The organism is Epilithonimonas sp., from assembly GCF_032054305.1.
Taxonomy (GTDB): Bacteria; Bacteroidota; Bacteroidia; order Flavobacteriales; family Weeksellaceae; genus Epilithonimonas.
Window position 1 is genome coordinate 230,687 of record NZ_DAMBSX010000001.1, and the last position, 115,343, is coordinate 346,029.

The window sequence follows — 115,343 nt, forward strand, 5'->3', positions numbered from 1 at the left end:
GCCGCCGCTGCATTCCTCTGCATGTAGACAGCTTCGGAAAGATTCACTGTTTTATTTTCAGGATTATAATGGTCGGACAAATGTCCTGGAACAGAAACTACCTGAACGTCGGTAATTCCATTATCTCTCAACATTTTTTCCGCAACTTCTTTTCCAGACATTCCATTTCGCAGATGGACTTTGGAGTAATATTCGAATTTCGATTTTAGTCTAGAGGAAACAATCCAGCTAAACAACATAGAAATCCCAATAATTAAATAATAACCAGTCATTTTCTATAAAATTTACATTAAAATAAATCTATGATTTTTGAGTAAAAATTATGCCAAAGCATTGCACATTTTGCCTTAAAAACTATCTTTGTCTTATTGATAAGCAAGAATATGGAAAACATCATTATAAAGCAAGTGGTTACGGAAAGTGATTTGATAAAATTCATAAAATTCCCTATGGAATTGTACAAGAACAACCCGAATTTTGTTCCGCCTTTAATCAACGATGAAAAAGACATTTGGAATAAGGATGAAAATCCCGCGTTGCTATATTCTCAGGCGAAACAATTTTTAGCTTATAAAAATGACAAAATCGTTGGCAGAATTGCTGTAATGATTAATAATAAGGAAGCTCAGGAATTAGGCATTAAAAAAGTGAGATTCGGATGGATTGATTTTATTGATGACGAGGAAGTTTCTAAAGCTTTGATTGACGAAGCGATTAAATACGCCAAAGAAAATCAAATTGATAAAATCGAAGGTCCAATGGGATTCACGAATTTGGATAAAGCCGGAATGCTGATTTTCGGGTTTGATAAATTAGCAACGATGATTGGAATTTACAACTTCGAATATTATCCGAAACATCTGGAAAAACTAGGCTTGGTCAAAGAAAAAGAATGGGTAGAATTTGAATTGCAATTCCCTGATGTTTTGCCCGAAAAAATAGAAAAATTCAGTTCTTTGATTGCTCAGAAATATAAATTGAGAACTTTAAAGTTTAATAACAAAAAAGAGATTCTTCCTTATGTTGAGCCGATGTTCAAATTATTGGACGAGACTTACAAATCGCTTTCGACTTACACGCCAATTTCGGACGAGCAAATCAAATCTTACAAAGAGAAATACTTCAGTTTCATAGACAAAGATTACATCACTTGTGTGGCTGATGAGAACGACCAATTGGTGGCTTTTGCGATTACAATGCCTTCTTATTCCAAAGCTTTGCAGAAAGCCAACGGCAAACTTTTCCCTTTTGCTTGGTGGCATTTTTTACAAGCCGGAAAGAAAAACGACAGAGCGAATTTTTATTTAATAGGAATCCATCCCGAATATCAGAGACGTGGCGTTACTTCTATGATTTTCAAATCCATCCAGATGAATCTTAAAAGTAAAGGCATTAAATTTCTTGAAACCAATCCAGAGTTAGAGGAAAACAAAAACGTACAAGTTCTTTGGCAGGATTATCACCCAGTGCATCATAAAAGCAGAAGAACCTACTCTTTGAACATCAATGATTAATTCAGTTAAACAATTGTTTAACTAAATTATATTTCAATTAAGATTTCTGACCTTTAAAATTCAATTCAATTGAAAAAGCAACTTTATATCTACGCAGGTCTCATCATTTTGTTTGTAGCTTACAATTTCTACAAGCCAGTCAAAGACGACAGATTGGATGCTGTCATCAACATCTTGTTTGCCAGTGTATTGTTTCTGTACATCGCTTATATTGCTTATCTTGTTCTCAAGAAGATAAGTAAGAAAGACTAATCAGTCCTTATTTATAACTGTTCTAAATTTACAAAAACAGACTTTTGTCTGCTTTACATAAGGCGGATAATTTAATATATTAAATCTTTATTTAGTATTTTTGCATAGTTAAATTTAGACTTTATGAATTTACCTGAAAATTATATTCCAATACTCATTCAAGCAGGAGTTGGATTAGGCTTTGTTATCATTTCCTTGTTGGGTGCTCATTTCTTAGGGCCACAGCAGAAGAAAGGTAATTCTACCAAAAATTCAAGTTGGGAATGCGGTATCCCTGTTGAGGGAAACGCTAGAACGCCTTTCTCCATCAAGTATTTCTTAACTGCTGTATTGTTTGTATTATTCGATATAGAAATCGTATTTTTTTATCCTTATGCTGTCAACTTCAGAGAATTTGGAATGGAAGGCTTTTTAGCAGTCCTTACATTCGTAGCCATTTTCTTTGTTGCGTTTTTCTATGTTTGGAAACGTGGCGCATTAGATTGGGATAAGTAAAATAATTTTAAATTATGAATTATAAATTTTAGATGAGAGTTTTGAATTAATTTAAAATCTAAAATTTAGAATCTAAAATCAAGAAAGAATGTCAGATAAAAAACCAGTAATAAAAACAGATGCGCCAGCTCCTCCAGGATATGAAGGAGAAGGATTTTTCGCAACGCAATTGAGCAGTGTTATCGGGATGGCAAGAAAGTTCTCACTTTGGCCGTTACCGTTCGCTACTTCTTGTTGTGGAATCGAATTTATGGCTACATTGAATCCAACATACGATGCATCAAGATTTGGGATGGAAAGAAACTCTTTCTCCCCAAGACAGGCAGATATGTTGATGGTTTGCGGAACTATTTCCAAGAAATTAGGTCCTGTTTTGAAAGAAGTTTACACCCAGATGGCTGAGCCAAAATGGGTTGTTGCTGTTGGAGCGTGTGCTTCCAGCGGTGGTATTTTCGATACTTATTCGGTTCTTCAAGGGATTGACAAAATCATTCCTGTTGACGTTTACGTTCCAGGCTGTCCGCCAAGACCAGAGCAAATTATCGAAGGCGTAATGCAGGTTCAGGCTTTGGCAGAAAGCGAAAGCATCAGAAGAAGAGATATGCCGGAATATCAACATTTATTAGATTCTTACAACATCGACAACTAGGGAATAATGACGAACGAATTTGTATTAGAAGCCATCACGAGAGAATTTCCTGAGTCTGTCATTTCAAGTTCAGAACCTTATGGAATGTTGACGATTGAAATCAAGAAAGATGATATCAAGAAAGTCATTCATTATCTGAAAGATTCAACTTTGGAATTCACATTTCTGACTGACATCTGCGGAATACATTATCCTGAGACTCCTGAAAAAGAAATCGGAGTTGTTTATCACTTACATAATTTGATGACGAATTTCAGATTGCGTCTTAAGATTTTTATGACGAGAGAAAACACCGAAGTAGATTCTTTAACCGAATTATTCGCAGGTGCCAACTGGATGGAAAGAGAAACTTTTGATTTTTATGGAATTAAATTCAAAGGTCATCCGGATTTGAGACCAATCCTTAATATGGAAGACCTTGGATATCATCCAATGCTGAAGGAATATCGTTTGGAGGACGGGACAAGAACTGACAAGAACGATGCAATGTTCGGAAGATAAGATAAATATAAATGATAAATGATGAGAGATAAATGATTATCGATTATCAAATATCAATTATCAATTATAATGAATATGAAAGACAACTCATTATCTAATATACTTAACCAATACGACAGCAAGGAACAAATCGACGGACAATTGTACACGTTGAATTTGGGACCTACCCACCCTGCAACACATGGGATTTTCCAGAACGTTCTTACAATGGACGGAGAAAGGATTCTTCACGCTGAGCAGACTGTTGGTTATATCCACAGAGCTTTTGAGAAAATTTCTGAAAGAAGAAATTTCGCTCAGATTACGACGCTTACCGACCGTATGAATTACTGTTCTGCGCCTATCAATAATATCGGCTGGCATATGACAGTGGAAAAATTAATTGGTGTCCAAGTTCCAAAACGCGTCGATTATATGCGTGTTATTTTGATGGAATTGGCAAGAATCGGAGACCATTTGATTTGTAACGGTGTAACAGGAATGGATGCCGGAGCGATTACAGGATTGACTTATATGTTCATAGAAAGGGAGCGTATTTACGATATGTATGAGCAAATCTGTGGCGCTAGGATGACAACCAATATGGGAAGAATCGGAGGTTTCGAAAGAGATTTCACACCGAAGTTCCACGAGTTGTTGAAAGATTTCTTGAAAACGTTCCCTGCAAGATTCCAAGAGTTTTGTAATCTATTGGAGAGAAACAGAATATTTATGGACAGAACGATTGGCGCAGGAGCAATCTCAGCAGAAAGAGCTTTGAGCTATGGTTTCACTGGCCCAAACCTACGTGCTGCTGGAGTTGATTATGATGTAAGAGTAGCGCAGCCTTATTCTTCTTATGAAGATTTTGATTTCATTATTCCTGTTGGAACTGCCGGAGATACTTACGACCGTTTTATGGTTCGTCAGCAGGAGATTTGGGAATCTTTGAAAATCATCAACCAAGCTTATGACAATTTGCCGGAAGGTCCTTTCCACGCAGATGTTCCAGAATTTTATCTTCCAGAAAAAGCAGACGTTTATCAAAAAATGGAAGCTTTGATTTACCATTTCAAAATAGTGATGGGAGAAACAGATGTTCCTAAAGGCGAAGTTTATCACGCTGTAGAAGGAGGAAACGGAGAATTAGGTTTCTATCTTGTGAGTGATGGCGGAAGAAGTCCATATAGATTACATTTCAGAAGACCTTGTTTCATCTATTATCAGGCTTATCCTGAGATGATAACAGGTTCAGTCATTTCTGATGCGATTGTAACAATGTGTAGTATGAACATCATTGCGGGAGAGTTAGATGCATAAAAATGTAAAAAGTATCATTGTAAAAAGTATTAACGAATTTGCAATGACCAAAATAAATCATTAGTACATTGTACTTTGTACAATAATACAGTTAATAAAATGAGCGAAACAATTGCTTTTAAACCTGAAAGCTTAGCACAGGTTCATAAAATTATCGCAAGATATCCGGAAGGCAGACAAAAATCTGCGTTAATTCCTGTTTTGCATATAGCACAAAAAGAATTCGATGGTTGGTTGGCAGTTCCTGTAATGGATTATGTAGCTGAACTATTAAGTATCACTCCGATTGAAGTATATGAGGTAGCAACTTTCTATACGATGTTCAATATGAAGCCGGTTGGAAAATATGTTTTGGAAGTTTGCCGAACGGGTCCTTGTATGCTGAACGGAAGTGATAACATTCTTGACCATATTCGTAAAAAACTGAATATCAAAGACGGAGGAACTTCTGAAGACGGATTATTTACTCTGAAACCGGCGGAATGCCTAGGAGCTTGTGGATATGCACCAATGATGCAGTTGGGAAAATTCTTTCACGAAAATTTAACAATAGAAAAAGTTGACGAGATTCTTGACCTTTGCAGACAAGGAGCCATCGCTTTAGATTAATATTAAAGAAATGGGTAAAAAACTTTTACTTAAAAATGCACATATAGAGGGAATTCGTTACTTCGAAACTTACCGTAAACACGGAGGTTACGAAGCAGCTGAGAAAGCACTTAAAATGACGACCGACGAAGTTCTGGAAGAAGTTAAAATTTCCGGACTTAGAGGAAGAGGTGGCGCTGGTTTCCCAACGGGAATGAAGTGGAGTTTCTTGGCAAAGCCAGAAGGTGTTCCAAGACACTTGGTTGTAAATGCTGACGAATCTGAACCCGGAACTTTCAAAGACAGATATCTGATGGAGTTTCTTCCTCATCTTTTGATTGAAGGGATGTTGATTTCGTCTTACACTTTAGGCTCCAATGTTTCATACATTTATATAAGAGGAGAATATTCTTGGATTCCTGATATTTTGGAAGAAGCAATCGAGGAAGCTAAAGCGGCTGGATTTCTTGGAAAAAATATTTTAGGAACTGGTTACGATTTGGAGATTTATGTCCAAAGAGGCGCTGGAGCTTACATTTGTGGAGAAGAAACTGCCCTACTTGAATCTCTTGAGGGAAGAAGAGGAAATCCAAGACTGAAACCACCTTTCCCTGCTGTAAAAGGACTTTGGGAAAGACCAACGGTTGTAAATAATGTTGAATCTATCGCAGCTGTTGTTCCAATAATTGAAATTGGTGGTGCTGAATATGCTAAAATCGGTGTAGGAAGGTCAACAGGAACTAAATTGATTTCTGCCTGCGGTAACATCAACAAACCTGGCGTTTACGAAATCGATATGACCATTACGGTTGAGGAATTTATTTATTCTGATGAATATTGTGGTGGAATCCCGAATGGTAAAAAGCTGAAAGCTTGTATTCCTGGTGGAAGTTCGGTTCCAATTGTTCCTGCAAATTTATTACTGAAAACCATCAACGGTGAACCAAGATATATGAACTACGAATCCCTTGCTGACGGTGGTTTCGCTACAGGAACAATGATGGGTTCAGGAGGTTTTATTGTTTTGGATGAAGACCAATGTGTGGTTAATCATACGATGACTTTAGCAAGATTCTACAACCACGAGAGTTGTGGACAATGTACACCTTGCCGTGAAGGAACGGGTTGGATGTACAAAATCTTGAAAAAAATAGAAAAAGGAGAAGGAAAAATGGAAGACATAGATTTGCTTTGGGATATCCAGAGAAAAATCGAAGGTAACACCATTTGTCCTTTGGGAGATGCTGCTGCCTGGCCTGTTGCTGCTGCTATCAGACACTTCAGAGATGAGTTTGAATGGCACGTGAACAACCCAGAACTGAGTCAGACACAAAATTACGGAATCGCCAACTATGCTGACCCAATACCAGCAGTGGCTAACAATTAAGAATAGAATTTGAGCTTTCAAATTCACTAAGATAATGAAGAAGTTCTTTGAATTAGTTTTTGTATTTTTTGTTGGAATAACAACTGTATTCGGACAAAATCAAGACACAGTTAATCATTCTGATTATAACCAATCCAAATTTTCCAAAGGAACAATGTTCGTTTTTTGGGGTTGGAACAGAGCAGGATTCAGTAAGTCTGATATCCGTTTCAAAGGAAATGGTTATGATTTCACATTAAATAATGTTGTAGCACATGACAGACCATCTAAATTAAGTTTGGATTATATTAATCCATCGGAGGTATCAGCCCCACAGTTTAACTTTAGATTAGCTTATTTTATTAAGGATAATCTAGCTGTCGTGATTGCGCAGGACCATATGAAATATGTGATGGATCAGAATCAGACTGTAGACATCAATGGACATATCTCAGATCCAACTTATGCTGCAATGGTTCACAACGGTGAGGTTAATTTATCGGATGAACAATTTTTGACGTTTGAGCATACTGATGGTCTTAATTATATCAATTTAGGTCTGGAAAAATACAATAACATCTTATCAAAAAAAGATTTTAACATCTTTTGGGCTTACGGAGGCGGTATTGGCGCTCTGATGCCTAAAAGTAATGTTAAACTTTTTGGAAACGAAAGAAGTGACAGATACCATTTAGCGGGATTCGGATTGGACGCAAGAACGAGTATCAATGCGGTTTTCTGGAATCATTGGATGGCAAGGGTAGAAGGAAAATTTGGTTATATCAATATGCCGGATATCAAAACTACTCTTAATAATAAACCTGATAAAGCGAGTCAGGACTTTGTATTCTACCAAGTTAATTTTGGAATCGGATACGTATTTAATAGAAAAATAAAGAATTAAAAATAGACTATTGCTGAATGCATATAGCCAAAAGCATAAGATATGAGCGAAGAAGTCAAAAAATTTAAAGTAACCATAGACGGACAGACTACCGAAGTTTTGCCTGGTACTTCTATCCTGGAAGCGGCTAGACAAATCGGTGGAAAATCTGTACCTCCTGCAATGTGCTACTACAGCAAATTAGAAACCAGCGGTGGTAGATGTAGAACGTGTCTTGTGGAAGTTTCCAAAGGTTCTGAGGCAGACCCAAGACCAATGCCAAAATTGGTTGCAAGTTGTAGAACCGGCGTAATGGATGGAATGGAAGTAAAAAACCTGACTTCTGAAAAAGCGCAGGAAGGTAGAAAAGCTGTTACAGAATTCCTTTTGGTAAATCACCCATTGGATTGTCCTATCTGTGACCAGGCCGGAGAATGTCATCTTCAGGACCTGGGTTATGAACACGGTGTTGCCAATACCAGAACAGAATTCGAGAGAAATACTTATGATGCAGACGACATCGGTCCATATATCAAACTGAATATGAACCGTTGCATCCTGTGCGCAAGATGTGTATTGGCAGCGAATCAACTGACAGAAAAAAGAGAGCACGGAATCCTTTACAGAGGAGACCACGCAGAAATCTCAACAATGTTGAACAAAGCTTTGGATAATGATTTCATCGGAAACGTAATTGATGTTTGTCCGGTTGGAGCTTTGACCGACAGAACTGCGAGATTCGAAAGCAGAGTCTGGTTCACAAAACCTTACAATGCGACTTGTTCTTGCACAAAATGCAGTGGAAAAGCTGTACTTTGGATGAAAGGCGATACGGTTGTTAGAGTAACTGCAAGAAAAGACCAATACGGCGAAGTGGAAGAATGGATTTGCGACGAATGCCGTTTCCATAAAAAAGATACTGCGCTTTGGAACATCGAAGGTCCAAGACATATCGATAGACATTCTGTAATTTCTCTTAACCACTATGAGAAAAAAACAGACAGCTACAATGTTTTGGATAATCCGGAAGCCAAAGAAATTGGTGTAGCAGACGAAAAAGAAATTGAAAAATTAGATAGTTAATAAAAATTTAAACTCAATTTGAACTTTAAATTTTGAACTTATAAAATATGGAATTACTGACTTTTAAAATCATATTGGTATTGGCGCTGTTCCTTTTGGCACTGACTATCGCTGCCTACTCTACTTGGGCAGAAAGAAAAGTAGCATCTATAATGCAAGACCGTATCGGACCAAACAGAGCGGGACCTTTCGGGTTATTACAGCCGTTGGCAGATGGTGGTAAATTTTTCTTCAAAGAGGATTTTACACCTCAAAATGCTGAAAAGTTCCTTTTCATTTTAGGACCATCTTTGGTAATGTTTATCTCCTTAATTACTGGCGCAGTAATTCCTTGGGGAAAAACATTGAATTTCGGAGGTATTTCTTACGATTTACAGGTTGCTAATATTGATGTTGGTGTTTTGTTCATCATCGGAATGGCTTCTATCGGAGTTTACGGAATTATGATTGGAGGTTGGGCTTCCAACAACAAATATTCATTACTAGGTGCCATCAGAGCTTCTTCTCAGATGATTTCTTATGAATTGGCAATGGGACTATCATTGTTGTCAATCATTATGATGTCTGGAAGTTTAGATTTAAAATTAATTACAGAAGCACAATCCGCTGGTAAAATCTGGGGATTCATTCCTGCGATTTCTGGGATTAACTGGAATATCCTTTATCAGCCTTTAGCTTTCCTTATATTTTTCATTGCGGCAATGGCAGAAACCAACCGTCATCCATTCGATTTACCTGAATGTGAATCTGAATTGGTAACTGGTTATTCTACCGAATATTCATCAATGAAATTAGGACTATATATGTTTGGAGAATACGTGAATATGTTCATCTCCAATGCATTTATGGTAGTTCTTTTCTTCGGAGGTTACAATTATCCTGGAATCGATTGGGTAACTCACAACTGGGGAGAAAATGTTGCAGGTATTTTAAGTATTGTGGCTTTCTTAACAAAAACAATCATCGGAATTTTAATCTTTATGTGGATTAGATGGACACTTCCGAGATTCAGATATGACCAATTGATGCACCTTGGATGGAAAACTTTGATTCCATTAGCTTTGGTGAATCTAATTGCTACAGGTGCTGTGATTTTAGCATTTGGAAATTAAAAAATTGAAAATTTGATAATGAGGTGATGTGATACTATGATTCAAAATCTAATATCTAACATCTGACTTCTAACATCTAACTTATATTAAATGAAACTTACTAATAGGTCAAAAGTTGTTTCTAATAAAGAAATGACTCTGGGTGAAAAAATCTATTTGCCGGCGATTTTCAAAGGTATGGGAATCACTTTCAAGCACGCTGTAAGAACAGTGTTGAAAGGTGCTCCTGCAGTATATTCTTATCCGGAGGTTCAGAAACCGAGAGCAGAAATCTGGAGAGGACAGCACGTTTTGAAGCGTGATGAAGAAGGTAGAGAGAGATGTACAGCTTGCGGACTTTGTGCAGTGGCTTGTCCTGCAGAAGCGATTACAATGACAGCTGCTGAAAGAACTAAAGACGAGAAACACCTTTACAGAGAAGAGAAATATGCATCGGTCTATGAAATCAATATGTTGAGATGCATCTTCTGCGGAATGTGTGAAGAAGCTTGTCCAAAATCTGCAATCTATCTTACAGACAGATTGGTAGATGTAGAACAAAACAGAAATTCTTTCATCTATGGAAAAGAAAAATTGGTCGAAAAAATTAATGCAAGGATTGACATTACAGAAAGACAATCTGAGAAACAAAAAAAGGCAGTAAAATAATGGACCAGATTTTATTTTTTATCGTAGCGTTTATCGCCATTGCAAGTGCTGTTTACTTCGTATTTGCAAGAAATCCTTTATATGCCATTCTTTCTTTGATTGTAACGATGTTCTCCATTGCGGGAATGTATATTCTTCTTAATGCTCAGTTTTTAGGTATTGTTCAAATCATTGTTTATACAGGTGCCATTATGGTTTTGTTCCTTTATATTTTAATGATGTTGAATCTGAACAAAGAAGACGAAAGCAAGAAAGACAGCCTTCCAAAATTCATTGGGATTATTTCTGTTTGTATTTTGTTTGTAGGAATGTTAGGAGCTTACAGAGGTCTTTCCGGAAAAACAACGGTTGCAGACAACATCGACCATTCGGTTGGTTTGACCAAAAATCTGGGAAGATTATTGTTTAACGAATATGTATTGCCATTCGAATTGGCTTCGATTCTGATTTTAGCAGGTATCGTGGGCGCTGTTCTTATCGGTAAAAAAGATTTATAAGATTATGGAAGTGAATACATTTATACAACAAGTACCTTTAGAATATTTCATTATTCTGAGTACAGTTTTATTTTGCCTTGGTGTTTTGGGAGTTTTGCTTCGTAAAAATGCTATCGTGATTTTGGGATGTGTAGAATTGATGCTTAATTCCGTAAATCTTTTATTGGCAGCATTTTCTGCTTACAAAGGTGATGGTAACGGACAGCTTTTGGTATTCTTCATTATGGTGGTTGCCGCAGCGGAAGTAGCTGTAGGATTGGCAATTATCGCAATGATGTACAGAAATACAAAATCTGTAGACGTGAGTATTTTTAATAAATTAAGAGGATAATAAAGGAATGGAAAATTTAGTTTACGCAATTGTACTTTTGCCTTTAGCCGGATTCCTGATCAACGGACTTTTTGGGAAGAAACTTCCTAAAGTTTTTGTTGGAGGATTGGCAACATTAGTAGTTTTCGCTTCATTTGTTATCGCAACCAGTATATTTTTAGGATTCAAAAGTGATAGCGCACCAGTTATAGTAAAAGCTTTTGAATGGTTTAGAATAAATGGAATTCAGGTTAATTTTGGTTTCCAGGTTGACCAATTATCATTGATGATGGTAATGATTATCACTGGAATTGGGTCATTAATCCACCTCTACTCTATTGGCTATATGAGCCACGACAAAGGTTTCTACAAATTCTTCACATACCTTAACCTGTTCATTTTCTCAATGTTGCTTTTGGTTTTAGGAAGCAATTATCTGATTTTGTTCATCGGTTGGGAAGGTGTAGGACTTTGTTCTTATTTATTAATTGGATTCTGGTACACCAACGAGGATTATGGGAAAGCAGCTAGAAAAGCTTTCATTATGAACCGTATTGGTGACTTGGCATTGTTGATTGGTATTTTCACAATCGCTTCTCAAGTAAACGCTATTGATTATTTGAGCGTACAGGAGAATGCTTCAAAATTCGCTTTAGACAGCAATATTATTATATTCATCACGGCAAGTTTATTCATTGGAGCTACCGGAAAATCAGCTCAGGTTCCACTATATACTTGGTTACCGGATGCGATGGCTGGACCAACTCCGGTTTCCGCCTTGATTCACGCAGCAACGATGGTAACGGCTGGTATTTATTTAGTAGTAAGAAGTAATTTCTTATTCACTTTAGCACCGACTGTTCAGGATGGGATTTTATTCATCGGATTCTTAACTGCTGCTTTAGCTGGATTTTATGCACTTCGTCAAAACGATATTAAAAAAGTATTGGCTTACTCTACGGTTTCGCAACTTGGATTTATGTTCATCGCTTTAGGTTTGGGCGCTTATACAACAGCAATGTTCCACGTAATGACGCACGCTTTCTTCAAGGCTTTGATGTTCTTGGGAGCTGGTTCTGTAATCCACGCAATGAGCAACGAACAGGATATGCGTTTTATGGGTGGACTGAAAAAATATGTTCCAATCACGCACATCACTTTCTTTATCGGAACATTAGCAATTTCAGGTTTCCCATTACTTTCGGGGATGATTTCTAAAGACGAAATTTTGGTTGCAGCTTATGCTAAAAGTCCAATCTATTGGGTAATGCTATTCGTTTTGGCAGCAACAACCGCAGCATATATGTTCAGATTGTACTATTTGACTTTCCACGGCGAGTTCAGAGGTACAGAAGAACAAAAACACCATTTGCACGAGAGTCCACTGAATATGACTTTGCCATTGATTGTTTTGGCTGTCCTTTCCGTAGTTGGAGGTTTTATCAACCTTCCTCACTTCATCGGTCACGGTCATTATGCTAAATTAATGGAATGGCTGAAGCCAGTATTGACTGAGCAAAGTTTCCACGAAATGGAAGCAACACTTTCCGGTGTGGATTTTAATACAGAAATGATTCTTCTTGGAGCAACGATTGTAATGTTCTTCAGTGTTTGGTTTATTGTTAAAAACATCTACGTTAATAAGAAAAAAATGGCTCTTCCTGAAGATAAATATACAGGTTGGGAGAAACTGTCTGCTAAAAAATTATTCGTCGATGAGATTTACAATGCAATGATTGTAAGACCTTTCGAAGAAGCTGGAAAAGCGGCGGCTATGTTTGATAAAGCAGTTCTTGACCCAATTGTGAATTTCATTGGATTAGGAGCAGCAGATTCTGGACGTGCGGCGAAACGTCTCCAAAACGGAAATGTAGAAAACTATGTGCTGATTATGTCATTAGCGATAGGAATTGTATTGATTGTTAACTTTATATTGAAATAATAATGTCGTATTTACTATTAACATTATTACTATTACCTCTCGTAGGTTCGGTTTTACTATTTTTCTGGAAAAATCCTTCCAGTAAATATATCGCATTGGCTTTTGGCTTTGCACAGATGTTCATCGCATTTTATATGTTAGGGAATTTCGATTTCAATCCAACTGTAGATGCACCATTACAATACGAAATCACTTATCCTTGGTCCAGCTATATCAAAAGTAGCTTCAACTTCGGGATTGATGGGATGAGTATGCTGATGGTTCTATTGACCAACATCTTGGTTCCAATCATTACTTTATCTTCTTTCAATGAGTCAAAAGGTTACCCTAATTCTTTCTACGCATTGATATTATTGATGCAATTCGGATTATTAGGCGTTTTCACTTCTTTGGATGGATTGTTATTCTACATTTTCTGGGAAGTAACTTTGATTCCAATCTGGTTGATTGCAGGACTTTGGGGTCAGGAAGATAAAAGAATCAAATTCACAACTAAGTTCTTCGTTTACACATTCGTAGGGTCGTTGTTTATGTTGATTGGATTGATTTATGTTTACAATCACGCAGCATCATTTGCTTTGACAGATTTGTACAACGCTAACTTAAATGTAAACGAACAAACGGTAATATTCTGGTTTATTTTCTTTGCATTCGCAGTGAAATTACCGGTATTTCCCTTCCATACTTGGCAGCCAGACACATATACTTATTCTCCAACGCAAGGTTCGATGTTATTATCGGGAATTATGTTGAAGATGGCCGTTTACGGTGTTATGAGATATCTTCTTCCAATTACACCATTAGCAATTGGCGGAATTTCCGGAGAAATCATAATTATCCTTTCTGTAATCGGAGTGATATACGGCGCTTTGATTGCTATGATTTCTACAGATACTAAACGATTGATTGCTTATTCTTCCCTTTCTCACGTTGGATTGATTGTAGCGGGAATCTTCGCTTCAGCTGTTGTCACAATGAGAGTTGGTTTAGACTTCGAGGGTGCTCAAGGTGCAATGATTCAAAGTTTTGCTCACGGTATTAACGTAGTTGGATTGTTCTATTGCGCAGATATTCTTTACAAAAGATTCAAAACAAGAGACATCAGAAAAATGGGAGGTTTGGCAAAAGTAGCTCCTAAATTCGCCATCTTATTTATGATTATCTTGCTTGGTGCAACGGGAGTTCCATTGACGAACGGATTCATCGGAGAATTTATCTTATTGAAATCAATTTTCTCATATAATCTAATAATGACAGTTCTGGCTGGATTAACATTGATTCTTGCTGCAGCTTATATGTTAAGATTCTACGGAAAAACAATGTTTGGAAAAGGAGACGAAGCTGTTTTGGCTACAACCAAAGACATCAGTTCCGTTGAGTTCACAGTATTGGCAAGTTTATCGGTTTTTGTAATTGTTTTAGGAGTTTTTCCTCAACCAATTATAGAGATGGTAACAAGTTCTGTAAGATTCATCTACTCTTCTATGCTTAACTAAGATTGGATTTGAAATCAATTCAGATAAAAAGAAATATTAAATAAAATTCAAAACGGAAATCGGGCTTCCGGTTTCCTACGAAATAAATAAAGAAATGAGTGTTTTAATAGTTTTATTCCTTACGGCAATTCTGGTATTATTCTCAGGTGTTTTCGAGAAAGGCAAATACGCAAGATATATCGGAATCTTGGGATTAATCATTGGTTTTGGAATCAGTTTCCTGCCAGAATGTGATTTTTTTGCTCAGTACAATTCAATGTACATCTATGATATGAATAATACAGCATTATTCACAAAAATATCCGTAGCTATTACATTGTTGCTTTTCTTTTTAGGAGGATTTGCATTCAGCAATCACAGAAGTCATCAGTCAGAATTGTATGCATTGATGTTATTTGCACTTTGTGGCGGGATTGTATTGTTCGGATTCCAAAACTTAGTAACATTATTCATCGGAATCGAGATTTTATCAATTCCTTTATACGTAATGGCTGGAGCTAATAAAACGGACCTTCGTTCTACAGAAGCTTCTATGAAATATTTCCTGATGGGAGCTTTCGCAACAGGATTTCTTTTGTTCGGAGTAGCTTTGGTTTATGGAAGTACAGGAAGTTTTGACCTTTACCAGATTCACGATTTTGCTTATAACAATCCAAAGAATCTAATGTTGATAATGGGAGCTATTTTGATGTTGTCTGCCTTGGCATTCAAAGTATCATTAGCACCATTCCATATGTGGAGTCCTGATGTTTATCAAGGTGCGCCATCATTGATTACAGCTTTTATGGCATCTGTCGTAAAGATTTCCGGATTCTTCGCTTTGTTCAAATTAATGACAATTGCTTTCGGCGGGATTGCTGGAGACTGGATTAACATCTTAGGCGTTTTCATCATACTTACTTTGCTTTTGGCGAATGTTATGGGATTGGTTCAGACCAATGCAAAAAGAATGCTGGCCTACTCTTCCGTTTCTCACGCCGGATATATTGCTTTGATATTTTTCGGAATCAATAACTTCTCAACATACATTTTAGGATATTATCTGTTCGCTTATTCATTAGCAACAGTTGGTGTTTTCATTAGTTTGATTTGGGTTGAGAAAATCAAGAAAGAAACTTCATTTGCTGCTTTCAATGGATTAGGAAAAAGAGAACCTTTATTAGCAGTTGTTTCTACCATCTCAATGTTATCAATGGCAGGGATTCCTTTGACAGCTGGTTTTATCGGAAAATTGGGAATTTTCAACCAAGCGATTGGTGGACATTATGAGTTCTTGGTTCTGATTGCCGTTTTAGGTTCAGCATTGAGTATCGCTTATTATTTAAGATTGATCATCGCAATGTTCTTCTACAAAGAAGACAACTTCCACAACACGGAAAGAGCGAGTATCACTTACAATATCGTTTCTGTAGTGATTATTTTAGCTTTGGTTTCTATGGGAATTATCCCAGACTTATTCGCTAAAATTTTCGGATTATAGAAAATTAAAAATATAAAAAAACCTGATTCTAGCGAGTCAGGTTTTTTTATGTTTATATTTAAAATAATTCGGGCGCCTTTATCCGTCTTCCGCTCCCAATCTTTTCACTTCACTTCGTTGCGTAAAAAGGATTTCCGCTCAAGCCGGGGCGCAGATTTCAGTACAAAACAAACTTTAAAATCAACACTAAACTTTTGTTTAATTTCTCCTGTCAATTCCTTCAAAAAACTTAATTTTATTCAAATATATATTTTCAATGAAAAAGTTCTTAGTGTTATTCTGTTTTATAACAGTTGGTTTCGGTTTTGCACAAACCAATTCAGTCGAAGACAATTTCACAAAAAAAGAAGTTTACATTCCAATGCGAGATGGAACAAAGCTGTTTACTATTATTTACACACCAAAAGACATTTCCAAAAGCAACAAATACCCGTTCATTATGAACAGAACCTGCTACGGAATCTCGCCTTATGGAGAAACTAATTTCAGAAAGAAACTGAGTCCGAATAAATTCATCGAAAAAGAAAAATATATCTTCGTCTTCCAAGACGTTCGCGGACGATATATGAGCGAAGGCACTTTCACGAATATGACGCCACAAGTGGACCACAAAACCAAAAAAGACGTCGACGAAAGCACCGATACTTATGACACCATAGATTGGCTGGTAAAAAATGTACAGAATAACAATGGAAAAGTAGGTCAATACGGGACTTCTTATCCGGGGTTTTACACTGCAGTCGGAACTTTATCGAATCATCCGGCCTTGGTAGCATCTTCTCCACAAGCACCTATTTCAGATTTTTGGTTTGACGATTTTCATCACAATGGTGCATTTCTGATGAGTTATTTCAAAACTTTCCCTGTTTTCGGTATCAACAAAACCAAACCTGAAAATAGTCCTGGTTTGCCGATAAAATGATAAAACCAACTTCTGATGACGGCTACCTTTTCTACAAAGATATGGGAACGCTGAAAGATGGTGTGGATAAATATTACAAAGACAATTTCTTCATGCAGGAAGTTGTAGACCATCCAAACTATGATGAGTTCTGGCAAAAAAGAGATCTGTTGCCTCACCTTAAAAATATTAACCACGCGGTAATGACCGTCGGCGGTTGGTTTGATGCAGAAGATTTGGCTGGTCCGCTTAATATTTACAAAACAATTGAGAAATCCAGTCCAAAAGCGAAAAACACTATTGTAATGGGACCTTTCTCGCACGGCGGATGGAACTATGATAGCGGAAAACATTTTCATAATGATATCTATTTCGGAGACAGCATCGCTACTTTTTATCAAAAAAATATAGAACAGCCTTTCTTCCATCATTATTTGAAAGAAGATTCTAAAACTGCAGCAAAACTTCCGGAAGCTTATATGTTTGACACCGGGAAAAAAGAATGGAAACAATTTGAAAGCTGGCCGCCAAAACAAACGCAGAAAGTGTCATTTTATCTTGATAACTCGGGAACTCTGGCCAAAAACATTCTGAATCAGGTTGCTTTTTCCGAATATACTTCTGACCCTAACAAACCGGTTTTAAGCAGCGAGAATTACAAGGATATGAATGGTTTCACTCCAAAAAATTATATGAGCGAAGACCAACGATTCGCCAGTTACAGACCAGACGTCCTCACTTTCACAACGGATGTTCTGGATAGTGATGTAACTTTTGCAGGAGAGATTTTAACCAAACTGAAAATAGCTTCCACCTCCACAGATACAGATTTTGTGGTGAAACTAATTGATGTTTATCCTGCTGATGAAAAAGCGAACGCAGACAAGCCTAATGTTGTTTATGGAAATTATCATCAAATGGTAAGAAGCGAAATAATGCCGGCAAGATTCCGTAATAGTTTTGAAAAGCCAGAGCCATTGACTCCAAATAAAGAAGAAGTCGTGAATGTAAAATTGCAAGATGTTCTACATACATTCAAAAAAGGACATAAGATTCAGGTTCAGAGTACTTGGTTTCCTCTGATGCCCATCAATCCTCAGAAGTTCCTTGAAAATCCTTATAAAGCGACAAAAGAAGATTATACCAAAGCTAATATAAAAGTCTTCAACAGCAGTTCAATTGAAGTCGATGTTCTGAAATAAAACAAAAAAGCACAAACGTAGGTTTGTGCTTTTTAATTAAAGTGATTTAATAACTTCTGAAGCTATCTCGTAAGACCTTTGTTTTTTGTCAAAGTCATAGATATTTCCCGAAACAATAATCTCATCCGGTTTGTAATCTTTTACAAACTTGCTAAGTTTTTCTTTCAATGTTTCTTTGTCTCCAACGAACGTTTTAGAAGCCATTCTATTGAGATGAAGCGCCACTTCGTCTGACATATTAGCTAAATCAGTTTCATCTGGTGGTAAAAGCGGTTGTCTCTGATCAGTCAGAATATTAACAAAAACCTGAAAATGAGATGTTGACAAGTAATGCGCTTCATCTACAGAATCTGCCGCAATCACATTAATACAAACCATTACATAAGGCTCATCCAAAACATCCGACGGCTGGAAATGTTCTCTGTAAATCTCCAAAGCTACTTCCAACTGCGAAGGCGCAAAATGGGCTGCAAATGCATAAGGCAAACCTAATTTGGCCGCCAAAAAAGCAGAATCTGTAGAACTTCCCAGAATATAAAGTGGAACATCTGCTCCTTCTCCAGGAATAGCTCTTACCTTTGCTTCAGCATTTTCTTTTGACATATATTTCTGAAGTTCCTTGATGTGGAATTCAAAATTATAATTGGGGGTGAAGTTATTTCCTCTTAACGCAGTTGCTGTCAGCATATCCGTTCCAGGTGCTCTTCCCAAACCAAGATCAATTCTGTCAGGAAATAATCCGTCCAAAGTCCCAAATTGCTCTGCCACAGATAAGGTAGAATGATTTGGTAACATAATACCTCCCGAACCAACTCGCAAAGTTTTGGTCTGTGATGCAATGTGTCCAATCAAGATAGAAGTTGAGGCACTTGCCACATTGGGAAAATTGTGATGTTCTGAAAACCAATATCTGTTGAATCCAAGCTTTTCTGCGTGTTGTGCAGACTTCACAGATTTCTGAAACGTTTTATTGATATTATCTCCTTTGACAATAGTTGCCAAATCGAGAATCGAATATTTTAAAGCCATAATTCTAAAATTTATAAGAATGTTTAGCACAAAAAATAAACCATTATAAAAATGTAAAAAAATTGGAAATTTTGTCAGTCGATAAATATCTACAACTTTTTTTCTCAATCAATCAAGAAAAATATTAGATTTGTTTTAATAAACTATAAAAAACTTAACAAATGGTATCAACAACTTCAAAATTTGTTGCCGAAATGATTGGCACAATGGTTCTTGTATTAATGGGCTGCGGAAGTGCAGTGATTGCTGGCGCTGATGGAACAACAGGCGTTGGACTTTTAGGAATTTCTTTTGCTTTTGGTTTGAGTGTGGTCGCAATGGCTTATGCAATTGGTCATATTTCCGGCTGTCATATTAATCCTGCAATTTCTATTGCAATGGTTGCAGCAGGTAGAATGAAATTAGGAGAAGCTTTGTATTACATCGTTGCTCAGGTAATCGGAGCGATTGTCGGTGCAGGAATTCTTTATGTCATTTTCACTAATCATCCTGGTGCTGAGTTAGGTCCTTGGGCTTTAGGATCCAATGGTTGGGGAACAGGCTATCTTGATGAGTATAACACTTTGGCGGCTTTTGTTGCGGAGTTTGTGTTCACTTTTATTTTCTTACTTGTTATTCTTGGGTCAACCTCAACCAAAAATATTCACGGTGGTTTTGCTGGTTTGGCAATCGGACTTTCTTTGGTTTTGATTCACATTGTTGGTATTAAAATCACAGGCGTATCAGTGAATCCTGCAAGAAGTATTGGGCCGGCGATTTTTGCTAAAGGAGCTGCACTGGAACAAATTTGGTTATTTATTTTAGCTCCTGTTTTAGGTGGCGTCTTTGCCTCTTTTGTTTATAATCTATTGATTGAGAAAAAAGAAGCGGCTTAATTAAATTTCATTAATAATAGATCAAATAATCCTGTCAATATTTTTGGCAGGATTTATTTTTTGTTTTTAATTTCGAAGTAATTTTTGAAAATCAGTTCTTCTTTTTTGCCTTTCAATTCAAACTTTTTGAATAGAAGACTTCGAGCCATATTCCTCATAAATTGATCTTTGTCACATAATTTCCAATAAGAATCTTCGTGGATGACTTTTGATTCACGGATTTTATAAAATTTTGTTTCCCATTGATCTTCATCGTGATAAAATTCGATAATACCACAGTGTTCTGGAATTTCATTATGGTCAATCATTCCCATTGGCAACAAAAAACTAAATGAATTACAGATATAATCACCACAACCAATTTTATCGTGTTTTAGAAACTTTTCTCCCGTTGTTTGATTAGTATAGAATTTTTTGAAATCATTTTTGAAATCTGATTTTGATAATTTGATTTCAATTTCATGACTAAAACCAGAATCATTGATCAATAGAATATCAGCTTCCCAATCAGAATGGAAAAAATTGGTCAAGACAATTTCTTTATCGAAATCACAATTGGTAGTGACAAAAGCGTGAACCAATTCTTCTATTTTTAACATCAATTTTATCTTTAGTAATTCCGAACTGTAATGTGATAGCAGCTTTGCTGCTTTTCTTTGATGTAAAATATTTTACCTAAATTTTTGTATTGCTGCAAAACCTTTTCGAGTTCTTTTTCCAATTTTGTATTCACCTTCAGTTTATGATCAAAACGAACATAAGAAATATCGAATGCTGCTCCATAATTGTGAGAACTGATTCCCAAAGAAGCATTGGAATTAACTTTTCGTAATCTGCACTGATCCTCCAAAGTTCTGGTAACCGATGAAACGACAAAGAAGCTTTTGGTATTAGCAGCGAAATCATTGGCCACTCTTTCCAAAGTCGTTCTCGCTTTTTTAACCAAATAAGGTCGGCTGTATTCCAAAGCCTGTAGCCTATAACCTCTGGATTTTTTCTTTACTTTAACGAATTTTCCTTTGGTAATATACTTATCGACTAATTTTGTATTTTCTAAAATATTGACACCAAAATTTTGCGAGGCCAATAAATGAGGTTTATAGAGTTCAGTCGGTTCTACTTTCAGCACTGTTTTCAAATCGTAACATTTCTGGGATTTGGAAAAAGAAAAAAACAACAGAAAAACCAAAAATAAAAATCTCATTAAGGATAATATTAGATAAATTAAATTTGTGTTTTTTCAAATATAATTAATTATAAATGAAATACAAATTTAAGAAACCAAAAGACTGCAACCACGAATATCAGAATGATCGATTCTTCCCAAAACCTGAAACGTATCATCCCGAACATTGCCCAGATCTTGAGTGGCAATGAATGAGCAGGAATGTCTGTTTGCAAGATCTATGACATTAATTGCGCCAGTTTTCCCATCTTCAATATAAGAAAAAGGGTCTTCTGTATTTCTGATATGGATTCTCATCCAGTTGGGGCTTTTATAGATATTTTCACCCAAGGAATAAGCTTGAGAAAGCAATTCGGTCATAGAATATTCTGAATAAATTTTATCGGTTTTAAAACCATTTTGAAAGATTTTCAGCAATTCATCTTTTGTCATTTCTTCTTTTCTACCTTTCATTCCGCCGGTTTCTATCACAGTGAGGGAGTTGGAGAATTTAAGCGTTTGGGAGTTTGAGTTGCAAAAATCAAGAAAATCCAGCAATGCAAAAGACACTCCGAAAAGTATGACTTTTTTATCTGTCAAAGTTTGAAGCAAATCAAATAATTCCTGATGGTTATAAAGAAAATAGCCGTTTTCTGGTTTGTTTGATTTCTTTATCAGAAAATCAATCATATAAATCAATGACGAATGTGGATTTTCTGAATAATTGGGTAATAATCCCAAAAAAATATAGTCTTCAGGTTTCCCAATAAACTGTTCGAAACTTCTGTAAATACTCTCTTCATAAAGAGAAAAATCTGCGATATAATGTTTGGAACGGTTCATCTGCGTAGTTCCGGAACTTTGAAAATAATTTTCAGCAGTAGAGTTTTTATCTAAAACCAAATGATTTTTGAACATTTCTATCGGCAAAAAAGGGATATCAGAAACTTGATTAATGGATGAAGGATTGATGTTCAAATAATCAACAAATTTTCTGTAAACTTCTACATTCTCATATTGGTAAGTAAAAGTCTCCAGACAAGCTGCCTGGAAATCCTCTTCTGTTTTTATGTCAAAAATATTCTGCTTCATTATTCATCTTAATTTTGAAATTTAACCCTCAAATTTATTCACTTCAAAAGATTTACCATCGTAAACACCATAAGTGAAATAGACAATCCAGTCACCAAGGTTGATATATTTTGCGCCTTTTTCCAAATCAAAAATCAAAGGAAGATGACGATGTCCAAAAACGAAATAATCGATATGCTCAGTTTTCAGTTTTTCTTTGGAATATTGTATAAGAAACTCTTTGTCTTCTCCCAAAAATTCTTTGTCCTCGTCCCCGGAAATCAATTTATTTTTCTGAGACATATAATTGGCGATTCTCATAGCAATATCAGGATGTAGCCAGCGGAAAGCCCATTGAGCCAAAGGATTGGTAAAGACTTTCTTCATTCTCTTGTAGCCTTTGTCACCAGGTCCAAGACCATCGCCATGAGCTAAAAGGAATTTTTTATCGTTGATCTCGTAATATCTTTTTTCAAAGAAAACAGGAATTCCCAGTTCTACTTCGAAGTAATTTTTCATCCATAAATCATGATTTCCAACAAAGAAATAAATATCGATTCCCGAATCTTTAAGTTCAGCAATTTTTCCTAAAACTCTGATATATCCTTTTGGAACAACATATTTCCATTCATGCCAAAAATCAAAAAGATCGCCCATCAAAAAAAGAACTTGCGCATCTTTTTTGATCATGTCAAGCCAACGGATAAATTTTTCTTCCCGAATCCTGCTTTGTTGTAGATCAGGAACTCCGAAATGTTGGTCAGAAGCGAAATATATTTTTTTTCCTTGTATTAAATCGATTTGCATAAAGCCTTTAAATTTAATATTTAATCAAAATGATTGCGATCATCATTTTGGTCTCTTTTGCTGTAGATCCACAGGCCAATTCCTAAGCCAATGACAGAACAAGTAGCCGTTAATAAAGCCCTTGATAACTTGTCGGGCGAATCATTACCAATATAGTTCATCAGAAAAATGATGATGAAAGTAATAATACCTATCAGCAAATATTTGATCCTTGCGTTCATAATTATAGTTTATACGATATCATTATCCCGCCTTTGTACGGAAGCCATTCTCCACTTCTGTTGGTCTCCCTTCCCATAGAATCGCCATCTGTATCATAACGGTCACCACTCAGCTTATCATAACCTTTGTAGAAACTTTGCATTGTCCCAAGTCCAAGGTAAATGTCCATATTTAATTTGTCATTCAGTTTGAATTGATAACCAGCAATTCCCCCTAGCATAAAACAATAACCCCTTTGATAAAGATTCGAATTGATATAAGGCGTTACCTCTCCGTTTTTATGAACGTAGAAGTTATCATTCCAATAGCCCCATTTCTGTATATTGAATCTTGCTAATGAAAAGTCAACACCGACATAAAATTTCTTGAAAGCTTCATTAAAATAATATCTCCCATTGAAGCCCAACATATAAACCTGAGCATGCTTTCCTGCAAAAGATTTCCAAGGAGAAACAAATAGATCTGCCTGTCCGGTAATATGTTCTGTAAATCCGTGTTCAACTCCGACATTCAGCATGCCTACAGGAATAAACAAAGCGTTGGCTTTGATGTAAGTTTCATTTTTTTGTGCAAAAGTAAAAATGACAATGCTAATAAAACTCAGTAAAAAAAGTTTCTTCATCATTATTTTTTGTTCAGAATTTCATTCATTCTTGTGGCATCTTTGTTCTCTTCTTTCGCAAAGTTGGCAGCCATTCCAGCAAACATTTTAGCCTCTTCTTTCTTACCTAATTTATCGTACAAAGTGGCCAAAATACTTGTAGAATCAAAGCTTTCTTGTGACATTACAACTTTCTCAGCCCAACGTGCTGCGGCTTGTAATGATTTGATATCTGTAGATTTTTCACCAATTGTGCTTGCTGCTGCCAACAATTCATTGTTATTGAACTCATCTGAGTTTTTATAATATTCTAGGGCGGTTTTCTCATAAGCAGGAAAATTATCGTGAGCCGAATAATAATTCAGTTTGTAAAGATTAAGGCTTTTAGCCAATTCATCTTTTGGAAACAGAGCTTCTCCTTCTTTCAGAATTTTTGCATCGTCAATCGTTTTTGTTTTTTCATCAGTTGCAGAAGTAACCAGTTTCATCAGCTTAAGATAATTATCAAACTGTGTGTAATTTTTATCAGTTAATAGTTCTGAAATTCCTGCCTTGTTGGCTACGAAAACTTTGTAATTTTTATCATCAACAGATTGTGTGAAATTCAAAAGGGCATTAACTTCTTCACCTGAAAATGTCTTATCTTTTTTGTTTGCAAAATATTTTTCTGATGCTTGTTTTGCTAAAACAGGGTCTTTACTTGCATAAAGATTGATGAAATTTAGTAAGCCAGCTTGGTCTAATTTTCCTTTTAGAAACTCATCTTTCAGGTTTGTATTGATCAAACTCGGATTGTTATTCTTTTTCCCTAATTCCAGAAATTCTTCTGTTTTAATATAACCTAATTCTTTACCAACTATTTCGCCTTCCCCGTTTAGGAACAATAACGTTGGATAACTTCTGATTCCATATTTTGCGGCAAGACTTGGTCCTTCACCTTTTTCCATATCAAAATGGGCATTGATAAAGTTTTTGTTATAATAGTCTGCAACGTTTTTGTCTGTGAAAACGTTTTTCTCCATTAATTTACATGGTCCACACCAAGCTGCATAAGCATCCAGAAAAACCAATTTCTTTTCCGCTTTTGCTTTTGACAAAATTGTTGCAAAATCTGAATCTTCAAACTTAATGGACTGCTGAGAAAAACTCAACTGAAAAACGAATAATATAAGTAAAATTGATATTTTGTTCATCCTTAGAATAAATCGAATTAACTGCGAAGATAACCATAATATAAGAATTGACCGAGAGTGAAATAGTAAAGTTTTAATTTTTTAACTTTGCAAATCTCAGTTTTTAGCTTTTACTGAAAACAAATAAACATCAGAACAAAAAAATATGAGGAAATTATCCTTACTTTTTACGAAAGACGGTTTGCAATGGCAGATTTCTAAGTCCAGAAAAGTTCTGGAGGAAAAAATCTTTCTGAAAGATGAAGAAACACCGGAAAATCTGGTTGAGGAAAAACTGAATGAAGTTTTGGCTTCGGAAAAGTTTTCTGGAATCTCTGTGATTTCTGCAATCAATCATTTTTCAATCGTTGAAGAAGGTTTTGACCAGCACGATTTGGGATATGATCTGATTTCTTATAACGCTGATGTCAAGAGAGATTCTGAGGAATTGATGTTGTCTGTAAACAAGAAATTTGGAATTCAGTTTTATTACAGTTTTCCGAAAGATTTTTATCAGAAAATAAAGCAATTGGAAGTTCCAACACATTTTAATTTTTCTGGCGAAAAGTTCCTAAATTCTTTGAATGTGAAAAACCGAAAAGAAATCCACGTGAATCTTTATCATCAGCAAGCAGAATTTTTTGCGATTGAAAATAAAAAAGTGGTTCTTTATAACAATCTGGATGCTGCTTCGGAAGTGGATTTTCTTTATTTCATTATGTTTACCCTGAGTAAAATCGATTTCGGAATTTCTGAAACTCATTTTTATATTTATGGCGAAACGACTGAAAATGAAACTTTTATTTCGGAAATGCAGAAGTTTGTTCCCAATTTGAAAATCGTTTTTGATAATCTTCACAAGAAAAATTTTGTTCTGAATTAAAATGAGCTTCAATATTGTTCAATACAAAGATTCTCACAAAACTGAAATCCTCTCTGTCTGGGAAAAATCCGTAAAAGCAACACATCATTTTTTGCTGGAATCCGATTTTGAAGAATACAAAAAGATTCTACAGAACTTTGATTTCAAAGACCTTGATGTTTTCTGTTTGGAAGAAAATGAAAAAATTGTAGGTTTTATCGGCATCCATTCGGAAAAAATAGAAATGCTTTTTCTTAATCCGGATTACATCGGAAAAGGATTAGGCAAACAATTAATCGATTTTGCATTTTCAAATTTTGACATTAATTATGTTGATGTCAATGAGCAAAATCCAAAGGCGACAGAATTCTATGAGAAAATGGGATTCGAAACTTTTGACAGAATCGAGAAAGACGATATGGGAAAACCTTATCCGATTCTCAAAATGAAACTTAAAAAATAAAAAAATGTTCAGAATCATATCCGGAAAATGGAAAGCCAAGAAAATCGCGGCGCCAAAAAATTTCGATGTAAGACCAACAACCGACTTTGCAAAAGAAGCTTTATTCAGCATTATTGATAACAAATATGACCTTGAGTTTTGCTCGGTTTTGGACTTGTTTGCAGGCATTGGCTCGATTACTTTGGAGTTTGCATCGCGCGATTGCAAAGACATCACGGCTGTGGAACTCAACCCAAAACATGCCGGATTTATAAATTCTACAGCGAATGAATTGGATATGGGATTACAGGTCAATATCCAGAGAGCGGATGTTTTTGACTGGTTGAAAAGAAAGAGAAATCACGAAAAAAAATACGAAATCATTTTCGCTGATGCACCTTTCGAAACTGAAGAAAAGAAATACCACGAAATGATTGATTTGATTCTGAATAACGAATTGCTAAAACCAAACGGTGTTTTCATTTTGGAACATCAGAGCAGATTAAAATTCTCTCATCCGAATCTGAAAGACACCAGAAAATATGGGAATGTGAGTTTTTCTTTCTTCCAAAGCGAACCAATTTCTGAATAAAATTGACTACAATATGAAGAATTTCCACATCAGATTATTAATGATTTTCATTCTGTTTTTCAGTTTAAAAATCTCTGCACAGAATTCTTACATCAATCAATACAAACCTTTTGCTACAGAACTTTCTCAGGAATTTGGGATTCCTACAACTGTTATTCTTTCGATTGCTTATATGGAAACCGGCGGCGGTACAAGTTCAGCTTGTAAAGTGCTGAACAACCATTTTGGAATGACCGGAAAAAACAACATCAACAGTTCCAGATTTAAAAGCTTCCATGATTCCAAAGCTTCTTATCGTGCCTTTTGCGAATGGGTTTCAAAAAGGAAATTCTATGAAAAACTAAAAGGCTCACAAAATCATAACGAATGGTTTGTCGCTATTGCTTCCTCCGGATATTCTACAAAACCTGCGGAATGGAAGCAAAAACTGAATCTCGTTATGAAAAAAATTGGTTTGTAAATTAATCCTGAACCAAAATCTTATCCGAATCTTTTATCGCTTCATTTCCCCAATCACAAATCGAACGCAAAACAGGAATCAAAGTTTTTCCAAATTCCGTCAAAGAATATTCTACCATTAGCGGTGGTTTTTGCGTATAAACTTTCCGCTCGATAATTCCGTCATCTTCCAGTTGTTTCAACTGCAGACTCAAGGTTCTTTCCGTGATTGTCGGGATTTCTTTCCGGATTTCATTATATCGTTTCGTTCCCATAGCAAGATGAATGAGAATGACTGCTTTCCATTTTCCTCCTATGAAACGCATTGTAACGCTTGTTCCGCAAGGAAATTTCTTATTATCGATTAAAAACATATACTATCATTATTGACCGTTATTGCAAAGTTAAGAAACACTACTTATTTTTGCAACTATAAAATTGATAGTACAAAATTATGGAAACATTTCTTACCAAAATGCAGAAAAGATATACTGTAAAAAAGTATAATTCTGAAGGAAAACTTGATAACGAAATTAAAGAACAATTGAAATCGATTCTACACCTGAGTCCTTCATCAATCAACAGTCAGCCGTGGAAATTTACTTTTGTGGAAGATTCAAGTGCTAAATCGGAATTTGCTGAAGCTTCTTATTTCAACAAAGAAAAAATCAATGATAGTAAGCTTTTAGTCGTTTTTCAGGTTTTGAAAAATGTTGAAGATTTTGAAAAGCAAATTGAGGGAAATTTACCCGAAGGTTCTATAGAATATTACAACAAAATGATAAAACCGCACGGCGAAGATTATACAAAAAGCTGGATGTCGCATCAGGTTTATCTTGCATTGGGCGTTTTGCTGAGCGCTTGTGCACAAATGGAAATCGATTCTACACCAATGGAAGGCATTGAAATCGCAAAATACGACGCCATTCTAAATAATGAAAAATACACAACGTTGTTCGCAGTCGCCATTGGTGTGCGAGACGAAAATGATTTCAATCAACCAAGACTCAAAGCCAAATCTAGATTGAATTTTGAAGAGATTCTGAATGTGATTTGATGATAAAAAGTCTTGAAAATTCAAGGCTTTTTTTGATTTTAAAAATAATTTCTAACTTTGCAGAAATAAAATTCTAAAGATTATAATGTAAAATACAGTTTCTTTTCAGGCAATCTTCTGCGGACAATCTCGTCTGCTATTGTTCATCTTAAAAAAGAAATTATGTTAATTTTACAAGTTATATCTTATCAACATCCCAATAAAGATGTTCTCTTTTCGGACATCAACTTTACACTCAATTCTCAGGAAAAAATAGCTTTAATCGGAAATAATGGTTCCGGAAAATCGACTTTGTTCAAAATAATTGCAGGCGAATTACAAGCAAAATTAGGAACTGTAAAATCAGATTCTAACATCTATTACATTCCACAGATTTTTGGTCAGTACAATCATTTGAGTATTGCTGAAGCTTTAAACTTTGATAAAAAACTGAATGCTCTAAAAGAAATTCTAAAAGGTTCTGTTACCGAAGAAAATATGGAAATTCTGAATGACGATTGGACAATTGAGGACAGAATCAAAGAAGCTTTCACATATTGGAATCTTACGGATTTTGATTTGAATCTGAAATTAGAAAATCTGAGTGGCGGACAAAAAACCAAATTATTTCTAGCTGGAATGATGATTCATCAGCCGGATTTGATTCTAATGGATGAACCTACGAATCATCTGGATTTAGCAAGTAGGAATTTGCTTTATGAGTATATCAAATCAACATCGAAAAGTCTTTTAATTGTAAGTCACGACAGAGTTTTGTTGAATCTTTTGACTAAAACCTGTGAACTCAGCAAAAATGGAATTTCGGTTTATGGCGGTAATTACGATTTCTATTCTGAGCAGAAAAAAATCGAACAAAATGCACTTGAACAGAATATTCAAAATCGAGAAAAAGAACTGAAAAAAGCTAAAGAAAAAGAACGCGAAACGATTGAAAGGCAAAATAAATTAGATTCTCGAGGAAAAGGAAAGCAGGAAAAATCAGGGGTTTCCAGAATTATGATGAACACGCTTCGCAACAAAGCCGAAAACAGCACCTCAAAACTGAAATCTGTTCATTCGGAAAAAATTGATAATATCAGAGAAAATCTCCACAACTTGAAAGACAACCTTTCCGGAATCGATAAAATGAAAATTAATTTCGATAATTCTCATCTTCATAAAGGGAAAATTTTGGTCAAAGCCGAACAAATCAATTTCTCTTATCATCAAGAAAATCTTTGGAAAGACAATCTCGATTTTCAAATTTTAAATGGAGAAAGAATTGCAATAAAAGGCGATAATGGCTCTGGAAAAACAACGTTGATAAAACTGATTTTAGGAGAAACTCAACCATCGTCGGGAAATATTTATTTATCAGAAACCAAAACCATTTATATCGACCAAGAATATTCTTTGATTAAAAATGAACTTTCGGTGTATGAACAAGCTCAGCAATTTAACATCAAAAATCTTGAAGAACACGAGGTCAAAACTATTTTAGCAAGGTTTCTTTTCTGGAAAAATGATTGGGACAAAAAATGTGAATTCCTGAGTGGTGGCGAAAAGATGAAACTCCTGCTCTGCTGTCTTTCCATTCAGAATATTTCGCCAGATATGATAATTTTGGATGAGCCTACCAATAATCTGGACATCCAGAATATTGAGATTCTGACATCAGCAATCAATGATTACGAGGGAACTTTGATTGTAGTTTCACACGATAATCGATTTTTGGAAGATATTAATATCAATAAAACTATTTCGTTATAAAAAAACGCCTCGACTAATCGAGGCGTTTCTATTTTAAACTAATTTCGCCAGATAAATCTCTGCTGGTTTTTCCAATAAATCAGGCACTTTTTCAACAAACTCTTTGATATAAGACTGTTGATTATGAGCATCCAAACCTTCTTTGCTTTTCCAAATCTCGTGAAAAATGAAAACAGTTTCGTCTTCCAAACCTTGCTGCAAATCATATTTTTCGCAAGCTTCTTCTTTTTTTGTATTAAGGACCATATGATTGAGAAGTGCTTTCAAATCCTGAATGGATTCTGTTTTTGCTTTTAAAATTGCTGTTAAATAGATAGACATTTTTATTTTTTTAGTTTAAAACTTCTGATTTGACATTCTGAAATGCATTTTTCAGATAATCTTTATATTCCTTTTCGTAGTTATCAATTCTTTCCGGCGTTGCTGCTTTTTCCATATCGTGAAAATGGAAACTTCCCAAACTTTTCATTCCTGTAAAAGCATTCATCCTGTGAAAACCAAATAAAACGCCTTCATCAACAGAATGCTGATTGAAAAATTCACCTTCCAAAGTGAAAGCAGTTTCCGGTGCATTCCAGCTCGTGGTTACGAAATAATGCTTGCCGTGCATCAAACCGCCGGTTCCGTAATTGATGGCTGGGTTAACTCTGGAACGTCCGTCACTTTTATAGATTCCGTTATTGTGACCAGCTGTAAAAACTTCATCAATATAAAATTTCAAACGATTCGGAACCTGGAACCACCAAACGGGAAAATGATAAACCACAACATCCGCCCATTTAAAATTTTCTGCTTCATCAACTGGGTTAAAATCATCATTAATATTAGTTATTTTGATTTCAAAGCCTTGCTTATCAAGCGTTTCTTTTGTCCATTTTGTAATTGTATTATTAAAACTTCCGCCGGAATGTGCGAATTTTTGTCCACCGTTGATTATAAATATTTTCATTGATTTTTTTATTTAATAATTTAATGATGCAAAGTTCCGACAGAAAAATCAATTATAAAAATAATATAAATTATATATTTGCATTATAATTATGATAATAAATGATAAATCTAGAATGGCTTCGAACCTTTAAAAGTGTTTATGAAACTCAGTCTTTTACAAAAGCTGCACGGGAATTGTACATTTCCCAGCCAGGCGTAAGCCTTCATATTAGCTCGCTGGAAGCTTATGTTGGCTATTCTTTGTTCGAAAGGATTTCAAAGAAACTAATTCCAACAGAGAAAGCAAAGATTCTTTATAATTTCACTTTGGAACCGCTTATAAAATTGGAAACAGCCGAGCAAACTTTTCATAAAACTACAAAAACCGAACGCCCGACTGTGAGCATCGGAATGTGTTTTGAAACGTTTCAGTTCACATTGGAAAAGCATATTCCGAATTTTGATTTCAATGTGATTATCAGGTTTGGATTGTATGAACAGATGTTTTCGGATTTGGATAATGGCGTTTTGGATTTGATTATCACACCAAGAAAAACCAATCTGAAAAATTTGGCTTTTGATAATTTTTCTAAAGAGAAAATAGTCTTGATTAATGGAACTGGAACCGACACTTCAGAATTCAAAAATTTAATTAAAAAGAATAAAATCGAAGAAGCAGAAAACTGGCTGAAACAACAAATTTGGTATAGCACAGCAGCGGATATGGAACATCTGAATAATTTCTGGAAAGCGAATTTTAATAGACATCCGGATTTTAAACCAAATTATATTGTTCCGAATATTTGTTCGATTGTCCGTTGTTTAAGTGGTAATTCCGGATTTTCTGTTGTTCCGGATTTTCTTTGCAAAAAAGAAATTGCAAACGGTGGAATCGATATTACTTGGGAAGGCAATAATAAAATTGAAAACACACTTTATTTCGGCGAACGTGTAAAAAACAACGTACAAAATGAGATTGACAGAATCAAAGACATTTTCCGAAACGAGAATTTTTAGTTTAAAACCACAAAAGGCACAAAAACTATATTTAGATTTATGAAAGGCTTCGACTCCGCTCAGCCTGACAATGTTAATCGGAATATTATTAGGAATGTCATCCTGAGCGGAGTCGAAGGATTTTAATAATTTTGTTAAAGAACTTTCAGTTCCAAATCAATTGATTTCCCGAAGAATTTTTTAGAGATCTTTTCGAAGTTTTTGGTAATATCTGACAAGAAAAATTGGTAGGTAGATTGATGATTTTCCTCGTTCAAAAGATTGTGTTTATCCAAAATCATTTTCAACTGATTGGCAACGATGTTTGGAGAATCGATGACGCGAACCCGGTTTCCGTAATATTGTTTGATTTCGTCTATCAACAATGGATAATGGGTACAACCAAGAATCAAGGTCTCAATGTTTTTCAATTTACTGTTGCTTAGATAATTATAAATAATAGAATGCGTAATCGGATGATTTTTAAAACCTTCTTCAATTGCCGGAACCAGAAGTGGCGTTGCCAATTCATCAACTTTGATGAACTTATTATGCTTACGAATCGATTTTTTATAAAGTCCTGAATTCACCGTTGCTTTCGTTGCAATCACGCCAACATTATTGTGAATCTCATACGAGACTTTTTCAGCAACCGGATTGATGACATCAATCACAGGCACTTTTTCCGCCACCAATTCCTGAACTTCGTGAAGTGCATTGGCTGTCGCTGAATTGCAGGCAATGACAATTGCTTTGCAATTTTTCTCTAATAAGAACTTCGTAATTTTTGTGGAATAACCAACAATGGCCTCACGGGATTTTTCGCCGTACGGAAGATGTTTGGTGTCGCCAAAATAAATCAAATCTTCGTTGGGCAACAATCTTTTAATTTCTTTCGCAACCGTCAATCCACCAACGCCGGAATCAAAAATCCCGATTGGCTGATTGGCTGAAAGATGGGTGTAGTCGGCTTTTTTCTTTTTCAAGAGATAATCTTTTATCTGTTATTTTGAACGCAAAGTACGCAAAGTTTTTTTGACCATTACAATGTTTTTAAGTTCGCAAAGGCGTAAAACTCAGCAAAGATTTAGCTTTACAAAAATAGGGAAATTAACATTTAAAATCATAATTTTTGTCATTCCGTAAGAATCTCAGAGGTTTAGATTCCTACGGAATGACAAACGTAATGTTTACTAGAATAAAAAATTTAAACGATAAATAAATCGCTTGCAATTCCGTCTGCTAAAAACCAATGTTGTTCAGGAATTTTGAGGTAATTATTTTCTATTTTAAGAATTCCACATTCTAATTTAGATTTGATTTCTTGATTGAGATAATCGATTATTTCTGAAGAAAAGTTCTGATTGATTTTTTGCAAATCTACGCCCCAAATTGTTCTCAGACCAATCATCATCATTTCGTTGAATCTGTCTTTTTCAGAAAGGATTTCTTTTTCTATTGGAAGAATATTTTGATTAAGATTTTTGATATAGATAGGATTATTGGCAATGTTCCAACTTCTTTCCAAGCTGCCATTATAAGAATGCGCCGAAGGACCAATCCCTAAATATGGTTCAGATTTCCAATAAGCAGAATTATGCTTTGAATGAAAGCCCGGTTTTCCAAAATTTGAAATCTCGTAATGGTCAAATCCGTTATCTTTCAAGAAATCCTTCATATAATAGAAACCCTGATTCTGTTCTGCTTCTTCGGGAGAACTGATTTTTCCATTTTCAATCCATTTTTCCAAAGCTGTTTTGGGTTCAACAGTCAGAGCATAAGATGAAACGTGAGGAACTTGTAACTCGATGGTTTTATTGAGATTTTCTTTCCAAATCTCAAAATTGGAAGTTGGCGAGCCGTAAATCAAATCGATGCTGAGATTTTCCAATCCAAAATCCTGTGCTCTTTTAATCGAATTTTCTGCTTCGGAAGCATTGTGTGCACGATTCATCAGTTTCAAATCTTTATCAAAAAAACTCTGAGTTCCGATAGACAAACGATTGATTTCGGTTCGAGATAATTCTTTTAGGAAATTTTTATTCAAATCATCGGGATTGGATTCCAGTGTAATTTCTATATTTTTATCAAAACTGAAATATTTTTGAATCTCGTCAATCAAAGATTTGATTTCATCAACACTCAAAACAGAAGGTGTCCCTCCACCGAAATAAAGAGATTTGAGAGTTTTATTATCAAGTTCATTTTTCCTTAATCCAATTTCTTTTTTGATGGCGAGAAGCATCTCATCTTTTAAGTTAAAAGATGTTGAAAAATGAAAATTACAGTAGCTGCATTTCTGCTTGCAAAAAGGGATGTGAAGGTAAATCATTAAAAAAGCCCTGAAAAATCAGAGCTCAAAGTTATTCAAATTAATCTTATCTATATCGGAAACCTCTTGTGTTGATAAAGTTTTCTATATTAAAACCAATAGACAACATAAAACTATTTCCAAAATTCTCTGTTAGTTCCGAAACACCAAAATTGTAAACACCACCAAATGTAAAATTGCCTACTCTACCTTTGATGATTGGCGACATCCCAAGATTTTGGCTTCCGACAGCGCTTTTTGCACTTCTGAAACTGATCCCTGCAGAGAGATTATTCCTATCTCCGAAAACAGTTGCCATTAAATTATAATCAAATATCCTTGAAGAATTGGTGTTAAGGTTCATCATCAAAGATGGAGTTACAAAAATCCCATCGGTAAAATGCCAATCATACCCCGCATTAAGGTAGAATTTTGTCGGTGAGGGTTCTATACCGTTTACAATCGGAATATCATTACTGATAGGAATATCGATGACGGAAATACCTCCAAAAAAGCCTCTATACTTTACAGCAGCACCCAAATTGGCATAAGCAATAAAAATATCATTCGTATTCTCTCCCAAAACAGGATCACCTGGTTGCTCAGGATTGAGTTTTGTATAATCGATATTCATATTATAGAGATTCGTTCCTATACCAAATGAGAACTGGTCCTGCCTGTCTTCTTCATCCGAAAGGGGTATAAAGTAAGAAGCACCTAGCATCAAACCGTTAGATGATATCGGACCATTCTGATCTCTGAAAAATGCAATACCTGCTCCTACCCTGTCAAAAACATTGGCATGTAATCCTATAGTTTGTACATTAGGAGATTCATCGAGTTGTGAAAACTGCTTCTGGTAATTTAGATTCAAAACCACATCATCTGTTTTGCCTAACAAAGCAGGGTTGAAAAGAAAATCCCCATCCAATAGATATTGTTGATAAAAAGGTAAGGTCTCTTGTGCTTTACTCTCTATAAAAAAGCCAGTAAAAAACAAAAAGAATATTTTGTAATATGTATAATTCTTATTCACAACACAAATATATAAAACTCTAATTATTATCGAGATATTTTCTCCAGCGTTCCGCAGCTTCCTGCATATCTTTCGGCATTGGGCTTTCGAAGTACATTTCTTTCTTTGTAGTTGGATGTATGAATCCCAATGTATGCGCATGCAGTGCATGTCTTGGTAAAACTTCAAAAACATTCTGTACAAACTGCTTATACTTTGGAAGATTGATACCACGCATGATAATATTCCCTTCATACCTCTCATCATTGAACAACGTATGTCCAATATGTTTCATATGGGCACGAATCTGATGTGTTCTTCCTGTTTCCAACTTACATTCTATCCAGGTCATATACCGAAATCGTTCCAAAACCTTGTAATGTGTAACGGCATGTTTGCCATGACTACCATCTTCATATGTGTACATCTGCATCCTATTTTTTGGATGTCTTCCAATATGTCCGGTTATTGTTCCTTGATCATCTTTTACATTTCCCCAAACAAAAGCCCAATAAAGACGTCTGGTTTTTCTGTCAAAAAATTGTTTGGCCAGATAGCTTAGAGCATATTCGGTTTTTGCGATGACCAGCAATCCGGAAGTATCTTTATCAATTCTGTGGACCAATCCTACCCTATCCAGATCGGAATTATAATTCGGGTCTTTTGCAAAATGAAATGCCAATGCGTTGACCAATGTACCATCCCAATTTCCAAAACCAGGATGAACTACCATTCCCGCATCTTTATCTACAACGATCAGATCTGCATCCTCATAAACAATATTGATAGGGATGTCTTGTGGAATAATGACATTTTCCCTTGGAGGATGAGCAAGAAGGACACTGATCTCGTCTCCTGGCTTTACTCTGTAATTTTGCTTTACAACAATCCCATTTACAACAACATTACCAGCTCTGCAAGTTTGGGAGATCTTGTTTCGGGAAGAATTTTGACGAAATAAAGATAAATATTTATCGACCCGAAGTGGCTCCTGATTTTTATCTACTTTAATATTAACATGTTCGTACAATCCACTGTTTTCATCTTCATTGGAATTATCATCAATTAATATTTCATCCTCTAAGAATTCTTCGTTCTCGTCAAGCATATCCTTATTTTAAAAAGGCTTCAACTAATTAGTCGAAGCCTTTATTAATTTTATTTTTTTATTCAATAACTACCTTTTTCGGCTTTGGTTTTTCTACAGGCTTTGTGGCTTGCGGCGCTGTTCCATTCTGTTTTGGAACTGAATTAGGACTTGCCGCTGGTTGGGTATTTGCCGGTTTTGGCTTTGCAACATTTGGTGTATTTCCTGATGCAGATTGCTCTGTAGTTGCAGGTACTTTTTGAGTCTGAGGCTTTTGTTCAATTGGTGAAACCTCATTATACTGTATTGGTGCCAATGTCGTATCTATCTTTGGGCGATACATTTCATCCAATTGTTTAATTTTATTCTGTAATTCGGCTGGTGTTTTTTTACTTGCCCAAAGATCAATTTGCATTCCCTGATCTCTTTGAGCCCCAAATTCCGGATCCTGATAATAGACAATATCAGATTCATCTTTTCCGCCATCTTCGTACTCCACAATCCCAACTTCGAATAAAGCTTGAGCGATAATCTTCTTTGCTTCCTGAACTGTTCTTCCTACAACATTAGGAATAGAAACATTTCTTAAAGGACCTGACCCAATAACCAAATCAACAGTAGAGAACTTAGGTAACAAAGTCCCTGGTTTTATACTCGAGCCATTAAAAATAATTCTGAGAACCGCATCTCTCTGAATACTTGGTTCATAAAGCGTGTCTCCGACTTTCAGCCCGACAAGATTCAGTTGATTGAATGCCAAACCTTTATATCTGTCAATAATATCAGGAACAGCCACTTTTGCCCAGGTTTTAGGATTAACTTTCAATACAATAGCTCTTCCGTTTTTCACATTAGAACCAGGCGAAGGGAAAACAGCTAAAACCTGAAGAGGACGGAATTTAGGATCATATTTGAAACTATCTACCTCATACTCCAGACCAGAATCATCCAACACTTTTATAGCATCATGCACGGTCATATTCATCACATTAGGAACAGGAGCTTCTTCCCCATGATTGGTATGAAACTCCAGCCAACGGAACGTGAGCCAGACCAGACCGGCAAAAAATGCCATTGCCAAAACTATATTAAGTAATACTTTCCAATGGAAAAGCGATTTGAACATAATTATCCTTTTTCAGAAACGTAACGCAAATATAGATAATTAAATTGTATTAGTCCTTGATGAAAAGCTTCAAAAAAGAAAATCGGTCATTTGGCATAAAAATCTTATTTTTGTGCTTTGAAATATATATGGAGTCTATACAAGTTCACGACAAAAGTTTCGTCCCTTACCTGAAACATGATGAAATTCAGGAAATTATAAAAAGCCTAGCCGAAAAAGTTTATGAAGATTACAAAGATGAAACTCCGATTTTCATTGGAGTTCTAAATGGTGTGATCATGTTTTTCTCAGATTTTCTAAAATATTATCCTGGCAAGTGTGAAATTGCATTTTTGCAGGTAAGTTCTTATTCCGGAACTCAGTCCACAGGAATTGTCTATAAAAAAATGGACCTTACAAAAGATGTTGTAGACCGTCATATCATTTTGATGGAAGACATAGTGGATACTGGGAATACATTGGAAAACCTTTTCGAATATTTTAAAAACACGCAACGTCCAAAATCCCTAAAAGTGGCTACTTTGCTTTTGAAACCTGATGTTTTCAAAAAAGACTTCAAAGTAGATTATGTTGCGAAGGAAATCCCAAATAAGTTCGTACTAGGTTACGGATTAGATTATGATGAACTGGGAAGAAACTTACCCGACTTATATCAATTAGAGGAAGGCAGAATCAATCATTAAGCTTTCTCAAGAAGAAATAAATCTATAAATTAAAGAAAATATGATCAATATTGTTCTCTTTGGCCCTCCGGGAAGTGGAAAAGGAACCCAAGCTCAGCATCTTATCGAGAAATTCAATCTAAAACAAATTTCTACTGGAGATCTTTTTCGTTACAATATGAAAAATGACACGGATCTTGGAAAATTAGCAAAATCTTATATCGACAAAGGAGAGTTGGTCCCTGATCAGGTGACGATTGATATGTTGGTCGATGAATTGAGAAAGCCAACTGAAACCAATGGTTTTATTTTCGACGGATTTCCAAGAACTGCTACCCAGACAGAAGCTTTGGAAACTATTGTAAAAGAACAGTTGGATTCTAAGATCAGTATTTGTCTTTCATTAATTGTGGATGACGAAGTTCTTGTGGAAAGACTTCTGAAAAGAGGGGAAACCAGTGGAAGAACTGATGATTCTAACGAAGATATCATCCGCAACAGAATCACAGAATATTATACAAAAACTGCAGAAGTTGCAGAATTATATAAAAAGCAAGGCAAATATGTAGAGGTTAACGGAATCGGAGATATTTCCGAGATCTCTGAAAAACTATTTGCTGAAGTAGAAAAAATCAAATAAAAGAAACTTACATTTTTAGAGAATAGATCATAGATCATCTTGAAAGAGTCTATTATCTATTCTCTATTTGTCTATAATACTAGTAATATGTCAAATTTTGTAGATTACGTCAAAATCCATTGTACAAGTGGTCACGGCGGTGCCGGATCTGCCCACCTTCGCAGAGAAAAATACATTCCGAAAGGAGGCCCGGATGGTGGTGATGGCGGACGCGGTGGTCACGTAATAATGAAAGGAAACGCTCATGAATGGACCCTTTTGCCATTAAGATACACCCGACATGTGAAAGCTGAACGTGGACAAAATGGTCAAAAGAATCAACTGACAGGTGCTTATGGTGCAGATGTTTATATCAATGTTCCTTTGGGGACTATTGCAAAAAATGAAGATGGTGAGATCATAGGAGAAATCCTGGAAGATGGACAAGAGATCATACTGATGGAAGGTGGAAAAGGAGGGAAGGGAAACGAGCATTTCAAATCCTCTACCAACCAAACGCCTAGATATGCGCAGCCAGGAATGGAAGGTCAGGAAGGCTATGTTATCTTTGAACTAAAACTACTTGCCGATGTTGGATTAGTAGGTTTTCCTAATGCTGGTAAATCAACTCTTCTCTCGTCTGTTTCTGCTGCAAGGCCTAAAATCGCAGATTATGCCTTTACAACTTTGACACCCAATCTTGGAATCGTGGAATGGCGAAATTACAAATCTTTTGTAATGGCTGATATTCCTGGAATTATCGAAGGAGCTGCGGAAGGTAAAGGTCTTGGACACAGATTTTTAAGGCATATTGAAAGGAATTCGATCTTATTATTCCTGATTCCTGCAGATTCGGAAGACCATTTCCAGGAGTTCAAAATCTTGGAGAATGAATTGAAAGAATACAACCCGGAATTAGTCGATAAAGATTTCATTTTATCTGTTTCAAAAGCTGATCTTTTGGATGATGAGCTGAAAAAAGAGATCGCTGCAGAATTTCCGGAAAACAGACAGCCTTTATTTTTCTCCGGCGTTACTGGCGAAGGCCTTCAGGAACTGAAAGACGCCATCTGGAAAAAATTGCATGGATAAAAATTTAAACTATTAAATCATGAAAAAAATCTGCTCATTATTGTTAATTACAACATTTTCTTTTGCTTATTCTCAAATTCATTTTGGTGTGAAAGGTGGTTATAATCTTTCGGATTTAAAATGGAAAATGAACTCTGGTTCCAACGATGTTAAATTTGATTCCAAATCTTATTTTTACATAGGAGGATTCATAGAATTCAAAATCACAGACAAATTTTCTTTACAAGAAGAAATAAGTTATACTGAATTAGGCGGCAAATTAGTATCTGATGTTTTAGAATACAATGGAGAAGCATGGGTAAAAATTGCCAATAATGAGTATGATTATCGTTATCCTCAAATCCAAAATTCGATATTGGCAAAGTACTATCCAATCCAGAAGCTAGCTGTTATTGGTGGTCTAAATCTTGGAATTAATATTAATCCAAATATTAAAACATCTTATCAATATTATTTTGAAGGAACCGATGATGGAAAATTGGAAAATGTGAATATCATTAACGTTTTTCCTTTTGTTGGAACAGAATTTCATATCACAAGCAAGCTGTTTGCTGATGCAAGATATCATTTTGGAATCAATAACATGCATGATAATGATTATTTCAAAGTAAAAAGTAACTTCTTACAAATAGGTTTAGGTTATCGATTCAAATAATTTAGGAACAATTATTGAAAGCTTAAGTCAAAAATTTGCTATGAAATATTTATTCAGTCTATTCATTATTTTGGGATTAATGTCTTGCACAAGTTCACAAACCTCCAAATATTCTAAAATCGAATATGAAGTTGGTCCTTGTTTCGGATTCTGTCCCATTTACAAAATCACTATTAACTCTGATAGAACCGCAATCCTAGAAGCAGAACATTTCAATTTCTCAGAGGGAGAAGGAAAAGGTGACTTTGACAAACCCAGAGAAGGTACCTTCAAATCTACTATCAACAAAGAGGATTTTGACAAATTGATAGCTTTGACAGATGATGCCGACATAAAATCATTATCGGATAACTATATTGACAAAAGAATAATGGATGCATCCAAAAGCAATCTAAGAATCTATTTCTCAGACGGAACCAAAAAAGACATTGCAATGTCTGCAGGAGAAAAACCAGAAAAGCTAACGACACTCTATACTTACATCTCAGAATTAAAACAAAACCAAAAGTGGGAAAAAGTTAACTAAAAACTTTATTTTAAATAAGTTACCTTTGCAAAACATAAATTCCTTCTGAACGGAAGGGATTTTTTATTTACATTAAAAAACATTTCATTTGAATTTCGAACAATTAGGTTTAATAAAACCAATACTAGACGCACTAAAAGTACAAGGCTACGAACACCCCACACCAATACAGGAAAAAGCAATCCCATCCATTCTTCAGAAAAAAGACTTGTTGGGAAGTGCACAAACAGGAACTGGAAAAACAGCTGCTTTCGCTATTCCCATCCTACAAAATCTTTCTGAAAAAGAACAACATAGGAATCAGATCAAAGCTTTGATCTTGACACCAACAAGGGAACTGGCAATCCAGATAGAAGAAAACTTCAAGGCTTACAGCAAAAATCTTAAACTTAGATCCCTTGTGATCTTCGGTGGTGTAAAACAACATCAGCAAGAACAACAAGTGAAAAAAGGAGTTGACATCCTGATCGCAACGCCGGGCAGATTATTAGATTTCATTTCCCAAGGAATCATCAAGCTCCATCATTTGGAAATCTTCGTTTTGGATGAGGCTGACAGGATGCTTGACATGGGATTTGTTCACGATGTTAAAAGAATTCTGAAATTGATCCCGGTGAAAAGGCAAAACCTTTTCTTCTCTGCAACAATGCCGAAAGAAATAGCAAAATTGGCTTCTGAGATTCTTGTGAATCCTGTAAAAGTAGAAGTTGCTCCGGTTTCTTCTACCGCAGATACAATTCAGCAAAGCATCTATTTTGTAGAAAAAGATAATAAAACAGATCTATTGATCCATCTTTTGCAAGACCAGAAATTGGATCAGGTATTGGTATTTTCCAGGACCAAACATGGGGCTGATAAAATAGCAAGAAAACTGCACCAATCCAAGATCTCCGCTGAAGCCATCCACGGAAACAAATCCCAGAATGCAAGACAAAATGCACTCAACAATTTCAAATCGAAAAAAACGAGAGTTCTGGTTGCAACAGATATCGCAGCAAGAGGAATTGATATTGATGAGCTGAAATATGTCGTAAATTATGAGCTGTCCGATGTTTCCGAAACTTATGTCCACAGAATTGGGAGAACTGGTAGAGCAGGTTCAGAAGGAACTTCCTTTTCGTTTGTTGACGGTTTGGATCTGGCTAATCTTAGAAATACCGAAAAACTGATCGGAAAGAAAATCCCTGTTGTAGCAGACCATCCTTATCATACCAATGATCTGGTTGAACAAAAAAGGGACAGTAATAACAAACCCTTTACTCCAAGGCCTAAACCTCAACAAAAAACAGAGATTAGCTTTAAGAAACCTAAAAATAAAGGATTTTTCAGAAATAAATAAATAAATAAAAAACCGGAAGAAATTTCCGGTTTTCGTATTTTTAATTATTGATTCAATCCAAACAATCTCAGAGCATTTTCTGTCGTGATTCTATCAATCTCATTAAAATCTGTTTTGTAGATATCAACTAACTTTCCTGCAACCAGCTCTACATATGCACTTTCATTTCGTTTTCCTCGGAAAGGAACTGGTGCGAGATAAGGTGAATCTGTTTCCAATACGATTTTATCCAATGGGATTTCATTTAGAAATTGATCGATTTTCCCATTTTTAAAGGTCACTACTCCACCGATTCCAAGAATAAAATTAAGGTCAATGGCGTGATTAGCTTGTTCGAGATTCCCTGAAAAACAATGAAAGATCCCACGAAGTTTTGGATGTTTTTTTCTTTCCAGAACTTCAAAGGTCTCTTCGAAGCTTTCTCTTGTATGGATTACAATTGGAAGATCTCTTTCTATTGCCCAATCAATCTGTTGTTCGAATGCTTTTATTTGAATATCCAAAGTTGATTTGTCCCAATATAAATCAATTCCGATTTCTCCAATCGCTACAAAATCTCTTTGGTCAAGGTAATTTTTTACCAATTGCAATTCATTCTGCCAAGAATCTTGCTGAACAGAACAAGGATGCAGTCCCATCATAGAAAAAACCTTATCCGGATATTCGGCTTCTAAAAGGAGCATTTTCTCGTGTGTTTCGGAATCGATTGCGGGAAGGAAGAATTTTTCCACGCCTTTATCCAAAGCATGTTGAATCATTTCGTGACGATCATCATCAAACTGATCGGAATATAAATGGGTATGAGTATCTATCATATTGTTTTGCGACTGGCAGTTGGCAAATAGCTAATAGCCATAAGCCGAAAGCAATTAGCCAAATATCTTATGTTTAACTTTCTTTTGCTGTTCAATTATCTTTTGATTGATCTTTTCCAGAAATTCTTGGAATTTTGGATTTTTCTCATCATTGGTTTTGTGATTCAGAGCCGTGATGATCTTATTATTTTCATTGATAAATACTTTGGTCTCATCAGAAAAATATGCATTCCCGAATTTTTCCCAAATGTACTGAACTGCTTGAGAATTAGGATGGATCATATCATCTTTGTAAAATCTGTAATCGCGGAGGTCGTCCATCATTAACTCATAAATTGGTAAATAATGGCAATTTTCTTTTTCGAAAATCGATTCATGAATCGCATTGATCAATTTAGATTTGCTCAATTGATTTTCAACAATTCCGTCTTTCGTATGACGCACAGGAGAAATCGTGAACAGAATCTGGACATCATCTTTGCAAATATCGTTCAGAATTTCGATGGTTTTGTTGATTGAATCCGTCAGTTCCAGATGTGATAGAAATCTTTTATCAAAGAATTTCTGCGGAATCTTATGACAATTAGCAACCAACCTATTTTTTGGAAGAAATTCATAAATGTAAGAAGTTCCAAATGTGATAATCACAAAACTTGTATTTTGCAAAAACTGGTTAGCTTCTTCTATATTTTGGTTGATTTTCTCCAAAGACCTGTGCGCATACCGGGAATCAAAGGACGAATGATGATCAAGGCTGATGTAATTTTCATTAGCTAAAATCAAATCATTTTCCTGATATTCCTTGGCGTCATAAACTTGCTGAATAACCTGAAGAATAGAATAAGGATTAAAAATCGTTCCGAATGGATTGTTCAAAGACTGGATTTGACCTTGCGAGAATTTTTCATGCATCTCCGTAGCAAAACAAGAACCTATGGAAAATATACAATCTTCGATTCCTATTTTACTTTCACTTTCATTGATATCTACTTCTGTTCTGAATTTCATTACTAGTCGAAATATTGTGTTTTTTTAGACTCTTTCTTAGCTTTCTCTTCTCAAAAGATAATTGGCCAATTCTCTAAAAGGCAATTTACTTTCGTCCGGAAGATTGATTTTATCCAAATAAGACTGTCCTATCTCGTTATGTTTTTGGATCAATCTCAGAACTTTGTCATCAACTTTTGTTCTTCGAAAAATCTTCTCTACAGAATAAACCTTATCAACATTATCCGTTTTTTTGGAATACCAGTAATTCAGTTCAGACAACTCTTCCTTATTTGCGTGTTCAAGAGCCAAGAGATAGAGAATCGTCTTTTTGTTTTCATAAATATCACCAGCATGCTTTTTTCCAAATTGTTCCTGATTTCCAAAAACATCCAGATAATCATCCATGATCTGGAAGGCAATCCCTATATGTTTTCCAAAGTTGTACATCGCTTCAGCATCTTGTTCTGAGGCACCAGCAATCAAAGCACCGATCTGGAAAGATGATGCGCTTAAAACGCCAGTTTTGAATGTGATCATTTGGATATAATCTTCGTAAGTTACGTTTGACATATTTTCAAAATTGATATCAAACTGTTGTCCTTCACACAAAACCGCACCAGTTTCAGAGAAGATCTTGATGCATTTTTTGAATAATTCAGGTTCCAGATCTTCGAAAAACTGATAGGCCTTAATCAAAAGCGCATCTCCAGAAAGTATCCCAACATTGATGCCGTGCAATGTGTGAATTGTCGGTTTGTTTCTTCTCAGTGGTGCTTCATCCATGATATCATCATGAATCAAGGTAAAATTATGGAAAAACTCTATTGCCAAAGAAGGTTTCAAAGCTTTGTCCAAATCACCATTGAAAAGGTCACAGGCCATCAACACCATTATCGGACGAAGTCTTTTTCCACCATGAGAAATGATGTAATTCATCGGTTGGTACAACTCGTCAGGTTTATTGGTGAAGGTATGTTTTTCGATAGCTTGTGCTACAATTTTCTGATACTGGTCTAGAAATTCCATTTAAAATCTTGTTTAGGGCAAAAATACGATTTTTAAAAATGTCCTACCAAGATTTTGAATCTTGTTTTTGTCAGTTTTGGTATCATTTAAAATAAAAAAGCTTCCCAAAAATGAGAAGCTATATTTTTATTAACGACTGATTAAAGATCAAAAGATCAATGCTACCAAAAGATATGTAAATCCTGCAACTATAGCACTGATAGGAATTGTAAGAATCCAAGCCCAAAGCAGGCTAACCGTAACTCCCCATCTTACAGCAGAAACTCTTTTGGTAAGTCCGACTCCAATAATGGAACCTGTAACTGTATGGGTTGTAGAAACCGGGATTCTCAATTGTTCCGTGATGAAAAGTGTAATAGCTCCTGCGGTTTCTGCAGCTACTCCTTCCAATGGCGTTACTTTCGTAATTCTGGTTCCCATCGTCTTGATGATCTTCCAACCACCACTCATTGTTCCTAATGCAATTGCTAAGAATGATACAACCGGCACCCAAAGGTAGTGATCTGCGAAGAAGTTGAAACGATCAGCTTCTGCAACATTCAGATACATTGGATCTTTCATCATATTCACGTGGAAATAGATCATTGCAGCTCCAATAATCCCCATTACTTTCTGAGCATCATTGGTTCCGTGTCCAAGACTAAATAATGCTGACGAGACCAGCTGCAATTTTTTGAAAACCCGTTCCGCCTTATGAGGATTTGCTTTTTTACAGATATTAACAATGATCAGTGTAATGATAATTGAAATGACCATCCCAATAAACGGCGCCATGAAAATAAATAGGAAAATAGGAATTACTACTTTATACTTCACTACATTCTGTGAGAAAAGCTGTACAAATGCCTTATAAACTTTATCAAAGAAGGAATATTCCGGATGCGCGATAGCAATCAAGTGATAGTCAGAGATCAAAGCGTGCATCAATGCAGCACCAATAAATCCTCCGATCAAAGTATGAGATGATGAGGACGGGATCCCGAACCACCAGGTCAACAGATTCCACGCAATGGCAGCGATAAGTCCTGCAAAGATTACTTCCAGCGTTATGAAGTTTTCATCAACGGTCTTGGCAATCGTATTACCAATTTTGAACTCGCCGACTACATAAGCAGCAATAAAAAATGCCGCAAAGTTCCAAAATGCCGCCCAAAGAACCGCTTGAAAAGGCGTAAGAACTTTTGTGGAAACAATGGTTGCTATAGAATTGGCAGCGTCATGAAAACCATTGATATAATCAAATATCAGCGCCAATGCGATAATAATAATAAGTAGAATTGGAAAATCCATTCGTTTTTAATTTTTGATACAGCTATTATGCGTATTTGATAACTATGCTCTCCATTGTGTTGGCAACATCTTCCGCTTTATCTGTAACAATTTCCAAATAATCAAGAATAGATTTTTGCTTGATGATCAACAATGCATCGTTTGTTTCAAACAACTTCACAATAGCCTGGCTCAGAACGTCGTCTGCAATATTCTCGTAAGAATTGATTTTGATACAAGATTCTCTTACCTCATTTGGATTTTTGAAGTCTTTCAAATTTTCCAAAGCTTTCTTGATCTCAAGACAAGATTTGTGAATCAGAAGGGAAAACTCCGAGTAAACTTTGTTATCCGGGCTTTTATATAAATAGATATATTTTGCAGAAGCATAGATATAATCAGCAATATCATCCAAACCAGAAGCAAGGTAATTGATATCTTCCCTGTCAAATGGTGTGATAAAATTCTCTCCCAATTGAACAAAAATCTCGTGGGTAAGATCATCCAGTTTATGTTCATAATCGCTCATTTGATTCAACAGTGTTTCATCATTGATATCAAAATCCAGCAAACCATCGTGAAACGTTTTGGACATTTCTACTAAGTTATCTGCCACTCGAAGAAACAGATCAAAAAAGATTTTATCTTTCGGTTGAAATGCTCTGAAAAGATTGCCTATTCCCATTATTTCGGATTAATTTCTGCAAATATGATAAAAAACAAAAGGCAATGAAAATTTTTATGTTAAATAATTATTAAGATTAGAAACAACAAAAACCTGCTGATTAGCAGGTTTTTACATTATTTTTTTTAGATCAAAAACATATATTTTGCATTAATTGGCAACTTCTGCTCTCATATCTTTTCCCCGAAACTTCATTTCAGTTAATCCGTTCATAACTTCATTCTTGAAAGACTTTTCAATCTCGAAGAAACTGAACTTATCTAATATTTCAATATTACCAATATCCGCTCTCTTTTTGGATTTAGAGGTAGCTTTGTTGATGATGTCCAACATATCAACTTTCTTCAGCTGATCTCTTTTTCCAAGGTTGAAGAAGAATCTTACCATATCCTCGTTTCTATGTCTTGGTTTTCCACCTCGGTCATTTCTATCGTTTCGGTCTCTTCTTTCTCTTTTCTCACCATTTCTTTCACGCTCTCTTCCTCTTTCTCTCCTGCTGCCTCTGTCATCTCCTCTACTATTGAGTTCTTGCTGCTGGATATCATTTCTATCCTTATAATAAGTTGCAAGGTCTTTCAATTGGAATTGTAGTAACTGATGAACCAATTCTTCTTTTGTAAAGCCGGAAAGGTCTGGAATCAAGGAATCATCAAAGTCAAAGATGTTTTCATGTTCTGTCAATAATTTTTCGAAAACACCACCAACCTGAGCCTTGATAATATCTTTTCCAGTCGGGATTTTTTTCTCCTCGATCTCGATTTTCGTTTCAGATTTGATCTGCTTCAATTTTCTGCTTTCTTCCGGCTTTATTAATGCCATAGAAATCCCATCTTTTCCTGCACGTCCTGTTCTTCCACTTCTGTGAACGAAAACTTCCGGATCATCTGGTAAAGAGAAATGGATAACATGCGTCAAAGAATCAACATCCAAACCTCTGGCCGCAACGTCTGTCGCTACTAAGATATCGATGTTTTTCAGTCTGAATTTCTTCATCACCGTATCTCTCTGCGCCTGAGAAAGATCGCCGTGAAGTGCATCTGCTGCATAACCGTTCTGCATCAAAAAATCTGCAATCTCCTGAGTTTCCATTCTGGTTCTACAAAAGATGATCGAATATTGATTAGGATTTGCATCAATCAATCGCTTCAAAGCTTCTTTTTTCTGTCTGTAGCCAACCACATAATATTCGTGCTTAATGTTTTTCTTGACCGCATTGATCGATCCGACAGAAATTCTGTGCGGATTGGTCAAATAGTTCTTAGAAATACGTTCTACTTCTTTGTTCATCGTTGCAGAGAACAAGAAAGTCTGTTTAGTTTCCGGCGTTTCACTAAGAATAGTTTCCAAATCATCTTTGAAACCCATTGAAAGCATTTCATCCGCCTCATCCAAAACCACCCATTGTACTTCAGAAAAATCTAAAGCCTTTCTTCCGATCATATCGATCACACGACCTGGAGTCCCCACAATTATCTGTGGTTTATCTCTCAAAGATCGGATCTGATCCATAATGCTACTACCACCATAGACTGCTGTAGTCTTGATGTTTTTTAAGTATTTCGTATAATTTTTGATGTCTTTGGTAATCTGGAGGCAAAGTTCTCTAGTAGGGCAAAGCACCAATAATTGGATTTTACGACTGTTGTCGTCTATCATATCCAAAATCGGAAGCGAAAATGCTGCTGTTTTGCCTGTTCCTGTTGCCGCAAGTGCGATGAGATCGCGAGTATCTGTAGAGATAAAAGGAATAGTCTGTTTTTGGATTTCTGTCGGCTCTACGAAGCCGAGGTCGCCAATCGCCTGAAGAACTTCAGCGCTAAGATTGGATTCCGTAAATAAATTCATTTAAAGATCGTCTAATTTGGTGCAAAGGTACGCTTTTTATTTTTGATAACAAAAAGACTTCTTTTTTAACGATTCTTTATTACAGAAAATTAATATTGGAAAGTTAAATAATTAGAGATTACAAAAAATATTAATCACTTAACACTCCGCCACATTAACTGCCACAGCCAAACCACCTTCAGAAGTTTCCTTGTATTTTGAATTCATGTCCAATGCTGTCTCCCACATAGATTTGATGACACTATCCAAGGAAACTTTTGCTTTTGTCGGATCACCATCCAAAGCAAGAGAAGCAGCAGTGATAGCTTTCATTGCGCCCATAGAATTACGCTCGATACAGGGGATCTGAACGAGTCCACCAATAGGATCACACGTCAATCCAAGATGATGTTCCATTGCGATCTCTGCCGCCATTAGAACTTGTCCAGGTGTTCCTCCAGAAATCTCTGTAAGACCAGCTGCAGCCATAGCCGATGAAACACCAACCTCTGCCTGACAACCGCCCATAGCTGCTGAGATAGTCGCATTCTTTTTAAAAATAGTTCCGATTTCTCCTGCAACTAATAAGAATCTAATGATATCTTCTTCTGAATTAAATTCTGTAAAAGTCTGGGCATACATCAAAACTGCAGGAATCACACCACTTGCGCCGTTGGTTGGTGCTGTAATAATTCGCCCAAAAGAAGCATTTTCTTCATTCACAGCGAGAGCAAAACAAGACACCCATTTGGTAACCGAACTGAAAGTTTTCTGCTCGTTCTTGACCATTTCGAACCACTCATTTTTATTTTTATAGATCTGTGTTCCGAGAAGTTTTTCATTCATTTCGGAAGCACGTCTTGTGACATTCAAACCGCCTGGAAGAATTCCTTTTTTGTTGATGCTTTTGTAAACACAATCTTTAATATTATCCCAAATCTCAAGAGCTTTTTGAAGCGTTTCTTCCCGAGTTCTCCATGATTCTTCATTCAGGAAAACCAAGTCTGAGATTTTATCAATATTAAGTTTTTCACAATATTTGAGAATATCGCTACCGTGATGACAGGGATATAAAGTTCTTACACATTTTTCCTCAATCGAATTATCTTCTTTTGTGGCCACAAATCCACCTCCAACTGAATAATAATCCTGACTAAACTCTTCGCCATTTTGGAAAATAACTTTGAAAATCATTCCATTTGGATGAAAATCAAGAGATCTTTCTTTGTTGAGAATCAAATGATGCCCATAAATAAATGATAGCCAAACTTCTCCTCCAAGGTTGATTTTTTGTTCAGATTTTATTTTATGGATTTTTTCATCAATTTTGTTGGTATCGATTGTTCGGAAATTTTCTCCGCTCAAGCCTAGCATTCCTGCGATATCAGTTCCGTGACCAACGCCAGTTTTTGCTAATGAACCGAAGAACTCTACGAAAACTTCTTTTACGTCTTGTAAAGAATTATTTCGTTTGACCAGATCCAGAAACATTTTCGCAGCATTCCAAGGTCCCATGGTGTGAGAAGAAGATGGTCCAATTCCGATTTTTATAATGTCAAAAACACTGATAGATTCCATTAAATTGTAAAAAATTATCGGTTGTAAATGTAATTGATTTTTACAACTTATCTAAATCTGAATTATTATTTTGTTAAAACCTGATTTTTAGACCAATGTTGATTGTTGCGAAGCGCCCCCCGACTTGAACGGAGCTCTTTTTCTGTCATTGCGATCGACTAAATTTCTTTTGAATGCTATTCGTCTTTCGCAATGGCAGAAAAAAGCAGGAGCCCTTCGACAAGCTCAGGATAAATTACAGGCGGAAAGAGGCGACCAAAATATTTTAAATAAAAATGGTCTTCAAAATCTCAGAAACTTCTTTATGTTTGGTAACTGGAAAAAGATGGGTTGCATTTTTAATTACGAAATCGGGTTGCGAATTTTTAATCGGAAAAACAATGTCTTTATCTGCTAGAATCTGAATAACATCCGGCATTTTATCGAACTTCCAATGCGCCACTTTATCCATTGACCATTTGAGATAATAGGGGTCTTTTACCCTGAAATATTGTGTGAGTTTTGGATTTTTCGGGTCGAATAATTTTCTGAAAAACGAATAAAATAAAGTTGTATTACCATTGAAAATCCTTATTGGAATATATTTTACAGCATTGGTCTTTTGCCCTGCAATAATCAGTTTTGATTTCTCGGAATCGCAGCGGATGCTTCCCATAATCACGACTTTTTTGGCGCATTTCAACTTATGAATTTCCTGAACCAAAATACCACCGAAAGAATAGCCTAACAAATAAAAATCTTCGGAATCATCTACAAACTCCGACATTCTGGAAACATAATGATGAAAATCCTCATCCAGGTCCGGAATAAGCCAGGGAATGTGAACTACTTCTATATTTGGATTGAAAGTGAGTTTCTCAAGAACTTTTTCATCTGCACCTAAACCGCTTATTGTGTATAATTTCAAAATTTGAGATTTGAAGTTTGAAATTCAAATTTAAAACAAAAAAAGAGCAGAAAAAATTCTGCTCTTGATATTTATGTATTGCTACGGTAATTATTTTACGCTGATCTTCACTTTCAAATCAACATCGTCTTTTACCAAAACATCTTGCATTGTAGATTTGTAAGCTACATCAAATTTTTGTCTGTCAAAAGAGAATTTATCAGATTCCAAAGTCACAACGCCGTTTGAAGAAGTGATTTTTGCAGGGAAAGAAACTGGATTTGTTTTTCCTTTTACAGTAAGGTTTCCGTTTACTACAAAATTGTAATCTTTGTTAGTATTTTTCTTTACAGAAGTGATTTTGTAAGTCGCAGTCGGGAATTTTTCAACTTCGAAGAAATCACCATTTTTCAAGTGACCGTTCAATTTGCCTTGGTATTCTCCGGAAAGGTCAGTAGAATTGATAGACGTCATATCCAATACGAAATCTCCACCTACAACTGCTCCGTTTTTAAGAACCAAGTTTCCAGATTTTACACTCACAGTTCCATCGTGAGAAGATGCTTCTGTCTTTGCGATTTTGTAACCCCACCAGTGTACATCAGAACTTGTTAATTTTTTGGTTTGTCCGAAAGCTAATCCGCTTACCAATACAGCTAGTAATAATACCTTTTTCATTGTTTTAAATAATTTTAATGATGCAAATTTAATTAGTATCGATCAAGATTTTTGTTGATCTATGATAACTTTTTAAAAAATTAATGCCCTCATTATAAAAATGAAGGCATTAATGTGTCATAGTTTGATTAATATTTTTAGATTCTCTTTAGAAAACCAAAAATTCTGATTATTTACCTAATGGAATGTTATAAGCAAAGCCTACACCTATTGCACCGGCATTATACTTTTGATCACCAATCTGTCCTTTGTCTCCAGTAAATGTTTTGTTGTATTGAACAAAGAAATTCCAGTCACGATTGTGATATCCAATTTCCGGTCTGATATAAAAACCGCCGTCTGGTCTATCAACATTCACATTACTTGCAACTTTATCATCTCCAACGATGAATCCATAACCTAAGTCAGTTCCAAAATAGAAACCAGTTTGTTGAGGATAGAATCTGAATAGTGCAGCAACTGGAACTACTCCAAGGTCATTGTTTTCAACATTCACACCGTTAATTGTTCTGTTTTTTCCGAAATAATGGTTATACCCTGTTGCAATACCCAAACCAAAGCCTGGCGTTATCAAATTCTGATAAGATAAATCTACTCCCAGATTTGCAGCTGTATTACCACCTGTTGAAATACCTGTATTAAAACCTACTTTTAGCATATTGGTCATATCAGAACTCTGTGCAGACATTAATCCTCCTGCCAAAATTCCCGCTCCTAATATTAAATGCTTTAAAGATTTCATATTCTTAAATTTTAAATTTTACAAAGGACATACTTGTAAATTCCGTGCCAAAGCTGATTTTTTGTTTGACAATCCTAACAATCACTTTAACAACTTCCTAATTTTCAATTATTTAAAATCATAATTAAATATTAAAATTTATTCACAAATCTACATTTTCATAATTTTTGATTTAACTATTGTTTTATTAATTACTCCAAGCAATAAATCCTACCTATGAATAATTTCTTAAAAAATAAACATTTGGTTTCCAGAGCAGGTTTTGGGATTCATCATAATGATATTGAGAAGTATAAAAATCTCAATCCAAAGAAATTATATCAGGAACTGAAGAACAATTCGGATTATCAGCCTTTGTCTACCGATATGCAACCTGTCACTCCGGAGCAACATCAGCAAATGTCGAAAGCTACTGATAGAAAACCTTATAATCAATTCAATAAAAATTATAATGCTTCGATTCGGAAATCATGGCATTCGCAGATGATAAACACGCCTTCACAGCTTCGGGAAAAAATGGCGCTTTTCTGGCACGGACATTTTGCCACAAGACTTCAGCAGGCTTTATTCAATAAAAAAATTATTGAAATTTTCAGAAAGAACGCGATTGGGAATTTCCGAGATCTGGTTTTTGAAGTTTCAAAATCTTCTGCAATGCTTAATTTCCTGAATAATCAGCAAAATAAAAAAGCTAAACCCAATGAGAACTTCGCCAGAGAATTGATGGAACTTTTCACACTAGGAAGGGGAAATCTTTATACGGAAAAAGACATCAAAGAATCTGCAAGAGCTTTTACAGGTTGGAGTTACGATGGTTTGGGAGAATTTACTGATAATAAAAAACAACACGATTCCGGAGAAAAAATATTTCTTGGGAAAACCGGAAATTTTGATGGAACTGATATTATTAATATCATTCTCGAGAAACCGGAATGTGCCCATTTCATCACAAAAAAAGTCTATAAATTCTTGGTCAATGAAAATCCCGATGATAAAATCGTAAGATCATTGAGTGAAAAATTTTACAAATCCAATTATGACATTACTACTCTGATGGATGAAATTTTTCTATCTGATTGGTTCTATTCTGAGAAAAACATCGGTGCAAAAATAAAATCGCCAGTAGAATTAATAGTCGGAATCAGAAGAATCATGCCGATGGATCTGCAGAATCGAGACACGATTTACAACTTCGAAAAACTACTAGGACAAGAATTACTCCAACCTCCGAACGTTGCAGGATGGCCAAGCGGAACACTTTGGATAGATAGTTCTACTCTATTATTGAGAATGAGAATCCCTGCGGTAATGGCTGGTTACAAAACTTTGGACATTGAACCCAAATCAAATGATGATGTGAATATGGGAAAAGATGAGAAAAAAGTGATTGTTAACAAAAAGCAAAATACAATAACAATCCACTGGGAAGGCATCAGTAATATTCTGAATGAAGACCTTTTTAGTCTTTTGCTATCAAAACCGAATGACAATCTTCAGAAAATGATTACGGATTTCAATACTGACAAAACTAAGAAACATCTGATGATAAGTATTATGTCAACTCCGGAATACCAACTTTGTTAAAATAACCAGTTATGATTATCAATAGAAAAACATTCTTGAAAACAAGCAGTTTGGCTGCGGCTTCTTTTCTTTTCCCAAATTTCTTAGATGCTTTGACTTTACCCGAAGCGATTGTGATGAATGGAAAAACCCTGATAATTCTGCAATTATCTGGAGGAAATGATGGACTCAACACGATTATTCCTGTTAAAAATGATATTTATTATAAGTCAAGAAATCAGATTTCCATTAAGGAAAATGATACACTTTTGTTGACGGACGAAGCTGGAATCAATCCTAATCTCAAATTCTTCAAAGAGCTTTATGACAACGGAGAATTAGCTGTAATGAATAATGTTGGCTATCCAGAACCGAACAAGTCACATTTCCGAAGTATGGATATTTGGCAAACTGCGAGTGGTAGCAATGAATTCAAAAACTCTGGTTGGCTTGGAAGATATTTGGACGAGGCTTGTCATGATTGTCAAAATCCCACTCAGGCCATTGAAGTTGATGATTTGCTAAGTCTCGCAATGAAAGGCGAAACCAAAAATGCCATCGCTTTCAAAGACCCTAAAAAGCTGTTTGATAATAGTCAGGAAATGCTCTACAAAAAACTGAATGCTGACAATCACGACCACGAGCACGATTTGACGTCCTATCTTTATAACACGCTCGGTAACGCCATCAATAATTCCGAATATATATTTGAAGAAAGTAAGACCAAACCAACAGACAAAATTTACCCAACGACACAAATCGGGAAAGATTTTAAAACCATCGCATCGCTCATCAAATCTGACATCAATACCCAGGTTTATTACCTTTCGGTGGGAAGTTTCGATACGCATTATAATCAAAATCAGAAACAAAATCAGTTATTTAAAAATATCAATGAAGCTGTGGAAACTTTTACGAAAGATATGAAGGAGAATGGGAAATTTAATGATATTATGATTATGACTTTCTCTGAATTTGGACGACGAGTGGCACAAAATGCAAGTAATGGAACCGACCACGGAACAGCTAACCAAATGTTTTTCATAAGCGGCGGACTCAAGAAAAAAGGATTGCTGAACCCACTTCCCGATTTGACCAATCTCAAAGACGGCGATTTGATTTACACAGAAGATTTTAGAAAAGTCTATGCTACTATCCTCAAAAGATGGCTGAATTCTGATGACAAAAAAATCCTTGGTAAGGATAATGGGTATTATGATTTTATTTGATTTGCATTTAATAAATTAAACACAGAAACACCGTTTTATAATATCAATAAAAAAGAGCTATTCAAACACGAATAGCTCTTTTTTTATTTCATATCATTCCGAATTAATATTCAAACAAGACACTTCCCCAAGTGAAACCACTTCCAAAAGCTGACAAACAAACCAGATCGCCACGTTTCATTCTACCTTCATAAATTGCTTCACTCAAGGCAATTGGTATAGATGCGGCGGTTGTATTTCCATATTTCTGGATATTCACGAATACTTTTTCATCTGGCAGATGCAACAATTGCTGAACATATTGCGCTATTCTGATATTGGCTTGGTGAGGAATCAATAAATCTAAATCCTCAATCTTTTTTCCTGCTTTTTCAAGAGCTTCTAAAATGGTTTCCGGAAATCTCGTCACAGCGTGTTTGAAAACGAAATTTCCGTTCATTACGGGATAAATATCTTCCGATGTTAAAGAATCTGGATTTCTGAGTAGATTGTCGCTCCAGCCAAGTTTAGTTCCAGGGAATTTAACAGCCAATTCTTCAGCATATTTTCCTTCAGAATGCATATTGACAGAGAGAATTCCTTTTGCATTTTCATCTGAGCTTGCAGATAAAACTACCGCGCCTGCACCATCTCCGAAAATCACGGAAACGCCACGTCCTGCATCCGAAAAATCCAATCCGAAAGAGTGAATCTCTGCACCTACAACCAAAACATTTTTATAAAGTCCAGATTTGATAAAAGCATCAGCAACGCTCATTGCGTACACGAATCCGGAACATTGATTTCTTACGTCTATTGCGCCAATTGTTCTACAACATAACAATTCCTGCAAAAGAACGCCCGAACCTGGAAAATAATAATCTGGAGACAAGGTGGCGAATACAATGTAATCGATGTCTTGCGCTGTGAGGTTTGCATTTTTTAACGCTATTTCTGAAGCTTTGAAACCGTAAAAAGATGTTGTTTCTTCAGAATCTACACGGTTTTTGCGATGTCTTCTTTCTTTGATTCCTGTTCTTTCCGTAATCCATTCATCATTGGTAGTCATCAATTTAGAGAGGTCGTCGTTTGTTACTATATTTTCCGGAACGTAGTGTCCTACACCGGTTATTACGCTTTTAAACATTTTTAGAATTTGATAAAAATATCCGCAAAAATAGATATTTTATTTAATACATAAGTTTCAGATTAACAGATTTTTTCTATCTCTCACAAACCCTCTAAACATCGAATCACTCGCAACCCGACTTATCTCTAATTTCTTATTTATTTTTATTTGAATCGATGAACCTCTTCGTTAGGTTTGAGCGGAAATCCTTTTTACGCAATGCAGTGGAGTGAAAAGATTGACTACGTCGAACCACTTCGTTAGGTTTGGGAGCCCTTCGACAAGCTCAGGATAAACTAAGGCGGATCAAGTTGCCCCAATAAAAATTATCATTATTACTGAGATTTTATTTAGTTTTGTTATATGCCGATAGAACAGAAATACAAAACTGCCAACTGGGAATGGATCGATGTGACTGCGCCAACGGAAGAAGACCTTCAGTTTCTGCATGAGCGTTATCATATCAATTATCTTTTGCTGGAGGATACGATAGACCCCAACCACCTTCCGAAGTATGAGGAAGTGGGCAACGTGAAGTTTTTCCTGACCAGAGAATCTACAGACCTGGAAAGGCGAAATCTGAACAGCATCAGTGATATCAGCAGTAAGTTGGGGATTTTCCTGTTACCGAAGTTGATCATCACAACTCATAGAGTGAAAAGTAAAAGCATCAATGAAGTTTTTGAAGAACTGAAGAAAGATCATCCTGAGGATATTTCGCGTGACAGGCTCGCTCTTCGGTTAGCTTTGAAGGTGATGAAAACCTTTGATGATGAGAGCCAGACGCTGTTGGAAGTGATGGACGCAATGGAAAACGAAATCTTTCTGAAAAATACCAATCAAACCAACCAGATTCGAAGGCTTTACAAACTAAAAAGAAAATCGGGACTCAATACCAGAATCCTGAATATCTCGGGCGAATGGATCTCGAAATTCAAAAATCTTGAGCTTGAGGAAGTTGAAGTAATGGACTTGCTTGACAAACAAAAAGATGTCATTGCCGACTTCGACCACGTGAATGCTCAAACAGTCAACCTCATTTCTATGTTTTTGGCTTTGTCCGACCAGAAAGCGAATCAGGTGATGAAGCTTTTGGCCATCTATTCGGTGTATTTTTTACCGATTACTTTCATTGCGGGAATCTACGGTATGAACTTCGATAATATGCCGGAATTGCACCACAAACATGGTTATTTTTATACTTTGGGATTGATGCTTCTGATCGTTGTTTGTACTTTTATCTATACCCGAAGAAAGAAGTGGTAGAATGACAAACCAAGAATTATTCCTTTTCTATAATGTAGAGAACTTTTATCCTCCTAATCAAGAAGCGTTCGGTTTTCATAATTGGGACGGTTACAAATACAATTTGAAAGTCAGAAAGATTATTAATGTTTTCCGTTTTGTTGAAGAAGATCTTGGACAATTACCTTCTGTCATTGGTTTGGCTGAGATTGGAGCAAAGTCTGTTTTAGAAGATTTGATCAAGGAAGATTCTCCAATTAAAGATTATGAGATCATCTATGAACCATCTAGTGATTCCCGAAATCTAAGTGTTGCTTTGCTTTTTGATAAAAGGAAATTGGCCTTAGAGAGATATCAAACTTTGAAGTTCCAATTGGATGAAGAGAAAGGATTCGATACGAGAGATATTTTACACACCGAGTTTTTGCATCAAGGGAAAAAGCTTCATATTTTGGTTATTCATTTACCGTCCAAAAGGAATCAGGATGCTAAAAAGGAGCAACGAGATCATATCATCGAAAAATTAAAAGAAACAGTTCAAAAATTATCTGATAAAAATGAGCCTGTTATTATAATGGGTGATTTCAATGAAAATCCTGATAATGAAACTTTGCAAGAATTGCTTTACGATAATAACAGGGAGAAAATTCTGACCAATCCTTTTGAAGCAATATTTGAAAACAATCAATTCTCTACTTATCACGGTAAGAGAGGGGTTTGTTTTGACCAGATGATCTACACAGAGAAATCACTAGTAGAACTGTCTGATTTAAATAAAATCGGAGCCGAAATCTACAACTCTCCACGGCTTAGAAATAAAGATAATAAAAATCAAAAATATCCCCATCGAACATATTCTGGCTCACGGTATATGGGTGGGTGTAGTGACCATTTTCCGGTGGTTTTGAGGCTGGAAAAATGATATTTTGGGATTATTCCAGCTTAATAATGATTTGTTGCTTAATTCGGTCAAATCAGTCCTTAACCAAAATTTCATTTTTCCGTATCTTTGAGATACAACACAACAACGTAATGTTGGCGGGTTTTTCGTTATCAGTTGTGAATTGCTTTCATTTTTCAGTATCTTTGAGATACAACACAACACTTTATTATATTTATTATTTGGTGTATTAGTTGTGAATTGCTTTCATTTTTCAGTATCTTTGAGATACAACACAACTTTCTTACTGTATTTCCTATTTTAGTACAAGTTGTGAATTGCTTTCATTTTTCAGTATCTTTGAGATACAACACAACACTCGCTTAAATTATCCAACGCCCTAACTGGTTGTGAATTGCTTTCATTTTTCAGTATCTTTGAGATACAACACAACGGACATTTGTCAACTGGGTTTCACATTTACGTTGTGAATTGCTTTCATTTTTCAGTATCTTTGAGATACAACACAACCCTCGATAATCGGGTCTGTCTCGCCCGTTGGTTGTGAATTGCTTTCATTTTTCAGTATCTTTGAGATACAACACAACGGACGTGGTAAAAAATAAATTGCGTACCTAGTTGTGAATTGCTTTCATTTTTCAGTATCTTTGAGATACAACACAACCCAATTGCTTTGTTTTGAGCATAAAATTTAGTTGTGAATTGCTTTCATTTTTCAGTATCTTTGAGATACAACACAACTTAATTTCTTCGATAGCGCGCACTTGTTCCGTTGTGAATTGCTTTCATTTTTCAGTATCTTTGAGATACAACACAACAAATTTATCGTAATTTATTTTGGTTATAACGTTGTGAATTGCTTTCATTTTTCAGTATCTTTGAGATACAACACAACTACGCGAACGTCGAACCGTGACCCTATACAGTTGTGAATTGCTTTCATTTTTCAGTATCTTTGAGATACAACACAACGAGAGATAAAGTCAGTACCTTTGCATAAATGTTGTGAATTGCTTTCATTTTTCAGTATCTTTGAGATACAACACAACTTGCCTTCATTTCACTTGAATTAGATCCGTGTTGTGAATTGCTTTCATTTTTCAGTATCTTTGAGATACAACACAACCGCATCAATTTACCTCTAAAGCGAATGCTCGTTGTGAATTGCTTTCATTTTTCAGTATCTTTGAGATACAACACAACAGAAACTGAATTTCTTCCCGTTGTTTTGTGGTTGTGAATTGCTTTCATTTTTCAGTATCTTTGAGATACAACACAACGCAGTTCCTCCAGACAACCCTTCAGTTCTAGTTATGAATTGCTTTCATTTTTCAGTATCTTTGAGATACAACACAACTAAACCAAGGCGATTGGGCTGCTAATGTTGGTTGTGAATTGCTTTCATTTTTCAGTATCTTTGAGATACAACACAACCTTATAATAATAGTTTCCGTCATCGTCGTAGTTGTGAATTGCTTTCATTTTTCAGTATCTTTGAGATACAACACAACGCGTGGCTGCGGTTATCAACCATTGACCTGGTTGTGAATTGCTTTCATTTTTCAGTATCTTTGAGATACAACACAACCGAATGCTTTTGGGGTATCTTTTGAACAAAGTTGTGAATTGCTTTCATTTTTCAGTATCTTTGAGATACAACACAACACATAGGATTAATCATATTCGAGGAATTTCGTTGTGAATTGCTTTCATTTTTCAGTATCTTTGAGATACAACACAACCATACCGTTAGATTTATGTTTTTGTCTTTCGTTGTGAATTGCTTTCATTTTTCAGTATCTTTGAGATACAACACAACATTAGTTCCCCATAGTCTTACGCCTTCATCGTTGTGAATTGCTTTCATTTTTCAGTATCTTTGAGATACAACACAACTTAAAGCAATAACAGGTCAAACAACGGATGGTTGTGAATTGCTTTCATTTTTCAGTATCTTTGAGATACAACACAACCCGCCTCTTTCAATACCTACTATCATTGCTGTTGTGAATTGCTTTCATTTTTCAGTATCTTTGAGATACAACACAACTCGTTCTAAAACCTAAAGCGACCGTTTTTGGTTGTGAATTGCTTTCATTTTTCAGTATCTTTGAGATACAACACAACATTAGTTCCCCATAGTCTTACGCCTTCATCGTTGTGAATTGCTTTCATTTTTCAGTATCTTTGAGATACAACACAACTGTTATTTATTTTATTCTTCGTCGTCTTCGGTTGTGAATTGCTTTCATTTTTCAGTATCTTTGAGATACAACACAACTGGAAGTGGCTGCTGGTTATACTAATCCTAGTTGTGAATTGCTTTCATTTTTCAGTATCTTTGAGATACAACACAACTCTGTAGCTAAAGTAACGAATCCTGATCCGGTTGTGAATTGCTTTCATTTTTCAGTATCTTTGAGATACAACACAACTTTTAATCAACATTTGACCTCCTGTAACTTGTTGTGAATTGCTTTCATTTTTCAGTATCTTTGAGATACAACACAACAAAATATGAAAACTCTGAATTTTCAATGCGGTTGTGAATTGCTTTCATTTTTCAGTATCTTTGAGATACAACACAACCAGAAGTATTAGGTTGTCCGTAAAGATTTCGTTGTGAATTGCTTTCATTTTTCAGTATCTTTGAGATACAACACAACGCCTATCCCTATGAGCGTGTAATAGTTAGTGTTGTGAATTGCTTTCATTTTTCAGTATCTTTGAGATACAACACAACCTCTTCCAACGCAGGGCGGCAGGTTATGGCGTTGTGAATTGCTTTCATTTTTCAGTATCTTTGAGATACAACACAACACCCCGTAACGTGCGGGGTTTTTTTTATACGTTGTGAATTGCTTTCATTTTTCAGTATCTTTGAGATACAACACAACTAATAATTAGTATGGCAATGCTTGACCCACGTTGTGAATTGCTTTCATTTTTCAGTATCTTTGAGATACAACACAACGGAATTAATTCTAAATAAAATTGATGATGCGTTGTGAATTGCTTTCATTTTTCAGTATCTTTGAGATACAACACAACGATAATCCCTTTCTTTTTTCCAATCTAATTGTTGTGAATTGCTTTCATTTTTCAGTATCTTTGAGATACAACACAACTGGCGTCTCCAACTGGAGCTGTTAATTTCCGTTGTGAATTGCTTTCATTTTTCAGTATCTTTGAGATACAACACAACTTCCTCTATTGCTGGAGTTTTAGATAATTCGTTGTGAATTGCTTTCATTTTTCAGTATCTTTGAGATACAACACAACTTTAATTGCTATTTTCATATCTAAAATCTGGTTGTGAATTGCTTTCATTTTTCAGTATCTTTGAGATACAACACAACTGTATTTCGGTAGAGGAGGAACTTCAACTAGTTGTGAATTGCTTTCATTTTTCAGTATCTTTGAGATACAACACAACTTACAATCAATATAAGAAATCAAATATTGAGTTGTGAATTGCTTTCATTTTTCAGTATCTTTGAGATACAACACAACTTGTTGTTGTAATTGTATTACAAATATACCGTTGTGAATTGCTTTCATTTTTCAGTATCTTTGAGATACAACACAACAAAGACATAAATTCCATCAATTTACAGGTGGTTGTGAATTGCTTTCATTTTTCAGTATCTTTGAGATACAACACAACAATCCTTAATAATTCTTCTTTGCTCATAGCGTTGTGAATTGCTTTCATTTTTCAGTATCTTTGAGATACAACACAACTATTATTCTTCATTAATTCAGGCAGCAAAAGTTGTGAATTGCTTTCATTTTTCAGTATCTTTGAGATACAACACAACTGACCTTGTATCATGCTTAGATTTTCTTCTGTTGTGAATTGCTTTCATTTTTCAGTATCTTTGAGATACAACACAACGATTCATTACACTTCTGCAGTAGTAAATGTGTTGTGAATTGCTTTCATTTTTCAGTATCTTTGAGATACAACACAACTTTCTGGTACTAATCCATATTTAATAGACTGTTGTGAATTGCTTTCATTTTTCAGTATCTTTGAGATACAACACAACGGATATATCTACTCTACTATTCTGGATGCTGTTGTGAATTGCTTTCATTTTTCAGTATCTTTGAGATACAACACAACATAAAAGAGTGCTTGTAGTGAGTTATCCGAGTTGTGAATTGCTTTCATTTTTCAGTATCTTTGAGATACAACACAACTCGTCTGACAACACATATCTCAAGGCATCGGTTGTGAATTGCTTTCATTTTTCAGTATCTTTGAGATACAACACAACAGACGACCTCCCCGGTCTTTCTTCTTATCTGTTGTGAATTGCTTTCATTTTTCAGTATCTTTGAGATACAACACAACAACTTTGATATAAGCATACCCTACAAGTGGGTTGTGAATTGCTTTCATTTTTCAGTATCTTTGAGATACAACACAACCGGGCCTGCTTTACTCGCGGAACTCGAAACGTTGTGAATTGCTTTCATTTTTCAGTATCTTTGAGATACAACACAACCTTTTAACTACTAAAATCAATGCAAATATAGTTGTGAATTGCTTTCATTTTTCAGTATCTTTGAGATACAACACAACGTGATACTTCAAAAGGGATAGATTTTCCCAGTTGTGAATTGCTTTCATTTTTCAGTATCTTTGAGATACAACACAACTTTTAGATTTGACAAATCAAATTCATCATTGTTGTGAATTGCTTTCATTTTTCAGTATCTTTGAGATACAACACAACTCAAATTGATTTTGACTGATATCATCCCGAGTTGTGAATTGCTTTCATTTTTCAGTATCTTTGAGATACAACACAACTGATAAAGTAGATGTAACTACAGGTGGTGAGTTGTGAATTGCTTTCATTTTTCAGTATCTTTGAGATACAACACAACTTTTCGAAATACTCTAACCTGAGTCATTCCGTTGTGAATTGCTTTCATTTTTCAGTATCTTTGAGATACAACACAACATCGAGGACCAAATAAAGTGAATCTATATTGTTGTGAATTGCTTTCATTTTTCAGTATCTTTGAGATACAACACAACTGAAGATTCTCAAACCGTTCTTCTGAATGAGTTGTGAATTGCTTTCATTTTTCAGTATCTTTGAGATACAACACAACCCTTTTGAGTCTGTGGCTTCTTTGAAACCTGTTGTGAATTGCTTTCATTTTTCAGTATCTTTGAGATACAACACAACTTGTATTATTGACGGGTGGCAGGGGTTCGGGTTGTGAATTGCTTTCATTTTTCAGTATCTTTGAGATACAACACAACGTTCGATTTTCTTTTCCTGTCGGTCTTTCCGTTGTGAATTGCTTTCATTTTTCAGTATCTTTGAGATACAACACAACTGTGTTTTAAAAGCATCTCGCATTGACGTAGTTGTGAATTGCTTTCATTTTTCAGTATCTTTGAGATACAACACAACGCCATTGTCGATTAGGTTTTCAAGTAAATCGTTGTGAATTGCTTTCATTTTTCAGTATCTTTGAGATACAACACAACAGAAAAAATAACTGGTTGGTACATAGATAGGTTGTGAATTGCTTTCATTTTTCAGTATCTTTGAGATACAACACAACGTAACCTAAGTGGGCTACATCTTCGTCAGTGTTGTGAATTGCTTTCATTTTTCAGTATCTTTGAGATACAACACAACAATTACCAAGAAGGCGTAGTTAAGGAGGTTGTTGTGAATTGCTTTCATTTTTCAGTATCTTTGAGATACAACACAACCTCAAAATTTAACCCTCTGTTTTTCAGAGGGTTTATTTATATATTAGGATTCAGAAAATTAAAAAAGCTCAAGCTGTTGGAAGGTGGGTGGTGGCTCTTCTCTATTTCTAGCGAAAAAAATCTCAATATCTCCAAACTGTTTATCGGTAATACACATAATGGCAACCTTTCCGGCTTTTGGAAGCATAAATTTCACCCTTTTGATATGTACTTCAGCATTTTCCCTACTCGGACAGTGGCGTACATACATCGAGAATTGGAAAAGCGTAAACCCATCATCAATAAGTCTTTTACGGAATTGATTCGCATCCCGCATATTGGCCTTGGTCTCGGTAGGAAGGTCATACAATACTAAAACCCACATAATTCGGTATGCATTAAACCTTTCGGCATTCATATCTTAATTTGTAAAATGTATCATGTAAAAAGTAAAATGATTTTTACTTCATCATATTAATTCTGGGTAAGAGATTAGCCGTTTTTCTCCTGTATAGCATTTGTAAAGCGACGAAGCCGTAATTTTTACAGCAACCAGCAATGGTCTTATTTTTCCATCAATCTTCACATCTTTTGTAGCAATCTTTAGGATATGTGCTTTAAAATCTTTGGTCAGCTCTTCTGTATTCGGATTCATTTCCAGCCATTGCATCACCAAAAGATCTACAAACGGTCTGTAAGGCTCCATAAGATCATCTGCAAGGCAGTAAGGATTGTATTTATTCTTATGAAAAATTCCCAGTACAGGCAACAGACCTGTTTCTACAATCGCTCTTGCCACTATACTCCTCAATACCGCATAGCCAAAATTAAAAAACTGATTGGGAGATTCTCCAAAACGTTGTCTCAGAAAATCAAGACTGATGAGATATTTCCAGTAATGTTGCGCTGCAATACCCTCCATATTGGTAATATCACCACTTTTCACGTTGCTTTGATAGTCGATCATAGGCTCGTAATAATTGCCCAAGCTTAATAAAACCTCCTTTTGATTTTCGATCTTACACTCCACAGTCTGCTTCCAAAGCTGTTTTTTCAAAGGTTCACTGGCTTCCAGCTGATCTTTGACCCTATTTGAATGCTCAGTATGACCATACAAAGGCAACATAATTCCGTGTGGAAGATGATGAGAATCACAACTTACTACTACAACATTATTGCCCATCATTTTCTGAATCAACTGATGTGATAAGGTAATCTGAAAATGATCTAACATCAGCAACCCCAAATCTTCCACAGGAACTTTACCTTTGACTTCGTTGGATGATGCGTCTAAGATATACATTTGTTCATCTTTGAGTTTAAGATAAGCAGGATTGCCAATGTAGATGGATCGGGTGATCATTATAAATTTATGCTTTTAATATATTACCTATACGATCCGTTTTTATTTTCAAACAAGTTTCTTTTATCATTCTACCATCAATTGCTCGCTCCATTTTATTCAAAGCAGAAAACTCAGCTTTGTTTACTACTGATGTTGCAACATCTTGTCTTATAAAAAACAATTGATTTCCACTAAAGCTCACAACCTTATAAATATTCTGTTTCTTTTCTTTAGAAAAATCCTTAAAATCGATATTGATTTTATTTTCTACTTCATCTGCAGATGGCAAATAAACCAAATCATTTGGACTTAAATAAAAATCTTTTGGCCCTTTTAAATCTACAACATCTAAGCCTTGCTTCTGCCTTTCAATAACAATATTCAATGGAACACTCTCATAACTTCTTTTTCCTTTTTCATCTTCATAAACCGCAAAGAACAAATTGGTTCCTTTGGCTGCTTCTACATACTTATCTTTTTTATTGCCAGAATAACCAACTTGGAATTTACTACCCATTTCAAAGACTCTTACTTTATTAATAGGCTGATGGTCTTTTCCATCATTGTACTGTCTTATATTTTTATTCAAGTCTTCTATTCCTTCTGGTGAAAAAGCCAATTCGGAGCTACCTTTTGCAGTCAGATAATTTCTTAAAATCTTTTGAATCCCAGTATCAGTAATACTTCCAATAGTTTTCATATCAAAAGATGTGTCCAGACTTTTTCGTGTAGCGGTTAGTATTTTGCCTTTAGGCAACTTTACCCAGGCTAAGTTTACTTTCCCTGAAACAGTTTCTTTGTGCATTGGTTTTCTTATTGCCCAATTGATACCAGTTTGTACTACTTGTTCTTTAGTTTTAACACCATCTTTTTCTACGTATTTCTCGTAATAATTGGTGGCTTTATTGATGACACGTAGGTTCTGTTTGAAGCTTACCACAATATTTTCTAAACTATTTCTAGCATCAACAATAAAGGTTTCCCAAGGTTTTTTGAAAATCCATCTGTAGTTTTCTTTCGAGCCATCATTATATTTTTTATAGCATAAATTGGCTCTTAAATCATATCTAATAGTTTGTTTTTCATCTTTTGACTTACCTTTTCTTAGAGCGTATTCGTTATTCATATAGTTAATATGCTCTTTTGTCGCACAGGCAATAACCAGAGCATCCATAGCGTGATGGCGATGGTCTATTCTTTTCTTTGAAAAACCTTTTGAAAATTCAATAGGAACAGTTGGGAGATACTTTTGATGATTTTCATTCCAAGCAGTGAAATCTGTTGTGTTTGTCAGTTGATTCATTCTTTCAAAACGAGGTAGAATCAACTCATTCCAAACATCATTTAATCCCCAATCTTGTTTTAGGGTAGTTGTAATTTTTCCATTTCCGGGAACAATGTTTTTAGAGTTCACGCCTTCATCTGTACCGTCTTCCACACGTACAATATTGGAAAGAACACCAGAAATATACTTACTGATATAACGTGTATCATTCATCTGCCGCTCAATCATCTTTTCAGGAACCTCTTCCAGTAAAAGTTTTGCCTTTTTTCCTCTATTTTTAGCATAATGTTTTTTTATAAACTCTTCGTACTCATCCGCTTCAAAGATTTTAACTGTTTTTCCAAAACCACATTCTACAATCGTTCCGTGGAACTGCTTGATAAATGCCAATCCTATATAATTGTCTTTTAATTTATTAACTGCTGCCTCACAAATAATCTTATTACTAAAACTATCATCAAAGTACCGGCTTTGCGGAATAATATGCTCAATTTCATATTCCGGTGTGAATAATTTATTTAACGGAATAATTTGTCCTGTATAAGGTGATTTGTAGCCTTGTTCCAACCAAAGCTTATATCGTTTCAAATCAGAGGAACTCGGCTGGGCTGTTTTGCTGATTTTAAGCATCTCATCATCAATTGGAATATCCGAATTTAATACGCCATCTTCATAGATTTTCAAAATCTCCTGTTGCATTGGTGAGAATGGGCGCACATTTTCAACATTAGCATCATTCATCATTTCTGCCAACAAAGCTTTAATACGCAGATTGGTATTTTCGTTTTCTGTGACTTGGTTTGTAATTTTTTTACGGTCTTCGGCAGTATTTTTCATTTCCCGCCCTAACTCAATGTGAATTTCACTGAAGAAATCTTTTACACCTTTCCCGTATTGCACCCAAATATCTTTTACGACACGTAAAGTTTCTGTAATTATCTGTTCTACAATAGGGTTGCGTAGTGAATGTTGTTTAAACTCCTTCAAAAACATCTCTAAATCATCTCCAGAATTCCACTTTCCAATGATTGAAGCCTCTGAATGTCTCCCATAGATAATATACTGTGACAACCATAACTGCAGACCTTGAAAATGACTTTCTGTAGTAAGGTTTATCGCTTTTTCTCTTACCTTATCTTTGATATTTTCATCAAACTCTCCAGTGATGATTTTATCAATTCTTTCTTTTGAATGTTCATCAATATTGTCATAGTTCCAATATTTCCCTACTCGCATCAAAGGCAATAGTTTTTTAATCGCTTTCTCTGAAAACGAACCATACTCGCTCTTGAAAGGAGGAAATTTTTTGAATGCTTCAAAGAAAGATGTTTCATCCAGATTATTTTTTCTCGCAAAAGATTTTAAAGCCTTTTCATATTCAATTTTATCACTGACTGAATAGATGATATGCCAAATCTGTTGTTCTATTTCTCTTGTGAAAAAAGTATTCAAAATATTCTCAACTTTGCTCAACCTTGTAGAAATCATTGTTTTGGTTTCGTTACAAGGATATGTTTTTCCTTCAACATAATTCCAACGATATTTTTCAACTTCTGCTGTTAATAATTTCCCTTTAATGTCTTTTTGCTCTAGAAGGAATTTAAGCAATGGCTTTTGTTCAATTTCTTTTCGCCCGTCCAAAAACTCAAATAGGTTTTCCAAATCCCCATAAGAATTGATAAACTCTTTAGTCACATTTTCGTCGTCATCTTTTCTATAAATATTCAGGTTATACATCCATTGCCAGATACGGAACTCTTGATAATAAGGATTCGATTTCGGTACTGCTTTAAGATATTGCGTATGTTCTACACCATTTTCATCTTTATATTTTTTAAATTCCAATGTACAATTGGAAATAGATGACTTTTGACTTCTCAGAGGTCTTTGGTAAAAGATAATATCCTCTAAAAATAGATGGACGAAATCTTTTTTGCTTAATGTCAATTGATGGGCATCATTGTTTTTATACAATTCGCGTACAGAATCATTATACAAATCTTCATTCTGCAACTCTGGATGAAATTCTTTTTGCTTCTCCAAAATCTCTTTCAGCTCAGCCTTATAGAATTTCCTTTCGATAGTTCTTACTAATTTCCCTTTGATTTTTTGTTTAGGATTCTGAAGCAAAGTATCATAGATGTAGGTTCCAACAGTTTTATGAGAACTATCGATCTCTTGCTCTGTTTTCTTTTTCACAAGAGTCCAATCCGTTTCTGCTGGTGCTCTGAAACTTCTTCTCTCATTACCATCTTTATCTTTTTTGATACTTCCATCATCATTCAAATCAGTAGTTACAATGAAATCTCTGGTTTTATCTTTCCAGTCAAACAAAGGCGTTTTGCTTGCTCTGCGATAGACCCAGCCATTTTCTAAAGTAAGAGAATACCAAATGTCAGATTTCCCTCCTTGCAGTTCATCTGCTGTAACCTCTACAATTTTTAATGAATAGAATTCTACGAGCTTATTAGGGTTTTCTTCTTCCTCTTCGCCTCGCAATTGATAATAGCCACGCTTCTGATTAAAATTTAAAAGAATCCACGCCAATTCTTCTTTTTCTATTTTTTTAGATAAAGCTTTCTTGCGTAGATAATAAATTGTCCAGTCATAAGGTACCAATTTATCTTCACCTTTTTCATTTTTTAGAATTTGAGGTTGATGTGTTTTGAAATCAGCAAGCATCTCTTCGAAAGAATTTTTAAAGATAAAACTATCATTATTATAAGCTATCTTAGGTTCATTCTCAGTCTTAAATTTTCCAAAACGTTTTTCGAAATCAATCTCATTGGCAAAATGCTCGGGTAAGAACTTAATAATATTTAAAACCCTATGCAATCGCTCACGACGTAGCAAATATCGTTCACGAAGACGGCGAACACCTCTGTATTTTTTTCTATCTGCTGTTTTTGAAATTGATGCTCCTTCAGCAAATTTGCCTTTCTCTCCTTCATCCATCGGGATAATCCTGCTTCCCATCCCAATAATTTTTCCTTGTTTATTTTCAAAGTCTTGTTTGATTAAAGCCCAGCCAATCGAATTGGTACCCAAGTCTAATCCAAGTATATTTTTGCCCATAATTATTTTGTTTTTTGAAATCCTTTAAAATTAAAAAGAAAAAAAATCATACAAATGAGGAAATCCGTAATTCTATTAAAAAAATAAGTTTTAGATTTGTAATCGAAAGCAATTCACAATAAGGATTATTCCGTTGTGAAAACATTCAAGGTGGGGCAACTCGCCTTTTTTTATACCTATACATCGTGTTGAATGTTTCATTAACTCCTATTTTGAAAAATAAAAAAATAGTTAACTAAAACATTTAGCGCCTCGCCTATCTGTGGGGCATTTTTTATGCTCAATTTCCCTTACAAAAAAACCACCCTCTCGGGTGGCTCTCTTACCACAATCTAGATGACTGTGTGTTCTCCCAGATAGAAACTGTTGCTCGCAATAGTCTGCTTCTCGTTGTTCAGGAAGGCATAGACCTCCATTATTTTACCGATACAGTAGTTCGGTAGGGTTACGATAGCTTCAATATCCGACCTCAGAACAATGCCCTCAAAGATCTCAAAAGCTTTCAGTTCCTTGCAGTAGCAGATGAGTGAGACCTCATCATTGGGTCTGGCATTGCCTTGGGTGCTGTTGTCTTGCCAGTGCATTTCCAGAACACCTCCAACCTGCGTTGCCAAAGTGGCGTTTTGGAATCCGGTAAGCTCCCCTCTTGTGATCAGTACCTTGTTGAAAACAAGCTCCGGAATTTCTTTCACGACCTCAATAGCTTCGCTGATCGTGTAAGAGACCGCCAGATTCACTCTGGACTTCACCCCGCTACCTGCTCCAAAATACTTGGACTGAATGGTTTTGACCGGTTGCAAGAAAGTTACTGCCAGCTTAAATTTAGCCTGTTGCAGGAGTTGCTTTTCCGTCGGTTCTTTGTCAGACGGTTTGGGAAGGCTTCGCATAATGTCCTTGCCGCGCCAGCTAGTACCTACTACATTTCCTACTTTGCCTGAGAATCCACCTAAGATTCCTTTGTTGAATGTTGCCATAATTATTATTTTTTTAACATTTGTATAGCTAAGGTAGCGCAGAAAGACATCACTTGTACACCCGTGACCAGTATTGAACGCCTATGACCGGTATTGAATAAAAATGACCGGTATTTTTGATATTCCTTCGGGTCAGACAGTACATTCCTTCGGGTGATGTTCGGGAAAAAGATATTTTTTCCGAACATTACCCGAAGCGCACCAAGAGATGACCCGAAGAAAGTCATTGGGTTTTGAATACCCAATGGCTTAATTTCAAAAAGATAAAAAAATAAGGCTAGCTATAGCTCGCGCCGATTGAACGAATTTGATAGATCTTTTATACCGGATAAAAAATAATCTGTGACAATATTAAAGCTAATCAATCTGCTAAATCTGTAAAATATGCATGAAGAGATAAAGTAAGAATATGCAAATCAGACAGCTCTATTTCAACAGATTGTCTACCGAAGTTTTGGATACATAGATCTTGCCACCTAATTTTTTATGCACCAATTTTCCTTCCCTGCACCATCGGTAAAAGGTACTGTCACTGATTTTCAATAGAACCTTGACATCTGCACTATCATAGCATGTTACAGATAATGTATTGCTATTCACTAATTGGCTCATAAGGGAAAGAAGCTCTGCAAACATCCCGAAAAGGATATCCCTATCGGAAGGAACATTGTTTTTTCGATTTTTCATGATTTATGTGTTTTTATAAATTTAAAAATAATAAAAAAAACAATACCTAAAACACTAAATTTTAACACGTTATACCTTTAAGCCATATTTAATCTATTATAAATTGGTGTTAAAATAATATGGTTATCATTTCCAATTCAATAACATTTGTAATTTTATTTTATCAAATCCTTAATCAAATCAATCAATGGTCCATATTCCAAAATTGTTCTGTAAAAGCTCACTTTTTATTTTGATGCTTTTATCTGCATTCGGTTTTTCCCAGGATAAGGCAGAACAGGCTGTTCAGAATCTGGACCAGAATTTCCCTCAGGAAAAAGTGTATCTGATGTTGGATAAAAAAAGCTATGCTGCGGGAGATAACATATGGTTCAAAGCTTTTGTCTTTGATGGCTACAGCAAGTCCAATGTTTCCACAACTTTATTTGTAGAATTATACGACACCAATAAAAAACTGATCGATAAAAAACTTATTCCGATCTACAACAGCGAGGCAAACGGAAATTTCGCATTATCAAATGACCTGAAAGAAAACATCTATTACATCCGGGCCTACACGACCTGGATGACCAACTTTGGTGAGGATTTTCAGCCGATCAGATCTATTGCGGTCTATAATCCAAACTCGTCGGAGAAATTGATCAAAAACGATAATGCGGATTGGTATGTTTCAGTTTACCCGGAAAGCGGGACTTTCATTGATGGCATCAACACCAAATTTGCAGTTCGACTTTACTCAAAAGGAATCAAACCCAATACTTGGAATGGCTATATAGTCGACAAAGAAAAGCCAAATGTTCATCTTACAGATTTTAAAGGTTTTGATCAGAATGTCGGGCTATTTTCCATAACTCCAGAAAAAGGAAAGCAATATCAATTGGCGGTTATGGATGATAAAGGCAAAAAACAGGTCTCAGATTTGTCCCAAGTTTCAGAAAGTGGAATCAATCTGCAGGTTTCCAGCAAAACAGACAAAATTGAATACCAGATCAAATCAAATAATATTTCTGATGGTTCTGGTTATTATAAGATCGTTGCAACCATTGGAAGCCGTTTTGTTTACAAGGCCAGGATCAGGAAAGATTCTAATGGCGAGGTTTTTTTTATTCCTACCAATCAATTGATCAATGGAATCCTGCAATTCACGCTTTTTGATGAAACAGAACATGTCGTAGCTCAGAGACTCTGTTTTATCCAGCCACAGAATTTGAATATTTTAAAGCCTATTGTGCAATCGATTTCACTCAATCCTCAAGTAAAAGCTTTGAATTCATTTGAAATAAAATCTGATAATGAAGTTTCAGATCTGGCTGTTACTGTTTACGATGATTCCAAAATTGACCAGGATGAAAACATCCTTAGTTTCTTTTGGCTGACAGGAGATCTCACTGATAAAATTGATTCCCCTGCCCAATATTTTTCTGAGAACAGGAATACTGATGCTTTGGATGCCTTGTTGATCTCCGAAAAATGGACACGTTTCGATTGGAAAGACCTTATTGCCGGTAAATTTCCTGTCATCAAAAACAAACCTGAAAAATACATCTCTTACAACATCAGGATCACTTCAAATGGTTCTCCTGTCAGAAATACAAATATTAATCTGATGTTTGATGGCGAAAGATCCGGGTCAAAATTATTCACTGTCCCAACAGATAATAATGGCGACCTTACGCTTAAAAATATGGCTTTCTATGAACCTCAAAAAATCTATTACCAGGTAAAAGCGGACAATGCAGATGCTTTGATCATCCCCAAAGTGTCCTTCATCCCATTGAAAAAAGAGCTGCCACCCAATGATTTTGTCTTGATCAAGCGAAATCCAAATGACAAACCAACACCGGAAGCTTCTATTGCTATAGAAAATAGTCAGTTTGAGAAAAACCTTAATGAAAAAGTGACCAACATAGAAGAGGTAAAGCTGACCGCAAAGAAACTGTCGCCAACAGAAAAACTGAATGATGAACTCAGCAGTCCAATGTTCCAAAGTCCATCTGAGACCATTTTTGATTTTGTGAATGATAAAATGCTTGCCAACAGTGGTTCTCCTGATATTCTACTCTGGCTGGAAGGCCGCGTTGCAGGACTTCAGATACAAAGAGACGGCGCAGACATAGATGCCATCATCCGCAACAAAAAAGTGGATGTTTATCTGGACGAAGTTAAAACCGACTTAGAAGTCATCAGAGGTTTCAACATTTCCAATATTGCAATGATAAAGGTTGTGAAAGATGACTTTTTCGGGGGATTCGAAAACTCGAATGGTGCTATCTTGATCTATACCAAAAATGGCAACACTGGTTCTGAAGAAGTTTCCAAATCAATGACAGGACTTAAATTTTTCACACTGACAGGCTACGATAAACCCAGCACTTACAAAAATATTAATTATAATAATTCTGCCATCAAAACTCTGAAAGACAATAGAAACCTGCTGTATTGGAATCCAAAATTACCAATAGAAGTATCATCAAAGATAGAATTCTATAATAATGATTCTGCAAAGAAATACCGGGTAATCATTTCAGGGTTTGACAACAGCAAGCAGCTACCTGTCTTTTATGATAAGACATTGCCTTAAAATCAGTATTTATACCCTATATTGAATAACAGGATAAACTTAGCTTTGATATAAATATTTCTGCTATGTTGACACTGATGATTTTTGGTTCATTTGGTTTGGAACTAGTTGTACCCATTATTTTATTTTCTCTACTTTTTATATTTCTGTTAAGAGAAAAGACCTCCAAACGAAAGTGATCGAAACCTATATTTTTGGTTCAAAAAACACTATTTTCGCTTTTCAGAATTTAGAAATGACATCTTCGGAATTTATACAAAAGCAACTGAGCATCCCAACCAAAAGTATTGCAGCTACATTACATCTTCTGTCAGAAGATTGCACGATTCCCTTCATTGCACGCTATAGAAAGGATAAGACTGGTGATCTGGATGAGGTCACGATTGAAAATATCTCGAAACTGAATAAACAATTTGATGAACTCATCAAAAGAAAAGAAAGTATCCTGAAATCTATCGATGAGCAAAATGCTTTGAATCCTGAACTCAGGCAAAAGATAAAACAAAGTTTTGAGCTACAGGAATTGGAAGATCTTTATCTACCTTATAAAAAACGTAAGAAAACCAAAGCAGACACAGCAAGAGAAAAAGGCTTGGAACCCTTGGCAAAGATCATCATGAGCCAGAGAAATGATGATATAGATCTCATAGCTTCCAAATACATTAATAATGACGTTGCTGATGAAGGTGAAGCATTACAGGGCGCAAGAGACATCATTGCAGAATGGATCAATGAAAATCTCTATGTCCGTAAAAACCTTAGAAGATCATTCCAGAGAAAAGCCATCATCTCGTCCAAAGTGTTAAAATCTAAAAAAGAAGAGGAAGCTGCACAGAAATTCAGTCAATATTTTGATTGGCAGGAAGCGCTTAACAGGATTCCAAGCCACCGTTTATTGGCAATGCTGCGTGCAGAAAACGAAGGTTTTGTAAAAACTTCTGTAGATGTTGAAAAAGATGAAGCACTTGACCTCATCGAAAATGCAATTATCAAAAGTAACAATTCATCTACCAAACACATTGCATCGGCTATTGCCGATTCTTACAAAAGATTGTTGGAACCTGCTATTTCCAATGAAGTGCTCCAGGAAGCAAAGGAGAAAGCGGATATCAAGGCCATTGAGGTTTTCTCTGAGAATCTTCAACAATTGCTTCTTGCCTCGCCTCTTGGAGAGAAGAGGATATTGGCAATCGACCCAGGTTACAGAACAGGTTGCAAAGTGGTCTGTCTGGATGAAAAGGGAGACCTTCTCCATAATGAAAACATCTATCCGCACGCGCCACAAAACGAGACAGGAATGGCAATGAAAAAAATCCGGTCGATGGTCAACGCTTATAATATCGAAGCCATCTCCATCGGAAACGGAACTGCCAGCCGGGAAACCGAATTCTTTATCAAAAAAATTGCATTCGACAGACCTATTCAGGTTTTTGTGGTCTCAGAAGCTGGAGCTTCGGTCTATTCCGCAAGTAAAATCGCCAGAGAGGAGTTTCCTAATTATGATGTAACTGTGCGTGGTGCTGTTTCCATTGGGCGACGATTGGCCGATCCTCTGGCGGAGTTGGTAAAGATTGACCCAAAATCCATTGGTGTTGGACAATACCAACATGATGTGGACCAGACCAAGCTGAAAGAAGAACTCGACAATACGGTCATCCGTTCTGTAAACTCAGTTGGTATCAACCTGAATACAGCAAGTAAATCACTCTTAAGCTACGTATCAGGAATTGGGGAAAAAATGGCGGAGAACATTGTAAATTTTCGGGCTGAAAATGGAGCATTCTCTGAAAGAAAGGATTTGAAGAAAGTACCAAGACTGGGTGAGAAAGCTTATCAACAGGCAGCAGCTTTTGTGAGGATCAAGAACGCAAAGAATCCTTTGGACAATTCTGCAGTTCATCCGGAGGCGTATAGAACCGTTGAAAAAATGGCAAAGGACCTGGGACTGAAAACCGAAGACCTGATCTCCAATAAAGAGAAAATTGCGTTGGTTGATCCTGAAAAATACATCACAGACGATATTGGGATCTTGGGAATCAAAGACATCTTGAAAGAATTAGAAAAACCCGGATTGGACCCGAGGAAAGCGGCCAGGGTTTTTGAATTCGACCCGAATGTAAAATCGATCAAAGATGTAAGACCCGGAATGATTCTTCCGGGAATTGTCAACAACATCACAGCTTTCGGTTGTTTTGTAGATCTCGGAATCAAAGAAAGCGGTCTCGTTCATATCTCTCAGCTGAAAGACGGTTTCGTTTCTGATGTAAATGAGGTGGTGAAGCTTCATCAACACGTGCAGGTAAAAATCACGGAATTGGATGAGGCGAGGAAAAGAATTCAGCTGACGATGATTTTGTAACTTCTTTTAAAGATTATGAAAAAGAGATGTGCCAATTCTTTAATACAAATAACATATTTGTATATGCTAGCGCAGTATAAGAAAGCATTTACCTATTTTGAAAAACTGATTTGTCAGTAGTTCAGCTGGTTAGAATGCTGCCACGGTGAAAATTGCGAGTTCGAGTCCCGTCCGGATTGCAAGCAGAAATGCAAATTATTATAAACCTTTTTAAATCTTAATGATTTAAAAGGTTTTTTGTTTTATATCGGTTCAATTTGGAATAAAAGATAATAATAGATTACTTATTATTAATTTTACAAAACATAAATATTATTTATGTAAACTATTGTAATTATTAATCCATTTTTTAACATCGTGAAAAATTTTTTTTTCGTATCACTTTTAGTAATTGCATTGTTTCCCTGCTGGGAATTGAATGCACAAAACCTGTCTAAAAAAAAAGATAGATAGTCTGCTAAGTGTTCCATCAGCATCAACAGAGTGGTATAAAAAGAAAGGCTTGGATAATTATTTAAATTTATACAAGTCCGCAAACAAGTTGAAATACGAAAGAGGAGAATTTTTGTCACTATATAAGATTGTGTGCTGGTATATGTTCAAGGGAGAATATAATATGGCAATCAAATATATTGATAAGATTGAAGCCCTGCCAATGAAAGACCTACTTAACCTGAAGACCAAGGTTCTGGCAATGCAGGATAAATCGATTGCCTATATCAATCTGGGATTCTACGATGATGCGGAAACTATTATTGAAAGATCTATAATAGAAAGTAATAAACTAAAGTGAGACTTATATGTAGATTTGAGGAAAAGTGAAGATTCTGTACTTTATAACTTTAAAAAGTCACTTGGCTATTACCTTAAAATAAAGGACCCCAAAACCAAAAATGATCGATTGAAACCTGCTTATATCAATATCAGCATGAGTTTCTTTGAACTGAAAAAGCTTGATTCATCATTATATTATTCTTACAAGGTTTTGCATAATAAGAATCTTGAAAATGAAGCAAGATCTGGTATCTATGCATCTTTGGGACATATACATCTGGCAAAAAACAAGCTAGATAGTGCCCTTATTTATTATAAAAAGGCAGAGCGATTGGCAAAAAAACTACAAGACCCTTTTATATTGAAAGACAGTTATTCCTCACTATCCAAAATATATGAGAAACAGGAAAATAAGGATTTGACATTATTTTATAGCAGGAAATATGAATATACATTATCCTTTTCAGAGATTTCTTTTATAATGCCAATCATACACCCAAATATGAAGTGGTAAAATATTATCAGCAGAAAACCAATGCAGAATTAATATCTCGAAAAACATATTGGCAAATTAAAGATGTTGAAAAGAATTCAATTAACGATGAGATTATAAATAAAAAGCAACAAAGTATTGTTGCTTCTATTTAGGTTAATAATCCTTACTACTTCTTCTCGGCTCTCGTACTTCCGGCCATTTTACAGCAGTTCCTTTGTCATCATTCGGCATTACACGCTTTTCTCTGCTCACAAATTCTGGGTCTTCCGAAGCCATATAAGCTAAAGTTGCAGTCAAAATCACATTATTTTTCAATTCATCAAAAACGATTTTGTCATAAGTGTCTTTGGTCGTGTGCCAAGTGTAACCGAAGTAACCCCAATTTAGTGAACTCAACGAAAATCCCGGAACGCCAGCTGCCACAAAAGAAGCGTGGTCAGAACCGCCACCGCCAGGCATTCCTGGGAAAGTCGATTTGATTTGGTCTTTCACTTTTTTAGGTGCAGCATCCAGCCATTTTCCGATATAAGCATAAGAATCCTTAAAACCTTGTCCGCTGATGTCCACCACTCTACCCGTTCCGTTATCCTGATTGAAAACCGCTTGCACACCTTTAACAATTTCAGGATTGTCAGCAACAAAACCTCTTGAACCGTTCAAACCTTGCTCTTCACTTCCCCAAAGTCCAACAACGATGGTACGTTTTGGATTAGGATAATATTTTTTAAGGATTCTCATTGTTTCCAACATTGTCAAAGTTCCTGTCCCGTTGTCCGTCGCACCTTGTGCGCCATCCCAAGAATCGAGGTGAGCGGAAAGAATCACATATTCATTCGGTTTTTCTGAACCTTTTATCATTCCGATGGTGTTGAAGGATTTCGCTTCCGGAAGAACTTTGGATTGAGCATCGACCTTTATTCTCGGCTTAGAACCTTTTTCTGCCATTCTGTATAACATTCCGTAATCTTCTAATTCGATGTCAAACATTGGAATTGATTTCGTCTTAGCGCCGAAAATACGATTGGTGCTGTGGATTCCTGTCCAATTGGATATGGCAATTCCAGCAGCTCCGGCTTTTTCTAAAGCTTCTGGTAAAGTAGAATTATCATAACCGATATTCTTGATGTAATCTGCAAAATCTTTTTTAGCTTGTTCTTTTTCAGCTTTCAGCTTTTCGTATAATTCAGGCATTGCAAATTCTTTGATTTGCTCATCAGAACGTCCGATTTTCTGATATTGCGCCATTAAAACAATTTTTCCTTTTGCTGATGGTAACCATTTATCAAATTCTGCTTTTGAAGAGACTTTGGGAAGAATTACCACTTCTGCTTCTACAGCTTTTTTAGTCGCTGGACTCCAAGCCAATTGTGTTGCGGATAAGGTTTTGGTTCTTGGATAAACCAAATCTACGTGGGTTGTTCCACGTTGCCAGCCTTTCCACGTGCCGAATTGCTGAAGATTGGCATCGATACCCCAGGATTTCAGTTTGTTGGCGGTGTAATTGTTGGCGGCCAGCATTTCGGGAGTTCCAACCAATCTTGGTCCAATTCCGTCCAAAAGTTCATAAGCCATATCTTCCAGCTGAGAATTGTTATTGGCTTCGTTCACAAAACTCTGAACGATTGGATTGAGCTTTTCTTCGGATTTGGATTGGGCGTTGACTAAAGTGATTTGGGCTGCAAAGAAAACTGCAGACATTGCTAAAAATGAGTTTCTCTTCATATCTTTTATTTGATTCCGATAAAGGTAAGGATTATGTAACGGAATAAAAAAACGCCTCAAGATTGAGACGTTATATTTTACTATAGAATTGCACGCAGCCCGACTTGAGCGGAGCTCCTTTTTACGCAACGAAGTGAAGTGAAAAGAGCGGAGCCCTTTGACAAGCTCAGGATAAACTACAGGCGGATTAAGCTGCCCAAATTATCATTATTTTATGGATTGGTCGAGAAAATTGATGCGTTGGCAATCATTGCTCTGCGGTTCATTTTCAGGATATCTCTTACCCATTCTGCGAAATCTTCCGGCTGAAGAACTTTATCCGGATTACCGTCTGTCAAACCACCATTGATACTCATATCGGAAGCAATAGTGCTTGGTGTCAAAGTAATGACGCGGATGTTTTGCTTTCTCCATTCTGCCATCATCGACTGCGAAAGAGAAACGACAGCCGCTTTGGAAGCTGCGTAAGCCGACATATTTGGTCCGCCTTTGAGACCTGCTGTGGAAGCCACGTTGATGACATCGCCCTGACCTTTTCCTTTCAAAAACGGATAAACAGCTTTGGCTGTATAATAAACACCAAAAAGATTGGTTTTGATAACTTGTTCCCAAACATCAGAAGCCATTTCCTCGATACTTCCGAAGTCGCCGATTCCGGCATTGTTGACCAAAATATCGATTCCACCTAATTCGTTCGCCAAAGATTCGATTCCTGCCTTTACTTCTAATTCGTTATCGACACTGAAAACTGCGTAAGCTACTTTCACGCCTGTTGGTTTCAGTTCGTTAACTGCTATTTTAAGATAATTTTCGTTTCTTCCTGTGATTCCTATATTCACACCTTCGTTGGCAAGAATCTGAGCGACAGCTTTTCCAAGTCCTCTTCCACCGCCAGTGATAATGGCATTTTTACCTTTAAGATTCATAATCTGATTTATAAAATTTGAAGGTGCAAATTTACCAAACGTGTGTTTAGAATCCGAATAAAGTCTTATGATTTAATACAAGTTTATCATTGAGGAATTCAATTGGAAATGTAATTAATCGCAAAGGCGCAATTTGAATTAATTATAGAAAATAGAAAAGTCGCAAAGAAAAACTTGGCGACTTTAGAAGATTTGAATTGTAATATTTAGCGACTTTGCGATAAAATTATTTATCTTTCAATTGGTCAGGAATATTGGTTGTAATAAAATTGATGCCTTGATTTTTGAGTTCTTCATAAACTTTGATATCATTTACAGTCCAAGAGTTTGTAATCAACCCAAGCGCATTGGCTTCTGAAATCCAAGTTGGATTTTTCTCGAAAACACTATAATGATAATCCAATCCATCCAAACCTTCGGCTTTGATTTGCTGTGGAGAAAGATTGCCTTCCAGATATTGAACTTTGGCAGATGGATTTTGTTTCTTGATTTCTTTACAAATATTAAGACTGAACGAGATGTAATCGCTTTGATTGTCGAGACCAAGTTCTTTTACCGTTTTCAGAACTTTGGTTACGATTTCGTTTTCACGTTCTTTAGATTTGGTTGGTTTTATTTCAATAATTAATTTGACTGAAGCATCTTTTTTCCCTTGTTTCAGATAATCTTTCAATGTTGGGAGTTTTTCTCCGTTGGATAATTTCAGTTTTCTCAAATCAGAAAAATCAGTTTCCGTGATTTCCATTTTTCCGTGATGTTCATCGTGGTTAATGATCAACTTCCCATCTTTGGTCATATGAATATCGAATTCGGCACCATAAATTTTCAATTTCTGAGCATTTTCTAAAGCTTTTATAGAGTTTTCAGAAGTTTTCGGTTCGGTATTCCAGAAACCACGATGGGCGATGATTTGGGTTTGAGCGTTGATAAACATAGTTGTGACAAGGGTTAAACTACAAAATACTTTCTTCATTTTTTTTAATATTGAATAAATTTGAACACAAAGTCCGCAAAGATTTTTTTGATTATTTAAACTCTTTTAGGTTTCACAAAGGCGTAAAACTTAGCAAAGCTCAAAGAAGTTCAAATCTATGTGACTATGTGGTTTTATTTTTATGAAGAACCAAATTACTCATTTTATTTTTAGTCGTTCTCCTTGTTTTGGTTATTTTTGCTTTAAATAATTTCCCAATGTCCGAAAACATTCAGCAAAAGATAGAATCCCTGAGAGAAGAACTTCATCAGCATAATTACAATTATTATGTGCTTGATAACAATACGATTTCTGATTTTGAATTTGATGAAAAACTGAAAGAACTTCAGGAGCTGGAAACAGCATATCCTGAATTTTTTGATGCTAATTCTCCGACTTTGCGTGTTGGAGGTGGAATTACGAAGAACTTCCCAACCGTTCAACATCAATACAGAATGTATTCTCTTGACAATTCTTATGATTTTGATGACTTGGAAGACTGGGAAAAACGAATCATCAAAACGATTGATGAACCTGTAGAATTTGTGGCAGAATTAAAATACGACGGTGCTTCGATTTCAATCCTTTACGAAAACGGAAAATTATCGCAGGCTGTAACGCGTGGTGACGGTTTTCAGGGTGATGAAATCACTAGTAATGTGAGAACTATTTCCGATGTTCCTTTAACTTTGAAAGGTGATTTCCCTAATCGGTTTTTTATCCGAGGTGAAATATATCTGACCAGAAAAAACTTCGATAAAATCAATAAAATCCGTGAGGAAGAAGGTTTGGATTTGTTTATGAATCCAAGAAATACAGCCAGCGGAAGCTTGAAAATGCAGGATTCCGGAGAGGTTAGAAAACGTGGACTGTCGGCAGTTTTGTATCAATATATTTCGGACGAATTTCCGGCAGATACGCATTGGGACATCTTGGCAAAAGCTAAAAATTGGGGTTTTCGAGTTTCTGAAGACCAAGCTAAATTGTGTAAAACTCTTGATGAAGTGAAAGAATTCATCACGTTTTGGGATACAGAAAGACACAAATTACCTTTCGAAATTGACGGCATTGTTTTGAAAGTGAATTCTTTGAAACAGCAAAGACAACTTGGATATACAGCGAAATCGCCACGTTGGGCAATGGCTTACAAGTTTAAGGCTGAGAAAGTGGAAACCGAATTGCAAAGTGTATCTTACCAAGTCGGGAGAACCGGAGCTATTACGCCTGTTGCGAATCTGAAACCTGTTTTATTGGCAGGAACAACAGTAAAACGTGCGTCACTTCACAACGAAGATATCATCAAAAAGCTGGATTTGCACGAGCACGATTTTGTTTATGTAGAAAAAGGTGGCGAGATTATTCCGAAGATTGTTGGTGTGAATATTGAGAAACGAACACTTTTGCAAACACCGATAGAATATATCAAAAACTGTCCGGAATGTGGAACTGAACTGGTAAAAATCGAAGATCAGGCGATTCATTTTTGTCCGAATGAGCTACATTGTCCGCCACAAGTGGTTGGAAGAATGATTCATTATGTTTCCAGAAAAGCTTTGAATATCGAGAATCTTGGAGGAGAAACGATTGAACAACTTTACAGAGAAAAATTGATTGAAAATCCTGCTGATTTTTACACTTTGAAAAAAGAACAACTTCTTCCACTCGAGAGGATGGCTGAAAAATCAGCGCAGAATATTCTGGACGGGATTGAAAAATCGAAAGAAGTTCCATTTGAAAAAGTATTGTTCGGAATCGGAATCAAACACGTCGGGGAAACGGTGGCGAAGAAACTGGTCAAGAATTTTTCAACGATTGATGAACTGAAAAATGCAACTCTGGAAGAGCTTTGTCAAGTTGAAGATATCGGAATGAAAATCGCAGTCAGCATCACGGACTTTTTCCAGAATTCTGAAAACATTCTGATGATTGAACGTTTGAAATCTTACGGCGTTCAATTGGAAAAAGGTGAAAATACCAACGAAGTTTTATCCAATGTTTTGGAAGGAAAAACATTTCTTTTCACTGGAAAATTATCACTATTCACAAGAGAATCTGCCGAAGAAATGGTAGAAAAGCACAACGGAAAAAATATTTCTGCCGTTTCAAAAAACCTCAACTATTTGGTGGTCGGCGAAAAAGCCGGAAGTAAACTGAAGAAAGCGCAGGATATCGGAACGATTACGATTTTGGATGAACAGCAGTTTTTGGATTTGATCGGATAATTTGAGTTGGAGGGTTTGAGAATTTGAAAGTGCAAACATTGATTGAATGTTGAATCCCCTAGCCCTGATTGCAGTGGAAATCCCGCAGTGAGGCGACGGAGCAAAGCGGAGTCGACCGAGCGAGGAATTGTAACGGAAAGCAGGTTCCCGGCTCCTAAAAATTAGTTTTCTGATGAGAAATGAGATTGAAAATAAATTGATGAACAAGAATACCAAACCGACGAGTATGCGGATTTTGGTGTATGATTTTTTGGATTCTCGGGATGTGGCTTTGTCTTTGTCGGAGATTGAAAATCAGTTTGAAAATGCCGATAGAATAACAATCTACAGAACGCTGAAAACGTTTGAGGAGAAAGGAATCGTGCATAGCATTCAGGAAAATAACACGACGAAATATCGGCTTTGCGAGAACGATTGCAACGAAAATACACACAGCGACAGACATCTGCATTTTTACTGTAAAATCTGCAAACAGACGACCTGCAAAGAGAATGTGACGTTTGTTGATAACCCGAATCTCGGTTTTCGAATCGATGAAGTGCGGTTTTTTGCGAAAGGGATCTGCGAAAACTGTCTCGACGAAACTTTGCAATAGTGTTGCACTTTCCACAGCTTTAATTTTGCACAAAAATCAGCTATGGAATTATTTATCAAAATCTTTTTACCCGTTTATTTTATCCTATTTTTCGGGATTTCTTTTATTGCAAAAACGATTATCGTTGCCAGAAGAATCAGGAAAAATCCTTTGGTTCTGCCTCAGGACGAAAGTGCTTATGCGCTGGTTGGAAATTATTTTAAACTTTGTCTGGCCGGGATTTTCGTGTATGTTATTTTGTTTTCGTTTTTATCTCAAGATTATTTTCTTCCTATCGATTTCCTTGATGTTGAGTTATTGAAATTTGTTGGATTAACGTTTATGTTATTGGCTTTGATTTGGACAATTGTTGCTCAAAATCAAATGAAAAATTCTTGGAGAATCGGGATTGATAATGATATGAAAACTGAATTGGTCACTTCCGGGTTGTTCTCTGTTTCCAGAAATCCTGTTTTCTTCGGGATGATTATGAGTTTGATCGGACTTTTCTTTGTCACTCCAAATGCGGTTTCTCTTTTGTTTCTGATTCTTAGTTATGTTTTGATTCAAGTTCAGATAAGATTGGAGGAAGAACATCTTTACAGACAACACGGTGAAAAATATTTGGATTATTTGATTAATGTGAGAAGATTAATATAAAGATTTTCAAATTAATTCTGACAAAATCTACAATTGCTATCTAAATATTTTAAATGTAAAGATGAATGAAATATTTGTTTCTATAAATCGAGCATTTTTTGTTTTCATATTAATACATTTTAATATTTTTGACCTATGAATGTCAATGAATTTTATACAATATTTTTACGAAGCAAAAACGTTGTAATAGATAGCAGAAAAATAGAAAAAGGAAGTATATTCTTTGCTTTTTCCGGAGAAAGTTATAATGCGGCAGAAAAAGCAATTGATGCTATAAATAATGGTGCTTTGGCGGTAATAGTTGAAGATGAAAAGCATGCTGATCCCTCAAATAATATATTCTATGTTCTTTCTACTTTGCTTTTTTTACAGTCTTTGGCAATATTTCATAGAGACCAGTTAGACATCCCATTCATTGGGCTTACAGGAAGCAATGGAAAGACGACAACTAAGGAATTGATCAGCACTGTTCTTGCAGAGAAATTCAAGGTTCAATATACATTTGGAAATCTTAATAATCATATTGGTGTTCCTCTGACCCTTCTTTCAATAAGGAAGGAACATGAGATCGCGGTAATAGAAATGGGTGCTAATCACCAAAAAGAAATTGAATTTCTTTGTACAATTGCAAAACCTGATTTGGGTTACATCACCAATTTTGGGAAAGCACATCTCGAGGGTTTTGGAGGTTTTGAAGGCGTGATCAAAGGCAAATCAGAGCTTTATGATTATCTGAGACAACATCAGCAGACCATTCTTGTTAATGAGAATGATAAGATCCAGCATGAAAAAACGGAGGATTATACGCCAAAGATAACTTTCGGAACTTTGCAATCCGATTATTTCTTCGAACCAATATATAAAGAACATTTTGTCGGAATCAATTATCAGGGAACTGAGATATTTTCCAATCTTACAGGAAATTACAATTATGATAATTTATCGGCTGCAGTCGCATTAGGTCTGCATTTTGGTATTGAAATCTCTCAAATAAAGAGAGCTATAGAAAATTATATCCCGTCTAATATGCGTTCCCAGATTCAGAGGAAAGGAGAGAAAACCTTAGTTCTCGACACCTATAATGCCAATCCGAGCAGTATGCAGGTTTCTTTAGAGAATTTCAAAACATTTGAAGGTAGCAAGGTCGTTATTATGGGAGACATGCTGGAATTGGGTGAAGAAAGTCTCAAAGAGCATCAGAATATTCTGGATCTTGCCGGGACTTGTGGATTTGATGATATCATTACAGTTGGTGCTAATTTCAAATCAGTTTATGACTCAGATAACGCATTTGAAAATACGACTGAATTGATAGAATGGCTAAAATCCAATCCTATTACAGAAGAAAATATATTACTAAAAGCTTCCCGTGGAATTGCTCTCGAAAAAATAATCGATTATATTTAAAAGTAAATCCTCAATAATTATTGAGGATTTTTATTTTTGAAATTGTTAAGAATCAATTTGATGTTCTGGAAAGTTGAAGGTAAAATTGTGGTTTCAATTTCTTCTTCGGTTTTCCAACCTACTTCATTGATCCCTTCTTCGATTTGTGGCTTCGGTGTTTCATTCCCATTGTAGCGCATCTCGAACCAATAGGTGGTCTTTAGAATTTTTCTCCCGTCCCTCTCTGTATAGATATGATATGTAGAATTGATGAAATCTCTGAGCTCCAGATCAAAAATACCACATTCTTCTTCTACTTCTCTTACTGCAGCAAGTTCTCGGGATTCTCCAACCTCGATTTTACCCTTTGGAAGATCCCATTTTCCCAATCGGTGAATGAACAGGATTTTGTTTTCTGAGTTTAATACAATTCCTCCCGCAGCCTCAATATTTTTGAAGAATTGTTTGAACTCTGTCCATAGTCTGCCAATATCAGAGTGATAAATATTCAGACCCTGTGATGGTGTGTTCTCTAATAGATCAATAGCAAAATCAAAACTATGCGCCCCATCATAATTCAATGTTTTAGGGCTATTCTGAGGCTCAGAACTCAAAATTAATTTTTTCTCATTGATAAAAACTTTATACATTTGTAGGGCTATTAATATTAATACAAAAATATAAAAATGAATTTAGAAGGACGAAAAATTATAGTAAATAAATCTTCATCAGAATTGGCCGGAATGCTTAAAAATCCTCAGGACTACAAAGATTTGATGCCAGAAGGTCTTCAGAGCTTCGAAGCCAGGGAAGATGGTTTCAAATTCGGATTGAAGGGAATGCCTGAGATAGCTTTAAGAATAGATAATGTTTCTGATGAGCAAGTAGTATTGAAATCGGCAAGTTCCAGCTTGGATTTCGCTTTGACCGGTTCAATGAATCCCTTAAATGAGAATCAAACTGAAGTTCAACTTTTATTTGAAGGGAAATTCAATCCGTTTATCAAAATGATGGTGGAAAAACCATTACAGAATTTCATCAACTCTTTGACAGACAAGATTGAAAAATTGTAAGATATTAATTTATCAAAAAATAGAAAACCTTTCTGAGTCATCATCTTTGAAAGGTTTTTTGTTTTTTGAATTCAAATATTTCATTAATTTTATATAAAACTTAACTAATTGAAAACAATTAAAGAGATTTTAATTTTTGGTGGTATAACTGTAATTATAACTTTTCTGTTAAATACTTTACTTGCCAAAATACTCCCAGATACTTTCGATTTGTGGATTTATGATTCACTTTCAAGTTTTATTATTTCTGTGGTATTGATAATTCTCTCAATCGTAATTAAAGAAAATAAGAATTTTGATCTGCTTTTGCGATATTCATTCTCAAATTTTCTTCTATTCATAGTTCATAATTTTATTTTTGCTCTTAAGATTAGCTTCGGAAAAATAAGATTTTGTGTTCCGGAAAAAATGTCGAATGAAAAACTTTATGAATCATCTTTCAGTACCAATTTTCTGGTTTTCCTTTCAACTCTTTTCTTTTTAGTTTTGTTTAAAGAAAGAAATGTGAACATCTTTACCAAGAATTCTGTAATTTATATAATCTTGGTTTTTATATTGATTACTTTTTTTCGTGCTCAGAATTTTCTATCGCAAGCATTGAATTTTATCTTGTCAATTTTCTAAAATTCAACAGATCAATCCGGAAGAATGGTCCTTGATACTTCCAGTTGCAGATGATAAGACATTGCTGATATTCTGTAATCTCAAAACACCCATAAAGGCAAAGATCAACGCTTCTTTATATTCGATGATTTCTTTTTCAGAAATATGGATCTCTGTTCTGGTCTTAGCTTTTATTTTTTCTATAAGAAAAGAATTATATGCGCCTCCTCCCGTTATCAATACATTTTTTATTTCAAATTCGTTGAGCGTCTTAGAAATCTGAATAGCAGAATGTTCTGTAAAAGTAGCTAGAAGGTCTTCTGTCTTTTGATTTTGGATCAAAGATGTAATATTTTCATTGACCCATTCAATACCTAATGATTTTGGAGCAATTTGGGAATAGAATTCCAATTGATCGAGATGATCTAAAAGTGCTTCATCGATCTTTCCTGTTCTCGCTAAATTTCCATTGTCATCAAATCTTTTTCCTAATTTAGATGCCAGGTCATTCAAGATAATATTAACCGGACATACATCGAAAGCAATTCGTTTTCCATCTCGCTTCAGAGAAATATTGGAAAATCCTCCCAAATTAAGACAAGCATCAAACTTTGAAAATAATAATTCATCGCCAATCGGGACCAATGGTGCACCGTTTCCTCCAAAGACCACGTCCTGACTTCGGAAATCATAAATGATAGTTCTATCGGTCTTGGATCTAATGGCTCTTCCATCACCGATTTGCAAAGTGAATTTTTTCTGTGGCTGATGAAAAACTGTATGTCCGTGTGAAGCAATCAGATCAAGGTTTGTGACCTTATTTTTGGAAATGAATTCCTGAGTTTTTTCTCCTAAATAGAATCCGTAGTCAATATTCAGTTTCAAAAGTTCTTCGCTGGAGAAATGAATGGCGTTTTTCAAAGACTGCTCCCAATATGAAGTGTAAGGCATTGTATCACAACTTAGGATCTCAAAATTCCAATTGGATTCTTGTTTTACAAATTTCACATAACAAATATCCAGTCCGTCGAGACTGGTTCCCGACATTAGGCCAATTGCATAGAAAATTTGTTTTTCCATTTACTTGCTGGTTGCTGGTAAATTAGCAGAACTGAAACTTCCGGAATTATTGAAAAATGTGTATTCTGAAAAGTCATCTTTTGCGACCATACCATGGGCACCTACCAAAATATTTCCATCTTTGTCAGATACGAAAACGGTATCTTTTGTATACATTTTTTGTTTTCTTTTGTCCCAATTAATAGTTTCTGTAACAAAAGTTTGACCTTCCGTAGTGATGATCTTTACTCTGCCTCTTGCAAAATAGAAATCTTTTTTCTCATTATATTTTGCATACTTCGCCCATATCTTACCCGGAACTTTCGGATTCTTTTTATCGAAAAACTCCAGATAAATTCCCTTCTTGGCTTCCACATACGGAGAATCTATCAATTCATATTTTTCTATCAAAGGTGCTTTGAAATTAACTTTTACTTGCCCGGAATCTTTCTGAATAATATTACCGTTATAAATAATCTGTGAAGCAAAATTGGTCTTTTTATTACGATTGATCTTAGTAAGATCCTCTTCACAAGACTGAATAAGAAAAAACATCAGCAACAAAATAAAATGTTGTGATGTTTTTTTATTAAATATTTTGAAACAATGACTCATAAGATTATCAATGTTCAAATCAATACTCTGTTAATTATAAAGGCGTTTAGCAAACCACTTATCCGAGAAATTGATTCCAACCCTCAAATTTATGAAATTTTGTCGAATTAAGTTATTATCCAGTGTTCCTCTTTTCCCAAATTCTATCCCCAGATCGATACTATTCATACGATTGATCTGACTTTTCTCGAAAGGAAGAGTTACACCTGCGGTTATAGCATACTTGTTGATGTTGGTACCGTTAACCTGCAGATTCCCTTTTTCATAATATGCACCATAGCGGTAGATCACTCTTGAAAAATAAGAACGGAAGTTATTGTAATTTGGTAAATACCAACCTCCTACAGAATATCTATATGAGTCCTGGTAGAAAAAAGGAACGCCTAAAAAATTGATGCTTTCTCCTTTTTTGTAATCTAGCTGCGCACTTAGGAACCATTTGGTTTCTTTTCCATAACCTAGACCAAGAGAACCCTCTTGCGGAAGGAATTTTTTATCGTAATTAACCTGTTCCTCTATGATAGTTTCCAAACCTTTGGTTTCTCCGATCAGGTAATAATAGGTACTGTTTGTATAAGTATTTTTAAGAGTTCCACTGTTTCCAATGGTGTATGTTGCTCCAACAGTCAGTTTATGGTTATTCTCCAATTTCTTCTGGTAAGTAGTTCCCAAAGTAAAATTGAAAGCACTCACTCTATAATTATTAGAGTATCCACTGATTAACTCTGCTCCAGTGAAAGCCACTTCTTCTATATCATACAATTTTCCAAAATAATAATTAGATCGGATACCTAATGCAAATTCTGGATTGATCTGATAAGATAATGCCGCCTGTACTGTATTTACAGAACCTTCACCGTGGAAGTTATGAACCTCTTGAACCTCATCGTTATTATTTAACTTCCGAGAGGTTACAATATCATAACTTTTAGAACTATATGGCTGGAAGCCCATCCCAAACTTTATTTTTCTGGAAATAGGAAAAGCTATCGATATATTGGATAGATATGTCGAATGTTTATCTGTTTTTATATTATTAAAGTCAGACCTGTAATAATTATTCTCGTTCGTTCCCTCTACTTTAAGGGTTGTAAGTTCCAGGTTGGTATTCGCAGCTGGATTTCGGAAATTAAAATTATTATTAAAATCCCAAATATAAGCCGTAGAAATCCCTCCCATAGAATTGATATCGACTGTATTATCATATTTCACATCTCCAAACCCATAAGCTCCGTATGGTGAATTACCAATACTCTGAGCGTTTAGGAAATATCCTGCCACCAATGATGATAAAACAAAAATTCTCTTCATCCTTTAAAATTTCAATGCGCAAATATCTTAATTAATAATGAATTGCAAAAATATATTTGGGTTAAAGTTTGTTAAGTATCTTCGATAGACTGATGTGATTTTTCGATAATTAATACCCATAATTAGATAAGTCCAAAATAGACTACTCATCAGATGAAAAACCATCAACTATTAACCAACATCTAAAAACTAATATTTATCTTTGTCTCTATGAAATGGGAACAGATAATTGGTCAGCAATCAATCAAAAACCTTTTACGTGATAGTATTCAGGATTCCAGAGTTGGGCACGCACAGCTCTTTGTAGGAGAAGAAGGTTTTGGTGTCTTGCCTTTGGCATTGGCAATGGCTCAGGAGATTTTTGAAAAAGAGAATCCGGCTTCTGTTCATAAAGTTGAGAATCTAAATCATCTCGATTTGCATTTCAGTTTTCCAGTTTTTTCTGAGAAGAATATTTCGTTGAGCAAACGTTTTTTTGATAATTTCAGAGAGATGGTTCTGGAAAATCCTTATTCGTCTTTTGATGACTGGACAAGCTTTTTGGAATCTGAGAATAAACAGTTTTTTATTTCTGCAGACGAAGCGGAAGATATCGGACAGAGATTCAATCTGAAAAGTTTCGAAGGCGGAAGCAAAATTCTCATTGTTTGGAGAGCAGATAAAATGAACGATGCAGCGGCCAACAAAATCCTGAAATTCCTGGAAGAGCCTCCGAAAAATACATTCATTATTCTTTGTGCGCCAAGCACCAATGATATTTTGCCGACCATTTTATCAAGATGCCAGATCGTCAATATCCCGAGAATCAATGATGAAGATATTCTCGAAAAACTTCAAGATCTTAACTCGGCAAAAGAAATTGCTTATCAGGCACAAGGCGACTGGAATTTGGCTAAATCACTGTCGGAAAATAATGAAGGTACTTCTGAATTTGAGACCTTATTTATCCAATGGGTTCGTAATGCATTCCAAGCCAAGAAGAAACCAGAAGTTCTTCGAGAAATCGTAAAATGGGCACGTCAAATCTCCGAATGGAATCGTGAAAAACAAATGAAATTCCTTAATTATTGTATTGAGATTTTCCGTTTGGCGATGCTTCAAAATTATGGAAATGATAATTTGGTTTACAAAAAATTGAGCGAAGGAAACTTCAATTGGCAATCATTTTCAAAATTCATTCACGGCGCAAACATTGTTTCCATTGTTGAAGAAATTACCGATGCTTCTTATCACATTTCCAGAAATGCCAATTCGAAAATTGTTTTGACGGATATGGGGATCAAATTGACACGTTATATTCATAAATCAGCTTCCTAATTTAACAAAGTAAGGCAATCTTTCTATTTGCTAATTTAGATTTCAACTAATTATCGCTCCTATGGAGCTTACCGTATTTCCAATTTTACAGCTACAGACATTTCGCTTCTAGCGAAGCTTTATTGGATTAAATTCTTCTATTAATCAATATTTTGGAATTATAGACAAATTCGATAAATCTTTAATAAAAAATTAATCAAACAAATGTTTGATTGAATGTATATTTTGATTTAACTTTGCTCCGTCAAAAATTAATTATGCCAACAAAAGAAGAACATATTATGATGGTTGCGGAGAAGCTCTTCGCTGCCAACGGCTATAATGGGACTTCTGTGAGAGATATTGCAACCAAGGCAAAGGTCAATGTTTCTATGATTTCCTATTATTTCGGTTCGAAAGAAAATCTGATGGAGGAGCTTTTTAAATGGAGAATGGAAGAAGGACTCAACTTCGCTAAGAATATTTTGGAGAATAATGAACTGAACGAAATTCAAAAGATTGACGCTTTTATAGATAATTTCGTGAATCGAGTTCAGAGATTGAGAGATTTCTTTTTGCTTGTTCACACACAGCAAGTCATCAGTCAAAATAAAAATATACAGAATTTTCTTCGAGCTTCAAAAATCAATTATATAGAAATCAATCAAAAGATTGTAGAACAAGGATTGGAAAAAGGTGTTTTCACAATCAGACCTTCTTATCATCTTTTACAATGTACAATTTCCGGAACCATATTCAACGCGATGCACGGAATGAAAATGTACAAAGAATATCTGAAAAAACACAATCCTGATTTCGACGAAAAACATTACGAAAATCAATATTTTCAGGAAGTCAGAACGCACGTGAAGTCCATTGTAAGAGCAATGGTCGGTTACAAAGGAGAATAACATTACTCAAACCTTAACAATAAATAAACAGTGAATAAATTTTTAACAACAGCTCTAATTGTTGGGACTTTCTACTCGGTTTCCGCTCAGGAAAAACGATTATTGAGTCTGGAAGAAGCTGTGAAATTAGGAATAGAAAATAGCAAAAATCTAAAGATAGACCAAGCTAAAATAGAAGAGTCCACTGCGAATCTTCTGGAAGCAAAGAACAGACAATTGCCCGAACTGAAAGTCTCTGGAAGTTATCTTTACCTTCCAATCAAACCCAATATTGATATTAAAACTCCGGGTGTTTCCGGTTCCGGAGGTCCGGATGTGCACCAAGCGATGTACGGAACTGCCAACTTATCAATGCCAATCTATTCTGGAGGGAGAATCAAATATGGAATCAAATCTGCAGAATATCTTGTAGAAGCTTCAAAATTAAGTACGGAAAATGATAAAAATGCAGTTGCATACAACATTTCTCAAGCTTATAACAATCTTTTCAAAGCATCAGAGGTCGTTAAATTGTTGAAAGAGAATTTGGCTTCTTCTCAGAAAAGAGACCAGTCATTCATTAAGCTGGAAAACAATGGTGTAATCGCGAAAAATGACAGATTGAAAGCCCAGCTTCAGACTTCGAATATCGAATTACAATTGATGGAAGCAGAGAACAATTACAATATTGCGAATATCAATATGGATTTGCTTCTTGGACTTCCTGATAATACAGAAATCGAGGTTGATTCTAATTATATCGGTGCAGATGACCTTGGGAAACCGGATGATTATTACTTGAATCTGGCAAGAGAAAACAGAAAAGATATTCAGGCTTTGGATTACCAAAGAAAGGCGGCAGCTCTTGGAACAAAAGCAGCTAAAGCGGAAAATCTTCCTTCGATTGCTTTTACTGGAGGCTATGTTGCTGCAGATATTCCGAAACTTTTCACATTGACAAATGCTGTGAATGTTGGTGTTGGAATTCAATACAATCTTTCTAATATTTGGAAAAAGAATTCGAGTCTGATGCAGTCAAAAGCTAAAGAGCAGGAATTATTGGCCAACAACGAATTATTGAATGATAATGTAACTCTGGAAGTAAAACGTGATTATCAGAATGATTTGTACGCTCACAAAAAAATCGATGTTTATCAAAAAACGCTTGAGCAAGCTGAGGAAAACTACAGAATCACACTTAATAAATATAACAACGGGCTGGAAACCATTACCAACCTTCTGGATGCTGATACTGCGAAAATCACAGCCAACGTGAATGTTATAACCTCAAAAGCAGACGCCGCATTGGCTCACAAAAAATTATTACAAACAACAGGAACTATCAATAACTAATTACAATAAACTATAAATAAAATGGCACAAGACAATATAAAATTCGAGCAGGGAGAGATTCCTGAAAAAAAGAAAAAAAGCCCTGTTTTTTACATCGTACTAGCAGTTGCAGTTTTGGCTGGCGCTTTCTTCGGTTTCAGAGAATACCAGTACAGCCAGGCTCACGAAGAAACGGACGATGCTCAAATCGCGGCAGACATAAGTCCTGTAATTTCTAAAATATCAGGCTATGTTGCAGAAGTAAAAGTGAAGGACAATCAGTTCGTGAAGAAAGGCGATACACTTGTTGTCCTGGATAACAGAGACCAAAGAATGGCTTTGGAGCAGGCAGAAGCAGCGTTGGGAACGGCCCAGAGTAATGTCGCATCAGCACAGGCTGGTTCGGAAGCTGCAAAGACTGGAATCGGTAACTCCAGAGCGGCAGTTCAGATAGCCAATGCACAAATCGAAGCGGCAAAAGTCAATGTCTGGAGAACCGAGCAGGATATGAAAAGATATTCTGAATTGGTAAAAGACCATACCATCACGCAGCAACAATATGAGCAGGCATCTGCAGCTTATCAAACAGCTCAAAAACAACTTCAGGTCTTGATTGACCAAAAGAATCAGGCCAATGTTCAGACAGGCGTGGTAACGTCTCAATCTAATGCGACTTATCAAAATGTAGGCATCGCCAATTCTCAATTGAAGCAAAGACAGGTAGATGTAGAAAATGCCAAACTGAATCTTTCATATACCGTCATCACGGCTAAAGAAAGCGGTTATGTATCCAAAATCCCTGTTCAGGTAGGGCAGTTTATTCAGGCTGGTTCACAACTGTTCAGCTTGGTAATGAGCAACCAGAAATGGGTTGTGGCAAATTACAAAGAAACACAGGTAGAGAAAATGGTAGAAGGACAGAAAGTCGAAATCGAGATTGATGCTTATCCGGGACAGAAATTCGAAGGAACAATCACTTCTTTCTCTCCTGCAACAGGTTCTGCGTTTGCATTGCTTCCTCCGGATAACGCAAGTGGAAACTTTGTAAAAGTAGTCCAGAGACTTCCTGTTAAAATCACTTTCGACAATCTTAATCCGGACATTATGAAAAAACTCCGTGTCGGGATGAACGTTCAAACTGTCGTTTCTCTAAAATAGAGGTATTAGCAATAAGGTTTTAGATATTGGTTTTTAATATACTTTTCACTATGACCTTATTCCTAAAACCTAAATCTAAAAAATTATGCAAGACGATTCATTAGTAGAATACGGATTTCGCAGAACCATTATTACCATTACGGCGATCATGTGTGCGCTTCTTGAGATCGTGGACTCCACAATCGTGAACGTGGCACTGAACGAGATGAAGGGAAATCTTGGTGCAACATTATCCGAAGTGGGCTGGGTAATTACCGCTTACGCTATCGGTAACGTGATTATCGTTCCGATGACTAGCTGGCTGTCTCAGCAGTTCGGGCGTAGAAATTACTTTGCGGTATCTATCATTATATTTACGATTTTCTCTTTTCTCTGCGGTAATGCGACCAACATCTGGGAATTGGTATTCTTCAGACTTTGTCAGGGAATCGGCGGGGGCGCACTTCTGGTGACCTCGCAAACGATTATCACAGAATCATACCCAATTGAGAAAAGAAGTATGGCTCAGGCAATCTACGGATTGGGAGTTATTATCGGACCAACTCTTGGTCCACCGTTGGGAGGTTATATTGTTGACAATTACAGTTGGCCATATATCTTTTACATCAATATTCCTTTGGGGATTATTGCAACCTTACTGACATTACAATTTGTGAAAAGTCCTAGATATTCAGAAAAGCGTTCCGCTTCCGATGTCGACTGGATCGGGATTGGATTATTGGCAGCATTTGTAGGTTCTTTGCAATATATTTTGGAAAGAGGACACGAGGACGATTGGTTTGCAAGTAAAGTGATTGTTGTATTAACGATTACTGCGGTTGTAGGCTTTATATTATTCATTTGGCGGGAACTCACATTCAAATATCCGATTGTTGAACTCAGGGTTCTCAAGAATGGGAACCTTAGGATTGGAACTGTAATGTCCTTTATTTTAGGATTCGGGTTGTATGGATCAACGTTTATTGTTCCATTATATACACAGAGTATTCTTGGCTGGACGGCATTGCAATCCGGAGCATTGATGATTCCGGCTGCGTTGACGACCGCTTTTATGATGCCAATTATTGGCCAACTATTGACCAGAGGTGCTAAGCAACAGATATTGGTGGCATTAGGATTATTCATATTCTTCGTTTACAGCTTCTGGGGTTACAAAATCCTGACACCAGATACAGGAAAAGACGCATTCTTCTGGATGTTGATTGTTAGAGGAATGGGATTAGGATTACTGTTCATTCCAATTACATCATTATCACTGAGCACACTAAAAGGCCCTGAAATTGGACAAGGCGCTGCTTTCACGGGGATGATGCGTCAGTTGGGTGGTTCATTCGGTATTGCAGCGATTACAACTTTCATTGCAAACAAAAGCGAACTGTACAGAAGTAATCTTGTATCACACCTGGATGTCAACGATTTTGACGTTCAGCAAAGAGTTGCTGCGCTCAAAGGAACTTTCATTGCTAAAGGATATTCGCCAGACAGGGCACTTAACGCAGCATATCAGATGCTTGATCTATCTGTTACAAAACAGGCGACCGTTTTATCATATATGGATGTCTTCCTTTATTTGGGATTGATGTTCCTGATATGTATTCCGTTTGTATTATTTGTAAAAGAAAGAAAAGGCAAAGGCGAGAAAATTGACCTTAGTTCAGCACATTGATATTTAATTTTAGTTATTTGTTAGAAACTCAGAATCTTGATTGGTTCTGAGTTTTTTTGGCATTGATTTTAATGATAATTGAATTATCAATCCATTCAAAATCAAAGTTATGATGCCATTACTATCCCAAATACTTCATCTTTTTCTGATAGCCATTCCCGTAGCCTGCATTGCTTGGACAGTGACCCACGAGGAAATCTTCCGAGAACCCCGGGAGTACTGCCAGAAAATATGTGGCAGCACAAAATCTATTGCCAAGCGAAAATTCTTCTATCTCTTCACCTGCGAATATTGCTTCAGCCATTATATCAGCATTATTTTTTTAATCATTACCAGATTCCAGTTATTATATGACGATTGGCGCGGCTACTTGTTGGCATTCTTCTCGCTGGTCTGGATTGCCAACTGGTATATGAGCCTCTTCGGATACCTGAGACAGAGCCTGAAAGTCGAAAAAATCGAAGCCAAAATGAAAGATGAAAATCTTAAGGAAATGACTAGCGATAAATAGCTTTTAGAAGATTTTACAATCAATATAATTCTCTGAAATTTATTACAGTCAAATCCTGCGGGTCGGTCGTTCATTCTCTGCGCAGCCGTTGCTTCTTCGCTACGCACCTGCGAGTCGTTCTCTGCGCAGCTACATATCGGTATCTCTACAAAACCCGACGCTCAAACGTTACTGCTAATCAGACCCACTTCAGCTTCGTCGCCAACATGCAGGCTTCCGTAGTATTGGAAACCCGCATTTTTTCAAGAATATTTTGACGGTGCCGATTCACGGTGTTAATACTTATGAAAAGAAGTTCCGCAATTTCTTTGCTCCTTTTTCCCGATTGTATCATCTTTAGGATTTCCTTTTCACGGGCAGAAAGGAAGTTGGAATTCCCGGCTTCCGTTTGCTGTATAATTGCTCCGTCGGCGGTATTGATAATCATCCCCGTATAGTATGGGGACGGCAGGAAATCGAAATGATAAAGACAAAGCGCCAGTTCCACATTTTTATGATGTACGTCTGAGAAATAGAACATTTTATGAATTAGAGATTTTGTACTTCCCAATAATCTCAGTCTGCTGATGACGGAAAAGTCCTTCCGCTTATCAAATGCCACCGTCTTTATAAACTGAAAGAACTGAAGCTCTAAAATATGTTTTTGTAAAACATCATCAGCATTAAGAATATTGAACAGTTCATCTTCCCAGATACTCTCGATTTCAATATTGTTTCGATTTTGAAAAATTCTCAGTTCATCCGCAATTTTACCGGAGTATATGTAGCTCTTATTATTCCTGAGGTCGCTGAGAATGGCAATTCCATTCTCAAGTTCCACAAAATATTCCGCCATCTGCCGGCATTTTTTCAGCTGTAGTTTTTCATTCTCTTGTGAAAATGAAAAGTCTTGCTGCAGTAGTTTGTCGTTGAGGTTGGATTGGATGAGCTGCATTTAAAATGGTTATTAATCAGTATTGAAAAAAGCAAATAAACTTGATAAATTTGTTTCATTATCAAAGTAAAAATACAATGAATAATCTGAACGAAAAAGAGAAAATGCTCGCTGGAGAAATATACGATGCTGCAGACCAATTTTTGATAAAGGAAAGAAACTTGGCTAAGGATTTATGTTTCGAATATAATCACATCCAGCCATCTAGGTTTAAAGAGAGAAAAGCCCTGATCAAAAAACTCTTCGGCAAGACCGGAACCCATTTTCATATAGAGCAGCCTTTCTATTGTGACTACGGCTACAATATCGAGATTGGTGAGAATTTTTATACTAATGTCAATGTTGTGATTCTGGATTGCGCCAAAGTAACTTTCGGAGACAACGTTCTCATTGCTCCCAACTGCAGTTTTTACACAGTCAATCATCCTTTTGATGTTGAACAACGCAACAACGCTTTGGAATATACACGTCCGATCACCGTCGGAAACAATGTCTGGATCGGCGGAAGTTGCACATTTCTTCCCGGCGTTACAATTGGCGACAATACCGTAATCGGCGCAGGAAGTGTGGTCACCAAAGATATTCCAGCCAACGTTTTAGCTGTTGGAAATCCTTGTAAAGTGATCAGAGAAATATAAAATACAGAATACTTTAAGTTTTTATCTTCTTGCAGATTGTCCAAGCTAAGTCAATCTGCGAGGGATAAAAAATTCACTCCAACATTTGATGAATGAAATCAAAGATTAGACGAAGTCACATGTCTTTGCGAATCTTAATAACATAGAATCAAACTAAAAAAGTTGTGCTCTTCACATTTAAAAATTACTTAAAATGAACAAAATCATCTCAGCATCAATTCTGATGTTAGCTTTTTTTCAAACAAAAGCCCAATCCTTAGAAAAAATGACCTGGTTCAACGAGCCTTCTCAATGGGAAATCAAAGATAAAAAACTCATCATGACAGTAACGCCACAAAGCGATTATTGGAGAATTTCACATTATGGTTTTACAGTTGATGATGCACCTTTTTATTATTCTACTTACGGTGGAGAATTCGAGACCAAAGTCAAAATAACAGGCAATTACAAAGCTCGTTTTGACCAAATGGGATTGATGCTCAGAATAGATGAACAAAATTATATCAAAGCAGGTGTCGAGTTTGTTGATGGAAAATTTAATCTCAGTACAGTTGTGACTCATAAAACCAGCGACTGGAGCGTCATTGTTCTTGAAAAAACGCCACCTTTTGTATGGATAAAAGCAGTGAGAAGACTGGATGCTGTGGAGATTTTCTACTCTTATGATGACAAAGAGTATGTAATGATGCGAAACGCATATCTACAAGACAACACGCCGGTTCAGGTGGGCTTCATGGCAGCAAGTCCTGACGGTAACGGTTTCAAAGCTACTTTCGAAAACTTTTCTGTAAAACATCTGCCAGATCAACGAAGATTGGAATGGCTAAATAAGAATCAGTAGAAATACCATAAAGATAACATAAAAATACCCCTAAAATAATTCAGGGGTATTTTTATGTTATCTTTTTGATATCAATTATCTTTTTGTACGTGCTTTTTTGCTATTCTTAGCATCTTGTGCTACACGGAACCCAATCCAGCCGTAACCTTTCGTTTGATTTTTAAATCTTCTTTGTCCTGGATCCAACCAATACGCAGAATCTAACCAAGAACCTCCTTTAACAACTCTAACATAATCCGAGATTTGAGAAGTAACTTTAGCCTTATCTTTTTCAAGCACTACGCTTCCATTTTTATTCACAATGAATTTTGGCTTAACAGAATTGTACATGCTAAATTCAGAACTATCACTTGGCGGTGTTCCTCCTGCGTCAAGAGAAGACTGATAATCTCCATCTCTATAATTGCTATTATCCTCAAGATTCTTTCTTTCAAACTCACCTGGCAATCCTCTATAAATTACACGACCATCCGCAAGGGTATCATACTTGATATTAGTATTGTCTATTTTTTTGTAAGTTCCGTCTTCATTTCTTACAGGTTGTGTTACAACATTACCTCTATAGTAATTAAAATCACTAAATTCCTCATCTATCATTGGTCTATAGATATCTGCAACCCATTCTGCAACGTTACCATACATACCATAGAGACCTAGATCATTGGAAGGATATTGTTTTACATCAGCTGTAGTAGGTGCACCATCATTTTTCCAACCAGCAACACCAGAGTAGTCACCTCTACCGATCTTAAAGTTTTCTAAGTACATACCTCTATTTCTACCCTTTTTACCTTTCAGATTAGAAATTTCAGTATTTTTTCCTAGATAATTATTGTATTCTCTTTGCTTCTGAAGACCTAATGCAGCGAATTCCCACTCTACTTCTGTTGGAAGTCTGAACTTTTCTACAAGACCAGATGTTGCACCCCTGTTAGCTGCAATGATCTTCTCATTAGTAGTTTTGATTCCAGTTCTCTTCTGAAGCTTTTGTTTATCTATGTAAGAATCCAACTCAGGGTCGCTGGATTTGAATTTATCCATATTGAACGTAGCTCCGGCAGTTGAACCTTTATCAGCACTATAAAGATCTTTAGCAATAACACCTTGGTTCATCAAAGCTTTTTCGTTAGCTCTATCAGTCAACCAGTCACAATATTTTGTGGCCTGCAACCAAGAAACCCCTACAACAGGATAATAATCATATTCTGGGGATCTGAAATAAGTTTCAGCATAGTCATTACGAGAAAGTTTATTGTTCCAAACCAAAGTATCTGGCAGAGCACCAATCTGGATGTTCTTAAAGTTAGGGTCTGATGAAGGGAATACTAATCTTAGCCAAGTGACATATGATCTATATTCATAATTGGTAATTTCTGTATCTCCCAAATAGAAAGAACTAACCTGCATTCTCCTTGGCGTATTATTCCAATCATGCATTACATTGTCCTGAACCAATCCCATTGTAAAAGTCCCACCTTCTACATAGACCATACCTGGTAATGCTTTACCTTTTTGCTCTTTTCCAGAAAAAGCCCAACCATTTTTGTCATTGGGTTTCCAACCGGTCTTGCTTACAAATCCGCTTCCGCCAGGCTTTGCATTCTTGGAGTTGCCTCCTCCTCCACAGCTTACCAATAGAATTGTGGCGCTTAAAGTAACTATCGAAAACAGTTTGGTTTTTTTCATAATTGATGTAGAAATTTTCAAAGTACAAAGAAAAAATAAATTCTTTAATTAATCAAATATTGTTTGCCTTTTTTTGATAAAACGCAATTAATTTAATTTTATTATATACCATTTTTTTAAAAAAATCGTTTATTTTGTAATCTTAAAATAAAATATCATTGATGAAATTCAAATTCTATATTATTGCTCTATGTTTTCTATCTGTATTAGGATCCGCTCAAAAAATAGTCCTAAACTGGGATGGAGTAAAAGAAATAGACCGCGGTGAATCCGAAAAATCATCTTACCCTTTCTTCACCAATTATAGTCACCAGGTAGAGAAAAGCACTGTTTTTGCAGGACTTAATGTGAAAACGGACAATCAGATTAATATTGATCAGTTGCAATGGCAAGAATTGCTATTAAAAGATAAGGGAAGTGTTGACATCAATAGTATTTCCTCAACGCCAAAAATTAGCGTGGCTTATTTCTTTAATACCTCAGAGAACAAACAAAATGCCAATATATCCATAGAAACTCTGAAGAGGGAAAATAATAAGATCTATAAACTTATATCCTTCAATATCAACCAGACGAATAAAAGAATATCTGAGACAGAAAGAACGGGGGATCTAAAATACGGAAGTACGGAAAATCCTTTGAAATCTGGAACTTTTTATAAAATAAAGGTAGATAAAAGTGGCATTTTTAAAATAACAAGACAATTCCTACAACAGAATGGAATCAATCCAAGCAGTATAAATCCCAAAAATTTCAGAATCTATGGAAATGGAGGACTGGCTTTACCTGAGTATAATAAAGATGGTAGATATAGTGCATTACAGGAAGATGCTATACAGGTAGTAGGAGAAGAGGATGGTGTCTGGAATGATAATGATTATGCATTATTCTATGCGCAAGGTCCAAATGGCTATAACATTTATAATACTAACAATGGCAAGGGCTTCAAAAGGAAAGAATACAGAAATGACCCTTCCAATAACTTTATAAATATATACGAAGACAATTCATATTATTTTATAAATTTTGACATTGGCCCCGGTAAAAGAATAGCTACAATCGATAATGCTCTTCCAGCAACATTGATTACAAGATATGATGATTACCAATACATTAATGAGGAAAAATTCAATCTTATAAAATTGGGGAGAATCTGGGTCGGAGATGCCATATCGGGAAGCAGAGAGGTCACATTTACTACAAGAAGTCCTATGAAAATTGGAGATCCTGTTCTTTTTAGGGCTCAGGCGGTTGGGTATACCGCTCAAAAGGCCAGGATAAAAATTGATATGAATGGAAGCTCAGCAGAATTATCAGTATATGATAATGCGGAAAATAATTTTCAAGCTTTAAATTATTCTAACACTTTGGTCAATCAAAGTGGCAACAGTATCAAATTCACTTTTACTCCTAATACAAGTGCAAACCCTAATGCAGCATTTCACTTCGACTATGCAGAGGTACAATATAAAGAAGACCTCAATTACAATAACTCTCAAATGAACTTCAGAGATTTTGGAATCGTCGAAGGTAATAACAATTTATATGGCTTTTCTGTTACAAATGCTAGTGAAATAGAGCAAATTTGGGATGTTTCCGATGTCACAAATCCTAAAAAAGTAACCAATAAGAATTCACAGAACTCTACTTTCAATTTTGGATATTTGGCAAATAGCAGCAATTTCAACAATGAGTTTACTGCTTTTAAAAATTCTGCTGCCTTTACCCCCGGATTTGTAGGCAAAATAGACAATCAGGACCTATCCTCACTTACCAATGTAGATTATCTTATTATTACCCAGCCAGCGTACATTAGTCAGGCTCAACGACTGGCAAATCACCACCAGTCAAAAAGCAACTACAATGTTCAGGTTGTAGATGTGAATAAAATTTATAACGAATTTAGCAGTGGTAGTAAAGATATTACTGCAATCAGAGATTTTGTAACAAAACTGAGAAACAGTTCTCATCCCCTAAAGTATGTATTACTGATTGGAGATACTTCTTATGATTTCAAAAACCGCATAGCAAATAATACGGATGTGATTCCCAGCTATCAAAGTGAGGACAGCAGCAACTTTGTAAACTCTTTTGTATCAGATGATTATTTTGTTTTAACAAGTCCCCAAAATATTTCATCATCGACATCACCAATAAGCATTCATCAATTTTTACCTGATCTTCCTATCGGAAGATTACCTGCAGACAACGTCCAAGAAGCCAAGGTTATGATAGATAAAACACTGGCTTATTATAATAACCTTCCCGGCCAATCTAATCCATTCGGTGAATGGCGAATGAAAATGGATTTTGTGGCAGATGATGATTATGAATTAGCAAACTATCCCGCAGGAGTTCCCGGCCCATTTCCTTATCTTATAGAATATTCTTTAAATCAGAGCTCAATGGCAACAGAAAAGCCCGAGTATAATATCAAGAAATTATATTTAGATGCTTTCCCTGCTGTGACTAGTGCGGGTGGACAAAGATATCCTCAAGTCAACCAGGCTATTACAAATGATATAGGCAACAGCTTATTTTTATTTTATTTTGGTCATGGTGGTATAAACGGGTGGGCACAAGAAAGAGTCCTGACCTCCACAGAGGTTCAAGGCTTTAATAATTTTTCTTCCGTTTACAGCAGATTTCCTTTAGTTTCTACTATAACCTGCGAATTTACACTTTGGGATGACCCAAGTACGAACTCTGTAGGCGAGCAGATGATAAAGCATACGACTGGCGGTGCAGCGAACCTGATTACATCTAGCCGTGCAATTTCAGTAAGTTATGGAAGAAATTTCACGCCTATTTTCATAAAAAACCAGTTTAAATTAGATACTGCCACCAATGATTTTTCTTCTATTGGAGATGCGTATATGACTGCAAAAAAAGAGTTCTTTAACACTGCTGGATATGGAGCTGATCTAAACGCTCTAAGAGTTAATTTCTTGGGAGATCCAGCCATGAAACTGAGCAGGCCAAAAAAACTACTTCAAATAGATGAGATAGAAACACCTGTTCCAAACCAAATAAGAGCATTAGATTTTGTTAAGGTCAAAGGACATATTGTAAAAGCTGATGGTGCTTTGGATAATACTTTTAAAGGACGTGTTGTGGTGAATATCTTTGATAAAAAAATTGAAAAAAGTACACTGAACAATGATAATATAGATCCCGCAACAGCTCCAATGGTAATGAAATTTACCGAAGAGCCAAGTGCTATCGTAAAGACTTCAGGCCAAGTCAACAATGGTAGTTTTTCAGTAGAGTTTTATGTACCAAAGGATATCAATTATGAAGTAGGCAACGGAAGAATCCTTGTATATGCTGAAAACTTTGAAAATGCCAAAACAAACGCCTATGATGTCTTTAATAACCAACCTCAGATCGTAGGAGCGATCAACCCAGATGGCATCAATGATTCTGAAGCTCCGACAGCTAACCTCTACATGAACAATATCAATTTCGCTAATGGTGGAATCACTGACCAAAACCCTGTTCTATTGGCTTGTGTAAAAGATAATACAGGAATCAACTCTACGGGAGCGGGAATTGGGCATGATATTACATTTATTCTAGACGGGAATGTCATTAATACAACTTCAATTAATGATTATTTTACCTCTGGCGATGGTAATGGTTGTAGTTATCCAGACCTTCAGGATTATCAAAAGGGTTCTGTTACATATCCATTAAAAAATTTAACTCCTGGAGAACATCAATTGACGTTTAAAGTTTGGGATATTAACAATAATTCTACAACCTCTACGTTAAACTTTGTAGTAAAAGATGAAACTGACCAAAAATTAGTTGTTAACAGACTTCTTAATTGGCCGAATCCTTTTACGAATAAAACTTACGTTCAGTTTGAGCACAATTGTGATGATATTTTGGATGTTAATGTTCAGATCTATACAATAACCGGAAAAATAGTTAGAACATTATCCACAAGTATTTCTGCAGAACCATTTCTACAAGGCTTCAGAACACCAAGGCAAGCAATAGAATGGGATGGAAAAGATGATTTTGGTGATACTGTAGCAAAAGGTACATATATTTTTAAGATATTTGCACGCAGCCAAAATCAGGAAAAATGTTCCGGAAGCGCAACAGCTGTAGAAAAAATGGTATTATTAAAATAAAAACATAATTATATTGGTAAATTTTACCTTAAACGAGCAAAAATGAATTTAACAAAAAAATTATTTTTAGGATTAGGGATTGGCGTATCTGCCTTTGCTTTTTCTCAAAACGTTCAGCCTGTGCTGACAGGGGCTCCATTCCTGAGAATTTCTCCGGATGCAAGAGCTGGTGGTATGGGTGACCAAGGGGTGGTGACATCTACCGATGTATTCTCACAATTCTGGAACGCTGCAAAATATCCTTTTGCAAAAGTATCTTCAGGAGTTGGTGTCAACTATACGCCATATATGAGTAAGCTTACCAGCGATGTATTCTTACTTTACGGGTCATTCTATACATTTTTAGGAGACGAAGAAAGATCTACGCTTAGTGCGAGTATCTATTATTTCAATATGGGTGAAGTTGACCTTACCAATTTTGTAGGAAATGAAGTACAACAATTAGGAACCTCAAAACCAAATGAATTCTCTATCGACCTTGCCTATGGTCTGAAATTAACTGATACTTACTCTATGGCGGTTACCGGTAGATTCATCAGATCAGATCTTGGAGGAAACTTCGGATCTACGGATGGAACTTTGAAGCCTGCAAACACATTTGCTGTGGATGTTTCCGGATATTTTATGTCACCAAAGCATGAAAGCATCAGTGGTTATGAAGGTCGTGTAAAAGCAGGTTGGGCAGTACAAAATTTAGGTCCAAAGCTAGACTATACAGGTGATGAGGAATCCAGATCCTACCTTCCTACTATGGCAAGATTGGGTCTTGGTTACGATTTGTTGATTGATGACCAAAACAGATTCAGTTTAAGTGGGGAAGCTTCCAAAATCCTGGTACCTGGTCCTGATGAAACTACAGGACTTGTTCCTAATCTTGGTGTAATGGAAGGGATTGGAAAATCATTCAATAATAAAAAAAGTATCATGTTCAGTGGTGCGGCAGAATATTCTTATGATGAAACTTTTGCCCTAAGAGCCGGTTATTTTACAGAAGCACCAGAACAAGGAGCCAGACAATATGCTACCGTGGGTGTTGGTTTCAAATATGCATCTTTCGGACTAGACCTTTCTTATCTTATCAATACCTCCAAGATCAATTCAGCTTTAGATAATACTCTGAGATTTGGATTAACTTGGAACATTGGTAGCGAAACTTACAACGCTCAAGATTATTAATTTTTTGAATAATATAAAATTTTGCCAGAGCTTCCCGCTTTGGCATTTTTTTTTGATTAAATTTAAAATCAACTTTAAATCCTGATCATCCGATTAAATCATTACTTTCTCTAAATTTGTAAAATGAACTACAGTTCCGAACTCAAAAAATTCTTAACCAGCCAATATATCTATTCCGGAGCAAGGATTGCTTTGGCAATTGTGATCCCCAGTATAATATTGGCCCAGTTCGGATTGTTGAAAGAATATTTCTTATTTCCACTCGGAACGAGCTTTGTCGGACTTACAGATCAGCAAGGACCATTTATCCGAAGAAGAAATACATTGATATTATCCATCTTTTCTTTCTTCTTAATTGCACTTTTTGCAAGTTTGGTCAAAGAATTTCCTATTGCAGTTTATCTGGAAATCATCATCTTCGGATTTTTCTTTTCGATGATCGGTGTTTATGGTTTACGTTTGGCCACTTTCGGCTCAATTGCCCTTGTTGTTCTAAGTATTTTCATTGACGGACACCTTTCCGGCGAAGACATACTTAAAAGTTCCTTTATTTTTTTTCTTGGCTGTCTTTGGTTTTTTGTGATATTCATAATCGTCTCCACGCTGCAGCCTTATAAATTGGCAAGCCAGGTTGTTGGAGAAAATTATCTGGAATTGGCAGACTATCTTAGAATCAAGGCTAAATATTATACTAAAGACCCGGATTTCGATTCATTATTAAATCAATTGATATCTCAACAGGTCAAAATAAAGAATCATCAGGAAGATACACGAGAAATCGTTTTCAAGACAAGAAAAATCGTCAACGAATCTACGACACAAAGTAGAATTTTGATGCTGATGTTTCTGAATTCTGTTGATCTTTATGATAAATTGTTGACATCAGAAAATGATTACAAAAGGATAAACCAGGTTTTTGGAGATACAAGACTGATTCAAAACATCCATTATTATCTGATGCTGATGGCAGACGAGATCACCAACCTTGGGATTTCTCTTCAAAGTGGTATTTCATACAAACAGATCACAAATTTTGATGAAGAACTGAAAAAGATCTACGATGAATTTTTTGAGCATCGTTCTCAAAGATTTTCTTCGGAAACTCTGGAAGATTTTATGATGTTGCGTCAGGTTTTGATGAGAATAACTGAAATTACAGATGAAGTCAACACTATTCTGAAAGTTAATTCCCAAGACGTAAAACTTGCAAAAAGTTTATCTACGGGATTAGACTATTCCAAGTTCTTACCAAAAGAGGAACAATTGAACCATAAAGTTTTCTTTTCAAATTTCTCACTTGATTCAGGACATTTTCGACATGCCATCAGAGTTACAATTGCATTGTTGCTAGGTTATATTGTTTCAAGGTTCGAGATTCTTGGAATTGGGCATTCTTATTGGATATTAATTACGATTATCGCCATCCTGAAACCAGCTTATTCTACAACTAAGCATCGTAATCTTCTTAGGTTTTTTGGAACTTTGGCAGGTGCAATTATTGCTTATATCATTTTATATTTTATAGATGGGCCTACAGCACTTTTGATCATTCTGTTGATCAGCATGATCATCTGTTTCAGTTTATTGAAATCAAATTATTTCTGGGCAGTTTTGTTCATGACCATCTACATTTTCCTGTCATTCAATTTTCTAAGACCAGGAAACGTTAATCTTATTTTCAAAGACAGATTGTTAGACACTTTGATTGGTGGTGTCATTACATTTTTAGTCGCTTATTTCATTTTACCTGTTTGGGAACATACTCAGAATCTGGATCTGATGAAAAAATCCTCCAAAAGCAACTTGGATTATTTCCGTCTGGTGATGGACCATTTTCTGAAAAAGGACATCAATGATGAAGACTTTCGTCTGAAAAGAAAAAATGCGATCATCAACCTTGCCAATCTTTCCGATAATTTCCAAAGAATGATCTCAGATCCGAAAAATCAGCAAAGAAAATTGGAAACTGTTCATCAGTTCGTGACCACTACACATTTGATTACCGCTTATACAGCATCATTATCACAATATGCGAAAACAGGTCACGACTTTCCGGAGATCGATCTGGAAAATTGGAAGGTCAAGATCTCAGCAGAATTATTGAGGACCTCTTCCCTGCTCTTCCAGAAAGACCTGGACGAGAAAACAAGAGCAGAAAGTCATATAAAACCAGAAGATCACGTAACAGACCTATTAGAAAAAAGAAAGGCAGAATTAGAATCCCAAGCTATTTCTAATGAAAGGAAACCTTTCACAGTAAGCCATTTAACAGAAATTAAAAACATCAGGGAATTATTGGAACTGATCAATGATGTTGCAAAAGACCAAAGAAAAATCATCGAAGAATATCTGATCTATCAATCAACAATCGCTAAACAATAATTGTCAAAAAAAGAAATTTTGGCTTTATAAAAATCCTCATTCTCCAAATCATAAACTCTACTTTTCACGATGAATTCTTCCTGCAACTCAAAAGGTAAAACATCATAATGCTTTTTCAATGACCAGTGTTTGCTATGATGGATTTTATAGAGCGCCTCTTTTACACACCAGATTGCCGTTAAAAAATCAACTTCCTCAGAATTATCAATATAAATGTCTTCATGAAGAATAAACTTGTGTCGAATATTCTTGATTTTTTCTTTACGTTTTTCAAGATCAATTCCTACTTTCTTTTTAGAAATAGCTAAAGCCGCCAACGGATAAGAATGACTGATTGAAACATGAAAATCCTGTGGAAAAAGATAAGGTTCGCCATTTTCTCTGTAAAGAATTTTGTGATTGGGAAGCAATACTTTCAACATTTTCCTCACCATCAAAAACTCCGAGATCTTATTCGGATGATAGCCAAGAATTTTAGCCTGATTTTCTGGTTCCAGCAAAAGATCAGAATCCAATTCTTCATTTTCATCAAATTCCCAAATCAGAATTTGAGCAATATCATCGGAAAGATCTTTGTAAAGTGGCATCAATTATTTTTTGAATGCTTAAAATTAATAAAAAAAGATGACTTCAAAAATTACAATCCTGATTGTCAGAACTTAAAAATGCCTTAAAAATGAGGCTTTATGATTATTTTAACAATTATCCGATGTAAATTTGCAGCATCAAAATGAAAAACGCAATCGTATATATTCTAATGTTCATTTTTCTGCTCTTCACAGCAGAGAACAAACAGACGCTTGATTTTCAGCAAGATTTTGGAAATCAGAATGTATCGTTCCATATGTTTTCTTTTGCTAAAAAACACCATCTGAATCATTCATTAGAGAAAGTATCATTACAACAGATCAACGATTCTTTGGATTCTCCCGAGGAAACTAATCTTAATTTTTCTGATGCTTACAATTTCATTGCGATTGTAACAACATTCGGATTTGGTTATCTATTACATTTATATTTCAGAGACAGAGCACAAACCTTTCACGAGCCGAAACCCATTCATTCTTCGGTAAAAAGATTTATTCTGTTGCGTACGATCCGTATTTAAACCTCAGCTTTTCAAAAACAAGATTACCCTTATCCCAAAGTGGTAACAATCTGTGTTGTTTTTGAAAATTTCCCATTCAACATTCCGAATAATCATTGGCTATTATTTTAATTCTAAAATATAGCTACTAATTATTCTTTCAATATCCTATTAAAAAAAATAAAATTTATTTAAAATGAAGAGAGTCACACTTACTCTTATTTTCAGCACATTATTGATAACTTTAAGCTGCAAAGACAAGAAAGAAGAAAAAGAAGAATCTGTTGTTTATCCTACAACGTCTCCAGTAAAAATGGACACTGTAATTAACAAAGAATTTGTTTCCCAGATCAGATCAGAAAGAAATATAGAAATCCGAGCGCAGGAAAAAGGATTCTTGGAAAAAATATATGTTGATGAAGGTCAGCACGTTCAAGCCGGACAGGTTTTGTTCAGAATCATGCCTCAACTTTATCAGGCTGATGTTTTGAAAGCTAAAGCAGAAGTGGCACAAGCAGAAATTGAACTGCAAAACTCCAGCACACTAGCTAATAACAATGTTGTTTCCATCAATGAAAAAAGAATGGCAAAAGCCAAATTAGATGCTGCAAAAGCTGAATTGAACTTAGCTCAAACCCATTTATCTTTCACTACAATCAAGGCGCCTTTTTCCGGAATTATCGATCGTCTTCCTCTGAAATTAGGAAGTTTGGTTGACGAAGGCGACCTTTTGACGAGCCTTTCCGACAACGGCGGAATCTTCGCTTACTTCAATGTTTCCGAACCTGAATATCTTAATTATCAGACGCATTCTGCAGAACGCGGAAACAATCAGGTTTCTTTGATAATGGCCAATGGAGAAACTTTCCCCAATAAAGGAACGATTCAAACTATCGAGGGTGAATTTGATAATGAAACTGGAAATATCGCTTTCCGAGCAAAATTCCCGAATTCAAACCAATTATTGAGAAATGGAGAAACTGGAAAAATCCAAATGACATTGCCTCTCAAAAATGCTTTGATCATTCCTCAAAAAGCAACTTATGAAATCCAAGACCAGAAGTATGTTTTCGTAGTTGGAAAAGACGGCGTTGCCAGATCAAAAAATATCAAGATCGCTTACGAACTTCCTGATATCTATGTTGTTTCTGAAGGGCTTAATTCTAATGACAAGATCTTGTTAGAGGGTGTTCAAAAGGTGAAAGACGACCAGAAAGTGGAAACCAAATTCCAAGACCCGAAAAAAGTCTTGAACTCACTAAAATTACAAGCCAACTAATTCTCTCTTATAAAAACGAACAATTATGTTTAAGAAATTCATTCGCAGACCAGTTCTGTCGATCGTGATCTCTTTGATCATCGTATTTATGGGAGTCTTGTCTTTGGTAAAACTTCCTATCACGCAATTCCCTTCTATTTCTCCGCCAAAAGTTAATATCACAGCAGAATATCCCGGAGCTAATAACGAATTGCTCATCAAATCTGTTGTAATTCCTTTGGAACGCGGACTAAACGGTGTTCCCGGGATGAAATATATGACTTCTGATGCCGGAAACGACGGAGAATGTTCCATCCAAATCGTTTTTGATTTGGGAACTGACCCGAATGTTGCTGCTGTCAATGTTCAAAACCGTGTGTCATCGGTAGTTAACAAATTACCTCCGTTGGTAGTTCGTGAAGGTGTGAAAATCACGCGTGAGGAACCGAATATGCTAATGTATATCAACCTTTACAGTGATGACCCGAAAGCTGACCAAAAATTCCTTTTCAACTATGCGGATATCAACGTAATGTCAGAATTACGAAGAGTTAGCGGAGTTGGTTTTGCCGATATCTTGGGAACTCGTGAATATGCAATGCGTATTTGGCTGAAACCAGATAGAATGACAGCTTACGACATTTCTGCAGACGAAGTAATGGAATCTTTGAATGCGCAAAGTTTGGAAGCTTCTCCAGGAAAAACAGGTGAAAGTTCCGGTAAACGTTCTCAGTCATTTGAATATATTTTGAAATATCCAGGTCGTTTCAATAATGAAAAAGACTACGGAAATATCATTCTAAAAGCCAAAACTGATGGAGAATTTGTAAGGCTGAAAGATGTTGCGGATATCGAATTCGGTTCTTCAATGTATGACATCTACTCTACATTGAATGGAAAACCTTCTGCAGCGATTACATTGAAACAATCTTATGGTTCTAATGCAAGTGACGTTATCAAGAATGTAAAAATCTTAATGTCTGATTTGCAAAAGACTTTCCCAAAAGGAATGCATTATGAAATCAGTTATGACGTTTCAAGATTCTTGGATGCATCTATTGAGAAAGTAGTTCATACTTTATTCGAAGCGTTTATATTAGTCGCAATCGTGGTTTTCCTATTCTTAGGAGACTGGCGTTCTACCTTGATTCCGACAATTGCTGTTCCGGTTTCTTTGATAGGAACATTTGCAGTGATGTCTGCCTTCGGAATTACATTGAACTTGATTTCACTTTTTGCCTTGGTAATGGCTATTGGTATCGTCGTCGATGATGCGATTGTTGTGATAGAAGCCGTCCATGCGAAGATGGAAGAAAAACATCTGTCGCCACTCAAGGCAACGGAAGAAGCAATGCACGAGATTAGCGGGGCAATTATCGCAATCACTTTGGTAATGGCATCGGTTTTCATTCCGGTTGCGTTTATGTCTGGTCCGGTTGGGGTTTTCTATCGTCAGTTTTCGATTACAATGGTTTCGTCCATTATTTTATCAGGAGTTGTAGCTTTGACACTGACACCAGCTCTGTGTGCTATCATTCTGAAAAACAATCACGGAAAAGAGAAAAAGAAAACACCAATTACAAGATTTTTGGATGGTTTCAATAACTTGTTTACGATTGGAGCAGGAAAATACCATAACTTATTAACTAAAGTTGTTACAAGAAAAATGGTAACACTTCCTTTACTAGTTCTTTTCTGTATCGGAACTTTTTTCTTGAGTAACAAATTACCTTCCGGATTCATTCCAAGTGAAGACCAAGGGATGATTTATGCGATTATTCAAACGCCTCCAGGCTCAACATTAGAAAGAACCAATCAGATTGCTTTGCAACTTCAAAAAGCATCTGAAGATATTGATGGCGTTTCCTCTGTTTCATCTTTGGCAGGTTATGAGATTTTGACGGAAGGCACAGGTTCTAACTCAGGAACTTGTTTGATTAACCTTAAAAATTGGGACGAAAGAAAAGAATCAGCGACAGAAATCATCGAACAATTGGAACAAAAAGCCAAAGAAATTCCTGGAGCGAATATCGAATTCTTCCAACCACCGTCAATTCCTGGTTATGGCGCTGCAGGAGGCTTTGAATTAAGACTTTTGGATAAAGCGGGAAGTGGAGATTATCACAAAATGGAAAAAGTCAGCAATGATTTTGTCAAAGAATTAAAAAAACGTCCGGAATTGGGTTCTGCTTTCACATTCTATTCTGCGAGTTTCCCTCAATATATGCTAAAAGTTGATAATGATTTGGCAGAACAAAAAGGTGTGACGATAGAAAAAGCAATGGACAATCTTTCAACTTTGATTGGTTCCAACTACGAAACGAGTTTCATCCGATTCGACAGACCTTATAAGGTGATTGTTCAGGCTGGTCCGCAATATCGTGCTTTGCCAAGTGATTTATTGAAATTATATGTCAAAAATGATAAAGACCAAATGGTTCCTTATTCAGATTTTATGCATCTTGAAAAAGTGTATGGATTGTCAGAAATCACAAGACATAATATGTACAATTCTTCTGAAGTGAGTGGAACACCAGCGCCTGGATACAGTTCCGGAGATGCAATTAAAGCGATTCAGGAAGTTGCGGATAAAACATTGCCTAGAGGTTTCGGAATCGATTGGGCGGGGATTTCTAAAGATGAAGTTTCCAGAGGTAACGAAGCAATTTACATCTTCCTGGTTTGTCTTGGCTTCGTTTATCTGATTCTTTCTGCACAATACGA

Annotated in this window: 103 protein-coding genes and 1 CRISPR repeat array (2 of these 104 running past the window's edge); of the genes, 60 read left to right on the forward strand and 43 right to left on the reverse strand. The window is 35.8% G+C overall.

What is annotated here, in order from left to right; genetic code table 11:
* Nucleotides 1-272 carry the beginning of a zinc metallopeptidase gene (locus tag RTX21_RS01140; protein ID WP_312764806.1) on the reverse strand. 439 nt of this gene lie to the left of the window's left edge, so only the first 272 of its 711 coding nucleotides appear in the window; the start codon lies at nt 270-272; its stop codon lies beyond the left edge, outside the window.
* 111 nt (nt 273-383) lie between these two features.
* Here RTX21_RS01140 and RTX21_RS01145 point away from each other — a divergent pair, with 111 nt between their 5' ends.
* The 19 genes from RTX21_RS01145 to RTX21_RS01235 all read left to right on the forward strand — a co-directional run bounded on the left by RTX21_RS01145 (nt 384) and on the right by RTX21_RS01235 (nt 18,218).
* Entirely contained in the window at nt 384-1,514 is a 1,131-nt protein-coding gene (locus RTX21_RS01145; protein ID WP_312764808.1) for a GNAT family N-acetyltransferase, read from the forward strand.
* Between the two features lie 69 nt (nt 1,515-1,583).
* Nucleotides 1,584-1,766: a hypothetical protein gene (locus RTX21_RS01150; protein ID WP_074233219.1), complete on the forward strand. Its 183-nt coding sequence runs from the start codon at nt 1,584-1,586 to the stop codon at nt 1,764-1,766.
* A gap of 123 nt (nt 1,767-1,889) precedes the next feature.
* Nucleotides 1,890-2,261, forward strand: a complete 372-nt coding sequence (locus RTX21_RS01155) for an NADH-quinone oxidoreductase subunit A (RefSeq protein ID WP_312764810.1) — start codon at nt 1,890-1,892, stop codon at nt 2,259-2,261.
* Between the two features lie 88 nt (nt 2,262-2,349).
* Nucleotides 2,350-2,910 carry an NADH-quinone oxidoreductase subunit B gene (locus RTX21_RS01160; RefSeq protein WP_312764812.1) on the forward strand — a complete coding sequence of 187 codons (561 nt, stop codon included), beginning with the start codon at nt 2,350-2,352 and terminating at the stop codon, nt 2,908-2,910.
* A 6-nt stretch (nt 2,911-2,916) separates the two neighbouring features.
* Nucleotides 2,917-3,411: an NADH-quinone oxidoreductase subunit C gene (locus RTX21_RS01165; protein WP_312764814.1), complete on the forward strand. Its 495-nt coding sequence runs from the start codon at nt 2,917-2,919 to the stop codon at nt 3,409-3,411.
* Between the two features lie 75 nt (nt 3,412-3,486).
* A complete protein-coding gene (locus RTX21_RS01170; protein WP_312765441.1) occupies nt 3,487-4,710 on the forward strand; it encodes an NADH-quinone oxidoreductase subunit D in 1,224 nt (407 codons plus the stop codon).
* Between the two features lie 99 nt (nt 4,711-4,809).
* The gene (locus RTX21_RS01175) at nt 4,810-5,319 is read left to right on the forward strand and encodes an NAD(P)H-dependent oxidoreductase subunit E (protein ID WP_312764816.1); all 510 of its coding nucleotides are present in this window, start codon (nt 4,810-4,812) and stop codon (nt 5,317-5,319) included.
* 10 nt (nt 5,320-5,329) lie between these two features.
* Nucleotides 5,330-6,685, forward strand: a complete 1,356-nt coding sequence (gene nuoF, locus RTX21_RS01180) for an NADH-quinone oxidoreductase subunit NuoF (RefSeq protein WP_312764818.1) — start codon at nt 5,330-5,332, stop codon at nt 6,683-6,685.
* Between the two features lie 34 nt (nt 6,686-6,719).
* Entirely contained in the window at nt 6,720-7,568 is an 849-nt protein-coding gene (locus RTX21_RS01185; protein ID WP_312764820.1) for a hypothetical protein, read from the forward strand.
* A gap of 42 nt (nt 7,569-7,610) precedes the next feature.
* Complete coding sequence (locus RTX21_RS01190; protein WP_312764822.1) at nt 7,611-8,630, forward strand: 2Fe-2S iron-sulfur cluster-binding protein; 1,020 nt, start codon at nt 7,611-7,613, stop codon at nt 8,628-8,630.
* A 47-nt stretch (nt 8,631-8,677) separates the two neighbouring features.
* Nucleotides 8,678-9,742 carry an NADH-quinone oxidoreductase subunit NuoH gene (gene nuoH / locus RTX21_RS01195; RefSeq protein WP_312764823.1) on the forward strand — a complete coding sequence of 355 codons (1,065 nt, stop codon included), beginning with the start codon at nt 8,678-8,680 and terminating at the stop codon, nt 9,740-9,742.
* Between the two features lie 90 nt (nt 9,743-9,832).
* Complete coding sequence (locus RTX21_RS01200) at nt 9,833-10,390, forward strand: NADH-quinone oxidoreductase subunit I (RefSeq protein ID WP_312764824.1); 558 nt, start codon at nt 9,833-9,835, stop codon at nt 10,388-10,390.
* A complete protein-coding gene (locus RTX21_RS01205) occupies nt 10,390-10,887 on the forward strand; it encodes an NADH-quinone oxidoreductase subunit J (RefSeq protein WP_312764826.1) in 498 nt (165 codons plus the stop codon). The genes RTX21_RS01200 and RTX21_RS01205 overlap by 1 nt, the downstream gene beginning before the upstream one ends.
* A gap of 4 nt (nt 10,888-10,891) precedes the next feature.
* Complete coding sequence (gene nuoK, locus RTX21_RS01210) at nt 10,892-11,218, forward strand: NADH-quinone oxidoreductase subunit NuoK (protein ID WP_074233208.1); 327 nt, start codon at nt 10,892-10,894, stop codon at nt 11,216-11,218.
* A 7-nt stretch (nt 11,219-11,225) separates the two neighbouring features.
* Nucleotides 11,226-13,139: an NADH-quinone oxidoreductase subunit L gene (nuoL, locus tag RTX21_RS01215; RefSeq protein ID WP_312764831.1), complete on the forward strand. Its 1,914-nt coding sequence runs from the start codon at nt 11,226-11,228 to the stop codon at nt 13,137-13,139.
* A gap of 2 nt (nt 13,140-13,141) precedes the next feature.
* Nucleotides 13,142-14,635 carry an NADH-quinone oxidoreductase subunit M gene (locus RTX21_RS01220; protein WP_312764833.1) on the forward strand — a complete coding sequence of 498 codons (1,494 nt, stop codon included), beginning with the start codon at nt 13,142-13,144 and terminating at the stop codon, nt 14,633-14,635.
* A 94-nt stretch (nt 14,636-14,729) separates the two neighbouring features.
* Nucleotides 14,730-16,115 carry an NADH-quinone oxidoreductase subunit N gene (locus tag RTX21_RS01225; RefSeq protein WP_312764835.1) on the forward strand — a complete coding sequence of 462 codons (1,386 nt, stop codon included), beginning with the start codon at nt 14,730-14,732 and terminating at the stop codon, nt 16,113-16,115.
* 256 nt (nt 16,116-16,371) lie between these two features.
* Nucleotides 16,372-17,037 (forward strand): CocE/NonD family hydrolase, encoded by a 666-nt coding sequence (locus tag RTX21_RS01230; protein WP_312764837.1) that lies wholly within the window; start codon nt 16,372-16,374, stop codon nt 17,035-17,037.
* On the forward strand, nt 17,034-18,218 hold the full coding sequence (locus RTX21_RS01235; protein ID WP_312764839.1) for a CocE/NonD family hydrolase: 1,185 nt from the start codon (nt 17,034-17,036) through the stop codon (nt 18,216-18,218). Before RTX21_RS01230 ends, RTX21_RS01235 begins: the two co-directional genes overlap by 4 nt.
* Before the next feature lie 36 nt (nt 18,219-18,254).
* On the opposite strand, the gene RTX21_RS01240 is transcribed toward RTX21_RS01235, so the two are convergent.
* On the reverse strand, nt 18,255-19,247 hold the full coding sequence (locus tag RTX21_RS01240) for an LLM class flavin-dependent oxidoreductase (protein ID WP_312764841.1): 993 nt from the start codon (nt 19,245-19,247) through the stop codon (nt 18,255-18,257).
* Nucleotides 19,248-19,408: 161 nt separating this feature from the next.
* Between RTX21_RS01240 and aqpZ the strand changes: the two genes are divergently transcribed.
* Nucleotides 19,409-20,122, forward strand: coding sequence for an aquaporin Z (gene aqpZ / locus RTX21_RS01245; protein WP_312764843.1), 714 nt, complete (start codon nt 19,409-19,411; stop codon nt 20,120-20,122).
* A gap of 53 nt (nt 20,123-20,175) precedes the next feature.
* Here aqpZ and RTX21_RS01250 read toward each other — a convergent pair whose 3' ends face one another.
* The 7 genes from RTX21_RS01250 to RTX21_RS01280 form a co-directional block, all read right to left on the reverse strand.
* The gene (locus tag RTX21_RS01250) at nt 20,176-20,721 is read right to left on the reverse strand and encodes a hypothetical protein (protein WP_312764844.1); all 546 of its coding nucleotides are present in this window, start codon (nt 20,719-20,721) and stop codon (nt 20,176-20,178) included.
* An 11-nt stretch (nt 20,722-20,732) separates the two neighbouring features.
* On the reverse strand, nt 20,733-21,326 hold the full coding sequence (locus RTX21_RS01255; protein ID WP_312764845.1) for a DUF5715 family protein: 594 nt from the start codon (nt 21,324-21,326) through the stop codon (nt 20,733-20,735).
* A gap of 69 nt (nt 21,327-21,395) precedes the next feature.
* The gene (locus tag RTX21_RS01260; RefSeq protein WP_312764847.1) at nt 21,396-22,379 is read right to left on the reverse strand and encodes an acyl transferase; all 984 of its coding nucleotides are present in this window, start codon (nt 22,377-22,379) and stop codon (nt 21,396-21,398) included.
* 21 nt (nt 22,380-22,400) lie between these two features.
* The gene (locus RTX21_RS01265; RefSeq protein WP_312764848.1) at nt 22,401-23,165 is read right to left on the reverse strand and encodes a UDP-2,3-diacylglucosamine diphosphatase; all 765 of its coding nucleotides are present in this window, start codon (nt 23,163-23,165) and stop codon (nt 22,401-22,403) included.
* Nucleotides 23,166-23,185: 20 nt separating this feature from the next.
* Nucleotides 23,186-23,386: a hypothetical protein gene (locus RTX21_RS01270; RefSeq protein ID WP_312764849.1), complete on the reverse strand. Its 201-nt coding sequence runs from the start codon at nt 23,384-23,386 to the stop codon at nt 23,186-23,188.
* Nucleotides 23,387-23,388: 2 nt separating this feature from the next.
* Nucleotides 23,389-24,012, reverse strand: coding sequence for a DUF3575 domain-containing protein (locus RTX21_RS01275; RefSeq protein WP_312764851.1), 624 nt, complete (start codon nt 24,010-24,012; stop codon nt 23,389-23,391).
* Nucleotides 24,012-25,181 carry a thioredoxin fold domain-containing protein gene (locus RTX21_RS01280; protein WP_312764852.1) on the reverse strand — a complete coding sequence of 390 codons (1,170 nt, stop codon included), beginning with the start codon at nt 25,179-25,181 and terminating at the stop codon, nt 24,012-24,014. Before RTX21_RS01280 ends, RTX21_RS01275 begins: the two co-directional genes overlap by 1 nt.
* A 145-nt stretch (nt 25,182-25,326) precedes the next feature.
* On the opposite strand from RTX21_RS01280, the gene RTX21_RS01285 reads away from it, so the two are divergent.
* Genes RTX21_RS01285 through RTX21_RS01300 form a run of 4 tightly spaced genes read left to right on the forward strand, consistent with a single transcriptional unit; the run spans nt 25,327 to nt 27,516 of the window.
* Nucleotides 25,327-26,043, forward strand: a complete 717-nt coding sequence (locus RTX21_RS01285) for a DUF3822 family protein (protein ID WP_312764853.1) — start codon at nt 25,327-25,329, stop codon at nt 26,041-26,043.
* Between the two features lies 1 nt (nt 26,044).
* Complete coding sequence (locus tag RTX21_RS01290) at nt 26,045-26,485, forward strand: GNAT family N-acetyltransferase (RefSeq protein WP_312764855.1); 441 nt, start codon at nt 26,045-26,047, stop codon at nt 26,483-26,485.
* 4 nt (nt 26,486-26,489) lie between these two features.
* Nucleotides 26,490-27,056: an RsmD family RNA methyltransferase gene (locus tag RTX21_RS01295; protein WP_312764857.1), complete on the forward strand. Its 567-nt coding sequence runs from the start codon at nt 26,490-26,492 to the stop codon at nt 27,054-27,056.
* A 13-nt stretch (nt 27,057-27,069) separates the two neighbouring features.
* On the forward strand, nt 27,070-27,516 hold the full coding sequence (locus tag RTX21_RS01300) for a glucosaminidase domain-containing protein (RefSeq protein WP_312764858.1): 447 nt from the start codon (nt 27,070-27,072) through the stop codon (nt 27,514-27,516).
* A gap of 1 nt (nt 27,517) precedes the next feature.
* Here the strand turns inward: RTX21_RS01300 and RTX21_RS01305 are convergent, their stop codons facing one another.
* Nucleotides 27,518-27,868: a helix-turn-helix domain-containing protein gene (locus tag RTX21_RS01305; RefSeq protein ID WP_312419218.1), complete on the reverse strand. Its 351-nt coding sequence runs from the start codon at nt 27,866-27,868 to the stop codon at nt 27,518-27,520.
* Between the two features lie 80 nt (nt 27,869-27,948).
* Between RTX21_RS01305 and RTX21_RS01310 the strand changes: the two genes are divergently transcribed.
* Both RTX21_RS01310 and abc-f read left to right on the forward strand, forming a co-directional pair.
* Nucleotides 27,949-28,551 (forward strand): nitroreductase family protein, encoded by a 603-nt coding sequence (locus tag RTX21_RS01310; RefSeq protein WP_312764859.1) that lies wholly within the window; start codon nt 27,949-27,951, stop codon nt 28,549-28,551.
* A gap of 162 nt (nt 28,552-28,713) precedes the next feature.
* Nucleotides 28,714-30,300, forward strand: coding sequence for a ribosomal protection-like ABC-F family protein (gene abc-f / locus RTX21_RS01315; protein ID WP_312764861.1), 1,587 nt, complete (start codon nt 28,714-28,716; stop codon nt 30,298-30,300).
* A gap of 33 nt (nt 30,301-30,333) precedes the next feature.
* On the opposite strand, the gene RTX21_RS01320 is transcribed toward abc-f, so the two are convergent.
* On the reverse strand, nt 30,334-30,621 hold the full coding sequence (locus tag RTX21_RS01320) for a putative quinol monooxygenase (protein WP_312764863.1): 288 nt from the start codon (nt 30,619-30,621) through the stop codon (nt 30,334-30,336).
* Between the two features lie 10 nt (nt 30,622-30,631).
* Complete coding sequence (locus RTX21_RS01325; RefSeq protein WP_312764864.1) at nt 30,632-31,249, reverse strand: NAD(P)H-dependent oxidoreductase; 618 nt, start codon at nt 31,247-31,249, stop codon at nt 30,632-30,634.
* A gap of 101 nt (nt 31,250-31,350) precedes the next feature.
* On the opposite strand from RTX21_RS01325, the gene RTX21_RS01330 reads away from it, so the two are divergent.
* On the forward strand, nt 31,351-32,247 hold the full coding sequence (locus tag RTX21_RS01330; RefSeq protein ID WP_312764865.1) for a LysR family transcriptional regulator: 897 nt from the start codon (nt 31,351-31,353) through the stop codon (nt 32,245-32,247).
* Between the two features lie 134 nt (nt 32,248-32,381).
* Here the strand turns inward: RTX21_RS01330 and murI are convergent, their stop codons facing one another.
* The 5 genes from murI to RTX21_RS01355 form a co-directional block, all read right to left on the reverse strand.
* Complete coding sequence (murI, locus tag RTX21_RS01335) at nt 32,382-33,212, reverse strand: glutamate racemase (RefSeq protein ID WP_312764867.1); 831 nt, start codon at nt 33,210-33,212, stop codon at nt 32,382-32,384.
* Between the two features lie 221 nt (nt 33,213-33,433).
* Complete coding sequence (gene hemW, locus RTX21_RS01340; RefSeq protein ID WP_312764868.1) at nt 33,434-34,558, reverse strand: radical SAM family heme chaperone HemW; 1,125 nt, start codon at nt 34,556-34,558, stop codon at nt 33,434-33,436.
* A gap of 46 nt (nt 34,559-34,604) precedes the next feature.
* Nucleotides 34,605-35,537 (reverse strand): PorP/SprF family type IX secretion system membrane protein, encoded by a 933-nt coding sequence (locus RTX21_RS01345; protein WP_312764870.1) that lies wholly within the window; start codon nt 35,535-35,537, stop codon nt 34,605-34,607.
* A gap of 55 nt (nt 35,538-35,592) precedes the next feature.
* Complete coding sequence (locus tag RTX21_RS01350) at nt 35,593-36,660, reverse strand: RluA family pseudouridine synthase (RefSeq protein WP_312764872.1); 1,068 nt, start codon at nt 36,658-36,660, stop codon at nt 35,593-35,595.
* A 58-nt stretch (nt 36,661-36,718) separates the two neighbouring features.
* Entirely contained in the window at nt 36,719-37,765 is a 1,047-nt protein-coding gene (locus RTX21_RS01355) for a PASTA domain-containing protein (RefSeq protein ID WP_312764874.1), read from the reverse strand.
* A gap of 128 nt (nt 37,766-37,893) precedes the next feature.
* Here RTX21_RS01355 and hpt point away from each other — a divergent pair, with 128 nt between their 5' ends.
* From hpt to RTX21_RS01385, 6 genes are all read left to right on the forward strand, one after another.
* Nucleotides 37,894-38,448 carry a hypoxanthine phosphoribosyltransferase gene (gene hpt, locus RTX21_RS01360; RefSeq protein ID WP_312764875.1) on the forward strand — a complete coding sequence of 185 codons (555 nt, stop codon included), beginning with the start codon at nt 37,894-37,896 and terminating at the stop codon, nt 38,446-38,448.
* Nucleotides 38,449-38,488: 40 nt separating this feature from the next.
* Complete coding sequence (locus RTX21_RS01365) at nt 38,489-39,067, forward strand: adenylate kinase (protein ID WP_312764876.1); 579 nt, start codon at nt 38,489-38,491, stop codon at nt 39,065-39,067.
* An 87-nt stretch (nt 39,068-39,154) separates the two neighbouring features.
* Nucleotides 39,155-40,138, forward strand: a complete 984-nt coding sequence (gene obgE, locus RTX21_RS01370) for a GTPase ObgE (protein WP_312764878.1) — start codon at nt 39,155-39,157, stop codon at nt 40,136-40,138.
* A 19-nt stretch (nt 40,139-40,157) separates the two neighbouring features.
* Nucleotides 40,158-40,793: a porin family protein gene (locus tag RTX21_RS01375; protein WP_312764880.1), complete on the forward strand. Its 636-nt coding sequence runs from the start codon at nt 40,158-40,160 to the stop codon at nt 40,791-40,793.
* Nucleotides 40,794-40,833: 40 nt separating this feature from the next.
* Nucleotides 40,834-41,319, forward strand: a complete 486-nt coding sequence (locus RTX21_RS01380; RefSeq protein WP_312764882.1) for a DUF6438 domain-containing protein — start codon at nt 40,834-40,836, stop codon at nt 41,317-41,319.
* Between the two features lie 88 nt (nt 41,320-41,407).
* A complete protein-coding gene (locus RTX21_RS01385; RefSeq protein WP_312764883.1) occupies nt 41,408-42,658 on the forward strand; it encodes a DEAD/DEAH box helicase in 1,251 nt (416 codons plus the stop codon).
* Nucleotides 42,659-42,702: 44 nt separating this feature from the next.
* Here RTX21_RS01385 and RTX21_RS01390 read toward each other — a convergent pair whose 3' ends face one another.
* The 10 genes from RTX21_RS01390 to RTX21_RS01435 all read right to left on the reverse strand — a co-directional run bounded on the left by RTX21_RS01390 (nt 42,703) and on the right by RTX21_RS01435 (nt 53,151).
* Complete coding sequence (locus RTX21_RS01390; protein ID WP_312764885.1) at nt 42,703-43,473, reverse strand: TatD family hydrolase; 771 nt, start codon at nt 43,471-43,473, stop codon at nt 42,703-42,705.
* A gap of 54 nt (nt 43,474-43,527) precedes the next feature.
* Entirely contained in the window at nt 43,528-44,481 is a 954-nt protein-coding gene (locus RTX21_RS01395; RefSeq protein ID WP_312764886.1) for a GSCFA domain-containing protein, read from the reverse strand.
* Nucleotides 44,482-44,517: 36 nt separating this feature from the next.
* Entirely contained in the window at nt 44,518-45,489 is a 972-nt protein-coding gene (locus RTX21_RS01400; RefSeq protein ID WP_312764888.1) for a polyprenyl synthetase family protein, read from the reverse strand.
* A gap of 147 nt (nt 45,490-45,636) precedes the next feature.
* Nucleotides 45,637-46,779 (reverse strand): inorganic phosphate transporter, encoded by a 1,143-nt coding sequence (locus RTX21_RS01405; protein ID WP_312764890.1) that lies wholly within the window; start codon nt 46,777-46,779, stop codon nt 45,637-45,639.
* 25 nt (nt 46,780-46,804) lie between these two features.
* Entirely contained in the window at nt 46,805-47,443 is a 639-nt protein-coding gene (locus tag RTX21_RS01410) for a DUF47 domain-containing protein (RefSeq protein WP_074233162.1), read from the reverse strand.
* Nucleotides 47,444-47,593: 150 nt separating this feature from the next.
* On the reverse strand, nt 47,594-49,288 hold the full coding sequence (locus RTX21_RS01415) for a DEAD/DEAH box helicase (RefSeq protein WP_312764891.1): 1,695 nt from the start codon (nt 49,286-49,288) through the stop codon (nt 47,594-47,596).
* Nucleotides 49,289-49,426: 138 nt separating this feature from the next.
* A complete protein-coding gene (locus tag RTX21_RS01420; protein ID WP_312764893.1) occupies nt 49,427-50,845 on the reverse strand; it encodes an L-serine ammonia-lyase in 1,419 nt (472 codons plus the stop codon).
* A gap of 265 nt (nt 50,846-51,110) precedes the next feature.
* Entirely contained in the window at nt 51,111-51,752 is a 642-nt protein-coding gene (locus tag RTX21_RS01425; RefSeq protein ID WP_312764895.1) for an alpha/beta hydrolase, read from the reverse strand.
* 90 nt (nt 51,753-51,842) lie between these two features.
* Complete coding sequence (locus RTX21_RS01430) at nt 51,843-52,409, reverse strand: YceI family protein (protein ID WP_312764897.1); 567 nt, start codon at nt 52,407-52,409, stop codon at nt 51,843-51,845.
* A 169-nt stretch (nt 52,410-52,578) separates the two neighbouring features.
* The gene (locus RTX21_RS01435; protein WP_312764899.1) at nt 52,579-53,151 is read right to left on the reverse strand and encodes a hypothetical protein; all 573 of its coding nucleotides are present in this window, start codon (nt 53,149-53,151) and stop codon (nt 52,579-52,581) included.
* 216 nt (nt 53,152-53,367) lie between these two features.
* Between RTX21_RS01435 and RTX21_RS01440 the strand changes: the two genes are divergently transcribed.
* Both RTX21_RS01440 and RTX21_RS01445 read left to right on the forward strand, forming a co-directional pair.
* Nucleotides 53,368-54,735, forward strand: coding sequence for a DUF1800 domain-containing protein (locus RTX21_RS01440; RefSeq protein WP_312764901.1), 1,368 nt, complete (start codon nt 53,368-53,370; stop codon nt 54,733-54,735).
* Nucleotides 54,736-54,746: 11 nt separating this feature from the next.
* Nucleotides 54,747-55,943 carry a DUF1501 domain-containing protein gene (locus tag RTX21_RS01445; RefSeq protein ID WP_312764903.1) on the forward strand — a complete coding sequence of 399 codons (1,197 nt, stop codon included), beginning with the start codon at nt 54,747-54,749 and terminating at the stop codon, nt 55,941-55,943.
* 103 nt (nt 55,944-56,046) lie between these two features.
* Here the strand turns inward: RTX21_RS01445 and RTX21_RS01450 are convergent, their stop codons facing one another.
* Nucleotides 56,047-57,069 carry a beta-ketoacyl-ACP synthase III gene (locus RTX21_RS01450; protein WP_312764905.1) on the reverse strand — a complete coding sequence of 341 codons (1,023 nt, stop codon included), beginning with the start codon at nt 57,067-57,069 and terminating at the stop codon, nt 56,047-56,049.
* A gap of 345 nt (nt 57,070-57,414) precedes the next feature.
* Here RTX21_RS01450 and RTX21_RS01455 point away from each other — a divergent pair, with 345 nt between their 5' ends.
* Both RTX21_RS01455 and RTX21_RS01460 read left to right on the forward strand, forming a co-directional pair.
* A complete protein-coding gene (locus RTX21_RS01455) occupies nt 57,415-58,317 on the forward strand; it encodes a CorA family divalent cation transporter (RefSeq protein WP_312764906.1) in 903 nt (300 codons plus the stop codon).
* A gap of 1 nt (nt 58,318) precedes the next feature.
* The gene (locus tag RTX21_RS01460) at nt 58,319-59,218 is read left to right on the forward strand and encodes an endonuclease/exonuclease/phosphatase family protein (RefSeq protein WP_312764907.1); all 900 of its coding nucleotides are present in this window, start codon (nt 58,319-58,321) and stop codon (nt 59,216-59,218) included.
* A 134-nt stretch (nt 59,219-59,352) separates the two neighbouring features.
* A CRISPR array of direct repeats spans nt 59,353-64,943; the repeat unit is 47 nt; unit sequence GTTGTGAATTGCTTTCATTTTTCAGTATCTTTGAGATACAACACAAC.
* Between the two features lie 58 nt (nt 64,944-65,001).
* Here the strand turns inward: RTX21_RS01460 and cas2 are convergent.
* From cas2 to RTX21_RS01485, 5 genes are all read right to left on the reverse strand, one after another.
* Entirely contained in the window at nt 65,002-65,340 is a 339-nt protein-coding gene (gene cas2 / locus RTX21_RS01465) for a CRISPR-associated endonuclease Cas2 (RefSeq protein WP_312764909.1), read from the reverse strand.
* A gap of 51 nt (nt 65,341-65,391) precedes the next feature.
* A complete protein-coding gene (gene cas1 / locus RTX21_RS01470) occupies nt 65,392-66,285 on the reverse strand; it encodes a type II CRISPR-associated endonuclease Cas1 (protein WP_312764910.1) in 894 nt (297 codons plus the stop codon).
* Nucleotides 66,286-66,292: 7 nt separating this feature from the next.
* Nucleotides 66,293-70,627, reverse strand: coding sequence for a type II CRISPR RNA-guided endonuclease Cas9 (gene cas9 / locus RTX21_RS01475; RefSeq protein ID WP_312764912.1), 4,335 nt, complete (start codon nt 70,625-70,627; stop codon nt 66,293-66,295).
* 332 nt (nt 70,628-70,959) lie between these two features.
* Nucleotides 70,960-71,601 (reverse strand): DUF6266 family protein, encoded by a 642-nt coding sequence (locus RTX21_RS01480; RefSeq protein WP_312764914.1) that lies wholly within the window; start codon nt 71,599-71,601, stop codon nt 70,960-70,962.
* Between the two features lie 426 nt (nt 71,602-72,027).
* Entirely contained in the window at nt 72,028-72,288 is a 261-nt protein-coding gene (locus tag RTX21_RS01485) for a helix-turn-helix domain-containing protein (protein WP_312764916.1), read from the reverse strand.
* A 187-nt stretch (nt 72,289-72,475) separates the two neighbouring features.
* On the opposite strand from RTX21_RS01485, the gene RTX21_RS01490 reads away from it, so the two are divergent.
* The 4 genes from RTX21_RS01490 (at nt 72,476) to RTX21_RS01505 (ending at nt 78,516) form a co-directional block, all read left to right on the forward strand.
* Nucleotides 72,476-74,869, forward strand: a complete 2,394-nt coding sequence (locus tag RTX21_RS01490) for a hypothetical protein (RefSeq protein ID WP_312764918.1) — start codon at nt 72,476-72,478, stop codon at nt 74,867-74,869.
* Nucleotides 74,870-75,104: 235 nt separating this feature from the next.
* Nucleotides 75,105-77,228 (forward strand): Tex family protein, encoded by a 2,124-nt coding sequence (locus RTX21_RS01495; RefSeq protein ID WP_312764919.1) that lies wholly within the window; start codon nt 75,105-75,107, stop codon nt 77,226-77,228.
* 616 nt (nt 77,229-77,844) lie between these two features.
* Nucleotides 77,845-78,021 carry a hypothetical protein gene (locus tag RTX21_RS01500; RefSeq protein ID WP_312764921.1) on the forward strand — a complete coding sequence of 59 codons (177 nt, stop codon included), beginning with the start codon at nt 77,845-77,847 and terminating at the stop codon, nt 78,019-78,021.
* Between the two features lie 15 nt (nt 78,022-78,036).
* A complete protein-coding gene (locus RTX21_RS01505; RefSeq protein WP_312764923.1) occupies nt 78,037-78,516 on the forward strand; it encodes a hypothetical protein in 480 nt (159 codons plus the stop codon).
* A gap of 135 nt (nt 78,517-78,651) precedes the next feature.
* Here the strand turns inward: RTX21_RS01505 and RTX21_RS01510 are convergent, their stop codons facing one another.
* The 3 genes from RTX21_RS01510 to RTX21_RS01520 all read right to left on the reverse strand — a co-directional run bounded on the left by RTX21_RS01510 (nt 78,652) and on the right by RTX21_RS01520 (nt 82,119).
* Nucleotides 78,652-80,220 (reverse strand): M20/M25/M40 family metallo-hydrolase, encoded by a 1,569-nt coding sequence (locus RTX21_RS01510; protein ID WP_312764925.1) that lies wholly within the window; start codon nt 80,218-80,220, stop codon nt 78,652-78,654.
* A 212-nt stretch (nt 80,221-80,432) separates the two neighbouring features.
* A complete protein-coding gene (locus tag RTX21_RS01515) occupies nt 80,433-81,146 on the reverse strand; it encodes a 3-ketoacyl-ACP reductase (protein ID WP_312764927.1) in 714 nt (237 codons plus the stop codon).
* Nucleotides 81,147-81,372: 226 nt separating this feature from the next.
* The gene (locus tag RTX21_RS01520; protein WP_312764928.1) at nt 81,373-82,119 is read right to left on the reverse strand and encodes a glycerophosphodiester phosphodiesterase family protein; all 747 of its coding nucleotides are present in this window, start codon (nt 82,117-82,119) and stop codon (nt 81,373-81,375) included.
* Nucleotides 82,120-82,337: 218 nt separating this feature from the next.
* Between RTX21_RS01520 and ligA the strand changes: the two genes are divergently transcribed.
* The 4 genes from ligA (at nt 82,338) to murF (ending at nt 86,982) form a co-directional block, all read left to right on the forward strand.
* A complete protein-coding gene (ligA, locus tag RTX21_RS01525; protein ID WP_312764929.1) occupies nt 82,338-84,341 on the forward strand; it encodes an NAD-dependent DNA ligase LigA in 2,004 nt (667 codons plus the stop codon).
* A gap of 172 nt (nt 84,342-84,513) precedes the next feature.
* Nucleotides 84,514-84,936 (forward strand): transcriptional repressor, encoded by a 423-nt coding sequence (locus tag RTX21_RS01530; protein ID WP_312764931.1) that lies wholly within the window; start codon nt 84,514-84,516, stop codon nt 84,934-84,936.
* 42 nt (nt 84,937-84,978) lie between these two features.
* Nucleotides 84,979-85,575, forward strand: coding sequence for an isoprenylcysteine carboxylmethyltransferase family protein (locus RTX21_RS01535; protein WP_312764933.1), 597 nt, complete (start codon nt 84,979-84,981; stop codon nt 85,573-85,575).
* A gap of 135 nt (nt 85,576-85,710) precedes the next feature.
* On the forward strand, nt 85,711-86,982 hold the full coding sequence (gene murF / locus RTX21_RS01540) for a UDP-N-acetylmuramoyl-tripeptide--D-alanyl-D-alanine ligase (protein WP_312764935.1): 1,272 nt from the start codon (nt 85,711-85,713) through the stop codon (nt 86,980-86,982).
* 17 nt (nt 86,983-86,999) lie between these two features.
* Here murF and RTX21_RS01545 read toward each other — a convergent pair whose 3' ends face one another.
* The gene (locus tag RTX21_RS01545; protein ID WP_312764937.1) at nt 87,000-87,611 is read right to left on the reverse strand and encodes an NUDIX domain-containing protein; all 612 of its coding nucleotides are present in this window, start codon (nt 87,609-87,611) and stop codon (nt 87,000-87,002) included.
* Nucleotides 87,612-87,647: 36 nt separating this feature from the next.
* On the opposite strand from RTX21_RS01545, the gene RTX21_RS01550 reads away from it, so the two are divergent.
* Complete coding sequence (locus RTX21_RS01550; protein ID WP_312764938.1) at nt 87,648-88,034, forward strand: SRPBCC family protein; 387 nt, start codon at nt 87,648-87,650, stop codon at nt 88,032-88,034.
* A 627-nt stretch (nt 88,035-88,661) separates the two neighbouring features.
* Here RTX21_RS01550 and RTX21_RS01555 read toward each other — a convergent pair.
* From RTX21_RS01555 to RTX21_RS01565, 3 genes are all read right to left on the reverse strand, one after another.
* Entirely contained in the window at nt 88,662-89,717 is a 1,056-nt protein-coding gene (locus RTX21_RS01555) for an anhydro-N-acetylmuramic acid kinase (protein WP_312764940.1), read from the reverse strand.
* Nucleotides 89,718-90,251: an LPS export ABC transporter periplasmic protein LptC gene (gene lptC / locus RTX21_RS01560; RefSeq protein WP_312764942.1), complete on the reverse strand. Its 534-nt coding sequence runs from the start codon at nt 90,249-90,251 to the stop codon at nt 89,718-89,720.
* A 90-nt stretch (nt 90,252-90,341) separates the two neighbouring features.
* A complete protein-coding gene (locus RTX21_RS01565) occupies nt 90,342-91,622 on the reverse strand; it encodes a hypothetical protein (RefSeq protein WP_312764944.1) in 1,281 nt (426 codons plus the stop codon).
* Between the two features lie 210 nt (nt 91,623-91,832).
* Here RTX21_RS01565 and RTX21_RS01570 point away from each other — a divergent pair, with 210 nt between their 5' ends.
* From RTX21_RS01570 to RTX21_RS01595, 6 genes are all read left to right on the forward strand, one after another.
* Nucleotides 91,833-92,939 (forward strand): DNA polymerase III subunit delta', encoded by a 1,107-nt coding sequence (locus tag RTX21_RS01570; RefSeq protein WP_312764946.1) that lies wholly within the window; start codon nt 91,833-91,835, stop codon nt 92,937-92,939.
* A gap of 257 nt (nt 92,940-93,196) precedes the next feature.
* Nucleotides 93,197-93,829, forward strand: coding sequence for a TetR family transcriptional regulator (locus tag RTX21_RS01575; RefSeq protein WP_312764948.1), 633 nt, complete (start codon nt 93,197-93,199; stop codon nt 93,827-93,829).
* 30 nt (nt 93,830-93,859) lie between these two features.
* Nucleotides 93,860-95,161 carry a TolC family protein gene (locus RTX21_RS01580; protein WP_312764949.1) on the forward strand — a complete coding sequence of 434 codons (1,302 nt, stop codon included), beginning with the start codon at nt 93,860-93,862 and terminating at the stop codon, nt 95,159-95,161.
* A gap of 21 nt (nt 95,162-95,182) precedes the next feature.
* Complete coding sequence (locus RTX21_RS01585) at nt 95,183-96,298, forward strand: HlyD family secretion protein (RefSeq protein ID WP_312764951.1); 1,116 nt, start codon at nt 95,183-95,185, stop codon at nt 96,296-96,298.
* A gap of 85 nt (nt 96,299-96,383) precedes the next feature.
* The gene (locus RTX21_RS01590; protein WP_312764953.1) at nt 96,384-97,964 is read left to right on the forward strand and encodes a DHA2 family efflux MFS transporter permease subunit; all 1,581 of its coding nucleotides are present in this window, start codon (nt 96,384-96,386) and stop codon (nt 97,962-97,964) included.
* A 112-nt stretch (nt 97,965-98,076) separates the two neighbouring features.
* Entirely contained in the window at nt 98,077-98,475 is a 399-nt protein-coding gene (locus RTX21_RS01595; protein ID WP_312764955.1) for a hypothetical protein, read from the forward strand.
* Nucleotides 98,476-98,653: 178 nt separating this feature from the next.
* Here the strand turns inward: RTX21_RS01595 and RTX21_RS01600 are convergent, their stop codons facing one another.
* Nucleotides 98,654-99,409 (reverse strand): LuxR C-terminal-related transcriptional regulator, encoded by a 756-nt coding sequence (locus RTX21_RS01600; protein WP_312764957.1) that lies wholly within the window; start codon nt 99,407-99,409, stop codon nt 98,654-98,656.
* A gap of 77 nt (nt 99,410-99,486) precedes the next feature.
* Here RTX21_RS01600 and RTX21_RS01605 point away from each other — a divergent pair, with 77 nt between their 5' ends.
* On the forward strand, nt 99,487-100,047 hold the full coding sequence (locus RTX21_RS01605; RefSeq protein ID WP_312764958.1) for a sugar O-acetyltransferase: 561 nt from the start codon (nt 99,487-99,489) through the stop codon (nt 100,045-100,047).
* A gap of 193 nt (nt 100,048-100,240) precedes the next feature.
* Nucleotides 100,241-100,888: a DUF1349 domain-containing protein gene (locus RTX21_RS01610; protein ID WP_312764960.1), complete on the forward strand. Its 648-nt coding sequence runs from the start codon at nt 100,241-100,243 to the stop codon at nt 100,886-100,888.
* 75 nt (nt 100,889-100,963) lie between these two features.
* Here the strand turns inward: RTX21_RS01610 and gldJ are convergent, their stop codons facing one another.
* Nucleotides 100,964-102,574 (reverse strand): gliding motility lipoprotein GldJ, encoded by a 1,611-nt coding sequence (gene gldJ / locus RTX21_RS01615; protein ID WP_312764962.1) that lies wholly within the window; start codon nt 102,572-102,574, stop codon nt 100,964-100,966.
* A gap of 161 nt (nt 102,575-102,735) precedes the next feature.
* Here gldJ and porU point away from each other — a divergent pair, with 161 nt between their 5' ends.
* From porU to RTX21_RS01630, 3 genes are all read left to right on the forward strand, one after another.
* The gene (gene porU / locus RTX21_RS01620; RefSeq protein WP_312764964.1) at nt 102,736-106,716 is read left to right on the forward strand and encodes a type IX secretion system sortase PorU; all 3,981 of its coding nucleotides are present in this window, start codon (nt 102,736-102,738) and stop codon (nt 106,714-106,716) included.
* A 42-nt stretch (nt 106,717-106,758) separates the two neighbouring features.
* Nucleotides 106,759-107,892: a type IX secretion system outer membrane channel protein PorV gene (gene porV / locus RTX21_RS01625; protein WP_312764966.1), complete on the forward strand. Its 1,134-nt coding sequence runs from the start codon at nt 106,759-106,761 to the stop codon at nt 107,890-107,892.
* A 123-nt stretch (nt 107,893-108,015) separates the two neighbouring features.
* The gene (locus RTX21_RS01630) at nt 108,016-110,274 is read left to right on the forward strand and encodes an FUSC family membrane protein (RefSeq protein WP_312764968.1); all 2,259 of its coding nucleotides are present in this window, start codon (nt 108,016-108,018) and stop codon (nt 110,272-110,274) included.
* Here RTX21_RS01630 and RTX21_RS01635 read toward each other — a convergent pair.
* Nucleotides 110,250-110,861, reverse strand: coding sequence for a 4'-phosphopantetheinyl transferase superfamily protein (locus tag RTX21_RS01635; RefSeq protein ID WP_312764970.1), 612 nt, complete (start codon nt 110,859-110,861; stop codon nt 110,250-110,252). The genes RTX21_RS01630 and RTX21_RS01635 overlap by 25 nt on opposite strands.
* Before the next feature lie 143 nt (nt 110,862-111,004).
* On the opposite strand from RTX21_RS01635, the gene RTX21_RS01640 reads away from it, so the two are divergent.
* From RTX21_RS01640 to RTX21_RS01650, 3 genes are all read left to right on the forward strand, one after another.
* Nucleotides 111,005-111,382 carry a hypothetical protein gene (locus tag RTX21_RS01640; protein ID WP_312764971.1) on the forward strand — a complete coding sequence of 126 codons (378 nt, stop codon included), beginning with the start codon at nt 111,005-111,007 and terminating at the stop codon, nt 111,380-111,382.
* A 175-nt stretch (nt 111,383-111,557) separates the two neighbouring features.
* Nucleotides 111,558-112,640, forward strand: a complete 1,083-nt coding sequence (locus tag RTX21_RS01645; protein WP_312764972.1) for an efflux RND transporter periplasmic adaptor subunit — start codon at nt 111,558-111,560, stop codon at nt 112,638-112,640.
* A gap of 25 nt (nt 112,641-112,665) precedes the next feature.
* Nucleotides 112,666-115,343, forward strand: the 5' portion of a protein-coding gene (locus RTX21_RS01650; RefSeq protein WP_312764973.1) for an efflux RND transporter permease subunit. It continues 514 nt past the right edge of the window; the window shows 2,678 of its 3,192 coding nt (coding positions 1-2,678); its start codon is at nt 112,666-112,668; the stop codon falls past the right edge of the window.

Bases quoted from the DNA above. Each gene is read 5' to 3' on its own strand.
- RTX21_RS01145 (WP_312764808.1), top strand. From the start codon at position 384: ATGGAAAACATCATTATAAAGCAAGTGGTTACGGAAAGTGATTTGATA.
- RTX21_RS01155 (WP_312764810.1), top strand. From the start codon at position 1,890: ATGAATTTACCTGAAAATTATATTCCAATACTCATTCAAGCAGGAGTT.
- RTX21_RS01160 (WP_312764812.1), top strand. From the start codon at position 2,350: ATGTCAGATAAAAAACCAGTAATAAAAACAGATGCGCCAGCTCCTCCA.
- RTX21_RS01165 (WP_312764814.1), top strand. From the start codon at position 2,917: ATGACGAACGAATTTGTATTAGAAGCCATCACGAGAGAATTTCCTGAG.
- RTX21_RS01170 (WP_312765441.1), top strand. From the start codon at position 3,487: ATGAAAGACAACTCATTATCTAATATACTTAACCAATACGACAGCAAG.
- RTX21_RS01175 (WP_312764816.1), top strand. From the start codon at position 4,810: ATGAGCGAAACAATTGCTTTTAAACCTGAAAGCTTAGCACAGGTTCAT.
- nuoF (WP_312764818.1), top strand. From the start codon at position 5,330: ATGGGTAAAAAACTTTTACTTAAAAATGCACATATAGAGGGAATTCGT.
- RTX21_RS01185 (WP_312764820.1), top strand. From the start codon at position 6,720: ATGAAGAAGTTCTTTGAATTAGTTTTTGTATTTTTTGTTGGAATAACA.
- RTX21_RS01190 (WP_312764822.1), top strand. From the start codon at position 7,611: ATGAGCGAAGAAGTCAAAAAATTTAAAGTAACCATAGACGGACAGACT.
- nuoH (WP_312764823.1), top strand. From the start codon at position 8,678: ATGGAATTACTGACTTTTAAAATCATATTGGTATTGGCGCTGTTCCTT.
- RTX21_RS01200 (WP_312764824.1), top strand. From the start codon at position 9,833: ATGAAACTTACTAATAGGTCAAAAGTTGTTTCTAATAAAGAAATGACT.
- RTX21_RS01205 (WP_312764826.1), top strand. From the start codon at position 10,390: ATGGACCAGATTTTATTTTTTATCGTAGCGTTTATCGCCATTGCAAGT.
- nuoK (WP_074233208.1), top strand. From the start codon at position 10,892: ATGGAAGTGAATACATTTATACAACAAGTACCTTTAGAATATTTCATT.
- nuoL (WP_312764831.1), top strand. From the start codon at position 11,226: ATGGAAAATTTAGTTTACGCAATTGTACTTTTGCCTTTAGCCGGATTC.
- RTX21_RS01220 (WP_312764833.1), top strand. From the start codon at position 13,142: ATGTCGTATTTACTATTAACATTATTACTATTACCTCTCGTAGGTTCG.
- RTX21_RS01225 (WP_312764835.1), top strand. From the start codon at position 14,730: ATGAGTGTTTTAATAGTTTTATTCCTTACGGCAATTCTGGTATTATTC.
- RTX21_RS01230 (WP_312764837.1), top strand. From the start codon at position 16,372: ATGAAAAAGTTCTTAGTGTTATTCTGTTTTATAACAGTTGGTTTCGGT.
- RTX21_RS01235 (WP_312764839.1), top strand. From the start codon at position 17,034: ATGATAAAACCAACTTCTGATGACGGCTACCTTTTCTACAAAGATATG.
- RTX21_RS01240 (WP_312764841.1), bottom strand. From the start codon at position 19,247: ATGGCTTTAAAATATTCGATTCTCGATTTGGCAACTATTGTCAAAGGA.
- aqpZ (WP_312764843.1), top strand. From the start codon at position 19,409: ATGGTATCAACAACTTCAAAATTTGTTGCCGAAATGATTGGCACAATG.
- RTX21_RS01250 (WP_312764844.1), bottom strand. From the start codon at position 20,721: ATGTTAAAAATAGAAGAATTGGTTCACGCTTTTGTCACTACCAATTGT.
- RTX21_RS01255 (WP_312764845.1), bottom strand. From the start codon at position 21,326: ATGAGATTTTTATTTTTGGTTTTTCTGTTGTTTTTTTCTTTTTCCAAA.
- RTX21_RS01260 (WP_312764847.1), bottom strand. From the start codon at position 22,379: ATGAAGCAGAATATTTTTGACATAAAAACAGAAGAGGATTTCCAGGCA.
- RTX21_RS01265 (WP_312764848.1), bottom strand. From the start codon at position 23,165: ATGCAAATCGATTTAATACAAGGAAAAAAAATATATTTCGCTTCTGAC.
- RTX21_RS01270 (WP_312764849.1), bottom strand. From the start codon at position 23,386: ATGAACGCAAGGATCAAATATTTGCTGATAGGTATTATTACTTTCATC.
- RTX21_RS01275 (WP_312764851.1), bottom strand. From the start codon at position 24,012: ATGATGAAGAAACTTTTTTTACTGAGTTTTATTAGCATTGTCATTTTT.
- RTX21_RS01280 (WP_312764852.1), bottom strand. From the start codon at position 25,181: ATGAACAAAATATCAATTTTACTTATATTATTCGTTTTTCAGTTGAGT.
- RTX21_RS01285 (WP_312764853.1), top strand. From the start codon at position 25,327: ATGAGGAAATTATCCTTACTTTTTACGAAAGACGGTTTGCAATGGCAG.
- RTX21_RS01290 (WP_312764855.1), top strand. From the start codon at position 26,045: ATGAGCTTCAATATTGTTCAATACAAAGATTCTCACAAAACTGAAATC.
- RTX21_RS01295 (WP_312764857.1), top strand. From the start codon at position 26,490: ATGTTCAGAATCATATCCGGAAAATGGAAAGCCAAGAAAATCGCGGCG.
- RTX21_RS01300 (WP_312764858.1), top strand. From the start codon at position 27,070: ATGAAGAATTTCCACATCAGATTATTAATGATTTTCATTCTGTTTTTC.
- RTX21_RS01305 (WP_312419218.1), bottom strand. From the start codon at position 27,868: ATGTTTTTAATCGATAATAAGAAATTTCCTTGCGGAACAAGCGTTACA.
- RTX21_RS01310 (WP_312764859.1), top strand. From the start codon at position 27,949: ATGGAAACATTTCTTACCAAAATGCAGAAAAGATATACTGTAAAAAAG.
- abc-f (WP_312764861.1), top strand. From the start codon at position 28,714: ATGTTAATTTTACAAGTTATATCTTATCAACATCCCAATAAAGATGTT.
- RTX21_RS01320 (WP_312764863.1), bottom strand. From the start codon at position 30,621: ATGTCTATCTATTTAACAGCAATTTTAAAAGCAAAAACAGAATCCATT.
- RTX21_RS01325 (WP_312764864.1), bottom strand. From the start codon at position 31,249: ATGAAAATATTTATAATCAACGGTGGACAAAAATTCGCACATTCCGGC.
- RTX21_RS01330 (WP_312764865.1), top strand. From the start codon at position 31,351: ATGATAAATCTAGAATGGCTTCGAACCTTTAAAAGTGTTTATGAAACT.
- hemW (WP_312764868.1), bottom strand. From the start codon at position 34,558: ATGATTTACCTTCACATCCCTTTTTGCAAGCAGAAATGCAGCTACTGT.
- RTX21_RS01350 (WP_312764872.1), bottom strand. From the start codon at position 36,660: ATGCTTGACGAGAACGAAGAATTCTTAGAGGATGAAATATTAATTGAT.
- RTX21_RS01355 (WP_312764874.1), bottom strand. From the start codon at position 37,765: ATGTTCAAATCGCTTTTCCATTGGAAAGTATTACTTAATATAGTTTTG.
- hpt (WP_312764875.1), top strand. From the start codon at position 37,894: ATGGAGTCTATACAAGTTCACGACAAAAGTTTCGTCCCTTACCTGAAA.
- RTX21_RS01365 (WP_312764876.1), top strand. From the start codon at position 38,489: ATGATCAATATTGTTCTCTTTGGCCCTCCGGGAAGTGGAAAAGGAACC.
- obgE (WP_312764878.1), top strand. From the start codon at position 39,155: ATGTCAAATTTTGTAGATTACGTCAAAATCCATTGTACAAGTGGTCAC.
- RTX21_RS01375 (WP_312764880.1), top strand. From the start codon at position 40,158: ATGAAAAAAATCTGCTCATTATTGTTAATTACAACATTTTCTTTTGCT.
- RTX21_RS01380 (WP_312764882.1), top strand. From the start codon at position 40,834: ATGAAATATTTATTCAGTCTATTCATTATTTTGGGATTAATGTCTTGC.
- RTX21_RS01390 (WP_312764885.1), bottom strand. From the start codon at position 43,473: ATGATAGATACTCATACCCATTTATATTCCGATCAGTTTGATGATGAT.
- RTX21_RS01395 (WP_312764886.1), bottom strand. From the start codon at position 44,481: ATGAAATTCAGAACAGAAGTAGATATCAATGAAAGTGAAAGTAAAATA.
- RTX21_RS01400 (WP_312764888.1), bottom strand. From the start codon at position 45,489: ATGGAATTTCTAGACCAGTATCAGAAAATTGTAGCACAAGCTATCGAA.
- RTX21_RS01405 (WP_312764890.1), bottom strand. From the start codon at position 46,779: ATGGATTTTCCAATTCTACTTATTATTATTATCGCATTGGCGCTGATA.
- RTX21_RS01410 (WP_074233162.1), bottom strand. From the start codon at position 47,443: ATGGGAATAGGCAATCTTTTCAGAGCATTTCAACCGAAAGATAAAATC.
- RTX21_RS01415 (WP_312764891.1), bottom strand. From the start codon at position 49,288: ATGAATTTATTTACGGAATCCAATCTTAGCGCTGAAGTTCTTCAGGCG.
- RTX21_RS01420 (WP_312764893.1), bottom strand. From the start codon at position 50,845: ATGGAATCTATCAGTGTTTTTGACATTATAAAAATCGGAATTGGACCA.
- RTX21_RS01430 (WP_312764897.1), bottom strand. From the start codon at position 52,409: ATGAAAAAGGTATTATTACTAGCTGTATTGGTAAGCGGATTAGCTTTC.
- RTX21_RS01435 (WP_312764899.1), bottom strand. From the start codon at position 53,151: ATGAAATCTTTAAAGCATTTAATATTAGGAGCGGGAATTTTGGCAGGA.
- RTX21_RS01440 (WP_312764901.1), top strand. From the start codon at position 53,368: ATGAATAATTTCTTAAAAAATAAACATTTGGTTTCCAGAGCAGGTTTT.
- RTX21_RS01445 (WP_312764903.1), top strand. From the start codon at position 54,747: ATGATTATCAATAGAAAAACATTCTTGAAAACAAGCAGTTTGGCTGCG.
- RTX21_RS01450 (WP_312764905.1), bottom strand. From the start codon at position 57,069: ATGTTTAAAAGCGTAATAACCGGTGTAGGACACTACGTTCCGGAAAAT.
- RTX21_RS01455 (WP_312764906.1), top strand. From the start codon at position 57,415: ATGCCGATAGAACAGAAATACAAAACTGCCAACTGGGAATGGATCGAT.
- RTX21_RS01460 (WP_312764907.1), top strand. From the start codon at position 58,319: ATGACAAACCAAGAATTATTCCTTTTCTATAATGTAGAGAACTTTTAT.
- cas2 (WP_312764909.1), bottom strand. From the start codon at position 65,340: ATGAATGCCGAAAGGTTTAATGCATACCGAATTATGTGGGTTTTAGTA.
- cas1 (WP_312764910.1), bottom strand. From the start codon at position 66,285: ATGATCACCCGATCCATCTACATTGGCAATCCTGCTTATCTTAAACTC.
- cas9 (WP_312764912.1), bottom strand. From the start codon at position 70,627: ATGGGCAAAAATATACTTGGATTAGACTTGGGTACCAATTCGATTGGC.
- RTX21_RS01480 (WP_312764914.1), bottom strand. From the start codon at position 71,601: ATGGCAACATTCAACAAAGGAATCTTAGGTGGATTCTCAGGCAAAGTA.
- RTX21_RS01485 (WP_312764916.1), bottom strand. From the start codon at position 72,288: ATGAAAAATCGAAAAAACAATGTTCCTTCCGATAGGGATATCCTTTTC.
- RTX21_RS01490 (WP_312764918.1), top strand. From the start codon at position 72,476: ATGGTCCATATTCCAAAATTGTTCTGTAAAAGCTCACTTTTTATTTTG.
- RTX21_RS01495 (WP_312764919.1), top strand. From the start codon at position 75,105: ATGACATCTTCGGAATTTATACAAAAGCAACTGAGCATCCCAACCAAA.
- RTX21_RS01500 (WP_312764921.1), top strand. From the start codon at position 77,845: ATGGCAATCAAATATATTGATAAGATTGAAGCCCTGCCAATGAAAGAC.
- RTX21_RS01510 (WP_312764925.1), bottom strand. From the start codon at position 80,220: ATGAAGAGAAACTCATTTTTAGCAATGTCTGCAGTTTTCTTTGCAGCC.
- RTX21_RS01515 (WP_312764927.1), bottom strand. From the start codon at position 81,146: ATGAATCTTAAAGGTAAAAATGCCATTATCACTGGCGGTGGAAGAGGA.
- RTX21_RS01520 (WP_312764928.1), bottom strand. From the start codon at position 82,119: ATGAAGAAAGTATTTTGTAGTTTAACCCTTGTCACAACTATGTTTATC.
- ligA (WP_312764929.1), top strand. From the start codon at position 82,338: ATGTCCGAAAACATTCAGCAAAAGATAGAATCCCTGAGAGAAGAACTT.
- RTX21_RS01530 (WP_312764931.1), top strand. From the start codon at position 84,514: ATGAGAAATGAGATTGAAAATAAATTGATGAACAAGAATACCAAACCG.
- RTX21_RS01535 (WP_312764933.1), top strand. From the start codon at position 84,979: ATGGAATTATTTATCAAAATCTTTTTACCCGTTTATTTTATCCTATTT.
- murF (WP_312764935.1), top strand. From the start codon at position 85,711: ATGAATGTCAATGAATTTTATACAATATTTTTACGAAGCAAAAACGTT.
- RTX21_RS01545 (WP_312764937.1), bottom strand. From the start codon at position 87,611: ATGTATAAAGTTTTTATCAATGAGAAAAAATTAATTTTGAGTTCTGAG.
- RTX21_RS01550 (WP_312764938.1), top strand. From the start codon at position 87,648: ATGAATTTAGAAGGACGAAAAATTATAGTAAATAAATCTTCATCAGAA.
- RTX21_RS01555 (WP_312764940.1), bottom strand. From the start codon at position 89,717: ATGGAAAAACAAATTTTCTATGCAATTGGCCTAATGTCGGGAACCAGT.
- lptC (WP_312764942.1), bottom strand. From the start codon at position 90,251: ATGTTTTTTCTTATTCAGTCTTGTGAAGAGGATCTTACTAAGATCAAT.
- RTX21_RS01565 (WP_312764944.1), bottom strand. From the start codon at position 91,622: ATGAAGAGAATTTTTGTTTTATCATCATTGGTGGCAGGATATTTCCTA.
- RTX21_RS01570 (WP_312764946.1), top strand. From the start codon at position 91,833: ATGAAATGGGAACAGATAATTGGTCAGCAATCAATCAAAAACCTTTTA.
- RTX21_RS01575 (WP_312764948.1), top strand. From the start codon at position 93,197: ATGCCAACAAAAGAAGAACATATTATGATGGTTGCGGAGAAGCTCTTC.
- RTX21_RS01585 (WP_312764951.1), top strand. From the start codon at position 95,183: ATGGCACAAGACAATATAAAATTCGAGCAGGGAGAGATTCCTGAAAAA.
- RTX21_RS01590 (WP_312764953.1), top strand. From the start codon at position 96,384: ATGCAAGACGATTCATTAGTAGAATACGGATTTCGCAGAACCATTATT.
- RTX21_RS01595 (WP_312764955.1), top strand. From the start codon at position 98,077: ATGCCATTACTATCCCAAATACTTCATCTTTTTCTGATAGCCATTCCC.
- RTX21_RS01600 (WP_312764957.1), bottom strand. From the start codon at position 99,409: ATGCAGCTCATCCAATCCAACCTCAACGACAAACTACTGCAGCAAGAC.
- RTX21_RS01605 (WP_312764958.1), top strand. From the start codon at position 99,487: ATGAATAATCTGAACGAAAAAGAGAAAATGCTCGCTGGAGAAATATAC.
- RTX21_RS01610 (WP_312764960.1), top strand. From the start codon at position 100,241: ATGAACAAAATCATCTCAGCATCAATTCTGATGTTAGCTTTTTTTCAA.
- gldJ (WP_312764962.1), bottom strand. From the start codon at position 102,574: ATGAAAAAAACCAAACTGTTTTCGATAGTTACTTTAAGCGCCACAATT.
- porU (WP_312764964.1), top strand. From the start codon at position 102,736: ATGAAATTCAAATTCTATATTATTGCTCTATGTTTTCTATCTGTATTA.
- porV (WP_312764966.1), top strand. From the start codon at position 106,759: ATGAATTTAACAAAAAAATTATTTTTAGGATTAGGGATTGGCGTATCT.
- RTX21_RS01630 (WP_312764968.1), top strand. From the start codon at position 108,016: ATGAACTACAGTTCCGAACTCAAAAAATTCTTAACCAGCCAATATATC.
- RTX21_RS01635 (WP_312764970.1), bottom strand. From the start codon at position 110,861: ATGCCACTTTACAAAGATCTTTCCGATGATATTGCTCAAATTCTGATT.
- RTX21_RS01640 (WP_312764971.1), top strand. From the start codon at position 111,005: ATGAAAAACGCAATCGTATATATTCTAATGTTCATTTTTCTGCTCTTC.
- RTX21_RS01645 (WP_312764972.1), top strand. From the start codon at position 111,558: ATGAAGAGAGTCACACTTACTCTTATTTTCAGCACATTATTGATAACT.